96 protein-coding genes, 1 pseudogene and 1 other annotated feature (1 of these 98 running past the window's edge) are annotated in these 115,343 nt (G+C 58.2%); of the genes and pseudogenes, 55 read left to right on the forward strand and 42 right to left on the reverse strand.

What is annotated here, in order from left to right; genetic code table 11:
* Positions 1–252: 252 nt before the first annotated feature.
* From G0D83_RS24635 to G0D83_RS32870, 3 genes and pseudogenes are all read left to right on the forward strand, one after another.
* The gene (locus G0D83_RS24635) at positions 253–1,299 is read left to right on the forward strand and encodes an efflux RND transporter periplasmic adaptor subunit (RefSeq protein WP_164197219.1); all 1,047 of its coding nucleotides are present in this window, start codon (positions 253–255) and stop codon (positions 1,297–1,299) included.
* Positions 1,300–1,305: 6 nt separating this feature from the next.
* Positions 1,306–4,344, forward strand: a complete 3,039-nt coding sequence (locus G0D83_RS24640) for an efflux RND transporter permease subunit (protein ID WP_164197220.1) — start codon at positions 1,306–1,308, stop codon at positions 4,342–4,344.
* Between the two features lie 213 nt (positions 4,345–4,557).
* Positions 4,558–4,692: pseudogene (locus G0D83_RS32870) on the forward strand (cytochrome P450); the annotation flags it as partial.
* Between the two features lie 18 nt (positions 4,693–4,710).
* Here G0D83_RS32870 and G0D83_RS24650 read toward each other — a convergent pair.
* Positions 4,711–5,487: a winged helix-turn-helix domain-containing protein gene (locus G0D83_RS24650; RefSeq protein ID WP_164197221.1), complete on the reverse strand. Its 777-nt coding sequence runs from the start codon at positions 5,485–5,487 to the stop codon at positions 4,711–4,713.
* Positions 5,488–5,699: 212 nt separating this feature from the next.
* Between G0D83_RS24650 and G0D83_RS24655 the strand changes: the two genes are divergently transcribed.
* The 3 genes from G0D83_RS24655 to G0D83_RS24665 all read left to right on the forward strand — a co-directional run bounded on the left by G0D83_RS24655 (position 5,700) and on the right by G0D83_RS24665 (position 7,096).
* Positions 5,700–5,873 (forward strand): hypothetical protein, encoded by a 174-nt coding sequence (locus tag G0D83_RS24655; protein ID WP_164197222.1) that lies wholly within the window; start codon positions 5,700–5,702, stop codon positions 5,871–5,873.
* Positions 5,874–5,983: 110 nt separating this feature from the next.
* Positions 5,984–6,502, forward strand: coding sequence for a MucR family transcriptional regulator (locus G0D83_RS24660; RefSeq protein ID WP_235958187.1), 519 nt, complete (start codon positions 5,984–5,986; stop codon positions 6,500–6,502).
* Positions 6,503–6,619: 117 nt separating this feature from the next.
* The gene (locus G0D83_RS24665) at positions 6,620–7,096 is read left to right on the forward strand and encodes a CYTH domain-containing protein (protein ID WP_164197223.1); all 477 of its coding nucleotides are present in this window, start codon (positions 6,620–6,622) and stop codon (positions 7,094–7,096) included.
* 28 nt (positions 7,097–7,124) lie between these two features.
* Here G0D83_RS24665 and G0D83_RS24670 read toward each other — a convergent pair whose 3' ends face one another.
* A complete protein-coding gene (locus G0D83_RS24670) occupies positions 7,125–7,583 on the reverse strand; it encodes a single-stranded DNA-binding protein (protein WP_164197224.1) in 459 nt (152 codons plus the stop codon).
* A 175-nt stretch (positions 7,584–7,758) separates the two neighbouring features.
* Between G0D83_RS24670 and G0D83_RS24675 the strand changes: the two genes are divergently transcribed.
* From G0D83_RS24675 to G0D83_RS24715, 9 genes are all read left to right on the forward strand, one after another.
* The gene (locus G0D83_RS24675; protein ID WP_164197225.1) at positions 7,759–9,132 is read left to right on the forward strand and encodes a hypothetical protein; all 1,374 of its coding nucleotides are present in this window, start codon (positions 7,759–7,761) and stop codon (positions 9,130–9,132) included.
* A gap of 41 nt (positions 9,133–9,173) precedes the next feature.
* Positions 9,174–10,250 (forward strand): endonuclease/exonuclease/phosphatase family protein, encoded by a 1,077-nt coding sequence (locus tag G0D83_RS24680; protein WP_164197226.1) that lies wholly within the window; start codon positions 9,174–9,176, stop codon positions 10,248–10,250.
* Positions 10,251–10,275: 25 nt separating this feature from the next.
* The gene (locus G0D83_RS24685) at positions 10,276–10,863 is read left to right on the forward strand and encodes a hypothetical protein (RefSeq protein WP_164197227.1); all 588 of its coding nucleotides are present in this window, start codon (positions 10,276–10,278) and stop codon (positions 10,861–10,863) included.
* The gene (locus G0D83_RS24690) at positions 10,860–11,480 is read left to right on the forward strand and encodes a hypothetical protein (RefSeq protein WP_164197228.1); all 621 of its coding nucleotides are present in this window, start codon (positions 10,860–10,862) and stop codon (positions 11,478–11,480) included. Before G0D83_RS24685 ends, G0D83_RS24690 begins: the two co-directional genes overlap by 4 nt.
* On the forward strand, positions 11,477–11,908 hold the full coding sequence (locus G0D83_RS24695; protein WP_164197229.1) for a hypothetical protein: 432 nt from the start codon (positions 11,477–11,479) through the stop codon (positions 11,906–11,908). Before G0D83_RS24690 ends, G0D83_RS24695 begins: the two co-directional genes overlap by 4 nt.
* A gap of 80 nt (positions 11,909–11,988) precedes the next feature.
* The gene (locus G0D83_RS24700) at positions 11,989–12,765 is read left to right on the forward strand and encodes a hypothetical protein (RefSeq protein ID WP_164197230.1); all 777 of its coding nucleotides are present in this window, start codon (positions 11,989–11,991) and stop codon (positions 12,763–12,765) included.
* A 246-nt stretch (positions 12,766–13,011) separates the two neighbouring features.
* Positions 13,012–14,163 (forward strand): hypothetical protein, encoded by a 1,152-nt coding sequence (locus G0D83_RS24705; protein WP_164197231.1) that lies wholly within the window; start codon positions 13,012–13,014, stop codon positions 14,161–14,163.
* 24 nt (positions 14,164–14,187) lie between these two features.
* Positions 14,188–15,132: a DUF4349 domain-containing protein gene (locus G0D83_RS24710; RefSeq protein ID WP_164197232.1), complete on the forward strand. Its 945-nt coding sequence runs from the start codon at positions 14,188–14,190 to the stop codon at positions 15,130–15,132.
* Positions 15,132–15,380 (forward strand): hypothetical protein, encoded by a 249-nt coding sequence (locus tag G0D83_RS24715; protein WP_164197233.1) that lies wholly within the window; start codon positions 15,132–15,134, stop codon positions 15,378–15,380. The genes G0D83_RS24710 and G0D83_RS24715 overlap by 1 nt, the downstream gene beginning before the upstream one ends.
* A gap of 168 nt (positions 15,381–15,548) precedes the next feature.
* On the opposite strand, the gene G0D83_RS24720 is transcribed toward G0D83_RS24715, so the two are convergent.
* From G0D83_RS24720 to G0D83_RS24735, 4 genes are all read right to left on the reverse strand, one after another.
* Positions 15,549–16,133 carry a hypothetical protein gene (locus G0D83_RS24720; protein WP_164197234.1) on the reverse strand — a complete coding sequence of 195 codons (585 nt, stop codon included), beginning with the start codon at positions 16,131–16,133 and terminating at the stop codon, positions 15,549–15,551.
* Complete coding sequence (locus G0D83_RS24725) at positions 16,121–16,666, reverse strand: DUF882 domain-containing protein (protein ID WP_164197235.1); 546 nt, start codon at positions 16,664–16,666, stop codon at positions 16,121–16,123. Before G0D83_RS24725 ends, G0D83_RS24720 begins: the two co-directional genes overlap by 13 nt.
* 4 nt (positions 16,667–16,670) lie before the next feature.
* Positions 16,671–17,213, reverse strand: coding sequence for a DUF882 domain-containing protein (locus G0D83_RS24730; RefSeq protein WP_203595653.1), 543 nt, complete (start codon positions 17,211–17,213; stop codon positions 16,671–16,673).
* Positions 17,214–17,323: 110 nt separating this feature from the next.
* Positions 17,324–18,073 carry an adenylate/guanylate cyclase domain-containing protein gene (locus G0D83_RS24735; RefSeq protein ID WP_164197236.1) on the reverse strand — a complete coding sequence of 250 codons (750 nt, stop codon included), beginning with the start codon at positions 18,071–18,073 and terminating at the stop codon, positions 17,324–17,326.
* Positions 18,074–18,141: 68 nt separating this feature from the next.
* On the opposite strand from G0D83_RS24735, the gene G0D83_RS24740 reads away from it, so the two are divergent.
* On the forward strand, positions 18,142–19,071 hold the full coding sequence (locus G0D83_RS24740; RefSeq protein ID WP_164197237.1) for an ATPase, T2SS/T4P/T4SS family: 930 nt from the start codon (positions 18,142–18,144) through the stop codon (positions 19,069–19,071).
* An 813-nt stretch (positions 19,072–19,884) separates the two neighbouring features.
* On the opposite strand, the gene G0D83_RS24745 is transcribed toward G0D83_RS24740, so the two are convergent.
* Positions 19,885–21,408 carry a hypothetical protein gene (locus G0D83_RS24745; RefSeq protein ID WP_164197238.1) on the reverse strand — a complete coding sequence of 508 codons (1,524 nt, stop codon included), beginning with the start codon at positions 21,406–21,408 and terminating at the stop codon, positions 19,885–19,887.
* Positions 21,409–21,555: 147 nt separating this feature from the next.
* On the opposite strand from G0D83_RS24745, the gene G0D83_RS24750 reads away from it, so the two are divergent.
* The gene (locus tag G0D83_RS24750) at positions 21,556–22,176 is read left to right on the forward strand and encodes a hypothetical protein (RefSeq protein WP_164197239.1); all 621 of its coding nucleotides are present in this window, start codon (positions 21,556–21,558) and stop codon (positions 22,174–22,176) included.
* A gap of 9 nt (positions 22,177–22,185) precedes the next feature.
* On the opposite strand, the gene G0D83_RS24755 is transcribed toward G0D83_RS24750, so the two are convergent.
* Complete coding sequence (locus G0D83_RS24755) at positions 22,186–22,899, reverse strand: pentapeptide repeat-containing protein (RefSeq protein ID WP_164197240.1); 714 nt, start codon at positions 22,897–22,899, stop codon at positions 22,186–22,188.
* A gap of 85 nt (positions 22,900–22,984) precedes the next feature.
* On the opposite strand from G0D83_RS24755, the gene G0D83_RS24760 reads away from it, so the two are divergent.
* Positions 22,985–24,067 carry a hypothetical protein gene (locus G0D83_RS24760; RefSeq protein WP_164197241.1) on the forward strand — a complete coding sequence of 361 codons (1,083 nt, stop codon included), beginning with the start codon at positions 22,985–22,987 and terminating at the stop codon, positions 24,065–24,067.
* Positions 24,068–24,077: 10 nt separating this feature from the next.
* Here the strand turns inward: G0D83_RS24760 and G0D83_RS24765 are convergent, their stop codons facing one another.
* Positions 24,078–25,934, reverse strand: a complete 1,857-nt coding sequence (locus G0D83_RS24765) for an ATP-dependent DNA helicase RecQ (RefSeq protein WP_164197242.1) — start codon at positions 25,932–25,934, stop codon at positions 24,078–24,080.
* 299 nt (positions 25,935–26,233) lie between these two features.
* Between G0D83_RS24765 and G0D83_RS24770 the strand changes: the two genes are divergently transcribed.
* From G0D83_RS24770 to G0D83_RS24785, 4 genes are all read left to right on the forward strand, one after another.
* Positions 26,234–27,037 carry a MucR family transcriptional regulator gene (locus tag G0D83_RS24770; RefSeq protein ID WP_235958188.1) on the forward strand — a complete coding sequence of 268 codons (804 nt, stop codon included), beginning with the start codon at positions 26,234–26,236 and terminating at the stop codon, positions 27,035–27,037.
* 129 nt (positions 27,038–27,166) lie between these two features.
* Positions 27,167–28,294: a tetratricopeptide repeat protein gene (locus G0D83_RS24775; RefSeq protein ID WP_164197243.1), complete on the forward strand. Its 1,128-nt coding sequence runs from the start codon at positions 27,167–27,169 to the stop codon at positions 28,292–28,294.
* Entirely contained in the window at positions 28,276–29,169 is an 894-nt protein-coding gene (locus G0D83_RS24780; protein WP_164197244.1) for a L,D-transpeptidase family protein, read from the forward strand. Before G0D83_RS24775 ends, G0D83_RS24780 begins: the two co-directional genes overlap by 19 nt.
* 22 nt (positions 29,170–29,191) lie before the next feature.
* Complete coding sequence (locus G0D83_RS24785) at positions 29,192–29,524, forward strand: hypothetical protein (protein WP_164197245.1); 333 nt, start codon at positions 29,192–29,194, stop codon at positions 29,522–29,524.
* A 36-nt stretch (positions 29,525–29,560) separates the two neighbouring features.
* Here the strand turns inward: G0D83_RS24785 and G0D83_RS24790 are convergent, their stop codons facing one another.
* A complete protein-coding gene (locus G0D83_RS24790; RefSeq protein ID WP_164197246.1) occupies positions 29,561–31,144 on the reverse strand; it encodes a hypothetical protein in 1,584 nt (527 codons plus the stop codon).
* 89 nt (positions 31,145–31,233) lie between these two features.
* Here G0D83_RS24790 and G0D83_RS24795 point away from each other — a divergent pair, with 89 nt between their 5' ends.
* Positions 31,234–32,334, forward strand: coding sequence for a hypothetical protein (locus G0D83_RS24795; RefSeq protein WP_164197247.1), 1,101 nt, complete (start codon positions 31,234–31,236; stop codon positions 32,332–32,334).
* A gap of 49 nt (positions 32,335–32,383) precedes the next feature.
* Entirely contained in the window at positions 32,384–33,511 is a 1,128-nt protein-coding gene (locus G0D83_RS24800) for a flagellar motor protein MotB (protein WP_164197248.1), read from the forward strand.
* Positions 33,512–33,823: 312 nt separating this feature from the next.
* Here G0D83_RS24800 and G0D83_RS24805 read toward each other — a convergent pair whose 3' ends face one another.
* The 5 genes from G0D83_RS24805 to G0D83_RS24825 form a co-directional block, all read right to left on the reverse strand.
* On the reverse strand, positions 33,824–34,573 hold the full coding sequence (locus G0D83_RS24805) for a hypothetical protein (RefSeq protein WP_164197249.1): 750 nt from the start codon (positions 34,571–34,573) through the stop codon (positions 33,824–33,826).
* Entirely contained in the window at positions 34,570–35,859 is a 1,290-nt protein-coding gene (gene iscB, locus G0D83_RS24810; protein ID WP_164197250.1) for an RNA-guided endonuclease IscB, read from the reverse strand. The genes G0D83_RS24805 and iscB overlap by 4 nt, the downstream gene beginning before the upstream one ends.
* Positions 35,860–36,261: 402 nt before the next feature.
* On the reverse strand, positions 36,262–37,968 hold the full coding sequence (gene recJ, locus G0D83_RS24815; protein WP_164197251.1) for a single-stranded-DNA-specific exonuclease RecJ: 1,707 nt from the start codon (positions 37,966–37,968) through the stop codon (positions 36,262–36,264).
* A gap of 65 nt (positions 37,969–38,033) precedes the next feature.
* Positions 38,034–39,953 carry an ATP-dependent helicase gene (locus G0D83_RS24820; RefSeq protein ID WP_164197252.1) on the reverse strand — a complete coding sequence of 640 codons (1,920 nt, stop codon included), beginning with the start codon at positions 39,951–39,953 and terminating at the stop codon, positions 38,034–38,036.
* A 2-nt stretch (positions 39,954–39,955) separates the two neighbouring features.
* Positions 39,956–42,946: an ATP-binding protein gene (locus tag G0D83_RS24825; RefSeq protein WP_164197253.1), complete on the reverse strand. Its 2,991-nt coding sequence runs from the start codon at positions 42,944–42,946 to the stop codon at positions 39,956–39,958.
* A gap of 783 nt (positions 42,947–43,729) precedes the next feature.
* On the opposite strand from G0D83_RS24825, the gene G0D83_RS24830 reads away from it, so the two are divergent.
* Positions 43,730–44,086: a hypothetical protein gene (locus G0D83_RS24830; RefSeq protein ID WP_164197254.1), complete on the forward strand. Its 357-nt coding sequence runs from the start codon at positions 43,730–43,732 to the stop codon at positions 44,084–44,086.
* Positions 44,087–44,109: 23 nt separating this feature from the next.
* Here the strand turns inward: G0D83_RS24830 and G0D83_RS24835 are convergent, their stop codons facing one another.
* From G0D83_RS24835 to G0D83_RS24845, 3 genes are all read right to left on the reverse strand, one after another.
* Positions 44,110–45,369 (reverse strand): adenylosuccinate synthetase, encoded by a 1,260-nt coding sequence (locus tag G0D83_RS24835; RefSeq protein WP_203595654.1) that lies wholly within the window; start codon positions 45,367–45,369, stop codon positions 44,110–44,112.
* 54 nt (positions 45,370–45,423) lie between these two features.
* Positions 45,424–46,344, reverse strand: coding sequence for a hypothetical protein (locus G0D83_RS24840; protein ID WP_164197255.1), 921 nt, complete (start codon positions 46,342–46,344; stop codon positions 45,424–45,426).
* Between the two features lie 128 nt (positions 46,345–46,472).
* On the reverse strand, positions 46,473–47,498 hold the full coding sequence (locus G0D83_RS24845; protein ID WP_164197256.1) for a hypothetical protein: 1,026 nt from the start codon (positions 47,496–47,498) through the stop codon (positions 46,473–46,475).
* A 250-nt stretch (positions 47,499–47,748) separates the two neighbouring features.
* Between G0D83_RS24845 and G0D83_RS24850 the strand changes: the two genes are divergently transcribed.
* Both G0D83_RS24850 and G0D83_RS24855 read left to right on the forward strand, forming a co-directional pair.
* Positions 47,749–48,114, forward strand: coding sequence for a hypothetical protein (locus G0D83_RS24850; RefSeq protein WP_164197257.1), 366 nt, complete (start codon positions 47,749–47,751; stop codon positions 48,112–48,114).
* A 125-nt stretch (positions 48,115–48,239) separates the two neighbouring features.
* Positions 48,240–48,911 (forward strand): NUDIX domain-containing protein, encoded by a 672-nt coding sequence (locus G0D83_RS24855; protein WP_164197258.1) that lies wholly within the window; start codon positions 48,240–48,242, stop codon positions 48,909–48,911.
* A 6-nt stretch (positions 48,912–48,917) separates the two neighbouring features.
* Here G0D83_RS24855 and G0D83_RS24860 read toward each other — a convergent pair whose 3' ends face one another.
* The 4 genes from G0D83_RS24860 to G0D83_RS24875 all read right to left on the reverse strand — a co-directional run bounded on the left by G0D83_RS24860 (position 48,918) and on the right by G0D83_RS24875 (position 54,662).
* The gene (locus G0D83_RS24860) at positions 48,918–49,502 is read right to left on the reverse strand and encodes a 3'-5' exonuclease (RefSeq protein ID WP_164197259.1); all 585 of its coding nucleotides are present in this window, start codon (positions 49,500–49,502) and stop codon (positions 48,918–48,920) included.
* 6 nt (positions 49,503–49,508) lie between these two features.
* Positions 49,509–52,298, reverse strand: coding sequence for an AAA family ATPase (locus tag G0D83_RS24865; RefSeq protein WP_164197260.1), 2,790 nt, complete (start codon positions 52,296–52,298; stop codon positions 49,509–49,511).
* Positions 52,299–52,627: 329 nt separating this feature from the next.
* Positions 52,628–53,464, reverse strand: a complete 837-nt coding sequence (locus G0D83_RS24870) for an A24 family peptidase (protein WP_164197261.1) — start codon at positions 53,462–53,464, stop codon at positions 52,628–52,630.
* Between the two features lie 106 nt (positions 53,465–53,570).
* Complete coding sequence (locus tag G0D83_RS24875; protein WP_164197262.1) at positions 53,571–54,662, reverse strand: hypothetical protein; 1,092 nt, start codon at positions 54,660–54,662, stop codon at positions 53,571–53,573.
* Between the two features lie 73 nt (positions 54,663–54,735).
* Between G0D83_RS24875 and G0D83_RS24880 the strand changes: the two genes are divergently transcribed.
* Entirely contained in the window at positions 54,736–55,227 is a 492-nt protein-coding gene (locus G0D83_RS24880; protein WP_164197263.1) for a hypothetical protein, read from the forward strand.
* On the opposite strand, the gene G0D83_RS31970 is transcribed toward G0D83_RS24880, so the two are convergent.
* Together G0D83_RS31970 and G0D83_RS24890 are read right to left on the reverse strand one after the other, a co-directional pair.
* Positions 55,228–55,737, reverse strand: coding sequence for a DUF2312 domain-containing protein (locus G0D83_RS31970; RefSeq protein ID WP_203595655.1), 510 nt, complete (start codon positions 55,735–55,737; stop codon positions 55,228–55,230). It lies immediately after the preceding gene.
* An 83-nt stretch (positions 55,738–55,820) separates the two neighbouring features.
* Entirely contained in the window at positions 55,821–56,036 is a 216-nt protein-coding gene (locus tag G0D83_RS24890) for a hypothetical protein (RefSeq protein WP_164197264.1), read from the reverse strand.
* Positions 56,037–56,115: 79 nt separating this feature from the next.
* On the opposite strand from G0D83_RS24890, the gene G0D83_RS24895 reads away from it, so the two are divergent.
* The 7 genes from G0D83_RS24895 (at position 56,116) to G0D83_RS24925 (ending at position 64,208) form a co-directional block, all read left to right on the forward strand.
* On the forward strand, positions 56,116–56,604 hold the full coding sequence (locus tag G0D83_RS24895) for a hypothetical protein (protein WP_164197265.1): 489 nt from the start codon (positions 56,116–56,118) through the stop codon (positions 56,602–56,604).
* 69 nt (positions 56,605–56,673) lie between these two features.
* Complete coding sequence (locus G0D83_RS24900; RefSeq protein ID WP_164197266.1) at positions 56,674–57,444, forward strand: hypothetical protein; 771 nt, start codon at positions 56,674–56,676, stop codon at positions 57,442–57,444.
* Positions 57,445–57,456: 12 nt separating this feature from the next.
* Positions 57,457–58,689 (forward strand): hypothetical protein, encoded by a 1,233-nt coding sequence (locus tag G0D83_RS24905; protein ID WP_164197267.1) that lies wholly within the window; start codon positions 57,457–57,459, stop codon positions 58,687–58,689.
* A gap of 23 nt (positions 58,690–58,712) precedes the next feature.
* Complete coding sequence (locus tag G0D83_RS24910) at positions 58,713–59,900, forward strand: hypothetical protein (protein WP_164197268.1); 1,188 nt, start codon at positions 58,713–58,715, stop codon at positions 59,898–59,900.
* A gap of 8 nt (positions 59,901–59,908) precedes the next feature.
* Positions 59,909–61,552, forward strand: a complete 1,644-nt coding sequence (locus G0D83_RS24915) for a DNA topoisomerase (protein ID WP_164197269.1) — start codon at positions 59,909–59,911, stop codon at positions 61,550–61,552.
* A gap of 209 nt (positions 61,553–61,761) precedes the next feature.
* Complete coding sequence (locus tag G0D83_RS24920; RefSeq protein ID WP_164197270.1) at positions 61,762–63,138, forward strand: ParA family protein; 1,377 nt, start codon at positions 61,762–61,764, stop codon at positions 63,136–63,138.
* On the forward strand, positions 63,135–64,208 hold the full coding sequence (locus G0D83_RS24925) for a ParB/RepB/Spo0J family partition protein (protein WP_164197271.1): 1,074 nt from the start codon (positions 63,135–63,137) through the stop codon (positions 64,206–64,208). Before G0D83_RS24920 ends, G0D83_RS24925 begins: the two co-directional genes overlap by 4 nt.
* Positions 64,209–64,630: 422 nt before the next feature.
* On the opposite strand, the gene G0D83_RS24930 is transcribed toward G0D83_RS24925, so the two are convergent.
* Complete coding sequence (locus G0D83_RS24930; protein WP_164197272.1) at positions 64,631–65,254, reverse strand: hypothetical protein; 624 nt, start codon at positions 65,252–65,254, stop codon at positions 64,631–64,633.
* Positions 65,255–65,367: 113 nt separating this feature from the next.
* Here G0D83_RS24930 and G0D83_RS24935 point away from each other — a divergent pair, with 113 nt between their 5' ends.
* The 4 genes from G0D83_RS24935 (at position 65,368) to G0D83_RS24950 (ending at position 71,805) form a co-directional block, all read left to right on the forward strand.
* Positions 65,368–65,667: a hypothetical protein gene (locus tag G0D83_RS24935; protein ID WP_164197273.1), complete on the forward strand. Its 300-nt coding sequence runs from the start codon at positions 65,368–65,370 to the stop codon at positions 65,665–65,667.
* A 17-nt stretch (positions 65,668–65,684) separates the two neighbouring features.
* Entirely contained in the window at positions 65,685–66,965 is a 1,281-nt protein-coding gene (locus G0D83_RS24940; protein WP_164197274.1) for a hypothetical protein, read from the forward strand.
* Positions 66,966–67,031: 66 nt separating this feature from the next.
* Positions 67,032–71,252, forward strand: coding sequence for a bifunctional DNA primase/polymerase (locus G0D83_RS24945; RefSeq protein ID WP_164197275.1), 4,221 nt, complete (start codon positions 67,032–67,034; stop codon positions 71,250–71,252).
* Between the two features lies 1 nt (position 71,253).
* Positions 71,254–71,805: a DUF262 domain-containing protein gene (locus G0D83_RS24950; RefSeq protein ID WP_164197276.1), complete on the forward strand. Its 552-nt coding sequence runs from the start codon at positions 71,254–71,256 to the stop codon at positions 71,803–71,805.
* 48 nt (positions 71,806–71,853) lie between these two features.
* Here G0D83_RS24950 and G0D83_RS24955 read toward each other — a convergent pair whose 3' ends face one another.
* A complete protein-coding gene (locus G0D83_RS24955) occupies positions 71,854–72,669 on the reverse strand; it encodes a hypothetical protein (RefSeq protein WP_164197277.1) in 816 nt (271 codons plus the stop codon).
* A gap of 141 nt (positions 72,670–72,810) precedes the next feature.
* On the opposite strand from G0D83_RS24955, the gene G0D83_RS24960 reads away from it, so the two are divergent.
* Entirely contained in the window at positions 72,811–73,809 is a 999-nt protein-coding gene (locus G0D83_RS24960) for a hypothetical protein (RefSeq protein ID WP_164197278.1), read from the forward strand.
* A gap of 742 nt (positions 73,810–74,551) precedes the next feature.
* Positions 74,552–74,607 (reverse strand) — a sequence feature (sul1 is cis-regulatory element that is thought to sense ions involved in sulfur or methionine metabolism; They are found in Alphaproteobacteria).
* Positions 74,608–74,657: 50 nt separating this feature from the next.
* On the opposite strand, the gene G0D83_RS24965 is transcribed toward G0D83_RS24960, so the two are convergent.
* Positions 74,658–75,149, reverse strand: a complete 492-nt coding sequence (locus tag G0D83_RS24965; protein WP_164197279.1) for a hypothetical protein — start codon at positions 75,147–75,149, stop codon at positions 74,658–74,660.
* A gap of 44 nt (positions 75,150–75,193) precedes the next feature.
* On the opposite strand from G0D83_RS24965, the gene G0D83_RS24970 reads away from it, so the two are divergent.
* Positions 75,194–75,646 (forward strand): hypothetical protein, encoded by a 453-nt coding sequence (locus tag G0D83_RS24970; protein WP_164197280.1) that lies wholly within the window; start codon positions 75,194–75,196, stop codon positions 75,644–75,646.
* A 350-nt stretch (positions 75,647–75,996) separates the two neighbouring features.
* Here the strand turns inward: G0D83_RS24970 and G0D83_RS24975 are convergent, their stop codons facing one another.
* Both G0D83_RS24975 and G0D83_RS24980 read right to left on the reverse strand, forming a co-directional pair.
* A complete protein-coding gene (locus G0D83_RS24975) occupies positions 75,997–76,581 on the reverse strand; it encodes a hypothetical protein (protein ID WP_164197281.1) in 585 nt (194 codons plus the stop codon).
* A gap of 69 nt (positions 76,582–76,650) precedes the next feature.
* The gene (locus G0D83_RS24980; RefSeq protein ID WP_164197282.1) at positions 76,651–79,989 is read right to left on the reverse strand and encodes a type IV secretory system conjugative DNA transfer family protein; all 3,339 of its coding nucleotides are present in this window, start codon (positions 79,987–79,989) and stop codon (positions 76,651–76,653) included.
* A 123-nt stretch (positions 79,990–80,112) separates the two neighbouring features.
* On the opposite strand from G0D83_RS24980, the gene G0D83_RS24985 reads away from it, so the two are divergent.
* Positions 80,113–80,301, forward strand: coding sequence for a hypothetical protein (locus G0D83_RS24985; protein ID WP_164197283.1), 189 nt, complete (start codon positions 80,113–80,115; stop codon positions 80,299–80,301).
* Here G0D83_RS24985 and G0D83_RS24990 read toward each other — a convergent pair whose 3' ends face one another.
* Positions 80,302–80,988, reverse strand: coding sequence for a hypothetical protein (locus G0D83_RS24990; RefSeq protein ID WP_164197284.1), 687 nt, complete (start codon positions 80,986–80,988; stop codon positions 80,302–80,304).
* Between the two features lie 95 nt (positions 80,989–81,083).
* Between G0D83_RS24990 and G0D83_RS24995 the strand changes: the two genes are divergently transcribed.
* Positions 81,084–82,214 carry a hypothetical protein gene (locus tag G0D83_RS24995; RefSeq protein ID WP_164197285.1) on the forward strand — a complete coding sequence of 377 codons (1,131 nt, stop codon included), beginning with the start codon at positions 81,084–81,086 and terminating at the stop codon, positions 82,212–82,214.
* A 3-nt stretch (positions 82,215–82,217) separates the two neighbouring features.
* Here G0D83_RS24995 and G0D83_RS25000 read toward each other — a convergent pair whose 3' ends face one another.
* The 3 genes from G0D83_RS25000 to G0D83_RS25010 form a co-directional block, all read right to left on the reverse strand.
* Entirely contained in the window at positions 82,218–82,562 is a 345-nt protein-coding gene (locus G0D83_RS25000) for a hypothetical protein (protein WP_164197286.1), read from the reverse strand.
* A 71-nt stretch (positions 82,563–82,633) separates the two neighbouring features.
* A complete protein-coding gene (locus G0D83_RS25005) occupies positions 82,634–83,665 on the reverse strand; it encodes a helix-turn-helix domain-containing protein (protein WP_164197287.1) in 1,032 nt (343 codons plus the stop codon).
* Between the two features lie 162 nt (positions 83,666–83,827).
* Positions 83,828–84,814 (reverse strand): replication initiator protein A, encoded by a 987-nt coding sequence (locus tag G0D83_RS25010; RefSeq protein WP_164197288.1) that lies wholly within the window; start codon positions 84,812–84,814, stop codon positions 83,828–83,830.
* 1,398 nt (positions 84,815–86,212) lie between these two features.
* Between G0D83_RS25010 and G0D83_RS25015 the strand changes: the two genes are divergently transcribed.
* Complete coding sequence (locus tag G0D83_RS25015; RefSeq protein ID WP_164197289.1) at positions 86,213–87,025, forward strand: hypothetical protein; 813 nt, start codon at positions 86,213–86,215, stop codon at positions 87,023–87,025.
* Positions 87,026–87,150: 125 nt separating this feature from the next.
* On the opposite strand, the gene G0D83_RS25020 is transcribed toward G0D83_RS25015, so the two are convergent.
* From G0D83_RS25020 to G0D83_RS25040, 5 genes are all read right to left on the reverse strand, one after another.
* Positions 87,151–89,394 carry a hypothetical protein gene (locus G0D83_RS25020; protein WP_164197290.1) on the reverse strand — a complete coding sequence of 748 codons (2,244 nt, stop codon included), beginning with the start codon at positions 89,392–89,394 and terminating at the stop codon, positions 87,151–87,153.
* A 5-nt stretch (positions 89,395–89,399) separates the two neighbouring features.
* A complete protein-coding gene (locus G0D83_RS25025) occupies positions 89,400–94,928 on the reverse strand; it encodes a strawberry notch-like NTP hydrolase domain-containing protein (protein ID WP_164197291.1) in 5,529 nt (1,842 codons plus the stop codon).
* Between the two features lie 19 nt (positions 94,929–94,947).
* Entirely contained in the window at positions 94,948–96,930 is a 1,983-nt protein-coding gene (locus G0D83_RS25030) for a hypothetical protein (RefSeq protein WP_164197292.1), read from the reverse strand.
* A gap of 211 nt (positions 96,931–97,141) precedes the next feature.
* Positions 97,142–98,977, reverse strand: coding sequence for a lipopolysaccharide assembly protein LapB (locus G0D83_RS25035; protein ID WP_164197293.1), 1,836 nt, complete (start codon positions 98,975–98,977; stop codon positions 97,142–97,144).
* Positions 98,978–98,993: 16 nt separating this feature from the next.
* On the reverse strand, positions 98,994–100,250 hold the full coding sequence (locus tag G0D83_RS25040; protein ID WP_164197294.1) for a hypothetical protein: 1,257 nt from the start codon (positions 100,248–100,250) through the stop codon (positions 98,994–98,996).
* A gap of 258 nt (positions 100,251–100,508) precedes the next feature.
* Between G0D83_RS25040 and G0D83_RS25045 the strand changes: the two genes are divergently transcribed.
* A complete protein-coding gene (locus tag G0D83_RS25045; protein WP_164197295.1) occupies positions 100,509–101,306 on the forward strand; it encodes a type IV toxin-antitoxin system AbiEi family antitoxin domain-containing protein in 798 nt (265 codons plus the stop codon).
* A complete protein-coding gene (locus G0D83_RS25050; protein WP_164197296.1) occupies positions 101,303–102,205 on the forward strand; it encodes a nucleotidyl transferase AbiEii/AbiGii toxin family protein in 903 nt (300 codons plus the stop codon). Before G0D83_RS25045 ends, G0D83_RS25050 begins: the two co-directional genes overlap by 4 nt.
* Positions 102,206–102,333: 128 nt before the next feature.
* Here the strand turns inward: G0D83_RS25050 and G0D83_RS25055 are convergent, their stop codons facing one another.
* Positions 102,334–103,695: a hypothetical protein gene (locus G0D83_RS25055; RefSeq protein WP_164197297.1), complete on the reverse strand. Its 1,362-nt coding sequence runs from the start codon at positions 103,693–103,695 to the stop codon at positions 102,334–102,336.
* A gap of 11 nt (positions 103,696–103,706) precedes the next feature.
* Entirely contained in the window at positions 103,707–104,933 is a 1,227-nt protein-coding gene (locus G0D83_RS25060; RefSeq protein WP_164197298.1) for a hypothetical protein, read from the reverse strand.
* Between the two features lie 151 nt (positions 104,934–105,084).
* Between G0D83_RS25060 and G0D83_RS25065 the strand changes: the two genes are divergently transcribed.
* From G0D83_RS25065 to G0D83_RS25090, 6 genes are all read left to right on the forward strand, one after another.
* Complete coding sequence (locus G0D83_RS25065; RefSeq protein WP_164197299.1) at positions 105,085–107,394, forward strand: AAA family ATPase; 2,310 nt, start codon at positions 105,085–105,087, stop codon at positions 107,392–107,394.
* Positions 107,395–107,509: 115 nt separating this feature from the next.
* Positions 107,510–108,292, forward strand: a complete 783-nt coding sequence (locus G0D83_RS25070) for a hypothetical protein (RefSeq protein WP_164197300.1) — start codon at positions 107,510–107,512, stop codon at positions 108,290–108,292.
* A gap of 108 nt (positions 108,293–108,400) precedes the next feature.
* On the forward strand, positions 108,401–109,267 hold the full coding sequence (motA, locus tag G0D83_RS25075) for a flagellar motor stator protein MotA (protein WP_164197301.1): 867 nt from the start codon (positions 108,401–108,403) through the stop codon (positions 109,265–109,267).
* 58 nt (positions 109,268–109,325) lie between these two features.
* Entirely contained in the window at positions 109,326–110,420 is a 1,095-nt protein-coding gene (locus G0D83_RS25080) for a hypothetical protein (protein WP_164197302.1), read from the forward strand.
* Between the two features lie 154 nt (positions 110,421–110,574).
* Positions 110,575–110,931, forward strand: coding sequence for a response regulator (locus G0D83_RS25085; protein WP_370457314.1), 357 nt, complete (start codon positions 110,575–110,577; stop codon positions 110,929–110,931).
* A gap of 19 nt (positions 110,932–110,950) precedes the next feature.
* Entirely contained in the window at positions 110,951–111,676 is a 726-nt protein-coding gene (locus G0D83_RS25090) for a protein phosphatase CheZ (protein WP_164197304.1), read from the forward strand.
* Between the two features lie 3 nt (positions 111,677–111,679).
* On the opposite strand, the gene G0D83_RS25095 is transcribed toward G0D83_RS25090, so the two are convergent.
* A complete protein-coding gene (locus G0D83_RS25095; protein ID WP_164197305.1) occupies positions 111,680–112,036 on the reverse strand; it encodes a hypothetical protein in 357 nt (118 codons plus the stop codon).
* A gap of 121 nt (positions 112,037–112,157) precedes the next feature.
* Here G0D83_RS25095 and G0D83_RS25100 point away from each other — a divergent pair, with 121 nt between their 5' ends.
* Entirely contained in the window at positions 112,158–113,174 is a 1,017-nt protein-coding gene (locus G0D83_RS25100) for a hypothetical protein (protein ID WP_164197306.1), read from the forward strand.
* Between the two features lie 39 nt (positions 113,175–113,213).
* On the opposite strand, the gene G0D83_RS25105 is transcribed toward G0D83_RS25100, so the two are convergent.
* Positions 113,214–113,762, reverse strand: coding sequence for a hypothetical protein (locus G0D83_RS25105; protein WP_164197307.1), 549 nt, complete (start codon positions 113,760–113,762; stop codon positions 113,214–113,216).
* 191 nt (positions 113,763–113,953) lie between these two features.
* Here G0D83_RS25105 and G0D83_RS25110 point away from each other — a divergent pair, with 191 nt between their 5' ends.
* On the forward strand, positions 113,954–115,156 hold the full coding sequence (locus G0D83_RS25110; protein ID WP_164197308.1) for a hypothetical protein: 1,203 nt from the start codon (positions 113,954–113,956) through the stop codon (positions 115,154–115,156).
* Between the two features lie 78 nt (positions 115,157–115,234).
* On the forward strand, positions 115,235–115,343 hold the 5' portion of the coding sequence (locus tag G0D83_RS25115) for a hypothetical protein (RefSeq protein ID WP_164197309.1). 806 nt of this gene lie beyond the right edge of the window; the window shows 109 of its 915 coding nt (coding positions 1–109); it begins with the start codon at positions 115,235–115,237; the stop codon falls past the right edge of the window.

The raw sequence follows: 115,343 nt of genomic DNA on the forward strand, positions 1-115,343 counted from the left end.
TCGCGGTCTGATCCGTCCAGATCCAGCAGTCTGCGCGACCGCAGGTGCCGCTTGCGGCAGAAAATCCTTGTCTAGCGATCGGATACAGGCGATCTTCACCTCAAACGACACGCCACCTGGGGAATGCAGGTTCATGGGCCCGGCCTTGATCACGCAAATTTTTCGCGGCAGTGATTGTCAACAGCCGTAATTCCGCATCTGCGCTGACAGTTTTGTCGCCGCCTCTCTGCCTCGACACGGAAAGCTCTGCCCATGAAAATATCCAGCCTGTTCCCCATGCTCCTGGCGCTTGCTGCGACCGGCATCCCTGCGGCCCATGCGCAGGACGCGCCCCGCCTGGCCAAGATTATTGAACTTTCTCAGGACGATACGGGCCTTTCCCGGCAGTTCTTCGGGCGGGTCGCCGCGCGTGAGACCGTCGATCTGGCCTTTCAGGTGGGCGGCCAGATTGTCGATTTTCCGGTGGGCGAGGGGCAGGAACTTGCATCGGGCGATCTGATCGCGCGGCTGGATCAGGAGCCGTTCGAACTGGCGCTTGACCGGGCGCGGTCCCAGCAGGCGCAGGCGAACCGCAATCTGCAGCGGCTGGAACAGTTGCAGGGCAGCGCGGTCAGTCAGGTTTCGGTCGATGACGCCCGGACAGAGGCCGAACTGGCCGCGATTTCCGTCCGCGATGCCGAGCGTGCGTTGGAAGAAACCACGCTGATGGCACCCTTCGATGCGCTGACCGCATCGACCAGCACGTCCAACTTTACCACCATCGCGGCGGGTGCGCCGGTGGTCCGCCTGCATGACATGTCCGAGATCCGGATTGAGATCAATGTCCCCGAAATCCTTGTTCAGATGGCCGGAAAGACGCAGGATTTCGAACTTTGGGCAGAGTTTCCGACCGATGATCAACGCTATCCGCTGGAGATCCGCGAGTTCAGCGCGGAAACCTCTGTCACCGGGCAGACCTATCGCGTCACGCTGGGTCTGGAACCACCCGAAGATCGCGTGATTCTGCCCGGCTCATCCGCGTCGGTCACGGTGTCTCTGCCGGGGCACGAAAACTACATCACCATCCCATCATCCGCCATCGTGACGGCAAATGACGGCACGCCGCAGGCGATGCTGTTCGAACCCGTTGGCGCGACGGAAGGCACCGTCCGGCTGGTCGGGATCCAGATCGAAGGGGGCGAGGACGGGACCGTCAGCGTGATCTCTGGCCTGGAACCGGGGCAGGAAATCGTCGCCAGCGGCGCTGCCATACTGGACGATGGCGAGACGGTGCGCCGCTTCACCGCATTTGGCGAGTAAGCGGTCATGAGCATCGCAAGACTGTCAATCGAACGCCCGATCTACACATGGATCGTGATGCTGATCTGCCTGTTCGGCGGCATCTGGGGGTTCTTCAACCTTGGCCGGCTGGAAGACCCGGCATTTACCATCAAGACCGCCGTCGTGGTCACGCAATATCCCGGCGCGTCCGCCGAGGAAGTGTCGCGCGAAATATCCGAGCCGCTGGAATCCGAAATCCAGAAAATGGCCGAACTGGACGAGGTGCGATCCACCAATCAGCCGGGCCTGTCCTGGATCGAAGTGGACATGAAGGATACCTATGACGGTGCCGAACTGCCCGGCATCTGGACCAAGCTGCGCAACCGGGTGGGCGATGCCGCGCTGCCGAACGGGGCGTCGCAGCCGTTCGTGAATGACAGTTTCGGCGATGTCTACGGGCTGTATTTCGCGGTGACTGCGCCGGGCTTCGACAATCGCGAAATCTATGAATTGTCGACCTTTCTGCGCCGCGAATTGCTGGCCGTGGAAGGCGTGGCCGATGTGGTGCTGGGCGGGGTGCCGGATGAGGTGATCTATATCGAACCCGATTCGGCGCTGACCGCCAATCTCAACGTGGCGAACACGGTCATGCGCTCCGCACTGGCCGGGGCCGATACGCTCAGCGATGCCGGATCCATCCAGACAGAGGACGGCCGGACCCTGATTCAGGGACCGGAAGGGAATGACAGCGTCGAAGAAATTGCGGGCCTGACCATCGGCGTTGGCGGGCAGTTGCTGCGGCTCAGCGATTTTGCCGAAGTCTACCGCGCCGAAAGATCCACCCCGGATCTGATCGTGCGCAATAACGGCGCCGATGCATTCACGCTTGGCGTGGCGGGGATCAGCACCGAAAACATCGTCGATGTCGGCCACCGCGTCGATCAGCGGCTGGCGGAACTGGCCCCGGAAATCCCGGTGGGGATCGAGCTGCACCCGATATATCGGCAGCATCTGGTGGTTGAAGAGGCATCGAACGACTTTCTGATCAACCTCGCCACCTCTGTCGCCATCGTCGTGATCGTGCTGGCGCTGTTCATGGGGTGGCGGGCGGCTGTCGTCGTCGGCACCACGCTTTTGCTGAACGTGGTGGGCACCCTGCTGTTCATGGCGCTTTTCTCGCTGGAGATGGAGCGGATTTCGCTAGGTGCGCTGATCATCGCGATGGGGATGCTGGTCGATAACGCCATTGTCGTGGCCGAGGGCATGCAGATCGCCATGCGACGCGGCCTGACGGCGCGCGAAGGCGCGGATGAGGCCGCATCAAAGACCCAGATCCCGCTTCTGGGCGCGACGGTCATCGGCATCATGGCCTTTGCCGGGATTGGACTTAGCCCCGATGCGACGGGCGAGTTCCTGTTTTCGCTGTTTGCCGTGATCGCGATTTCGCTGCTGCTGTCCTGGGTGCTCGCGCTCAGCGTGACGCCGCTTCTGGGCAAGTATCTGTTCTATCGCGGCCATGAGGATGGCGAGGACGCCTATGGCGGCGCGATCTTCCGCGCTTATCGCAGCGTCCTGCGCGCCTGCCTGAATGCATGGCCGCTGGTGATTGCCGGTCTGCTGGCGGTCACCATCGGCTGTTTCATGCTGTTCGGCCAGGTCCGCCAGCAGTTCTTCCCCGACAGCAACACGCCGCTGTTTTTTGTCGATTACAAGCTGTCGCAGGGCGCATCGATCCACGAAACCTCGCGCGATCTGAAAGTGCTGGAGGACTGGCTGGCCACGCGCGACGATGTCGTTGCCTATACCAGCTATGCCGGGCAGGGCGCGGCGCGGTTCATGCTGACCTATACCAGCGAGCAGCCCAATCCCAGTTATGGCCATGTGATCGTGCGCACAGAAACGCTGGACGCGATTGCGCCGCTGATCGCCGATCTGAAGGATTTTGGCGCGCGCGCCCTGCCGCAGGGCGTTCTGAATGCCGAACGGCTGGCCTTTGGTCCCGGCGGTGGCAACCCGGTCGAGGTGCGGTTCTCTGGCCCCGATCCCGAAGTGCTGCGCGACCTGGCCGATGAGGCCATGGCGATCATGGAAGAAAGCTCTGACAAGATCATGACGCCGCGCACCGACTGGCACGAAATGGAACAGGTCCTGCGCCCCAGATACGCCATCGACCGCGCGCAAGAGGCCGGGATTTCGCGCGACGATATCGCTGAAACCATGCTTTTCGCGACAGACGGCGTGTCGGCGGGTGTGTACCGCGAAGGCGAACGGCAGATCCCGCTGGTGGTGCGCGCGCCTGCCGGTGTCGCGCTGACGGATCATCTGATGTATTCGTCTTCGGCCAATCTGCTGGTGCCCTTTGAACAGGTCACCGACGGGCTGGCCTTCGAAGGTCAGAACACGCTGATGATGCGCCGCGACCGGGTCTATACCATTGCGGTGGGTGCCAAGCTGCTGCCGGGCAATCTGGCATCCGAAGCGCAGGCCGACCTGCAAAACCCGATTGATGGCATGGCGCTGCCCACCGGCTATCGGATGGAATGGGGCGGCGAATATGAAAGCTCTGCCGAAGCGCAGGCCAGCCTTGCCAAGCAATTGCCGCTGAGCCTGCTGATCATGGTGCTGATTTCGGTCCTGCTGTTCAACGCGTTCCGCCAGCCATTGATCATCTGGCTGCTGGTTCCGATGTCGGTGAACGGGGTCAGCCTGGCGCTGTTCGCGACCGGAATGCCGTTTACCTTCACGGCTTTGCTTGGGCTTTTGTCGCTGTCGGGGATGCTGATCAAGAATGGCATCGTCCTGGTCGAGGAGATCGATCTGGTCCGGGAAGAACATCCCGAGATGCCCCTGAAAGACGCCATCACCACGGCCTCTGTCTCGCGCCTGAGACCGGTTTTTCTGGCCGCCGCGACGACGATCCTTGGCATGCTGCCCCTGCTTCCGGATGCGTTCTTTCAGTCCATGGCGGTCACGATCATGGGCGGTCTAGCCTTCGCCACCATCCTGACCATGATCGCGGCACCGGTCTTCTATTACGCGTTCTTCCGGCGGGATGAGCTGAAGATGACAGAGGTACCGGCGTGATCTGATCCGGGCGCGCTGACGGGCTGGACGGGTCGCGGCAGGTCCAACTTCGTCAGCTTGCAGCCTGTTGGCCTGCGCGCGCGAAAATCTGCCAGAATCGGCTTGACGCGTCGCCCGGCCTCACATACATCGCCTGCACCCAATGTGGCGCTTGGGGCGGAGTAGCTCAGCTGGTTAGAGCAGCGGAATCATAATCCGCGACTAGACGAAACACTACGGCTTTGGTCTCCCGTGCAGGGGTTTACGCGCCTTGCAACCCAGAACACAAAGGTCGGTGGATTCGACGTGCAGGATGGAGATCGGTTGCTGCTTCTATTCGGATCGGCCAATAGAGATGAAGGAGTCTGGGTGGATGCAGATTCAAAGCTAGTGCCGCGTGAGGCTCATTCCGGCAGTCTCGGAGAATTCAAACCGATACCCGACACCGCGGATCGTCTTGATCGCAGCCGTGCCGTTGATAGGTGCCGCCTTGAGGAGCTTTCTCAGCTGGGCCACATGCTGATCAAGCGCACGATCGTCGTAGTCCGCCTCCCGTCGCAGGACATTGATATAGGCTTCGCCCTTGGGCACGATTTGCCCCGCACGCGCGATCAGATACTCCATCAACCGAGCCTGGGTGATCGTCAGACGAATGCCAGTGGCCAAGCCGCGGAGCCAGAGGCTGCGATCGCTCTTGAGCTCAAGGCGTTTCAGGTCCCCAAGCAGCAACCCATCGCCATATTCCGTAAGTACGTCGACGACTGTCGGGAAGAGCTCGTCGAGAATCGAGTGGCTCTTCTCCAGGGTTGCCACGATCTTGAGATCCTCGCATTGCTCATCACTGAACCCGGCATTCCGCTCCAGCAAGGCAAGAATTCGAACCTTGGGCTTGCGAATGCGGAATGCCTTGGCAAGGTCATCGATCCGGCCATCAGCCAAGATGGTGCCACAGATAAAGAGGTCAGGCATACTGCCGTTCATACTCTGTGTGACAGCTTCAGCGATGCAGGACACCTGTTCAATCCGCCAGTGATCCTTCCTCGACAGGGGGTCAGTCACGACCAGTTTGGTGAACTGATCGTTCCCAATCACCATGATCCTCGCTTCACGCGACGGCAGGGCACACAGTTCCGGGCCTGCATTGGCCAACGTTCCAAACGACATAGACCACCTCCATCCAATACACGGCAGCGTTGAATCCCATGTCTCTCGCTTCCGCTAAAGACAGATGCCGGATACATCGCCGTGCCACGAAAGAAAACCCTAGATGCTTCATGGATACCGTGCTGCCAGCCCGGATCCAACTGAAGATACGTCTGAAACTCCAAATAAACTAACTTGGTATAACGTTTAACCATGGCCAAATGGAGTGTACCATGTCTGCAACACAGCATGCAAAAATCGCAACTGTCGTCATCCCGGGGACCAAAGGGAACCAACTCGCACAGGGGAAACTGATCTCTACCTTTCCATGCGAGAAGGACGGGAAAGAGGTTACCTATGGTCGCCTCGATGTTGAGGGTAAGGTAATCGAGGGGGAACTTGTTTGACGGACAATCCCCTCCCCTCGATCTCTATTCATCATTTTTAAACTATTAGTTGACGGGCTGAATCTTATCCTTTATAAAAGGCTTCATCTTTAGGTTTTAACGAGGATGAGATGAAGGATTTCCCAGCCATTCCCGCAACCAATATTTCCGACTCTATTGTTGACTCAGAGTCCACCGAACACATGATTTGCAGCCTTGTCACCCGTAAGGCAGCCTCATGCCTGAAGAGCGGTCATCCCATGTCCCCTCTCGACATCGCGATGATGACCCTGAACCTGCAGAAGGTGATGGCCGGAGAGCCCGCTCTTCAGCCTGCGCAGGATGAGGTGCTCGAGAAGACCTGGAAGGGCGAACGTGCCCCTGGCGATCCGTTCTGTGCGCCGGAAGACAGCGTGCATCCCGACTACATCATCTGCCTCGAGAACGGCCGCCAGCTTTCCATGCTCAAGCGTCACCTCAAAGAGACGCACGGCATGACGCCGGACGAATATCGGGCCAAGTGGAACCTCCCCAGCGACTACCCGATGACCGCGCCGAACTACACGGCGTCCAAGGCCAAAGCGGCGCGCGCCCGCGGCCTTGGACGGCACAAACGCCCGGAGCCTGTCGCCAGCCTCGTTGGCGCCTGATATCCACACACTGACCTAGAGCTCAGGCCCTGCCATATCGGTGGGGCCTTTTGCTTTTAGACATCCTCGAGAAACCTTCGCCTGCTAGAAATTGAAGGAATGCCAGGAGGTCACCGCATGCCCACGGAAATCGAACGCAAGTTTCTCATCGACACCAGCCATACAGAAGTGGTCAAGCTCCTGCAGCAGGCCCCCACTCACATCCAACAGGGCTATCTCTCGGATGATCTGGCCGCGACCGTCAGGGTAAGGATCATGGGGGATCAGGCTTTCCTTACCGTGAAGGGCCCGACCATCGGCATTGCGCGCGCAGAGTATGAGTATGGGATCCCCGTCGACGATGCCGAGCGAATGATCTCCGAGATGTGCGACAATGTTCTGCGTAAGAAGCGGTACTACCATAGGCTCGAGGGAGGTCTGACCGTCGAGATCGACGTCTTCCCCGACCTCGATCTGGTTGTCGCAGAGGTGGAGCTGCCCGATGCTGACTCCCAGTTCACATGGCCAGAATGGTTTATAGCGGAGGTCAGTGATGACCCCCGCTATTTTAACAGTGAGCTCGCAAAAAATGGGAGCGCCGGCCTCACCCTCTAGGGGGTGAGGTCTATTCTTTTTGCCGTCGCTAGAACGGGATCTCATCGTCTGGGTCAAATCCGGAAGCACGCGAGGGCTCTTCTTCCTCGTCTTCCGGCGTTCCGGCAGCCGACACTTCACCGATCAGCTTCCATTCCTCGTCGGTGATTTCATTCTGCGGCCAAACGTCCGAGAACATCAGCCCGACGCTGCCGTGGTCATCATTCACGACGATCTGAGCAGTGTTGCCACCGTTCAGGTAACCCAGTTCACCCATGACTTTGAGCCAGACGCCGCGGGCGCCTTTCTTCTCGAGCATCGGCTGGGCATCTTGCTTGAAGCAGATCACGCGATGCTCAGAGAAGACCCATGCGGTTTTCCCGGATTTCACCACCGGACGGCCTGTGCGCATTTTCAGAATTGCGTACTTCTTGCCGCGGGCCGACGTCTTGAGCTCCGGCGCAGCCAGCAGTTCACCGACAAGCCGGACATCATTAATGTAGGACAAGGTTGTTCTCCATGGTTTCCCGGCCATCCTACGTCACAAAAAGAATAGAAGTCAACAGACCCTCTTAACCATACCCCTCTATTCTTACCGGATGATCGATGGATGCAAGATATCTGTATGTCTTGAACTGCGGGACCAGTTCAACGAACATCTACGCTCTGCTAAGGCAGGCCAGATGTCCAATTCGCTGGCACCCGCCAGTGAAGCCCTATCTTGCGTGCAAGAAGCCTTGGAAGCGCATCTCGGCCACCTTACGAGGCTTCGCGATCTATGGCTTTCCCGGCCCTACAGGGGAGAGCGCCCGCGCATCCGGGTTGTCATCTCTGCGCATTTCGACGCCCGCGGGAGCTACAGCATACGCTGGGACCCCGTGACCACGCTCCATTCAGACACCAAACCTCTGAAGGATCTCGCGCGCTCTGAGCTGCCGATCGGCTGGAACACCCTGACGATCCCTGCACTCTCCGATCGCACAGAGCCCCGAACACCTGCTGACGAGGCTCTCTTCAGGGCGGCCTTCAAGGTACCTGCCCTACTGGCGTCGGCACTCGGTCGCGTGAGTGAGGCTCATGTTTCCGCTTGTCATGTGATGCACGCCGGCGGCGGCATTACTGCCTGCGATATCGAGAACGTCGAGCGTGCGGAGATCACTTCAGGGCTTGCGGCCATCGAAAAACTTCCCTGGATTTTGCTTGCTGAGGTTCTCTATGCCGTGGAAAGGGGGATGACCGCGGCGGATCTGAAACAAACCTGCCAGAGGGTCAACCACATCGAGAACATTGACCATCATTCTGCAGCCATGGCCCTCGCGATCGGCCGACGGGTTCTCGCCTATAACGCAGCTTGGTGGAGGTCAGCCGCCAAATTCGAGCTTCCAAAGCCGCGGGGGTTCAGACGTCGAGCGAAGCCCGGCCGCAAGCTTGTACGCGTCTCAGGTGCAAAGGCACGACATTCGTCGGTTGCACCCAGAGGAAATGAAGGGCGCCGCATTGCCCCACGCGGACAGATGCAGTCCTACATTCGAAACCGCCTGGCCGAGCGTGACCCTGATTGGGCTTTCACTGCCGGTGATTTTTCAGAGTTTGCCAAGACCTCAGATCGCAAACGCATCACAAGAGCCCTGGACGCCCTAGTGAGAAAAGGCGAATTGCAGGCTATTGCCAAAGGCGTCTATTGCTCAGCTCACTACGAAGCCACCAACTATGCGGCCCTGAAAGCTGTCATGCGCGATCGTGGGGAACACTGCGCGCCCGGCCCCGAGAGCGCAGGTCTCGTCCTCGAAGAGGGGTGCAAGGCCGCCTTTGACTTCTATACCAACGGCCCTCTGAAAATTTTCAGAGTCCGGAATCAAGTGCTGCGGCTCCATAGAGAACCCGTACCAGGATTGTGCTCGGAAATTCAGAGTTTCGCCCAACCAGCCCCTTCGATACTTCTTGTTCGACATCTTACCGGACAGGAGCGGCTTTCCTATGAGAGCTTCGACAGGCTGGCGGGAGAATTTCCTGACCAGCTTCGGCTATCCATGATTTTGACGGGCATGCTGCTTTAACTATCCTTGCACTTCTCTCGCCCCGCAGGTATAGTTTATCCATGACCCATAAAGCCACGCCCCGCGGCAACAAGAAAGCCGCAATCTGCTTCGTTCTGTCTCTTGTTCTATTTTGCCTCATTGCCGTTTCCGCAATGGCCGAGACCAGAATTGCCTCTTGGAACATCAAGCGCCTCTACGATGACGGCAAGGATATCGATGCTGTCGTGGAGGTGCTGAGCTACTTCGATGTGATCGGAGTTCAGGAAGTCATGAGCGAGAAGGGCCTGCAGAATGTCGTTGATGCCCTGCAGGACTACACTGGCAGTGAATGGGGGGTGATGGCGTCCCATGCCATCGGCCGCGGAAGCTACAAGGAGCACTATGCCTTTCTGTGGAGGAAATCTCGAGTCGAGTTCGTCGATAGCGCAATCGTCTACCTCGACGGACGAGATGTCTTCGCTCGAGAGCCGCTGAGTGCCCGCTTCATGGAACGGGAAACCGGCACGAACTTCATCCTTGCCAGCATTCATGTCCTTTACGGGGACAGCAAGTCCGACCGGACGCCGGAAATTCGTGCTCTGAGTGAATACTGGGAGTGGCTCGGAGAAACCTTCCCCGAAGAGCAGTTCTTCCTGATGGGGGACTTCAACATGCAGCCTGATGACGAGTCATTTCTAGGTCTCACGCGCTACGCCCGGCCGGTGATCACCGAGGGCGCCACAACGCTCGGAACTCGAACTGGCCAATTTGCCAACCTCTATGACAATATCTGGATCCCTCGCCGCATGACCGCAAACATCCAGGCAGGCATCTTCCGCTTCCCCGAGAAGCTCGGCATCAGCCATCGCTACGCCAGAGACAAGGTCTCTGATCACGCGCCGGTCTACATGATCCTGTCGGACCTGGACGAGACCACCGGTCACTACGCACCTGCTCACACGGCGCCCGATGCCACCGCTCCGGCCGCGAGCCAGGCCTCTGCCGGCGAGATCCGCGGTAATGCGAACTCCAAGATTTTCCACTTACCGGGCTGCCCGAACTACGACGACATGGCCCGCTCGCGAAATCTGAAATCCTTCCCGACGCCCAGCGCTGCCAAGGCTGCAGGATATCGCCAAGCCTACAACTGCGGCTGAGCCCGCCCCTGCTAAGGACATCGCAATGATCCCGAAAACGACCGATCTTCTCGCAATGGCGACCCGCTTCCAGGTGGACGCCGAACTCCGGATCGAAAAGCGCGGCGAGGACAGCTGGGCAGTATGCTCCGATAGCGGCGCGTGCCTGAATACCGACTACGAGCTTGAGTACGAACCGTCCCCTTCCAACAGGGATGAGGAGTTCATCGCTCGCGCACGCTACACCCTCGCAGGCGCGTTCCAGCAGATCACGGCCTTCCGCACGTTTCAGAAGTCGCTTCCCCTTTTGAAGATGAAGGTCGGGGACTTCCAGACGCCTGATCTAAAGGACCAGATCGACAGCATTACTGTCGGCGATCTCGTCGTTGTCCGCCTCGGTCGGCCTGAGCTGGGGACCGAGGCTACCGTTCTTGAAATCCAAGAGGTCACTTCCGAGGACGGCGAGGTCAGCTATAACGGCGTCACCTCCCACGACATGGTAAGCCCCTGGGGCCAGCCGGCAGGAACGAAAGTTCAGTTCCAACCGATCAACATCGTCGAAATCAGGAAAGCCTCTCCGAAAGACGCTCCTTCCGACACACATCCTGCAATCACCCAGAAGGACAACACATGACTGACCAGGAAAAGATCGTCGCCCTTGAGGCGGAAAACGCACGCCTCCGAGAACTCGTGGACTACACGCTGCAAGACAATCTGCACAACCGGCTGACCCCGCGCGTGATGGATGTCGCCTACTCGGCGTTCATGCAAGCCAAGCGCCCCAATTCCGAAGACGGCGGTGAGTCCGATTGGTACAATGACACCCGGCCGATGGTCGTGAAGGCAATCGAACAGATCCGCAAAGACATTGGCCTGCGGGGGACCGACTTGGCCTCTGGTGCAACGGCTCTCCCGGAGTCGGCCCCCAACGCCGCCGCACTCGTAACCGCAGAGCGTGAAATCTGCATCGAGATCGTCCGCAAGATGGTCCCCAACATTCCGATCGACGGTCCCGACACCAAAGAGCAGGAGATCGAGTACAACGCACTCGGCCATGCGCTCGAGGCATTGCGGGCGCGCCGCGGAAAGAACTTCCGAGCCGCACTGGATGAGATCGCGGACCAAATCGGACACTATATCGAACAAAGGCGAAATTTGCATAATTCAGGGCAGGTCGCCTCCAGCCCGGGGGAAGCGGCCTCGAGCGAGACCGAAGAGCAGGAACTCGCGTCCGGACCTGCTTTCAAGTGACCTCGTCACTGCCTCCTTGCCCGTTCTGCGGCGGCCCCGGCTCGATCTTTCCAGCTGGGCGCCATCCGACCGCTTTCGAAGGCGGTTGCCAGGACGATGAGTGCGCCGGCTTCGAAACGATCTGGGCCCTCACCGAAGAAGAGGCCCGTACCAAATGGGGGCGCCGTGCCCCCATTCCTGACAGCCTGGCGAGCAGGCTCGCGTTGGCCATGCTCCATGCAGAGGTACTCCCTGATTGCAAGTTGCGGGACTATCTCGAGATGCCCGACGAGGGAGACGCACGCGCGTTGGGCGTCACCTTCACGAATGGGACAGGATACAATCGGCTTTCGTATCACCTTAATGATGAGGTCGACGATGCCAAAATGGAACTCCTCTTGCGTGCCCTCGTGACCGCCGACAGAAAGCTGGCGTCCGCCAAGGAATAAACTCGGAGTTAATCTCTATCCTTCAAGATTAGGTGAAGTGCAATTTTGCGCTTCACTGACTCCAGAAGGAATTGAGCCCTATGAATTTCAAACGAACCGTCATCGCGCCGCTTGTGGTTGCCCTCGTGACCGCTATGCCCGCCTTCGCGGCCCCTGACATCATCACCGTGGACCGCGCCTCGGCTCCCTCTCCGGCGGAAGCTGCCGCCCGCCTTCAGGATGCCCTCGATGCCGCCAAGCCAGCAGAAGAGGTCTCGCCTCTCGGCAATCGCAGCCAGTTCTATCTGATGCCCAAGATTGGCACACTCGGCTATGGTGTCGATGTCGGCTATCAGGCAACCGACATGCTGGGCGGCCGGGTGATCTGGCGTGACTACAGCAGTGACTTCGATTTCGATGTGGACGAGGATTCCTTTGATGCTTCGGTCGATATCGGTGGTTTCGGTGCCCTGGTCGACTTCTACCCCACCCGTGGCAACTTCCGCATCAGCGGCGGGATCATGCAGCTCGACAACTCAGCTGAAGTCTCCTCCACCATCACCCGGGACTACACCTCTGGTGGCGTGCCCACCACCGGTTCAGCAGACATCAAGGGCAAGGTCGAATACAACTCCACCTCGCCGATGCTCGCGATCGGCTGGCACGACTATGTCGGCAAGAACTTCTCCTACGACATCTCGCTCGGCGCCGTGTACATGGGCAGCCCCGAGATCTCGCTGCGCTCTGTGGGGGGCGTTGCAGCCGGGGAGCCGGAAGTCGAAGCCGAGATCGATGACCTGGCAGATGACATCGAGGACGATCTGTCTGGCCTCAACTTCTACCCTGTGATCGAATTCGGGATGACCTTCCACTTCTGATCTCCCGGGCCTTTCCCAACGGCAATACCCGTCGGGAAAGGCCCACAAGCTGTCCAAAACTTTACTTTGTCACCCCACTGGGTTGATCGCGACCACACCGGTAATAAAATTCTATTCTTACCGTGTCCAAACTGGAACCAATGCCTGGCTCACGCGTTTTCATCCAAACCTTTATGATTTGTTCATATTTCCCTTGACGTGATGCCTCTATCCTTTTACAACCGGGAGGCCACCTGAGGGAATACCATGAAAGACCAATACTTCGACGTCACGCACACCCCCATCGTGAGCCTTAATGACGTAGTCGCCAAGTACGCCGACAATGCACCGGTCGCCGATCTCTCCGTTTCTTTCTCTGCCGACTTCCATGTCGAAGTTGCCGATGCGCAGGCTGCCACCACCATCGACCACGTGCAGAAGTCCTTCCAGAACTTTCTGACCGGACGGATCGTCGCCAAGGATGAAGACAGCTTCGGGGAAGAAGTGCTGTCAGACCTGGCCGCGGGTGATGCCGTTGCAGACTACGTGATCTCCAACTCGCTGATGAACTCCATCGTCCTCGATCAGGAGCTTCCCAGCGGCGACACACAGTTTTTCAGCATCACCGCTGCACCTGAAGCATTCGATGGCGCCATGTCCAAGCTGCTGGAAGTCACCGACAAGATGAGCTCTAATGAGTTCAAAACCTCTGCTCCCACGGAACTCGCGGTACAGGTGCGCCTGACTGAGGAGGAAGGTGTGCTCGATCCCCTGGTTCTGGCAATGGCATCCAACGAAATCCTTTGGCTGAACCGCTTCTCCCGGGCCGGCCGCGTGCTGCCCAGCGAGGTCTGGATCAAGAAGACGCTGTCGGGGAGCATCATCAACGAGTATTTCCGACTTCCGGTGCGTCTCAGCGCTCAGGATGACCTGAATACCTGGCGCGCTCACCTGAGCGGCATCGTGGAAGACATGATGGCCGATGGCCGTGATGGCGACTGTGCCTGTGTCATCAGCCCGGATCGTACGTCGGTCAACTTCTACCACATCGGCGGTGAGGCTTATGGCAATGACATCGCGCTGCTCTTCGCCACGATCAACGAGATGACCAAGGCCGTATCGGTCGCGACCATGGTTTCGGATCAGGTGACCATGCGCAACTCGGCCTCCCTGCTTCTGAGGGCCTTCGTTGATCGCATCCTGAACCTTCAGGAAACGGCAGAGGAATTCGAGTTTGCGGACTCTGACGAGAAACATGTGGCGAAGGCCATCTCGTCTCATGAGACCGAAGTCGGTGCGGTGCGATCCACGCCGTGTTCGGTCAATGTCGGGGGCATGGCAGTACTCGTCGACGGTCAGGACGAGAACGCCCAGCGCGCCGCGGCGGCCTTGCTTTTGGAACGCCAGGAAAACACTTGAGCCACAAGGCTCAAGGACATTCACATGAAAAGGCATCAGCTCATCTGCTTCTACGGCGTTTTACTCGCACCCTTTGTCGGCGCGGGGGTGCTGCTCTCAATCGGCCCAACGTCTATTGAGAGCAGCGATGCGGGCTTCAAAGTGGAGGCTTCGCGCGTTGTTCGTGGTCCAGAGGTCAGTGCGGCGAGCTTCGCAGATTTCGCAGCAAAAGGCATGCCAGTGGCCTCGAGCCCGGCCCGAATGGCAAGCGAAACCAATGTGCCCGACAGGAAAGTTCAGGAGACCCATCGGTTCGAGTTTGAGGCCGATCGGGACCAGGTGGCGGTATATTTCGATCGGGCCGTGTCTGCGTGTGATCCCGCATGGTGCACGATGCTCGACGGGTCGGTCTCCACTCAGGGCGCAAGCCACCATGCGAGCGTGAACGTACGTGTCGATCCCGACATGCTCGATCCCTATATGGCGGACGTAAAAGGTGAAGGTGTCGGCCTCGAGCTTCGGACCCATAGCCAATCCTCCCAGGATCGCACTACAGAATTTCAGGATGTTTCCGCGCGGCAGAAGAGCCAGGAAGCTCTTCGAGATCGCCTGCTTGAGCTCACCAAGAGCCCAAAAGCCAATGATGTCGGAGATCTGCTGAACATCGAACGCGAGCTTGCACGAGTACAGGGGCAGATCGAGTCCATGGACGCCAGGCTTCGCAGCATCGATGCGCTGACGAACAGGACCAGTGTTCACATCGCCTTCCGCAGTGAAGCATTGGCAGGCCCCGTCAGCCACCCTCCGTACATCAGCAATGCCCTCAACGAGGTTGGCTTCCTTGTCAGCAAGAACACCGGCCAGGTGATCCGTATCATTGCCGCGCTGCTTCCCTACGTTCTGTGCCTGGGCCTGCTCGCCTTCTTCGTTTTTAGAATCCTGCGCCTGAGAAAGTGGAAGCCTGCCAACCCGAGTGAAAAGGCGGAGTGATGGACAAGCTCCCCAACATCTGGATGACCTTCCTGGCGACCACCGCAATTGAAGCCCTGACTGTGCTAGCTGCCTTCGCCGGCATTTTGGCCGACATTTTTGGCTTCTCCGAGGCAGCCGCGACCTCTTATGCCTTCGCGCTTACCAGCCTAAAGGTGACGGGCGCACTGATGATCGTGCTCGCCCTCCACTCGCTTACGGTCGCGACCCTGGAGATGCGCGCGTCGCCGCGCACTCCCCTTCCTTAGCGACCTCCTCGTATAGACGAAGCATCTCGGCCTCTTCGACCTCCTCTTCGTTCACATACCAATTGCCGCCGGGAGCCCGGAGCACGCGGTTTCCCCGGTCGCGGAGAAAGTGGATCGCAGCGCCGATCTCCCCAATCGTGTAGTCATTCGCCATGGTCATGTCCCTGTTTAGAACATGGACATCTGTGCCGGCGGGATATTGCGTCGGCCAACAACCTGATCGACGATCTCCTGCGCAGAAGCATTCCTGAAATCAGGATGTCCGAGATTGATGATGTCTACCGCCTCCCCGAGCTCATCCTTGGCGAGCTGCAAAGCCAGGCTAGTTCCACCAACGAGTTTGCCGTCTTCCGTATAGCAGACGATCGCGCTGATTGGTGTGTCGTTGGGGGTCGTGTCGTCGCCAGGATAGCCCAGAACCTGCAGAACGTTGCGGGCCAGCAAGCGACGCGAGTTCTCGCTGAACTTCCGCCAGTTCCGGCGATACCGTGCGGCGATGTCGAAATATTCCCGCGGAATGTTGAAGTGCGGCGATGGATTGCCTCGGGCCCCCTTCTTGTGCAAAAAGATCTGCTTTTCGCCATTCGCGAGATCGCAACCTCTTTCGAAGGACTCGTCCGCCCTCTCTGCGCCTCCGGAGCGCAGGCACCACCCTTCAAGGGCAAGGAGCCGCCCTACCTCCACCATGGTCTCGCAGACCTCCAGCGGTGTTTCTCGGGAGCCGATCCCGGCGTAGTATTTCATGTCGTCCATGATCGGACCTCCCCTGTATCGATATGAAGTATGCTTTGTGTTGGAAGGAAGCCAACGCCCCCAAGACCGAGCTTTTCCGCTACGTCCCGAACGCGCTTCATGGGCTGATCAGGGATCGTGAAATCCAGAGCGCGACCGTAGCGGTGATACTCGTCGTCATGCTCCTCTTCGCCGCCTCCCCGGCGCGCCAAGGTGTTTTCAGAGAGTATCGCATCGAAGACCACCACCCTGCCGCGGTAGTCGAGTGCTGATACGATCGCGTGCAGGAAATCCAGAAGCGCCGGATCGATATCACCCTGGCTCTCTTGCTGTGGGTCGCGAAGGAATGTGGAGAGGTCACGCAGGGCCTGCGGGTTGTACCACTCCCCCCGCCAATAGGTCACCCGGATGGCTTCTCCCGTCGCCGGGCGCAGGAGCGAGAGAACCTTGTTGCGCGACGCATCATTGACGCCCGCTGCCGCCACGAAGCCCGGTTGCAGCGAGACGGCAGCCAATGCAATGCCACCAATGAGGTCACGACGCGCGATCATCATCTCTTCACCACGTCCTGACCCGACCAGTATCGACATGGACAAAATTGGACCTTGGATAGTAGCCGACACCACCCAACTGCAGGTTCATGGCGGTTTTCCTCAGCGTGTGCAGCTCGACTCCAGGAATGCGGATATCACCGGCCATCCCCTCCATGTGCAGAGAATGCTTGGCGACCCCGCTGGAACGGCTGCGCAACATCGCGTTGGTTTCCGGTGAGCGATAGCCCGAAATCAGATGAAGCCCCTCTCGGGCGCGGAGTTCGGTTTGAAGCGCGTAGAAGATGTCAAACAGTTCGGGGTCGATCTTGTGGACCCTCTCGTTGCGCCAATCGCGCATCATATGGTTCAGCAATCCGAGCCCTCGGGCATCATACCGACCGTTGCGCCAATAAGGCACTCGTGCATGTTCGATCCGGCCGTCGATTGGGTGCGTGTTCCGCAGCTCCAAGACCCGGACCGAATTCACACCGAAAGCTGTTGCCGCCTGAGGCAGAGCCGCTGAAAGCGCGCCGCCAGCCAAGCTGGCCAGGAAACTTCGTCTATTCATGAGTGAAATCCTTCCATCTGCTGGTAATGCGCGATGGTTATGGGACAGCAAAGTTTCACAGCCGTTTACGCGGCGGGCTGTCTTCGGACAGATCGCAGTGACGTGAACCCCTATGGAGCCGTTCGACTGAGCTCCGCGTTTGGCGCCACTTTATTCTTCTGCGCCATCTCGCTGACACGGCCCAGGCTGAAGGTCAGCGAAATGGCGACGGTCAGGGACACCAGAACCACGCCTATGGAGGAGCCAACCACGATCATCTTTCTGCGCCGGGCGGTGAGTTGACTTTGCCGCCTGAACTTCACGCCTTCCCGCGCCGCGCGGTCGGAGAGCATTTCGTAGGCGTGGACCGGGGCATCGATGTTCTTGAGCTCAACAAACCCAAGATCGGCAATCGGGAGATCAGAGACAGACTTCTCCGCAATATTCAGGAAGGTCTCCGACATGCACACAGCTCCGGGCTGCGTGTAGCCCTCGAGGCGCGCAGCGATATTCACACCAGAGCCGAGCACATCAGACCCGCGGGTGTAGATTTCCCCCATGTGCAGGCCGACTCTGAAAATGAGCCTCTTGTTCTTCGGGAACCTGGCATTCTCCTTGGCGAGCTTCTGCTGAATTTTCAGAGAACATTCGAGAGCTTCAGTGGCGCTCTCGAATACGGCGATCACGCTGTCGCCGGCCGTGTTGGCAATCCGTCCTCGATACTGGGCGATCGTGCTGTCGATGTACCGTCGCGACCTCTCAAGCAAGGCAAGGGTCCGATCCTCATCGTCGGCCATCAGGCGACTGTACCCAGCAACGTCTGCTGCAAAAATGATGGACAGCTTCCTGCCCTCTTTGCGGACCGAAGATTTGCGCGCCATTTCAAGTTCTCTTCACTGCACCTGAATACCTAGCTGGCACGCCCAACTTAAGAGAACGCGAACTGGCCATGGCAAACCTGTCCAACGTGAACTTCATGGATTTGTACATCCGGGTCGACGAGTCCGCTCCGACCTACATGCGACCATTCGCTCGGGATAAGGTCCTCCCGCCGCTTGTGATGGTGCCCGAGAAGTTCGAGGCCTGGGTTTGCGCCCTGCGTGAAAAAATCAGAGAGTCCGACAAGCGGGACTTCTCCATCATCTTCGATGGCATTCGCTACCGGGTGTCATGCAATCCCACCGCCATCGGCGAGACCTGGGCCAGCTTGAGAAAGGTGCCAACCGAGATCCCCCGGATGTCCGACCTGCGCATCCCGGGGCACATCCAGAAGCGCCTCAAGTTCTTTGCCACCAACTCAGGGCTCGTGCTCATCACCGGCCCAACCGGTTCAGGCAAGAGCACCTCCGCCACCGCCCTGCTCAGCCACTGGCTTCAGTCCCATGGCGACGTCTGCGTGACCATCGAGGACCCGGTCGAATACGACCTGCAATCCAAGACCTGGGGCGATCACGGAAGGTGCTATCAGTTCGAAGTCTACGAACAGCACGAGTGGGCAGAATACCTCAAGATGTCCTTGCGCTGGCATCCCCGCTACATCTTCCTAGGCGAGCTCAGAACACCGGAAGCCTGCGCCCAGGCTCTACGGGCGGCCACATCCGGTCACCTTGTCCTGACCACGCTTCACGCCGGTACAATTCAGGATGCCCTGCATGCCATGCGCCAGCTCGCCACGCCTTTTGCCGGGGACCGAGCTGATCATCTCATCGCTGACAGTTTCCTGGCTGCAACCAACCAGGAGCTGACACCGCACGGCCCCAAAATGCAGGTCCTCTACTCGGAAGGGAAAGGTCTTGGAGATCCGGTCAGGGCCAATCTGAGGTCAGGCAAGATCGAGCAGCTCGAGACCTGGATCGAAAGGCAGAACCGTGGGCTATAAAGTTAAATGTAACAGTTAATAGGTAATGGATGAGTTCGAAAAACAGGAAAGCATATATATGAGAATAGAAGCATGCAGATGGTGCTTTAAACATCGGGAGCTCTGCAAGTCGCACGCCATACCAAACGCCTTCTTTAAGAGTCTAAAGACGGCCGGTCAGTACTGGCGCCTTACTGAAGGCCAGAGTGGCATAACCAAGGGTCAAGATGGAGGCTCTGATAGATTATTATGCAAACAGTGCGAGCACCTTTTCAATGCGCAATACGACCAATATGGCGTGGAATGGGTTCGCAGCGCACGAAATCGTCTTGAACATATTGGTTCAAACTCAACTATCCAGATTGATGCTCGACGCCTATTAGGATTTATTGCGTCTATCCTGTGGAGAGCGACACAGTCAAAGCATCCCATCTATCGCCACATGCCCACAACTTTCTCCGAGAGAGACATTCTCACTAGAATCTGTTGCGAAGGAACCAATGGATTTGCTTCAGCAAGCTTAAGCGTTGCGAGGCTGTCGGATAGCCACGGCGTGCTCTCTCGAAGTGCGATTCGAGATTTCATCGCGCCACCGACGATTTGGGAACCACGGAATGCATGGATATCAACCAAAAAGAAGTCGTTCGTCTTCATTGCACATGGCATCATGTTTTCTCTTACGATCCCGCGAATGACAAGACGTGAGATGGGTCGATGGCCATACATTGGTAGCCAGACAAGGAATATAAAAATCCCTGCCTTTGAAGTGTCAAATTTCCCCCCACTTCGAAAAGCTGTCAAACAATTAGCTGGTGGGGCGCACTGTCATAAATTTTAGCCCTTCATGCCCATCGACATCTCACTCTCCAGCTCTGCCATCAATTCGTGGTAGAGCTGGTCCACCTCTCGCGCTTGGACCAGATCTCCGTCGGCCTCAAGGAAGTCGGTGCCGGCAATCATCGATGGCCGAACCGGGTTGTCGCCGCCATCGTTGAACTCCGGGGTCGTCTTCGTCAGGTACTGATGATCTGAGAGATACTGCAGGTCCATGATCCAATGCTCGATCTCGTCGAACTTTGCGAGTTCCGCTTTCTCGCTCGCTAGCTGCTGCTCGATTTCAGGAAGTGTCTGGTCGGTGACCACCGCCATCCGGTTTCTCAGAAACTCTCTGACCTCTGCACCATTCTTCCCGTTGTTGACGGCTTTCTCGATCGCGAGCTCCTCATGGAACATCATGTGGCAGTCGTTGCACACAACGAGGATTTCCTTGAGCCTCTGAACACCGATACCGCGCTCCTCATCAAGTATCTGCCACTCCCAGACCTCATGACACTCGACACTGTCTGATTTGTGTCCCTCGCCCTTGAAGTAGTCCGTGATCAGTCGCCCCCCGCGATTGCCGCAGATCATGCACCTGTTGCCGGACATCAGATTGAGATCGAAGCGGATCATCTCCCAGTAGTCAGGTTTGAATGCCTTGCGTACGTTCTGGCGCCAGGCTTTGTCCGCGATCTCGAGGAAGCTGTACTTGGTCTTCACACGCCGGGCTCCGGTCGGCAGAGCGCCCTGCCATTTCTTCACCAGGCTCATATCCCGTGTCGGGTCGAAGTAGATTTGGCTTCCCTTCTTTACGCTCTCATCGATCCTGAATCCATGGGAGCGCATCTTGTTGCCATGCAGTCGGTTCATCGGCAGGTAGATACGGGGTTCGGGGCGGGAGCCCAGGCCAGATGCGTGGGTCGCAGCCTCAGAGATTGATTGCGAGGGTTCCCGCCGCGTGGGGGCCCAGACCTTTGCCAACCGAGCTTCCGCGTCGTCATGCCAAGCCTCGATCGCTCCCCTCTCCTCACGAAGAACCGTGATGACCTCGTCGCCCTTTCGAAATCCGGGAGACTTGCTGATGTGATCGAGGCGCGAGAACAGTCGATGCCCGAGACGCTCCAGTTCGGAATCCGCCAGCGCGGGGTTTTCCTGCATGAAGGCAACCCGCATATGGAGCCAGGCAACATACTCCTTGTACGAAACCAGCTTTCCACGCCGATGGGCGTCCTTGCTCCTGAGCTTCTTGAGCGCATTGACCTTCTCGCGGCGCGACTTGCGCAGTTCAACGCCCGTCGCCTCATGCTTTTCCTGCACCGACTTCCCCAGCACGGGAACGTATCGAATGGCCCCGGGCTTGGAAGCCTCATGTTCTCTGATTTCGTCGCGTAGACGCGTGATGTCCGCCTGATACTCTGAAAAGCTCTTCGTCGCCTTCTTGAGCGCGATCTTTTCCTTCGAGACCTCCCTGCGCAAGAGCGAGACAGCCAGCTTTTCAGCTGCCATCATTGTCTTGAGCGGATTCATCTTGAAGCTCATTCATCGAGACCTGTCTTATCCACCGAGCAGGTAATCCCCCGAGGTGAAAGACGCGGAAACGAACAGACGGTCCCGACCGTTAACCTGGAGGGAAGGATGATGCGGTACCACAGACCAAGTACTGTTCAGATTTCGGCCGGAGCCCTCATGTCCACCCAAGAAAATTCCAATCCAAAGGCACGCACCTCGATCGTTTCCATCAACCGGGAGCTTCGCCGACGTCTCGTCAGAGCCGGGCAGCTGCTGATGGAAAAGGATGACGTTATCCAACGGCTGTCTGCGCAGGTGACCGGCGCGCCCGAGGAGGCCAAGAATGGTTCGGGTGAATACGTCCGCATGACGCGCCGGCTGAACGTTGTCGAACGTGAAAGAGATGAGGCCAATCGTCAGCTTGATGAACTCCGTCAGGAGATGTCCGATCGCGATCGAGCAACCGATCTGAAGATTTCAGAACTCTCTGAAGAGCTGCTCTCCGCGAAGCAGGAAGTCCGCAAGCTCGAGCAAGCGCTTGATCGCGCCCGAGAGGCACGAGTGCAGCCTGAAACAGCAGCCCAGGATGGTCTGTGGAAGCAAGTTGTTCAGGCCTCGATGCACGCTGCAGGTCTGGAAGCTCAGATCAGTGCCATGCGCCTTGAAAACGCACATTCCGAGCTGCTCAAGCCTGATGAGGCCACTGGAAAATCCCGGCTACGTCAAATCTACGAAGAAGCTCATGACAAGCGTGCCAACCAGCTCAATATCTCGGTCGCACAACCGGTGCCTTCCTGAAGAACGGTGTTAAATTGAAGAGTGGAAGGCATCATGTCCTTCCTCTCGGAACGCATAACCCAACTTAAGCATCTTTCCCTTGATCGGCCCGAGGTGCTCCCAAATGCTGGTGAAGCTTTTGGGGATCATCATCTGCAGAGGGACTCCCATCATGTTTGCGGCGGGATGCCCGAACCTGGTCTTTTTCAGAGTGCTGCCTTCGAAGGGGTCAGGGAAGCTGGGCAACTCGTCCCAGATTGTTGCCTCCGTCGCGAAGCGATCGAACCAGTAGACATTGCGCATGTCGCACTCAACGATCTCGCATTCCACGAATTCGCACTCGAAGAACTTGCTCATGACGAAGTCGCAGCGGAAGAACTTCACACGCTCGAACCGGCATCCCCGGAATAGCGTACCGCGGCTTTCAGCACGGTCGGAGCGGTCGGCGAGATGATGAAAACTTGTCTGCCTTATGGTGACATTGCGGAATATGCACTCAGTCACCGCCGACCGTTTGAGATCCTCGAAGTCCAGAACGCAATCCTCAAAAATGATGCGAGATAGCGTCAACTGTTCCTTGATGGCCGAGGAAAAATCGTAGTCTCTGAGCTGTCCTTGGTTTTCCAGAGCCAGGTCGAGGAAAATCGTGCTCCAGCTCGGAATTTTGCCAGTCTGAGCACAGGGGAAAAAGGTTCGCTTCACCTTCCCTGCACGGTCCTTGATCTCGATAGCAGAATTCGACATGATAACTCCCTGCTACAAAGGGTTGGAGAGGAACTTTGAGAAGTTTTTTCTTCCGCTCGCCAGATGATGATGACCGAGGACATCGATGAAAAATTCCCAGACACTCCCGAGCCGGTTTTCTACGGAAGCTGCACCTACCGATGGGATCATAACCATCACCGACACAAAGACCGGCCGCATGACGAGGGTCGGGCTGTCGACCTATCCCAAGTTCGTGCAATCGCTCAACGAGCTGTTTGATTTCTCCTCTGAGGCCAGTGCAGCCGAATTGGTATCCCAAGAGGCGCCCAGCGCGGAGCCGGCAGACGTCGCACCTGTCGCTGAAGCTCCCGCAGCCCAGGAAAAACCCAAGCGTGGTCGACCCAAGAAGTCCACGGCTTCAGAACCATCCGCGGCCGGCACTGAGACTTCCGCAGCCGTCACTCCGCCCAGCGAAGCCACGGCAATCGAGGAAACTCAGAAACCCAAACGTGGCCGCCCCAAGAAAGTCGCTGCTGAGGCCAGCTCTGTTCCGGAAGTCGCCGCCGAGGCACCGGCCGCTGAGCCGGCGGTTGCCGCAGACACAGCTAAACCAAAACGACGGGGCCGCCCCAAAAAGGCTGCAGCCGAGGAGCCCAAAGCCCCAATTGCGCCTGCGGCAGAGGAGCCCGCACAGCCCAAGCGCCGTGGTCGGCCGAAAAAAGTCGCTGAAGCCGAACTCCCGCTCGAGCAAGCAACGACAGTCGCGCCAGAGGCGGAAGAGACCGCACCCAAGCCCAAGCGGGGCCGTCCCAAGAAAGCTGCGGCTTCAAGCGATGCTGCTGTGAGTTCGGACGCTAAGACAGAGCCCGTGAAGGCAGAGACAAAAAAGAGAGAGCCTCGGAAAGCGACGACTAGGGCCGCTAAGGCGCCAGCTGAGGCTGCCAAGACTCCGGCCAAGGTTCCGGCGGCTACCCCCGTCACGGCCCCTAGCATTGAAGGCAAGGGCTACGTACTCGTGCCGCAATCAAACGACGACTTCCCGCTCTACGACATCGTTGCGACGTCGGGAGAAAACCTGGGCACCGTGCAACAGGATCCCAAGACAAAACGGGTCTATGTGAAGCCGATCGACGAGAAAAAATTCAAACCCACGGACCACACGAGTTTTCCCGCGGCCAAGGCCAGGGTCTTCGTCATCGCACGCTGAGAGCGTCAGGTCATAGCTCGATCCCGAAGGACAGCTCCTCGGCTGCCTTCGGGGCAAACACCTCCAGAATCTCGTCTGCCATCCCGGTCAAGTTTGGGTTGTCCGAGATCTCGGCAATGGCGTCCCGTGTTTCCGGGCGGGCCTCGAGCAGGCGCACGATTTCAATCTCCCGCACGGCGCCTGCATCGATTTTTTCAGAGAGTTTGCTCCGCAGCTCATTGAAGCTCTCTTGCAGACCTTCTGGCAAGCGATCTCTCTGCCCCTCCGACAACGCGACATACTCGGCCACCTCGATCTGGGGCGCAATCTCGTGCCAGTTCCCGGAAAGACTGATTTGTGCATCTTCTGACAGAAGCGCCTTGCGTCCGGCCAGCGTCACTTTCAGGGCACCATAGCGCTCAGGCTGAATGGCAAGGAGGCCGGTGCCGATCATCTGCCGGATGATCGACTTCCAAACGTCCTGAGACAGCGCCCGCCCGGCACCATAGCAGTGCAGCGTGTTTGCCCTCTCCGCCTCATCCATGCCAGGGGCCGGAGACAGCAGACGCGCGAGCGTGCTCGAACCATAACGTTCATCCGTTTCAATCGCGGCACGCATCACCGTCAGGGCCTGCTCTCGAGCATTTCTCGTCAGCGGCGGGCGCTGGCAGTGATCGCAGTTCCCGCAGGCTGCGGCCTCCACTTCCCCGAAGTAGGCCAAGAGCGGCCTCATCCGGCAACCGGGAGTTTCGATCACGGAGATGATACTCTCGAGCTTCGAGCGAAGGACTGCCTTCCGATCGGCATCCATATCGCGGTTGGCTTCAATCTTCTGTCGCTGCTTGCCAAGCGCCTTCTTGTCGAACAGCATGAGCGCCTTCGAGGGAAGCCCATCGCGCCCCGCCCGTCCGATTTCCTGGTAGTATCCCTCCAGTGTCGAGGGCGGCTCGAGGTGGACAACGTAGCGCACATCTCCCCGGTCGATCCCCATACCGAAGGCGATGGTCGCCACAACGATGATCTCAGGCTCGCTCAGAAACCGCTCCTGCGCCCTCTCGCGATCCTCGACTGGCATGCCCGCATGATAGCCGACAGCATTCAGTCCGGCCTTGGTCAGCTCGAGAACCGTCTCGTCGACGCCTCGCCTGCTTGCCCGGTAGATAATCCCCGCGTTGCCGTCCTGCGTTTTCAGGAATTTTCGCAGCGGTCCGAACGTATCCTCCTCAACTTTCCTGATGTCGACCGAGAGATTTGGGCGACTGAAGCTGGATTGGAAGCAGCGTGCCTTGGCGAGACCCAGAGAGGCAACGATATCTGCCTGGGTTGCGGGGTCTGCCGTCGCGGTCAGAGCAATCTTCGGAACATCCTGAAAATCTTCCAGTACCGATCCGATCGCACGGTAGGCATTTCTGAAGTCATGACCCCATTGCGAGACGCAGTGCGCCTCGTCCACGGCAAAGAGCGCCACCTCCACCTTTTTCAGGAACTCCCGAAATCTCGGCAACTGCAGGCGCTCTGGTGCGACGTAGAGGAAGTCGACCTCACCGGCCTGGATACCCCTGAGGATCTCCCGATGTTGGCCGGCACTCTGCGAGCTCGAGATGTACTCCGCCCGTACGCCCTTTTTCTTCAGGGCATCCACCTGATCCTTCATCAACGCAATCAAAGGAGACACGACGATGGCGACGCCTGGTCGGATGAGCCCGGGCACCTGGTAGCAAAGTGACTTTCCGCCCCCGGTCGGCATCAGGACAAAGACATCATCTCCTGAAGCGACAGCCTCAACGATCTCCTGCTGATTGAGACGGAAGCCGTCGTACCCAAAGACAGTCTTCAATACTTCCTGGGGCGATCGCCCCTGCAACTGACCGGCATTTTTACTTGTCATGGGTCTCCCAACTCGTGCTCTGCTCAATTTGGCATCGTTTACCATGAACCCATTGCTGAAATCTCAACGTATCCCCGGGCTCAGCGATACCTGCTGCCTCCCTTAGGTAAGGTAACAGGAACATATCGGGAATAATAGAAGAACATCAATGAAACACCGGTGCGAAACCTCAATTCTAACGCGCGTGTCAGCAGATTTTCCTTAAAACATGGATAAAATCTTGACGATACTCTCTGAAAATTTAAATATAGGCCCACAAACGCCCCCGAAACTCCCAGACTAACGGAGTACCTCATCTCATGACATCCGATGAAAACAGCAACGGCGCCGACAAGTGGTTCCGAATAGCGGAAGCCTTTGCAGCAAAGGACTCTTCCAGCGCCGACGACGTCATCAAGCTTGTCGCTGGCCTCAAACCCTTCATGGATACACCCGCGCCCGCCGCACCTGCTCCAGCGGCTACGACAGCAGAAGCGCCTGCCGCGCCTAAAGCAGAGGCCGCGCCTGCACAGGTTGCTGTTGAGCCAGCTCCAGCCCCGACGCCTGCTCCCTCCGCAGAGCAAACCACCGCGTCCGATCTGTTCGAGCAGGCTACCGACACCGCTCCGGAGCCCAAGGCCAAGCCTGCGGCGCGCAAAACCAGGGCCAAAGCGCCTGCAGAGGCCAAGCCCGTCGAAGCACCGAAAGCCGCCGAGCCCAAGCCGGCGCGCAAGAAGCGGGCAACAAAGACTGAAGAAGTCGCCGATGTTCTGCCCGCGGTTCTGGAAGAAGAAGAACCCGAGCCCACCGTCAGCGAAGAAACCACGGTCGAGATGCCCACGGAGCCGCCGGCCGTTCCGATCGAGGATGCCCTGACGGACGAAGAAATCTTCTGCCTTGAATGCGGGCGTGGCATGAAGATGCTCAAGCGTCACCTGGGCTCTGCACACAAGCTCACCCCCGAAGAGTACCGCATCCGTTGGGACCTGCCTGAAGACTATCCCGTCACGGCGCCAAACTACTCGGAGTCGAAATCCGAGTATGCGAAGGGCATCGGCTTTGGGCAAAATGACTCCCCCATCGCCCCGAAGCGCCGGGGTCGCAAGAAAAAGAGTGCCGCCTGATCAGGCTCACTTCTGACTACTTCGCCGGGCCCAGCGCCCGGCGATCTTCTTTTTGGCGGCCACTTCGGCAAAATTGGCTCCATTTTAACGCGCGTGTGCTTGGTTGCAGGAAAGAACTGCGGAGCACCCATGCGTACCAAGACTACCCTTCTTGCCTTTCTCCTCTGTGGCGTTGCCGCCTGTGCGTCAGACGACCATCGTCCAGGATACCAGGCGTCAGACAGCATTTCGCCCTTCCCCACAGAAGCCGCTGAAGAAGAAGCCCTGACCGGCGTTGACGCCTTTGCGCGCGGCGTGGCCTACCACCATGGCCTTGGCGCCCCCATGAACCACGAGATCGCCGAGACCTACTATCGCGAGGCGATCAAGACCCGCAGTGACACCCGGGCCATGAACGAACTCGGCGTGCTGCTGCTCACCGAAGACACCCGCAAGGCAAGGACCGGCGAGGCCTTTGATCTGTTCGTGGATGCCGCGGCGCTCGGCAACTCGTCTGCCCGCTTCAACCTGGGCCTCGCCTACTACTACGGCTTCTCCGGCGTGGCGCGCGACCCGGCTCGCGGCCTGGATTTTATCGCCACGGCCGCCAATCAGGGCAACTCCAGGGGCCAGAGTTTCATGACCAACTATGTCGCCATGGCTGCAAAGACTGAAGCCCAGCGCTTTAAAGCTGTCGGAGAGCTTCTACATGGCTGGGCGAACGAAGGCGATGTGACCTACTGGGAGATCGCCTCCATGGGGTCCCCCTATGGATCGCTCTGGAAGCGCTTCTTCGACACGCCCCTCGCGGACAAGTCGGCAATGCTCTCCGACATTCTTGCGGTGGAAAGCAGTTGTGAGGAATGCCAGTCTCCGGATGTCGACACCGTGGCCCGCAAGCTCAATGAGGTGGAAAGCTGGCGTGAGGACGCGGCCGCGGGGAACCGCACGGCTCAATTCAATCTGGGCCTGGCCTACCTGCAAGGTGAAGGTGTGCCTCGCAACCTCGAACAAGGTGCCCGCAACATCATCCGGTCGGCCGAGGCTGGCTATGTCCCCTCCCAGTATCTCCTTGGAAAACTCTATCTCGAGGGCCGCGGCATCGAGCGAAACCCCTCCATGGCCTATGCATGGTTCAACATCGCGGCCTCGAGCGAGACCGGTTACCGCGAAGAAACCTGGGCTCGGGCCATGCGTGATTGGGTGACCTCCTACCTGCCGACCGAAAACGTCAAAGCCGGCCAGAAGTGGTCCACCGAATGGCTGATGCGTCACTGAACATGCCCAGGTCACTCCTGAGGATAGCGGCTGTTCTGGCCGCCTCCCTTGCCCCATCGGTTTCCTTCGCTGATGGGGCAAGGGCGTTTTCAGAGTTTATCGCTGGTGCCCGGCCTCTCGTTCAAAGCTGCAGTCGCGAAGCATCCGCGATCGATCTGACCCTGCAGAACCTTGCTCACCTTGGATTTCCCGAGCAGGGAAAGTTCGTGCTCGTCAACATCGCTGCCGGAACTCTCGTTGCCTATGAGGACGGCGTTCCGGTCAGAGAGATGAAAGCGATCGTCGGCAAGCCAACCCATGAGACCCCGAGCTATGTCACCGAGATCACTTCTGTCCGCCTGAACCCGACCTGGACAGTCCCGTGGTCGATCGTCAGAGAAGACGAATGGCTTTCCCGGCTAAAGACAGATCCTGATTTCTTTCGGCGCAACCGGTTCGAGTTCCGAGATGAGGAAGGTGGCCTGCTTACTCTTCCGCAGGCGGCCGCAGACCCGTCGAGAGTTGCCAGGTTCATCCAGGCGCCCGGCCGCTACAATGCGCTGGGCGAGTACCGCTTCAACATAGGAAGCTCCCAGTCGATCTACCTGCACGACACCCGCAATCGCGAGAACTTCTATGACGGCAGCCCCTCCACACTTTCCCACGGCTGCGTGCGTCTTGAGGAGCCAAGATGGTTCGCGTCCTGGCTTCTCGACACCTCGGAACAACACATTGAGGCCATGGCGCGGGACGGCTGGACGCGAGACATCGAAGTTCCGGGGGATGTCCCCGTCATCATGGACTATTTCACCGCCTGGCCGAACAGCGTGGGCGAACTCGTGATCTATGACGACGTATACCAGCGAGAAACACCTGCCTGCCAATCTCCCTACTAAGGACAACTGCAAGGGCAGATCGATGACGACACTTCGCAAATGCTTTCGCGCGCTCGGCATGATGGCCGATGCGTTTTCCATCAGTTTTGCGGCAGCGGTCGCCTTCCTGTCAGCACACCTGGCGATCTATTGCTTCACGTTGGTACGAGATGGCTGGCAGGTGCTCGCATTCCCTGTGCGGAACTGGGATCAACACCAGGTCGTACTCGCATGGTTTCAGGGCGCCCTGATGACCGGCCAGGGCCCTCTGATCATGAAGACCTGGGGCGTTACCGGCCTTTTCGGCTTTTTCTGCATCGTCGCCGTCCTTGCCGCTCACGACGCCCTTCTGAAACTACGCAGCCGGATGGGCTGATCAGGATCCAATCGCTCTGCAAGACGACCCCAAGAGTTAGTTGAACAGCCCGAGATCAAGTTGCCGGGTGTCCTCTGGCGCGGATGCCACCGCACGCATGTCCGCAACGCAGGCGTCGATCAACTCGATTTCTTCTTTGAACTCCTTGCGCAGCCGCTGAAGCATTTCTGCGCATTCCTCGCGCAGCACAGGGTCGGACACGGTCTCGAGTTCTTTCTCGGCAATGGCGATCGTCTGGATCGTGCCGCTGTCGTCTTCGTCGTTCAGGCGGATCGCGTACTGCTCTCGCAGGGCAAGCAGGTGTTCTTCGCACACGAACTCCTCAGGCGCATGCATTGCCACAAGCCTGCCGGCAAAATCTCTCAAGCGCGGATCCGTGAGCTTGGCAATCTGCTTCATGCGCTGATCCCATTCCTCTTCGCGGGAAATGATCCGGCAGAGGTTCCGATCAGCATCCCCAACGAACTTGTTGTAGAGTTCGGACTCGCGAGCCACCTTCCGGCCGCCGAATTTCTCCCGGTTCTCGGCTTCCATGATCTGAGCAACCTGCTGGAACTTTTCCACGATGTCTGGGCGTCGAATGTAGCTGGCACGCCGCTCGAAGAGCTCGTAGTCGCAACGGTACCTCATCTGCTCCAAGCGCCCTCGAAGCCTCGCATCATCAGGGCTTACGATGATCGGGCAGGCATTATGCTTTACGATACGGAAAGGACTGTCTGCCTTATAGAGATTTGCCGCGATCTCTTCTGCCGACATTGCCATCCACTCACGGGGATGGATGGCCAGATCGACACCCAAGGTCTTGTGGCCCTTGTGGCCAACTCGAGCCATGGGCGCCAGAGGCGTCACCTCCGGGGATCCAAAGTGAGAGAACTCCATAACGAACGAAGACGATCGCATGAGCTCGGAGAGCGTTTTGGAAACGTGCCGCTTGTCGGACAATTCTACGAACATCTCGAAGACGCCCTGTGCGCGCTCCACGAAAAGTTTCAGCAGCTCGGCAGTCATTAAAGTGTCGGCCTCGGCATCATGCGCGTTTTCAGCGATCATACCATTTGCGGCCATTACATCGGACAACTTCCAACTGAGCGAGCCATCCTCTTTCCTTCCGGGCTTGATGAGGCCAGGGGAAACGAAATGGAGATACTGGAAGGCGGGAAAGAGATCCAACCTTCGTTCGTTCTTGCCCGTTGTGAGGTAGACGTCCTGCAGGTTCCGAAAGAGGAAGTACCTCAGCAGACCTTCATCGTAGGACAGAATGTTGTATCCGAAGAAAACCTTTTTCCTGATTGCCTCAACTGTAGGCGTCCTGCCAATGACATTGGCAATCTTCCGGGCAGCATCGAACTCTGTCATGCGATCCGAGGAATGCAGGCAGGATGGCCGCAGGCCTGTGACCTCCAACGCCTTCGGCCCTGGCACCGCGTAGGGATTTCTCATGATTTTGAGATTTAGTGAGCGGATAACTTCGAAATCCGGGTCAAGTTTGACGAACGCTGCCTGTATGGGCTGGTCAGTGTCACAAAAAAGGCCTAGAGCCTCGAAGTCATAACCGATATAGTCGTAGTCAGGCAGGGTGCGTTTTTTAAGCGCTCTTCTGCCCATGAGTCTGATTGCCATGATGTTGGGGCTTCCATTCGCAGTAGGGCGTGATAGATCGCTACCTCACATCAGTTTCGAGAACGTTAATCGCAGGGTGAAACCGTCGCATGAGACCTCAGTTCAAGACGCAGGGCCAGTTCCGTGTGGAACGCAAGAAGTCGAAGAGCATCCAACAAAGCTTCCAGGATTTCGATCAAACCAGCGTCTTCGATACGACCGAACCAAGCCAGGGCAACGTCTTGGCGACCGTCGTCAGTACCGGCGATCCGGTTATCATGCGCGTGCGATCAGATGCCTTTGGCGACTGCGCTCAAGAGATCGAAGTCAACTTCCGAAGTGAAGAGGCCGCCAGGAAGTCAACGCCTGCGGCAGATGTCTATTCGAGTTTCGCGGTAAAGCCATCATGTCATGGCGAAGTGCCGAAAATTTCGGACAGCCTCAAACCAGGTGATCTTGTCGAGTTACAAGGCATGATCGTTGATCAGATGAACTCCAACATCACCTTCCCCTGGAGCTCACGTCCAGTATGCTCAGCCACGGAAGCTCGAAGCACGCTGTCGCTTCCGGAGGCTGTCTGCAGCATCCTTTACGCGACAAATGCGAAAGACGAAGCCAAGAAAGATTTTCGCATAGTCATCGCCACACCCGCGGAAGCAGAGCAGGTCACTGACGTTCTGGGAGACCTGCCTCGCCTCAAAGAGTTCCTGGGCTTCAAGAACGGCGCGGTGAACGGCTTTATCATTCGAGGGACAAGACGGCCCAACGGCAGAGAACTGCATGGCGCTGTCTGCTATCGCTCACTGCAGGACGATGAAAAAGGTCTCTCCGACGAGGCCGTCATCCTGAATTTTCTGAGAACGAGAAGTCAGGTTTTCGCACCCTACATGTCTGCGGAAAATCCCTGGGAGATCATCCCGCTGCACATGGTCAACATTGCAAGCAGTGAAAATCACCGCCTTGTCAGCCTGGCCAAGCGCTACTCGTTCATGGCGCAGCCAGACGGGTCTTCACAGGATCTCGAGTTTTCGCACGCAAACGTTGTGCTGGACTACAAGAACGGCTCGCATCGTCCGGTCTGTATTTATTTCAACCTTTGTCGACAAAAGCCCATTCGTCTGGAAACCGGACTGCCAACCCGGGCACGGCCGCGGCGGATAAAAACCAACGAAGAGACCACAGACAGCAAGGTTACCCGGCTCTTCAGTTAACGGCTCAGAAAGCGGCGACTGCCATTTCGTTCCCAACAAGGTGGAACACATGGCAGACAAAGACAAACGTCCGATCATCGTCAAGAAGGTCATCGAGGAAGGCGGTCATGGGCATCATGGCGGCGCCTGGAAGGTTGCATACGCAGACTTTGTGACTGCGATGATGGCATTCTTCCTGCTCCTTTGGATCCTCGCTTCATCCGAAGAGGAAGAACTGAAGGGACTGGCAGATTACTTCACGCCGACCATGAGCCAAGCCAACGGCGCAGGCGGGGATGGCGCCCTGGACGGGGACACCATTGGCCCTCCGGGTACACTGAACTCCTCGAACTCGCCGATGAGCACGGTTGCCATGCCGATGTTCGGGCAGCAGGACCCGATGGGAGCTTCATCCGCCGGCATCACTGAGACTGTCGTCGAATACGAAGAAGTCCCCGCAGAGGGTGAAGCGTCCGCGGAGGCCGCCAAGATGCAGGGCGAGCTGGAACAGGCGCTGAAAGCCAAGGACGAGCAGAGTTTCAAAGACCTCGAGGAAGACATCGTTCAGGCAATGAACCAGGTGCCAGACCTCAAACCCCTCATCCCGAACGTGATCTTCGACCAGACCGAAGAGGGTTTGCGCATTCAGATCATCGATCAGGACCGCCAATCGATGTTTGCCAGTGGCAACGCGGCCGTCGGTGAGCGCACGAAGTCACTGCTGAAGCTCATTGGCTCGGCCATTGCCAAGCTGCCAAATGACATCCTGATTTCCGGCCATACCGATGCTGTCCCGTTCGGCAATGAGGCGAACGAAACCGGCTACGGCAACTGGGAGCTCTCCTCCGATCGTGCCAATGCCACCCGCCGCGTCTTCATCAACTCCGGGATCGAGAGTGAACGTGTCGTCCGAGTGTCTGGCCTTGCCGATACGGACCCCTTCGACATCGAGGACCCCAAGGCGCCAACCAATCGGCGGATCAGCGTCGTCCTTGGTTATATGAAAGCACCCTCCCCTACTGAGATCGAAGGTGCGCTCAATGGAGGCCAGGAAGTGGCCAGTCCGCCGCAGCATGAAGGCGCCGGCAAACACGAGCAGGAGCCCCACGGGACTGATGCCAGCGAGGCACACAGAGATGAGACCTCAGCTCACCCCGAAACGATTGACCTGGAAGGGTTGAAAGACTTGGCGCACTGAATGTCCGTGCCCATAGGACTTCGGTAATGCGCGGGTATGTGTCCGGCATTACCGGGGACCTATGGGCTCACTTCGAGGCTGATCGTATGCCTGCATTTGCGAAACGTACCTACTTAATGATACTCATTGGGCTAAATTCTAAAAATAAGTATCGCTTCAACGGTACATGCGTGAAGCCAAATCCAGAGCCAGTGCACGACGCACCCATTTCAGTCTCACGGGAAGGCGCGACGCGCCCTCCTGCAGAGCTGCTTTGGGGTCAGATTGCGGCGCTTCCCAGTGAACCAGAGCGCCGCGATCCCTAGGATTAGGTCAGGCCACCAATTCGTTCTCAACCGGAATGTCAGCGTCACCGCTGACCGATGCCTTGAACCTGCTCACCATATCCTGAATGACCTCCCGCACATCTTCAGGCGTCGATTGAGGCAGCATGGCTTCTGCGACAGAGAAACTCAGGTCGCTAGCGAAGTCTTCTTCACAAGGGCAGTCTTCACCCAGTCGCTCCATCTGAATGTGCAGAGCGATAGGGATGATGCGGTCAAGGCCTTCAGAGACGCCCTCAGCAGCGGCAGTGAGTTCTGCTACGACTTCTGGCGAGCCAGGGACAATGGCGAGGCTTACCTCGTGGCTATCCTCCGGGGTCATATCAACGATCGCGGTACCATCCCACAGCAGGTACATCGTGCCGCCGGTCATGCCCATGTCTTCGTCGTCCTTGTCTGCCAGGTCTTGTAGGAACTCAGCAAACAGAGTGCCCTCGCGAACATGCATCGGACCGAATGCGAAATCATTCGCGTAGCCTGTGAACATCCCGACTGCCGCATAATGACTGGGCCGCATGATCGATGCCGATACCAGCTCGCCGCCGTCGGCGTTCCAGTACCACGGCGCGTCTCCGGCCATGATATCTTTCTTGTCGAAGTCCCATGCAATGGGCACTTCAAGGCAGACTGGCTCACTGCCATCCAGCAGCCGCGTTGCCAGCGCATCCTGAAGAATGCTCCATTGGTCCAGACGCTCCCATTGAACGGCTGCAGTTTTCCGCAACGAACGCAACATCATTGATACCCGTAGCCGTCGTTGCGGTGGACCGCCTCGAACTCACGAGCCGGGAACGAGCGGGGTTTCTGCCCCGCGGCGCGGATTTCAAAACTACCTGTGGTGCGCGGAGAGATGCGACCCATTAGCCCGCGCGCCTTGGCGATGTCGCCAGAGCGCCAGCCATGGATTGGCTTGAGGGGCCTGATCTGAACGTTACCCTCTTTGTTGCGGCGAGGCTGTCCGTGTTTGTCAAACACACCTTTTTGCCGACCGCCATGACCCTTTGCCTCAATGAGCAACGGATTGTCGGTACGAAGGGTGAGCGTATCCACGCTGCCGACAGCGGCAGCATCGAGCCAATGAGCTTTGGGCCAGCCCAACCTCTTGCGGTTGAACTTGGTCCTGCCGCCTGTACCTACCGTGACAGGCAGGCCCGTCTTCTTCAGTGCGTTGAACAGGTACCAGCGTGTCGAGTTGACCGATGCCGCGTCTCTGAGAGGCGCTTTCGCCTGTTTCATAATACGGGCCAGAAGGTCTGTCTTGCCCGATAGGAACTCCTCGACAGGCCTGTTGCCTTTCTTCTGGTTGCACTTGGTACAGGCCAGCGTCAAATTGCTGACCCTGTTCGACCCGCCGCGAGACCTGGGTTGGATATGTTCAACTTCGAGCGGGCGGTTTTCGGCAGCGCAGTAGGCGCACTTGCGGTCCCATTTGGCGAGCAGATATTCCTTGACCTCAAGCCCTGCCAGTTCGCCCTGATGATACTCAACTCCGCTGACTTCGGGGTTCTGCATTTGCTGCATATCGAACCTCACAAGTTCCATAGAGATGGAACCGACAGGCGCGTAGCGGCGGAACTTGTTCGTCCAGGTCACGATGGTTTCGACGCGGTGCATCAGGCTCGGTGCAAGCCAACCCTTTCCACGTTTTCTGTCGGCGTTGTTGCGCTGAGCCTTGGTCATATAGCGGGGCTTGCGGTAGCGCAGCTTGTTCCTGCGTCCACGACGGCGCTCACGGCGCGTCTGCAACCGTTCCCTGATTTGGTGGCCGCGATGCGTCAGTTCCCCGCCCCAGATAACCTTTCCACCCTGAACCAGAGCCAGGCCCGTGGTCTTGGAGCCGGGGTCGATTTTCACTTCAACAGGGGCGGGTTTCGCATCAGGCACCTTTCGCTTGAGGATAATGGTGAATGGGTAACGACGAAACACCGCCGCCTTCCCATCGCGCAGCAACTGCCGCGCTCGTGCTGGCGACGTGGGCGACAAGGGTCGCCGGCCGTCATCAAGCACAAAAACATAGTTGGACATTTCTGTCTCCTTGCTGGCCCGAAGGCCGTTACGTTTGCCTCGACAAAGTTACTCGCGCTTTCGTGTGTCCAACTCACTGGACCTTTCGGCCCCTCTCGCTCGCGCGAGAGACTTAAAGCTGGACGAAAGAGGCTCTGGCTGGCGTTCACCCGAGCATTTCATCACGCGACTAACGTAGATTGGATTTCTCCTTTCTTAGTCTGCACCTCACCCGGCTCTCAGAACGCGATGTTGCGTTCGTTGCGCGTTAGGGTGAGGGAGCTCATGGAGAAGGCTGTGATCTGAAAAGGTGCTTTTGTTATGGCCGTATCTTTGGACATACTTGTCCTCCTTGGTGTGATTGCAGAGGAGAGCACGGGCTGCGCCATCCTGATTTTGTGATGCCTCTCAGGCCGCTCGGGTTCAGAGAAAACGTATGTCTTCGGGCTTGATCTGGATTTTTGTGTTGCCGTTCCACTCGTTGAGTTCGAGCTGGCCGTAGAGCTCGACACGGGCACCCTTCTTTGCCGCCAGAAGAGCATCGCCAATGGGAGTGCCGCAGGCATTGAACATGATGATGTCCACATCCCCAGCTTCCCCTGAGAGCTTGCCCTTCACGTGCGCATCGTTGCCTTTCTTGTCCTTCAGAGCTTTCACGAAGGTCAGCACACCGTCAGTAATCACGACGCGCGGACGACTGTTTTCGGCACCGAACGGGGCGAGCAGATTCAGGCTCTCGATCACCTTCATCGACAGGGCCCCGCATTTGACTTTGAGGTCCGCGGTGAGCGGAGGCCGTTCCATGACCTGCCCAGCCACATCCATCGCTTCCCGGAAGTCCTCGAGCTTGCCGGGATCGATCGTGACCCCCGCCGCCATTTCGTGGCCCCCGCCCTTGATCAGAATACCCTCTGCGGCCGCTTTCTTGATCGGACGGCCGATATCGAAGCCATCGACAGATCGCGCCGAGCCCTTGCCGCCCTGACCGATCACGATGGACGGGCAGTCATAGGCTTCGGTAATGCGGGACGAGACAATGCCCACAACGCCGGGGTGCCAGTTTTCGCCATAGCAGACGATGATGTTCTTGGACTTCTGTGCTTCTGCCTGTGCGAAGGCCTCAGCCTCCATCTCTTTCTGCTTGGCTTTGCGCTCCTTGTTGGTCTCAAAGAGGTACTGAGCCCTCTCCATGCACTGGTCCTCGTCCTTGCACGTCAGAAGTTCGGTGCCGAGCCAAGTGTTGTCGATACGGCCACCAGCATTGATGCAAGGGCCAAACACGAACCCGCAGGTGTGCTCGGAGAAGCTCGCCGGGTCGACTTCGTTGCATTTTGCCAGAGCCATGAGGCCACGGTTTTTGGCCATATGCTTAAGGCCCAGCTTGACCAGTGCACGGTTGAAGCCCACGAGCGGGACGACGTCCGCCACAGTGCCGAAGCAGGCCAGCCCCATCAGTTCGTACATCGGGTGCTCATCGCGATCTTCGAAGAAACCCGCTTCCCTGAGCGCCCTCTGGAGGCCCACAACGTACATGAAGGCAAGCCCGGCCGTGCACAGGTAGCTGAGGTCGCCGGTTTCATCGTCACGGTTGGGGTTCACAAGGATGCCGGGGGGATGTTTTTCATCCGAAAGGTGGTGGTCCAGCGTGATAATGTCCATTCCCAGCTCGGCGGCTTTCTCGAGGGGCTCGAACGCGACGGTTCCACAGTCCGCGAAAATGATCAGGTCCGGCTTGTGTTCCTCGTAGATCTTCTCGATCGCCGGCACGTTGGGCCCATAGCCTTCTGACAGACGCTGCGGGATGTAGAAGCTCATCTCGCACCCCATGTACTCCAGAAAGAGCATCAGGATGGAGGTCGATGTGGCGCCGTCCACATCATAGTCGCCAAACACACACACGCGTTGCTTCTTCTGGACAGCCTCGAGCCCTCGCGCGACCGCCTTGTCCATATCCTTGAGCACCAGGGGGTCCGGCATGGAGCCCTTCAATGATGGCTTGAAGAACTCACCGAGATCATTGATCCCTCGAGCCAATGCGATCGAAACAACTTCTTTTGGAATGCCGGGATGAGCCCCCTCAACAGGGTCAGCCACCTTCCAGCCCAATCCTCGAACCGAGAGATCAGCCATATCTATCCTTCCTATGTTGTCGCCACTCTATTGCAGGCCGGCGAAATTTGAAAGGATAAATTCCCTCACCCTTGCCCCCGCTCCTCCGGAGAAATCAGAGACTTTCCTCCGCGGTGGCGGTAGGTGCGCCGACGGGAGGTGTCATGTCGGGTTTTTGCAGGTAGACTATCCTTGGATTCCGACTTCCCTGTAGCGATTGCGTCCTTGGTATCGGTAGGGTCGCTCCACTTGAACACGCCAACATTCTTCTCGGTCGGCAAAGCGGCTTCCTTGAGGAACGGAGACGGCTTTTTCGCCTTGTCGTTCCGCCTTCGCGCGTAGCTCATGACAAGCTGTCCTCTTGCTCGGGTCATCCCGACATAGAAAAGCCGGCGCTCCTCCTCGACATTGGTGCTCTTGAAGTGCGGAAGCAGGTCGTGCTCACATCCGGCCACGAACACCATATCCCACTCAAGGCCCTTGGCTGAATGCAGAGTGCTCAGTGTCACGAAGTCCTCGGCCCTCGCAGTCTCCTCGTTGGTGCGCTCGTGGACGTAGTCCAGGAATCCCTTGGTGTTGTCGAAGTCCAGCAGCAGGCTGCTGGCGGCTTCCACCGACGCCATCCAACTCGCGCCACGCTCCGCATCGAGACTTCTCGGCCGATGTTCATAGAGCACCCGTGCAAGCGGCTCGGCGACAACCCGTGCGGGCTCGCCGGTCAGGTGCTCGGCCAACGAACGACATTTGAAACCCGCCTTGGTGCGACCGAAGCCATTCCTGATGTCGAACCGACGATCCCCTGCGATCGCAGCAACAGACGTCACATAGAGCGAGACCTCCGGCAGCGTCCAGAAGGAGCCTGCCCCCGAGAGGCGGAAGGGGATCATCTGCTTTTCCAGCTGCCTCTGAATCGCGTTGGCCACGCTCGCTGTTCTGAAAAGTACCGCGGTCTTGGACAGCTTGCCGCCCTTTCTCTGGTACTTCGCCAGCTGCTTGGCGATCCAGTCTGCCTCAGCATCATGGGTCGCAAACCCCTTGAAGAGGACGAACTCTCCGTTGCGAGCCTTGCGGGCTGGCTTGAGGGTCTTGTCATAGCGCGAGCGGTTCTTGGAGATGACCTGCGAAGACATCCGGATGATCTGCGGGCTGCACCTGAAGCCCTCGTTGAGCTGGTACAGCTTGGCGCCTGGGAAGATTTTCTGAAATTCGAGGCAGTACCTCGGACTGCTGCCACGCCATTCATAGAGAGACTGGTTCTCGTCCCCCACTGCCCAAAGCTGCCCATGAGGGCCCAGCGCGGCCTGCAGGAACTCGATCTGCGTCCGGTTGCTGTCCTGGAACTCGTCCACCACGAAGTGACTGAAGTTTCCGTGGAACCACTTCTGTCCGCGTCCGCCACATTTCAGGATCTTTGTCGACAGCGTGATCAAATCAGAGAAATCGACACGCGCCCGCTCCTGACGTGTCACCTCGTAGCGCGCGTAAGCCTTTGCTGCCCCGACGGTGAACTTGTCATTGAGCTTCCGGGCCTCCTCGAGTGCCTGCTCTGGGGATCGGCCCTGATCCTTCCAGCGCGAGATCATGTCGACGTAGTTCCCCTCCTCCTCGTCCCACTCGATCTCCAGATCGTAGAGCAGCTGCCGCTGGTCCTCTTCACCGATGATCTCGAAATCATATGGAAGGCCGATATCGGTCGGAAACCGTTTGAGCAGGCGGGCGCACAAGGAGTGGAAGGTGCCGATGTGAGCAGATTTCAGGATCTCATCGCGATTGACCGTGCCCTCGCCGCTTCCTGCCAGAGACACACGCAGACGATCACGGATCTCCGTGGCTGCCTTGGCCGTAAAGGTGCTGACAAACATCGCGTCGAGCGGTACTCCAGCGCGAACAAGCACGCGGCACCGCTCGATCAGCGTCGTGGTCTTCCCTGTTCCCGGCCCCGCCAGGACAAGAGCGTGTCCCTTGGAATGCGTGGCCGCGGCCTTCTGCGCGCGTGTTACCGGCATGGCTACCCCCTAGCGAGCTCTTGGGCGAGGTCTTCGATCACACCCTCGCCGTCGTCATGATTTGCGCCCTGCTCTGCAAGACGGGCCTTCCGACGTTCAATTTCAGGAACTGCGCTCCCGTTGGGGAACTGCTTTGCCAGCCGCCGGCGCGCTTCGAGCGGACCGACCATTTCGTAGAGGCGGTTCCGGACACGGGCATCGCTTGGATCGGTAGAGAAGGCCCACAGCTCCATCGGACCAAGCGTGTTGTAAAGAAGGTGCTCGTGCGAGCCGTCCTTCATGTTGAGCAAGGCCAGGAAGGGCGCCCCTTTCGGCCCCGGGCCGTTCAACTGGGTTCTCAGCACACGGTTCGCGGCAGGGGACAGACCGAAGACGCCGCTTGCCTTCTTGGCCGCCCTCTCGGTGCCCACACCCATGATCCAGACGCCAGTGGCCATGTCCACCATATCATCGTCGAAGTCATCCAGAAGCTGCGAAGCGAGCGCGATGTGAACACCCCACTTCCGGCCCTCGCGAAGGTCGATCATCACCTGGTCCCGCACCTGGGGCGTCGCCTTTGTGCGGTGGAATTCGTCCATGACGATCTTCTTGGGCATCTCGCGAAGGGCGCTGATGCGCTTTGAATGGTGACGCCGATAGTCCTCAGGCATCAGATTCACGACATCCTCATTGAGGTAGAAGTCTCGAGCCAGGACAAAGCGCGCCAACATGTAGACAAGCGCCGTCTGCTTCTCCGCCGGCGCGCCACCCTTCGGAGCTGCCTCATCGATGTCCAGAGACACCACCCGGCTGTCACCGATGTCAAAACGGGTCGGGATCGTCAGGATGCTGTATTCGGTCAAGGCCGAGGAAATCATCCTCTGGAAGACATCAACCAATGCTTCACCGGTGCCTGTCCTCGCAGAACCATGGACATCCTGAATCTGCCGTTTGCGGACGACGACGTTCAGGTCTTCAACCAATGGCACCGCGAAGCGCTGGGCAAGCGAAGCGACATGCAGCTCTCCCACCTCGAACAGGCGGTCCACCACTTCCCACCAGGTTGGCGCGTCACTGAGAACGATGTCATGCTTGGCAAGCGTCGCATCGACCTCTAGATCCTCTTGCGAGGTGTAACGCTTGGGATTGCCGCGTCGCTCCTTGTCGTCGAACTCTTTGTAGACTTCGTCGACCACCATCCCTGCGAGGTCTGAAAGCCCGCTTGGGGGTGTTTTGTCCCCAACCGGGGTTCCGAGGATCGACAGGAAGTTCACGAGGAAGGCACGCTCCACCGGCAGCGGACGACGGCATCCAAGCTGCGTGTCAAACGGGTTGATCGCGTGATCCTTGATCATGCGCAGGCGCTTGTACTGAGCCAGGTGCCTCTTGCTTGGCGGCAGAGCCTCCTTGATCAGCGAGATCAGACCCGACGAGCTCGGCCCCACGTCGAGGATGGCGATCCGCGGCAGCTGGGTGCCGGACGAAGAGGTTGTCGCGCTGGGCGACAGGCAAAGCGCCAGGTTGGTCGTATTCAGGAACACCGACTTTGCGTAGCCCGGCGGAGCAAAGACCAGGTCGATATATGTCGTCTGCTTAGAAGACCCGGGCTCATAGGGCCAGGGGCGTCCGTCATTGGTACGGAAGAGTACTGAGCCCTTCTCCCAAGGCGAGGCATCCCGGTTCCAGGGCATCATGTAGAGGGCATCCTTCATCGGCGGGGCACCTGCATTCGCCGTGGAGGCCACGTCGACGCCCAGCGCGGAGGACATGAACGAGGCCAGAGGGTCCCCTGAACCTGAAGACACACCGCAGTAGCCCCAGCTCTCCACCGATCGCTGCAACTGCGAGACCCGCTCCTCGAGGAGCTGGATGTTGTCGACCGGTGCCCAGGTCGCGAAGGAAACTCTGAAACGTACGACAACCTCGTCACCGCTCTTCTTGAGCGCCTGCATCGCTTCGATGGAGTCCCGGATTTGCTTGTTTTCAGAGTTCGTGAAGCCGACGACAGCGGCCAGGGTAGATTTCACCTGCATCTCACCGGACAGGCCATTGCCCTCGAGCAGAAAGCTGGTGCGCCACGGAAACTCATTGCCAGTGATCATCCGGTTCAGAAGCTCTGAAAACGGCCTGACATCCTGGGGTCCCACGGTCATATCGAGGGTGGCAAAGTTGTAGCGGCCGACCCGAACGATCCTTGGCGACAGCACCTCTCCCCCGCGGGAGAACATCTGGTCCCTGAGCGGGGGCACGAAGAGGTGGCTGGCATCCCCCTTGGCCCAGGCGGGATTCCTGACAGAGACATTGTCGCCGGGCAGCGCAGGCCTCCAATTGGAGCCGAGCAGGTCCGGGTAGAGCGATGTCCGCACTGCAGCCAGGGCATCATGCGCTTCAAGGGCCTCTGCCCTCAGAGACAACTCCCTAAGGTCGCTCAGGAAGGAGGTCACGAAGCTGTCGTGACGGGTCACGAGTTGCCGGGATGCTCTGAAAATGTCCTGAGTGCTGATTGCCATCGGCCATTTATCGGGCCGCTTGGTCTCATGCTTGATGCTCTCGAGCTCCGTTTTGGTCAGAACCGACGGACGCGTCCAAAGCGCCAGGTAGCATCCTTCCTGGGTGATGAACTTGGAAAGGTGGGTTTCACGCTCGTCGAACAGGTCTCCCAATTCCAGCTTGAGCTTTTCAGCAACCACCCGGGCGGGGTGATTCAGGGATGCCACCAAATCCTGCGAAGCATCCGGATCGCGAGAAAACCAGACCTGAAGCGCGTGCCCCGACTGATCGAAGTAGCTGGACAGCTTGAGGTTCATCTTGTCGATGACGCCAACCATCTCCTCGGCGCCCGCCATCTTCTTCAGACCATCGATGCGGATGATCGACATGATCGATCCGTCGGCCGATACCACGTACTTCGTGCCCGAGATGCCGGTCTCGAGGAAGAAGAACGAGTCCATGTTCTTCTTCATCAGGTTGCCAAAAGCAGACGCCAGTCCGGCCTTGATCGTCGCGATGCCCATGGATGCTTGCTCTCCGTTCTAGTGAACTGGAGATGCGCGTGGATCATGAAGAAGAGGTTTTCTGAGAAACAACGCCGACTGCCACAGAAATTCTTGATCGACTTCGTCTTCTGGGTAAACTTTGCCGAACGGGAATTTTCAGCAGCGGCATTTCTCGAAAATGGCCATCTTAGATCCTCAAGACTTGATTGAGCTGCTGATCGAAATTCATCAGCTCGAAATGAGCGGCAGGCACGTCTCTCGGTCGTTGAGCGCTGATTTCGCTAGCTCAATGACGGCTTACGCTGAAAGTGACCGGCTTCAAAGGGCTTTTCGCAATGCGCTCTATGAGCCTGGCGCACTCCATGCCAACTACCTAGTGGACCTTCTAGACTATCTTGACAGGTACCTCACCCGGGTAATCTCAACTGCCAAGGAGGATGCCGAGAACGCCGAAGGTGCAATTCCTAGACTAGACATCGTAATGACAGCTTCAGGTGCAGCCATGTTCGGGACCGGGGGCCTAGCGGGGGCAGCTGTCTTCGGATCAGCACTGGTTCCGGTTGCTCCTGTCGTCCTCGGGCTCGGCTTTATTGCGACAAGTGTCATCTTCGCAGGCGCGTGGTCTAACCAACGTTTGGCTGTAAAACTTAAGGCCCGAAAGAACCGCGAGGCTCGAGACGCCCAAAGTTTTCTCAACTATTTGATCCCCACTCGCGCAAACGGATAGGGCTACCCATTGCACACTCGACATCTCATGCTACGTTTTTCTGAAAGACAGGTAACCGCTCGGAGTATCCGATCATGATGACCGACCTCCCCACTTCGCTCCAGGCCAGTGATCTTCTCGTCGGGTTGATTCTTCTGATCGTGGTTGCGGTTTTGGCCTTCATGATCTTGATGGACAGGATGCTCCTATTGCGTCTTAAGGCGCCGACCTTTCATGAGGCACTCCCCAGGACCGACTATTTCGATGTCCAAGTTCCCTCCAGACCCCCTCTAAGCGCTGCCGTCTTGAAAGCTGCTGGTGCTGGGGCGGCTGCAGGTGCCACCGCTTTCCTGCTGACAGACGTGGTCCTTCAACTCATCCGGAGTTTGCCCGCAGATCAAAGATCGGCACTTAGAAAGGTGATGGATGAGGACGAAGAAGCCAATCGGTAAGCTCTCGTCTTCATGGTCTATTTCTACACGCAGTTCAGCGTGACCGTGGCAGCGTTGCGTTCATAGCAAGCCAGACGCACCCGTTCCCGAACCGGCCCATAGGAAGACAGGCGAAGTGGCAAGCCGGCAATCTCCGCAAGCTCGCCGGCGATCACATCTCTCGTCACCTGTCGCTGGACGCCGCCAACACCGACCACGCCAATGGACTTCAGTTGATCCAGACAGGAGACGCCAAGGCCCGCGTCGATCTCGATGCCCGTGCCTTCAGCAAGCGCCACGTCCCGTGCGATCGTTGCAGCAAGAAGATCGGCATCCAGAGGCGCGTGTCGGATCACCCCCTGCCAGTCGTTGGGCGCATTGGTCAGGTCCACGATGTCCGCCCAACCGATTGTCCCGTCGGCCTCAAAGGGAAGTGGCCCGGCTCCGTGGCGGGTGGCATAGGCTCTCGTCATGTAGAGCGGCTTGATCACATCGATACCAGCCTCCCCGGCGATCTCCAGCATATTGCGCAGACCCGTGTACGATCGCGTCACGTGCGGGAACACACCATAGTCCATGTCGAGCTGAAGGCCTTGGGCACCTTCAAAGAGGACAGTTTCATTGTGAGAGATACCTGCATCATCCATCAGCTCGACGCTCTGCAGGAAGCGGTCGCAGTCCTCGAGGAATTTGTCGATCACTGGCAGACTGCCATCGAGGACACCGGACACCGGTGAGTTCTGCAAATCGATACCGAGTTCGATGGCCCGCTCTTTCACCCAGACATTCTGAATTCCTTCCAGTTTCCCCCGCAGGCCCCCTACCCAGAGATCGCCGGCAAGAAGCTTCGGTCCCCGTTCATGTCTCTCGAGCGTCTCCCCAAAGCCAAGCCCTGTAGATCCATGGCGGCCACCAGCGCGCTGAAGTTCTACGGCTTGATTGAGCGCCATATCCCACGGTGTGGTGACCGGCGCCCGGGGGTCGATCGTGACCCGACGCGGGGACGCGCCCAACACCCGCAGGTCAAAGAGCTCAGCCGAAAACAGCATCGGGTGCGCCACGAAGAACTGCGAGAGGTGCGTACTCGCTCCAGCGAAGGTTCCTGCCCCGACGTGGTGGAACACATGCCGCCTGCCGTCTGGCCGCTCAACACCGTGGCCGGCCTGCGCTCCTCCGTTGGAGCGTACGACGAGGACGTCTTTGCCCTCGGAAGCTAGAGACGCCGAAAGCGCATCAACTGCGAGCCCCTTTCCTTCATCGCCCCAGTTTGCCCCAATGACTGCATATGCGGGCTTGGTCATCATCTATCCTTTCCAGAGACGGTTGCCGCCCAATCGCGCTGGGCGGCAACCCTGTAGTCAGCGCAGGCGCTGGAGACCACCGCCGCGGCCGGTGCGAGCAGGCATCCCTTTCAGGGCGTCTGCGACTACCATGGCGGTGGAGCCGGACCAGCTCGCAGCGACATCGGCTGGCCTCGCACCTTCGTTCACCTGAATCAGGGAAACGACGGTTTCGGCAAGCGCGTCCACGTCCTGCAGTTGGATAGTGCGTTCCGGCAGGAGCGGCTTCCAGGTGTCGAGAACACGGTCGACGCGTCCTCGGGCATAACCCTCATTGGCCAGCACAATGTGGAAGACCTCCCAGTTCCGTTCTGCCATCGCGAGGATTTCCCGGGCGGAAAGGTCTGCTTCGGCCGAGATGCCCAGCACGCGCTGGATCTCATCTCGGGTCATGCCGTCATGCACTGGCTCATCGCCGATTGTGACGAGGTACCCTTTCCGTCCATGCTTTTCCCAGGCATCTGCAGAGACCTTTGTCGCAGCGAAAAGGTGCGCCGCCATGTAGCTTTCGCCGCCGTTGCCTCCCCCGTAGCCTTCGAGCCAGAGTTCGCGGGCCTGTTCAGCAACCCGAATGTCTGCCTCGAATTGGGTGACCTGAAGCGGCGCCTGGTCAGTTTTGGCATCTCCGACACCCATGATCATGATGTGCGGATCACTCACCGGCTTGCGATCGTAGATCTCGGTCGCAAGGGTGTTGAGACCTTCGCGCATGAGCTTTTCAGCAATCAGACCCATCGAGCCGGTGACATCCGATGCAAGGATGATCGGCGTCGCCTGCGGGTTGTCCGCGCTGTCACGGCTTTCACGCATGGTGATCAACGCCGGATTGTATTGATCCTGCATATGGCGCGAGGTGAAAATCTGTTGTTGGCTCTTACCCGCGACCGAAGCCGAGCTGTACGTTTGCCAATCCTGTGCGCTCCAACGTCCGTTTCCCATATCGGACCTCCTTCACTTGGTGTGTTTGTAACATGGATCCAGCGGCATCAAGTTGCAAGATACATTTTGCACTTTGTTAGATTTCTTCACCTTCCCTTCACCTTCCCTTCACCTTCCCTTCACCTTCATCAACCGTAGATCGAGGCCGCCCGAAGATCCCATTTCACGAAAGTCCTCGGCCCCCACGCTGCCTCCAGCGCTGCCTGCCAGCGGGAATAGTCGTCCACCGCCTTCGCGGTCGGTGCCATTTGCAACCACCGGCTCATCTTCTCCGGCAGAGCGGCTACTCCGCCATTGGTTCCCCTTGGATCGCCTGCCGCCTCACGGATCGTCTGGCGAACCAACTCGCGATCGAGAGTGGTCTCAGCCGGAGTACCCGGAATGCCCATGCGTGGCATCAGATCCAGCGTACGCCCCGGCAGAGCAACAGGACGTTCTCCTACCGAAGTCGCGAAGCACCAGCCCCCGGCCAAACGAACGCTGTGCTTCACGGGGTCGACTAGCACATGCTCGGTCGAGATCGCACCATGCACCAGAGCGGCGTACTCAAGCCACGCCGTGATGTTGAGCAACCCCGACGCGATCCAAGCCAAATGCTTATCCGGAATCGCCCCGCGTAGCCTCAGGACATCGGAGAGCAGAATTTCCTCAGCCGTCTTGCGAACCACCACTAGCCCTCCCCCATCCTCGAGGTCTTCCTTCCGAACCAGGTCCGGAAGGCTGAAGGACATCTGGTCCCTCATTGCCTGGTTGGCGAAACGGAAGCCCTCAATCGCTCTCAGCTCGGCTTGCGCCATGTCGCTGAAATCAGACCCAAAGAGCATGGCGTAGCTCTCTCGACCAACGAACACCTCCCCTTGGTCGACGGTCGTGGAACTCAATGGCACGGTCCGGATCCGGTGTCCCGACCGCGTTTTCAGGATGCGTTCCCCGAGATCTGCATTCGCCACTTTGCCCGAGTTGGCTTGCCTGTCTCGGAGGGAAACCACGTGTTCAAACACTTCCTCAGCACGCGGGTCCGTACTCACGTCTGGGTGCCATGTCCTCAAGAGTTTCGTGAGCGCCTTGCGAACGTCTGTCTTGGGTACCGACAATCTCTCCGGTACCTCCGACAAGGTCATGTCGAGAATTTCTCGTGCTGTGAGTTGCTGCATGGCAACCTCCTTGGTTCCGGTTGCAATGTGCAAAATGTATTTTGCAATTTCAAGAGAAATTCTTCTCCACCCGCGGTGAGAAGAACGGTCCTCCAAGTCTGGACCGTCTCCTGTCTATTCTTTCTTTCCAAGGAACGGACGGGTTCAACAAGCCTACTCTCCAACACAGGGTGTTATGAATGGCTTGGCTTTTGGCATCTTGCCTTGTAGGAGGGGTCCGCACGACACGAGCAGCAGAAATGAGTCAGTCATGACCACGGCGGAACCGCTCTCAAAAATTGCGACTCCAGGCATGTTCCCTGAGTGGCCTGAACACATAGGTCGCTTGAAGCGTCTCCGTCTCAAGCAAGGACGCATGGGCCAAATAGCCCTCCTCGATGTTGAATGCGGCCCTCAGCGGCACATGGCGTTCACCTTCAACCCACGCTTGATCAGCCAGATCGAAACCGCAATCAATCGATCGAAGATCTTTGACTTACATCCATGGCTCCTTCTAAAAGGACCGCTCGAAGCGATAGTTGACGGCGGCAAGGTCGAGCACCGGATGCGTGTCGTCTATCTCACGGACAAGACCCCATACCCGCTGGGCGCTCCGCTTCCCATGGCGGCCGAATAACCTCACCATAGCCTGCGCCTCATAACGTTCTTGTTGCTCTATAGTGGCAAACAAGGTGCAATACTCATCTTGCAACTTCATAATCTATCCAATATCTTTGAGGTGACTTCTGGATAGGCCTTCTCATGAGCGCGAGCCAAGACTACTCACAGCCCATCGCTACCGTGGATGCGGTCGTTCTTACCATCGAAGATGGCCAACTTAAGCTATTGGTCCATCGTCGCACCAATAACCCGTTCAAGGGTGGCTGGGCCCTCCCCGGCGGCTTCATCCATACCGACGACGATCGTGACACGACCGCTTCGATCAAGCGTATCCTGGAAGATAAGACCGGCACCTCAGGCTACTACGTCGAGCAGCTGGCGACCTATTCTGGCCCGGATCGCGATCCTCGCGGCTGGTCTCTCTCGGTAGCGCACCTGGCGCTCGTACCTTTTGACCACCTTGGTGTTGAAGTAGGAGAAGATCTCCGGCTCATGGCAGTAAGCCACCTCCCCCCGCTTGCTTTTGACCACGCCCAAATCGTGGCTGATGCCGTCTCGCGTCTGCGTGGTAAGGGAGCGTACTCGAGCCTGCCGGCTTCCTTCCTCCATAATACCTTCACGCTTGCGGAAATGCACAAGGCATACGAAATCGCTCTCGACACCCGCCTTGCGCCCAGCGCGTTCCGGCGCAAGGTATCCGACCTCAACTTCTTGGAGGACACTGGAGAAGTGAGCCAAGGTGTCAATCGCCGCCCTGCGAAGGTCTACCGACTTAGAGATGGCGTCAGCACATTCAACCGAAACCTGGCCTGAAAGCTGTCAGATCAGGTCGGATGCCACCAATCCCATCTCGATGAGCGCCATCGTGACCTGCATGCAGTAGCGTGCGTCATCCAACGCATCGTGCAGATCATCATCGGTGATGGTGCCTGCTGTGAGGCAGTTCACGGCCTCAACCAGCGATGGCCACTTATACCCGCCCCTATAGGGTATTCCGACAATGGGCGCCGAGAGCTCCATCGTGCACACGCCCGGAAATCCAGGCAACGCGATCCCCGGATTGTGGGCCTTTTCGATTTCCAGAATCCGCCGATCGAAGGCCAGGTGGTGGGCCGTCACCAGGTCGGCCTCTGCGGCCATGCGGGAAAACTCTGAAATCGCATCTGCCACCGGGATGCCGAGGAATTCACAGTCCTCCGTGGTCCAGCCATGGACCAGTTCGCTGTCGTAGTCGACCTCCCAGCCATCGGGCTTGATCAGAGTGCTCATCGTCTTCAGCTCCCGGCCCTGCAGATCACATAGAACCGCACCGAGTTGCACCATCCGCGGCTGAGCCGGGTGGTCGAGCGGTAGGTTGGTGTGCGGAATCCCGGTGGTTTCGGAATCGAATGCAAGAACTAGCAAGGCAGATCACAGCTTCATGGTTGGCTGTGGTACAGCTGCCTCCTCCTTTTTAACGTGCGGTTTCCGAGGCCGCTTCAGCATCGGCCTCGAAGCCAACATCGGTTTCAGAGATGGCCTTGCCGGGGTCGCCTTCTCCTGAGTGACATGGGTCGGCTCAGGTTTGGCATCTGGAGCATGGCGGACCTCGGGCGCGGTCTCCCCTGTCTTTTGCGCTGGCACGACCACTTTTCGCCCCACGAGACGCGCCCCTGAAACAGCAGGTCGACGGGCCGCGATCACCGGCTGAGCGCGCCTTACTGGCGTGGTCCCCGCGTTCTCATTTGCCTCAGGTTCCGCGGTCTTCGCAATCGGCTTGGCCAGCGACGACAGAAGCGGTCGACTTCGCTGAGTTGCGACCGGACGCGAGGGGGTTTTCAGTTTCGCCTGCATCCCCTCGAGCTTTACCGGCTTCGGCAAAGGACGATACTCGCAAGCCTCGCCTCTTGGCCTGACACCCTTTCGGCTCGCCATGTGCTCGGTCATCGCGCGCAGAACCGTGAACCGCTCCTGCGACTTGGTCGACTTGATGAACTTTCCGAAAGTCTCCTTGCTTCCAAGGCCGATCACCATGTTCTTCGCCCGTGTCCACCCGGTATAGACCAGCGAGCGATCAGCCATCCCTTCGTGCATTTCAGAGAATGGCAGGATCACGATCGGGTATTGGCTACCCTGGGATTTGTGGCATGTGATCGCGTAGGCCAGCATGACATCGCGCCATTTGCTGGTGGGCATCTCGACGACCTTTCCGTCATCGTACTCCACCTTCATCAGGTAGGAGTTCGCGCGCTCTGGGTTCGGGCGGTATCCCTTGATGAATCCGATATCCCCGTTCATCACCTGATTGTCGTGGTCGTTTTCAGTCAGCATCACCCGATCGCCGACCCGCGGCAAAGGCATACGCTCGTCATCATAGCGGCCCCGATCAACGCCGGGAATGTCTTCGCCCTTGGGGTTAAGCTCCTTCGACAGTGCCGTGTTGATTTCCCATGTGCCCCCGTAGCCTGGAGCCTGCGGGACGATGACCGCGACATCCCGGGTCGGATTGATCCCTTTGGGCACAAACTGGTGCCGAACCATCGATATGATCTCATCGGTGATGTCCCGGCTGGAGCACGATTTGAACGTCACGCCACCCTTGAGTGTCTCATCGACGTCAGGCATCTCACCCTGGTTGATCAGATCAGCGTCCTTGCTGATTTTAGAGTCCTTGTCTTGGCGGTAGACGTTCTTGAGCTCCGCAATCGGCAGGATCGACTTTCCGTCGACATTCATCTCAATCATGTCTGCCAGGACACGCCCCACGCCCACAGAGGCGAGCTGATATGGATCCCCCTGCAAGACGATACGTCCATTGCTCGGCATCGCCGCAAAGAGCGCTGCCAGCAAGGTGTTGTCCATCATCGAGACCTCATCGACCACAACGAGGATGTTGTCGGGGAGTGTGTTCTGGCGGTTGTGGCGATACTCAGTGGCTCCGTTCTCCTCGTTGTACTGCTGCCCAAGCAACATCTGCAGGGTTTGCCCAGTCTCTCCGGTCACCTCCTCTGCTCGCTTGGCTGCTTTCCCCGTAGGCGCAGTTACCACGACGTCACAGTCCTCGACGCGCTTCGAGACCTCAATGAGTTTTTCCAGGATCGTAGATTTGCCAGTGCCCGGACCGCCTGTGATGATCGAGATCGGATGGGTCACCCCGACGCGAACAGCCTTTCTCTGATGCACGTCAAGGGACGTGCCTTCGAGTACCTCTTCCGCCACCGCAGCCACCTTGTCCGGATCATTGCCACGCCCGTTCTCGATCATATCCAAAAGGCATGACGACGCTGCGACCTCAGCCCGATAGCATTCCTCCGACATGAGGTGGATGTCGCTCTCTCCAGGGATCTGGAGAGCGAAGACTTTTGGTCGGTCATGTTCCTTGACCTTCTTGCTGATGACCTCCGCCACCGCGCTTTCTTCAAGCGAGAACCAATTCGCCACTGTCTTGACGGCATCACTGAAAAGCACGGCCGAAGACCCCATGTTCTCTGCCTGCCCTATAAACTCCCAGACCGCGGCCATGATCCGCCGGCTATCGGACTTTGAAACTCCCATGTGCTGCCCGAGTTTGTCTGCGTTCTCGAACTTGATCGCGGGCACAGTCATGATCTCGTATGGATTACGCTTGATGCGCTGGTAAGCCTCTCCCTTGAACGCCGAGAGCACACTGTTGATGGCCCGCGTATCGAGCTTTGCTGAGTTCATTAGGTCGGTCGCTTGCTTGGACGATGTCCGAGCATCAAGAAGCTTGCGGATCCTCTCCTCAGAAGCGTTGGGATCGCGAGCTTGCGCAATCAGTGCAGACGGATCGTTCAGGATATCCTCGACGCACCCGTCTTCCTTGACGACACGGCGAATGGCCTCGAGATCGAGACCTGTCTCTGATGACGGCAAGATCGCCTTCAGCCAAGCGACGGTCCCTGCCTTGGTCTTCGGAAGGTCCGGACGCAACGCGCTTGCGTTGAAGACGTACTGAGGCTTCCCCTTGTAGATGCTCTGTTTCCACTCGCCTTCCGCAGAAAAGAAATCTCCTTCACGGAGGCTTCCCAAGCGACCGCCAAGGCGCACCTCTGACAGCTCGCCGTTCTCTTTCTCGTAGATCACGACAGAAAAGCTCCGGCCGCGCGGACCGTCGCCTTGCTTGAGTACCTTCCCGATGATGCCACGCATTGCGGCCATGTAGATATCCTTCTGGGCTGGCTCGATGCGCTTGTCGCCCATCCCTGTTCGATGGGTAGATATTTGACAGACTGCAAGAAACGCGGGGATCGGCCACAAATCAGCGCCCCTCAGAACCCCTTGTTGAGAGAGTTCTCTGAAATGCTGATTTCGCGGATCACCCGATAGGGTGATGGTCAGCCAGGACCTCTTCGCCCTCTTTCTGGCAATGGTCTCACTGCCTTTAGCAGCGGTGTTCCGACCGTATGGACGTCGGTAGGCGCGCCTGATGTCCGCGCGGCAAATATTATGTGATGCTCGTATAGTCTCCGCACCACTTACCAGCACCCATTGTATAAGGCGTGCCCACCCTCGAACATTTCTTCAAAGGCTCAGAAGAGCCCAACCTGAATTCCACTGACGATCGCGGCAGCCTGTAGCAGAAGCCCCGCCGACAGGGCCGGACCGAAGGGCACCCACCTTTGTCCTGTCCGATAGAACACCACTCGCTCGTGAACCACGAAGATCACCGCCGCCATGAAGATCAGTTGGATAACATTCTCAGGTCCCATCCAGGCCCCAGCCATCATCAGGAAGGCGACATCCCCACCGGACCACATCTCGAGCATCGACTTGCGCGACATCACGGAGACGATCGCGACTGCACCCCAGATGATCATCCCTGCAGCCGCGGCCCCGATTGCCCGTTGCATTACGTCCGGCTCCAGGGGACTGCACAGCAGCCCGAGCCAGAGCATCGGCGTCGTGATGACTGCAGGGATCCAATGATGCCGGAGATCGAGCATCGTGATAACGAAACCGCACCAGGTGAAGAGCATCAGGACAGCCGCCTCACGCAAGCCGGGCGCCAGCAGATATGCGCTGGCGAAGGCAGCTGCCAGCAAAGATTCTGAAATCGGATAGAGCTTCGGGATGGGAGCCGCGCAGGAACCACACTTTCCCCGCCTCACAAGCCAACCGAGCACAGGCACGAGATCAACAGCTGAGAGCTTTTTCTGGCAGCTGTTGCAATGTGACCTAGGGCCCCAGATCGAGAGCGTCTCGTCCGGTTCCTCAAGCCATTCAAGTTGATGCGGCAGCCGATCGATCAGCACTCCTCCGAACGAAGCCAGCACAGCGCCCAAGAGCCCGAAGTAGGACGCAACAAGCCAAGGGTACTGCGCGTCAACGACCCAGAAGTCGCTCACGAAGCCGGAGAGTATATTCATAGTCTTCCACCTGTTCTTTGCCGGAAGAAGACTAAACGGGAGGCCTTAAACCTGGATTTCGGTCAGGATGTTGCAGCACTGTTACCGCGGTAACAGTCAGACGGGATCAACTCTCCTGACTGGCGAGATGCTGTTCTGTCGCGATCCTGATTGTCACGCTGTGATGGTGAAGGCGCCCCTCATCGTACTTGGACAGCCAGCGATCGAAGATACCCAGCAAGCGATCGAAATCGAGGTTCGCCCCGGTATCCGTAACCCGAGCGACACGGGACAGCGGCATGTAGAGCAGGTAAGGAGAGGAAGCCAGGACATCTGCGACCCGGAACCCTACCAAGGCATCAGCATCCCGAGAAAGACGCACGTCAAACCCTCCAGTTCCAGCCTTGGCCACAACCGGGGACCATTTTTCAGAGGCCGCAATCAGTAGAACCGGGAGAAGCCGCGCGCCGTTGGCCACATATTCAGGCTTCACGGGCAGCCCTCCCGCCAATATCTGCCGGCCCTTCGCGAGGCTCACCAAGATCGAGCCCACCATGGTTTCAAGGTTCTGGACCCGCTTTGGAGAGCCGTCGTTGAGCCGGAATTTCTCGGTCTGAACTTGGGCCGGCGAGACCACAGCAGCTTCGTCAGGGGCATCTGCCGACGGGATAGATTGCTCGGCCGATAGAGACGTCCGCCAATCAAGCTGTGTCTGCGTGATTGCGCCCGGCACGAACGCCGTGGCCCCGGGGGAGTGAACCTGCAGGATCGCATTGATTGCCTCCGCGGTAATCGCGCTGCCCTGAACGCCGGATGCCTGCCACACCTCTGTAAGATCGCTCGTCACGACGGCTTCGGCGACGCCCTTCGCTCGAGGCAGTGACCGCCGGGAACAATGGACCCCGGACAGGACCACCAGGCCGACATCTCCGAGCGACAACCTGGAGGCCACCTCGATCACGCTTGCCATGATATCCGGGATTTCGACCTCTCCGCCGGTTGTCGTGATTTCCTGGGCATCGAGATCCACTGAGCTCACATCAGGCAACGGCTTGACGAAGACGGGAAGCTTGCCTGGTGCCATCATCAGCATCCACTCAGGATCAGGCATGTTCTGAAAAATGATCGCCTCATCCGAAATCTCTCCCTGCAGCTTTGCCAGCGCCTGGGAGGCATGAGCGGTCTTCAACTTGGGTTTTGCAGGTGCAATCCTTGCCATGGAAATCCTCGAGCGTTTACCCGCGATATATCCTCGAAGAATAACTGGCGCTTAAAACCGAAAGGCGCGCCCCGTGAAAACACCGAGACACGAACACCCATTCCTCATCTGGTATGCCTACCTGCACAAGAGGCGCATGGCCTCCTTGTCGCGCAAGGACCTCCACCTCACCGATGATGCCGCTTCTCGGTTTGCCATCGGGGTCGAGGAAGACAGCTCGGCCAAGACGCCGGTTCTCGGAGTGGGGGTGTTCGATGCCAGGGCGATCAAGACAATCGAATGGGCAAGCGCAGGGATCATCGTGGGCCACCGGAACAGAGATTGGATTGCGCTGGCTGCCAAGGACATCCGACCGATCGACAGCACCGCTCCCGAGCCAGTGCCGCTCCGCATGTGGATCCCCTTCCCTACCGGCCTCTTCGACGCCTGGCTCAAGACATCACCGCACAAGCTCGAGCTCAAGAGGGTGAAGAATGGGAAAGGGGCCCTCCCCGTCTTCGAGAAGAGCCCCTTCCTGTCTGTCGCGCTCCAGCTGAAAAACAACTGGGGGGACCTGCCTGGCTGATCAGCGGCTACCGACTGCAGCCAGGTAGGTTTCGACTTTCATCTCGAATTCGGTCGACTCGGACTCGCCCTTCTTGCGGATTTTCAGGACCGCATTCAGGATTTTCGGATCAAAGCCGGCCGCCTTGGCCTCCGCCTTCACGTCCTTGACCTGATCAGCGATCTCCTTGATCTGCTCGGCGATGTTCTCGAGGCGCTCGATAAAGCCGGAAAGTTCGCTGCTGCCACCTTCCAGCTCTCCGATGTCACCAATCCGGTCGGGTGTCTCCATGTTCAACGCGGCCAGGTAGACATCCAGCAGGGAGTTGAACTCTTCGTGTTCTCCCTGCGGCTGCGCCCTGATTTTCAGGACTGCCGAGATGACACTTGTCTCAAAGCCCATCGCTTTGGCCTCGGCCTTCACGTTCTTCGCGTCTTCCGCGTGCTCCGCCTTCTCGGCCTCGAGGCGCTCGATCCGCTCTACAAAGCTTTCCAGATCAGAGGGGTTTTCAATGGTATCGTGCTCGCTCAAAATTCTATCCTTGGAATGAACTGAGTGGAGCTAGTATCACCAAGGATAGATGAAATCAACACCTATCCTTGGTGATGCGGTCTTTACGCCATGGGAGAAGGCGTTGGGAACTGTCCGGGCGCCGGCTCGGGCGGCTCCATGGTGTGATCATAGGTCTCGGTCATATCCAGACCGGGAGCCGCGGGCGCGAGTGTCTCGGCCAGGAATGTCCCTTCGATGGCCCTGATATCATCGTCTCCAACGAACTGCTGCGGGTCCAGATCTCCGGTTACCCTGCCGGGGAATGCGCGTGTGGTCATGTTGTCCTCTTCTCTTTCAAGCCATGTTTACGTTGAAAGCCAAAGTCATTTGAGAATTGTGACGGCAGGTGAAAGAAAGATGATCTCGCTCGATATCGAGAAGCTCGCGGAATGGTACTCCAAGCTTCCCAGCGACTTCCAGAAGGCCATCGAAAGCGACCTTCCAGACCCGGATGATGAAGTGCTTAAGACCTTTGCGAAGGACCTTGCGGAGCTCGAAGTCGTCGAACTCAAGGAATTCTTCGACGAGTCCACGGCGGCACTCACCAAACTGGGCCGGATCGGTCGTATCCGTCTCCTGTCGGCGCTGAGCAAACGGACCTACCCTTACCAGGTGAAGAGTTTCAAAGAGATTGTCGAAGACCCAGAGGAGGGTGAAGACGGGGCCACGGGCCAGTCCCAGTCTCAGGTTCTCTTTATCGAAGATCTGAAGGCGTTTTCGGAAGCGGTCGCTGCCCGCACGTTCAAAAACCAAAACCTCGATACGATCGCGCTTTCGGCACTTAATGAGGCTGCACTTGAGCACGAGGCGGCCCCCGCCCCTCCCTCTGGTCCGCCCACCTCATAAAGAAAAGTTGAGCGAAAACCCCGGCAAGCCGTTTGCTCGCGCATATATCAGGACCAAAGGATAGATTTGATGAAGAACAAGATTTTGCTCGCAACCGCACTTTCCCTGCTGGGGACGGCAGCCTTTGCGCAGGCCACGGCCGTTCAGTTCAACAGTGGCGACAACGGAGGCGCCCTGAAGGTCGCCCAGTCAAAGTACGGTCGCTCGCAAGCTCTTTCTACCGCGATTGTCGACATTGACGACGACGGAAACGCCGAAATCGCCGTACGGTTCGACGAAAGCTGTTCATCTGATCGGTGCGATCACGCCCTGCTCTACTTCTCCGGCTCACGCTGGCAGGAGGTGCTCGAGACCCGGACATCGTATCTGGCTGTCTCACGCGAGCAGCAGCAAGGCGTGCGGCACCTGCTTCAGGACCACAACGTCCGCTGGTCGTGGATGAACGGAGTGTACGAGCCAAGCCCCGCCGAGGTGACCAATCTCGAGGAAATCAGTGAGCCATCCGGCGCCCTCGCCCGCTATGAGGCGGCGGATACAGATGTGCGACGCCTCACCAAGGTCACCCGCGAACTTGCCGATCTCACCGGTGACGGCGCGACAGAAAGTGTTGTGAAGTCCAGGATCATTCCTGACTGCACCGGCACCAACATCTGCCCGGTACTGGTCTTCGACGAGAGCGGAAAGAAGATCGGCGACTTCTATTCCGAGGCAGCCCAGATCGGTCTGTTCGGAGACGAGCTTTACACCTTCGGCCGCTACGGTTTCTCGTCCTATGCTTTCGACGGGCAAACTTACTCCCACAAAGAGACATTCATGTCCCTGGCCGCGCCGGGAAAATAAGAGGTTTTGCCCATGAGATTTCAGAACAAGCAATTGATCGCAGCCGTTTCAGCTCTGGCGCTGATCGCTGCCACTCCAGGCACCGCGGCCATTTCGGACTGGGGTAACGTCACAGCAGGCCAAGAGAGCAAGGGCTGGCCAAACGACGGGTATGGAGCCGACAACGGTGCAGGGGCATCGGATGCAGTGGGAACGGGTATCGGCAGTGGAACCACCGCTGTCGGTAAGTACCAGATCCTGATCGAAAACTGGCAAAACCTCGGCTACATCGAGCCCGGCGCGTCCGATTGGGATCAGGCAGTTTTTACCGATAAAGCGAAGAACATGGGGGTCAACTCCTACAACGACCTGTTGATGACCAATGCCGGAAAAGTCGTTCAGGATTCCATGGCTTCCGAGCTTGCGAGCAACATGTGGGGGTCCCTCAACAGCAACGCAACCGGAGGTATCGGTCAGACGATTAACGGGGTGAAGATCAACGAAGCGGGGCTGCTTGGCGGAGCATGGTTCCTTGGACCCAACGCCATGAATGAATGGGCTAACAGTGGTTTCAGTGAAGCCGGCTTGGCCAACTTGGACAACATCGGCGAAATTCTGTCCGCGAACGGTTTCACCTCGACCGATCAACTCCAGAACTACCTGATGGGTCGCATGGAAGACTTCGAAGGTGTCGACATTACGGAGATCACGGATGGTACCTATGTACCTGGTGACGGCACTGCGACCGCCTTCCTGGTGGAGTGTGATCCCGAACTAGCGGCAGCTCTTCAGAAGCAGTCTCAGGCCTATGTCGAGGGCATCGTAGCCGCAGCGCAAGACGACACCATGGGCTTTAGTCAAATGCAGGAGTCCTTTGGCAAGATGTCGTGCATCGATTTTGCATTCACCGGCGGCCTGGACGTCCTGTTCTCGGTCCCCTCGCTGTCCGACCTGGCAGAGAAAGCGATGGAGATGGCGTGCGGAAAGGTCAATGGCATGGTTGCTGAACAGAGCGGCAAGCTGACCAACGCAATGCAGCAAGTCGCCAGTGAAGTGGATGCTGTCGGCCCCTCCATGGGCCCGCTTGGCAACTTTGGCTCTCTGAACACGTCGATGAACAACCAGGGCTCATTCAACATCGGCGTGAATGACGCCAACACCGGAAGCTATGGCGGTGGAGCCAGTTACGGCGGCTTGGATACCGGCGGAAGCTCTGTCAACGACGTCGCAGAAGGTGGCCTTGGCGGCCTCTTTGCCAAGAAGTGATTTCAGATTTCAGGACGATTGATATGACCAAAAAATTCAGAACCTACGCCGTCTCCAGTGCGCTGATCGCAACGATGAGCCTGACCTTTCCAGCAACCGCCCTTGCCTGGGGGATTGGTGGCGGCGGGATGCCGTCTGACGCAGCAACCAACTCGAAGCTGGAGGAAGGCTTCTCCGACATCGGCGCCGACCTGAAGGACGCCATCGAGACGCTCGAGCTGCAGACAGGTCAGCTGGGGGGCAACCTAAAGGAGACCTTGGCGTCGACAGCCAACATGAACCAGCTCATGGACGAGAGGCAGCGACAGAGGGAAATCGAGAAGCAGAAGTTCGAGGCCCTGAAGAATTCCGCGGTAACGCAAAAGAAGTGTGTCATCCTTTCGCGGGCCGCCCGCAGCAATGTATTCAACCGTCCTGACCAGCGTTTGAGTGCAGAGACACTGCAGACCCTGGAGCAACTCGCGTCATGGAACTTGGGCACTCCACTGGGTTCGACGACCACTCCCAATCCGGCGCGTAGTCCGGCGGAAAAGGCCGAGATGGAGATGAAGGTCCAAGCGGATCAATACTGTGATCCGGGAATGGTGGCGAATGGCCTTTGCGCAGCCCCAGTGGAGCCCGAACTCCAAGGCGCAACCTATGTCGCCGGCAAGAGCATCTTCTCGAGTGACAACTATAGCCGGGAGGAGATCGGACAAGCCTGTGCGCCCTACGTCATGAATGTCCTCGGGGAGTCCAGTGTGGGGCTTAACAACACCTCCACTGCTCAAACCGTCGACTCCGCGGAACAACAGCGTGCGATGTACAGTGACCAGGCACGCAAGTCTCTCGCGGCTCGTGCCATTCTGGACTACTGCATGGACCGCGACCCTTTCTCTAACCAGAACGACTCCTCGCAGCAGCGCGTGATCGATACGGCGGCAAGCATCGCTGGCTACGATCAGGCAGAGCTTGAAGCGACCGGCATGAGCTACACGCTCGGAATGCAGATCCGCTCTCAGGAGTGGCTCTCCAAGCTCGATAACGATCAGGAGTACACGGACGTGCAGCTCCTCGAACGCGTGGCATTGACCGTCGGCTGGATGGCTCACCAGAACAACGAGATCTACAAGAAGATCGACAAGCTCAACGTCCTGCAGGCAGCAACCCTGGCGGCTGCCAACGAGTCCGTCACCATCCAGCGCCAACAGCTAGACGCCCTGACGAACTGAGATCGCTGATGCCAAAGTCATTGTTTATCATTGAAGCGCCCGGAAAAATCCGGGCGTTTGAAGCCATCCTGAAATCTTTGGGACATGACGCTGCTGTTCAAGCCACCAGCGGACATCTTTATGAGATGCCGAGCGATCTTCGCGATCTCGGGATCGACAAAGGGTTCTCCGACCACAAGCGGACGGCGCGCCGGGACAAGACCATCTGGTACCTTCGCAAGGCCGCCCGGGAAGCGGAGACGATATACGTAGCAACCGACGCTGATGCCGAAGGCGATGTCATCGCTTGGGACGTCCACGAGCTCCTAAAGGACATCACCGATGACATTTTCAGAGTAAAGCTCAAGGGCATGGACAAGGAGTCCGTCGAAGCCAGCCTCACCGATGTCTACCCCGTTCGAAAATCAGATGCCGTGCCCGGCCGCACGAGAGCCATCATCGATCGTCTGATTGGCCACACCTTCAGCAAGGACGGGGTCGGAGTTGGCCGTGTCTCGACCGGTCTCCTGGGCATGCTCTCAAAGTATGGAGATCAGATCGGCACCACCCATGTCCGCTTGGTCGCCCCAGCCAAGGATGGTGATGCCCCGTGGAGCACGGAGTTTGATACCAGCAAGACAATCTCGCCCGAGGTCGCCGAGAAGCTCGCTGCTCTGAGTTTCCCCGCGATCGACATGAAGGGGCGCAAGCCTGCCCCCAGTGATGCCATGCACATGGGTGAAATCATGGTCCGCGCTGGCGATGACCTCGGCATGACGCCCAAGGAGACCGCCAAGAGCCTCCAAAACATGTATGAGACCGGCCAGATGTCCTATCCGAGGTCGAACTCCAAGGGCGTAAGCAAAGGGGCCCAACGACGCCTTGAGCGGCTCATCAAGAAATCAGGATTCCGCGGCAAGGCAGCTCGCATCTCTGAAAAGGGCTCTGAAGATGTGCATGACGCCCCCTACCCTATCGGCGACGTGGACGTCTCGAAGGACCCAAGGAAACTCGGAGACGATCATGGCGTCCGAACCCTCGTGGCTCGCAATATGGTAAGGTCTTCGCTCCCACGTGAACGCCAGGTGGCAAGGTCCTCTGAAATCGAAGACTTCCTGAAAAGAAGCGGGTTCACTGATCAGGTCGCCAAGTATGTCGCCGGCAGGAACTGGACCCGCGAGATCGGGCCGAGGTTCCCCGGCGAGAAAACCTTTGCAGAAAGTTCCACGACCCAGCGGATGCCCGAGACGGTTCTGCTAGAGAAAGCCGTGGCTCTCGGTCTCGGACGGCCGAGCACTTGGGCCAACCACATCGAGAACTTTATGGATCGGGAGCTGTGTGACGACAACCTGCAGCTTACGGAGAAAGGCAAAGCCTGGGCAGCCGCGTCGCCGGATGAACTTCTCAATCCAAAGCTCTCGAACCTCATCGAGAATGCCTGTGAGCACGTTCTGCCTGGGATGATGGATGATCCCGACCGAGAGCCTTGGAGCATACTTGCCGAGAAGATCGCCAGCTCACTTCCCGAGGGCCTCTCTTCGGCTATGGGCAATGAGCTTGAGGCTCCGAGCCAGGACATGGTTGAGAACCCCTACTCTTCTGTCATCGCCCGCATTGAACAAAGCGAAGAGCCTCCAACCGCTGATCGCGAGAGCAGGCTCACCAGCGGATGACTTGTTACGGGCGGCTGTTACCATGGTAACAGCCGCTTCGAATTCCCGAAATCGCTCTCTGGAGCGTGGCCAATCGGCAACCTCGCGCTCAAGCCTCAGGCATCTTGGGGCTAAATACTGAATTCTCTTGATATTTCGACTCAATGCAGGCCATTTTGGGAAAAAATACAAAAAACCCAAAGCATAGAGCAGCTATCAAGGACAACGAGATGAGACACACGGCTATCGGGCAGATGCCGAGCTTTTTCCGTCGTTTGAGCGCGATGCTGAAGAGCATCGACAGCGTTGGCCGACGGGATGATACCGTAAACCGGCGCGTGGAACGTAAGTTCTCTCTGAAAGAGGTCGCGGAACTCCTGGACGTCGACCCTGCCACGATTACCAGAGCAAGCGCAGCGGACTCTGATTTCCCTCAGGTCGATAAGATTGGACGCGAAAAGCGTTTCGACATTGAAGATGTCATGAAGGTTCGCGCGATGCTCTCCAGCGCTCCGAGAGCCCGCAAGAACCATCTGTTCTGGCGTGATCCTGGGGATACCTCCCCTATCCCCGTCGTATGCTTCTCAAGCCTCAAGGGTGGGTCCGGAAAATCGATCTCCGCATCGCATTTCGCACAGTACCTCAGCCTCTACTACGGTATGCGCGTCGGGATCATGGATACGGACCCGCAGGCAACAACCACGCTCTACTACGCAAACCAACAGCTTGAAGTGTTCGATCGCAAAGATGGAACCGTTGCAAGCTTCATGGGCGTTCGGGACTACGCATCCAACGACGTTGTCGATGAGCCGGCTGAAAAGCTGAATGCGATGTGGCAACCGACCCCGTGGCCAGGCATTCGCATCATCCCGGGCGGCCCAGAGATCCAGCGCGGGGACCTCGTTCTCTACAACTTGAGCCTCAAAGCCGACAACCGCCGGCGCCTCGACTTCATTCTGAAGGACGCGATCGAACGCTGGAGCGCAGCTTACCCATCGAAGACCCAGCCCAGTGATCTGCGGCGTGCAGACGGGAGCTTTGACAACGAACGGTTCAAAGAAGCGCTCAATGAAACCGTCGACATCATCATCATCGATCAGCAGCCGAGTCTCACGACGACGCAGATGAATGGCATCATCGCTGCAACCAACCTTGCTGTCGTCATCGGATCGCGCGGCTTCGATCTCAATTCTCTCAGCGTCTACGTCGAGAGTGTGCGGAGCATCATCGATACTCACATTGAGCTCGATCCCAATCTCGAGCTCGGCCAAGGCTCCCACAGTGTGCTGGTAACAAATGTAGATGAGACCAACAGCACCGATCGCGAGCAGTTCGCGGAACTGATCGAGCGCGCGCCGACTGACTTCTTGCCTCTCTATGCGATCCGAAGTGTCGCTGTTCCGAATGCGGCCAAAGAGTACAAGAGCAACTACGAGTGGACCCCCAACCCCGGTGGTCGGGTTGCCCAGCAGCGCTTCATCAAATACGTCAACGCGGTCAACGATGCGCTTTTCAAGCGTGTGTACCCGAACCAACCTGGAAGAGGTTTCCAAGAGATCGTCGAAGCCGAACTGTGGGCTGACGATGACGAGGAGCAGGCAGCATGAGCAAACTTTCCCGCAAAAAGCCGTCCGCGGCTCCTGTTACCACGGTAACAGCAGAGATCGAAACCGCCCCCCAATCCCAAGAGGCGGAGGTCACGAACCTGCACGAACAGCCGTCAGGTCAGCATGACGCGATGCGGATGAATGCCATCCGCCGAAAGACGCTAGACCAGATTTTCTCGCGCCAGCAGACGGTTGAGGTCCCGGTATCGCTGATCGAAGACGAGGTTGGTACCGACAGGTCGCATGATTGGCAGAACGATCCGGAAATCGAGGCGCTGGCATATAACATTCAAAAAGAAGGCCAGATGACGCCGGTCGAGCTTCGCGTTTCCGATCCCAAGTGGGTCCCGAGCGTGGGGCGCTACGAAGTGCGTGACATACAGGAAGATGAAGACATCAAATTCCTGGTTCAGGCAGGTCGCCGCCGGATCGAAGCTTGTCGGCGCCTGGGCATCAAAGTCGTGGCATTCCTGAATGCTGGTGATCTCTACGACGACCTTCGCAAGCGGTTCTTTGAGAACTCGATGCGCCAGGACCTGACGCCCATCGACTTCCTGCGCTCTGTGGGCGGCCTGGCCAAGGAAATGCAACAGCGTACGGAGGGTGTTTCCGGCGAGACGATAGCCAAGGAACTTGGCGTGAACCGGCAGTACGTCGTGAACGGCCTAAAAGTGCTTAACCTTGATAGTGAGATCAATGCACTGCCCAACCAAGGTCGTGATCTCACCCATACGGCACTTCGGAAGATCCTTCCGCAGCTGTCTGCCGGCGAGCCCATCGATGCTGTTACCACGGTAACAGGTCAAGAGCCTCCCAGCGATGTCGCGCATGATGACGTCGTGATCGGACAGGAAACGCCAGCCCGGAACCAACCGGCCGCGAAGCCAGCCCAGCGGTCTCCTGCTACGCAGCCGGTTCGGCAAACGCGCCGCTTCGCTGGGTACCAGTGCCACATGGACAGTCTGAAGTCCGGCGCCGACGTGAAGATCCGCGGCGGCAAAATAAACGACGAGACGCTCGAGAAGATCGGTGCGGCGATCGAGGAAATCCTCCGTGAAACCCTCGACTGACTAAGTCAGCAACATCACGCAACCTTAGAGCCCCGGGGAACCGGGGCTTTTCTTTTGGGCGAAAACCCCCGTGAACCCATGAAGTTGTTACCACGGTAACAGGCCTTTTGGCATCACATACAGCGCGTGACGACCAACCAACCTTTCATCCAGTAGGGCCTAGGTTCGCATACCCCCCTTTTAAGGGACTGACTGAATAGGGGGTAAAGCACCTCTTCAGCTCTCAAAGTGGGGGGCTTCCACTTTGAGCACCCAAACGAGGTCAGATCAGCAGAGCTCCACACTCTGTTGCCACGGTAACAGCCAGCCACCGTTACCAGAACGCCTTCAACCAGTGCGCTTCGCCAAACCCGGCTCGAGAGAGGAGCAACCGCGAAGCCTTGAGAACTCCAGCTGTTACCGTGGTAGCAAGCCTCGCGCGCTCAACCGCCCAAAGGGATTTCTCGATGCTCATTGTAGAACTCACCCTCAAACAGCCCAAGCAGACTCTCAGCGGCCTCACTCTTGTTCGCGGATTCCGGCTCACGCTCTTCTCGCCCGCGATGCCCGTCAGTTCCCTCGGAGGCTTCCAGGCCGCCATCACCCGCCATTTTCTCCGCCTCAAGACGCTGAGCACTCGCAAAGAGAGACTCTTTCAGCAACGACAGATTTTCCCGGCACTCCTCATGCAATGAGAGCACATCATCAGCCAAGGTCCCGCAAGCTGTTGTAATACCGCAGTATAAACACCGATCCTTAGGATATGGAACGTCGAGTGAAGCCCAGAAATCCTCAACACTCATCTCTGTTACCGTGGTAACAGGTGAGGAGGCGATCCCCTTAGCACGAGAAAGTACCTGCACAACACGGGCCAGGTCTTCATCAAATTCACTCACCACAAGTGGCCAGGCAAAATCGCTATAAGTTCGATCGACGCCAAAGTCTTCGAACAGCGCTGGTTCCCAGTGCGTTCTGACCGAACTCCAGAGCGCCGAACGGACATCCGCCCCGCGCCGTATCTTCCGGGCGGCATCCGCCATGACAGCATCCAGGATACCATCACCCATGGCCTCCCGCACATCATCCGGCAAATGCCCACCACTCAGCACGCGGTAACTCTATCCTTATCTTCACCGCCTACATACCGATCCAAGTAACCACGTACAAGGATAGAATACCAGTGACCAAGGATAAATTCGTCCCTCTAGACTACGCCGACATAAGAATAGCCCAAGACAACGCCGTGCTCATCGCGGTTGACTACGCAGGCCTCACCTCCAAAAAGCCCGTCATCATCAGGAAGACCTCTGGCCAAATACAGATTTTGCAGGACGACACCGTCCGTGTTCAGTTCAAGTTGCCACTGCCCGAACTCGGGCCAGTCTACTCTCGCATCAACCCCGACAACGAAGTGATCATCACCCAGCTCAGGAAGAGTGGAAAAATTCAAATCTTCGAAAACATAACCTTCGAGGAATAAGCAAGAGACCCAATCAGATGGCCGAACACCTGGACAACGAAGCATTCGATGCCGAGCTGGATCCTTCCATGGAGCGAGACATGGCGGAACCAAGCTCTTTTGATGAGAATGATCCAGACGCTCCTCGAAAGAGGAAGAAGAAACTCGGCGGACGCAAGAAAGCCGCGAGCATCGCACCCGTCACCAAATCAGCCTCCACAGCGGAGGAAGGCCATGACTTGGGTGCACCAAAAGTCGTGCGCAACGAGGACCAGGCGGATGACACAATGCCGCCCCCCTTTGAGCTCCATCACGACCAGGAACCCAACGAACTCTCGGTCGCTGACGAGACAGGGGAGACCGTCGAGGATTCAGAAGCCCCAGACGCTCGCTCAGAGGCCGTCGACGACGATCATGAAACCGAGTATCTCACTGTGGAGGATCTCGATGCAGACATCGCTCTACAGGCGACCGAAGCCGTTCTGGATGAACACGACGCTCCACGAGGTCCCAAGCTTACCAAACGCCGGCGCGCCAGGAGAAACGCCAGTGTTGAGTTCAACCTGCCACCTAGCGAAGTCTCGCAAGGCATGTCGTTTTTCCAGCCCGCGAATACAGCAGGCAAGAAGGTCGGCATGGCACCGGTAGCGCCGGATGTGGCTTCGGCTGAGAACTCTGTCGAAGTGTCTCCTGCTCCAAAAGCAGTGCGACCAAAGCTCAGGGTATTGGAAGCTCCCCAGGCGACAGAGCCTCAGCCGAGCATCCCAATTCCGGCGCTTTCTGATATTGTAGAAGACGTGCGTCCCCGTCAGGTCACCGCAAGCCGCCGCGTCATCCAGCGCGCACATATGTTGGCTGCGCGCATCGACACTGGGGCGCTTGAGCCGTTGCCCCAATCAAGACCGCGCAAGCTGGACAAGTTCTTCTCCGGCCGAAGCCGCGGCTACATCGTTGAAAGCCCCAACCGGCGGAGCCTTCCAATGGTCGCTGTCGCGCGAAGACTGGGGGTCGCAGCCATCACGGCTCTGGCGGTCGTGGCCGGAAGTTTGTTGGTCATCGACCACACTGCCGGGCAGGCCGGTCAGAAAATCTCCTCCATGGAGCGCCTGAAGACACAGCTTCAGGACCTGGCTGATGCATCTCTGACTGGTCAGGAACTCCGCCAGGCCAGAGCGACCGTCGAGGTGGAAGACCTGGCTTCGGTTCTGCCGTCCAAAGCCGACCGTGCCGATATGGCACCCTTGGCGAGTAAGAGGCCACAAGCAAGGCTATCGGCCCCTGACGAGCCCCAGCACGAAGTTCGACCTCCCCTTATTTAAGGATAGGCGAAAAGTTGACATCTATTCTTCCAGAGGCTAGAAACGTTTCTGGAGTAAGAGGCCATTTTGTCCAGCAACTATCTCGATCTTTTCGATGGAGAAGAGATCACGTCCTCACCCCAGGAGCGGGGCGAGAATGTCGATCTCATGTTCCAACCTGCAGAGCCTGTTTTCGGTGCCGTCGCCGAAGACCTCGTAGCCCATGGTTGGTCGGTCTTCCCTCAGACAATGGACCGCTTTCCCGGGCGCCTGGCCAATGGCGACATGATCAACTGGTCGGCGGATCACAAGCTACCGTGGCAGCTTCCGAAACCACACGCACTGAAAACCTGGATCAACCAATGCGCGACGCTCAACGTTGGCGCCGCAATGGGGCAGGGGAGCGGCTACACATTTGCTCTCGATATCGACGTCACCGACGAGGAACTGAGTTCCAAGATCGTCCTGCTTGCCGAAGAGATGTTCGGCGAGACACCCTTTCATCGTGTCGGCATGGCGCCCAAGGTGGTACTGCTCTATCGGTATCCCGAGGATGACAAGGTCTCCAGCGTCTCTCGACATCTCACGGACACGACTCCAGACGGCAAGGTCATCGCTTCTGACCATGCGATCGAAGTCGTTGCCGAAGGCAAACCCATCACTTTCATGGGCAAGCACCACAAAACCGGTCGCTACTTCCAGTGGCTGAAGGCGAACCCGACCGAGCTGGGGCCCGAGGCTGCGCCCGTCGTCACATCACATCAGCTCTCGATGTTTTTCGAGGCCGTCGACGAGAACATTCGGCGCTTTTACCGCAACCCGACCGCTTTGCTCGCCCCCGCAGATATCGAGTGGGATCCAAATCAGGAAATCCACGTGCCCAAGCTGCGCGCAGGAGGGCAGGGGACCGGTTGGGTTGAAAACGAGCATGGCAAGGTCGTGGACGGCCGTGAAGCCTACCTGTCCTGGCTTGTTTTCGAATTTGCCCGTAACAACCCCGGCGCCCGTGAAAACCTGCGCTCTGCGATCTTCGACCAGTTCACTCTGACCGCAGAGGTCAGTGGTCGCTGGGCAGGCACCCGGCTTCTGCGAGAGATCGACAGCAAGCTCGGCCGGCTCATTCGCAAGCACGATGCGGGTGAACTCGACCTCACCCCGAGAACCTCCAAAGACGATGCCGCCGCAGAGGCCGCATCTGGCCAGTTCATTCTACCCTATTCTAGTGAGCAACTTGCGGAACGTGGATTTGGCTTTCTTCCGGACAGGTTTCGCAGGAAGCCCCTGAAGGGCAGCATTGTTAAGACCGAGGATCCCGTGGTCCTCACTGATGAGGACCGCCAAACGCAGATCGATGCGATCGGAGAGGGGCTCATGAGTGCTCTCGACACGTTTTTCGAAGATGTGTTCATGGCCGACTGCGGCCGCACGGCAGGGGAAAACAGGGTCCACATTGTCAAAGCGCCTACCGGTGCGGGGAAAACCTCGAGAACCATCCGATACATCGGTGAGAAGAAGGCCGAGCATGAAGCCCGGGCATCCCTGCCTCGACTCGATGGTCGCCGGGATGAAGATGGCAGGATCATTGCTCCGGCACAGGGGCTGACCACGAGCTACGAAACTCAGTCTGGCGCTATGGTGGAAGGTCGAATGCCGATCGTCTTCTTGCTACCGACCTACGCGAACATCGAGGAAGTGCGCATCCGTGCAGAGGTCCTCAACCTCGACCCCAACCTTGATGACGAACAGCTCAAAGCCGCAGCGTCCGCAAAAGGGCTCGTGCCCGAAGCCGAACTCGAGTCCCGCCTCGAGGACATGAAGCGAGACGCGATGAATGCAGGTCTCGACGTGCTCGTCTACAAGGGCAAAGTCGCTGCAGGTTGCCACATGGCTGACAAGGTGATGGCAGCCATGGAGGCCGGCGTGGGCACCTCTGGCTTCTGTAAAGCCCAGATCACGCGCGAAGACGGCGAAGCCGAGACTGTTTTCTGCCCTCACTATGCGGGCTGCCCGGCGATCACCCAAAAGGCGCGGATTCAGGAAAGCGATCTCGTCTTCACTCCCCATCCGTTCATGCAGCTGACCATCCCCGAGGAGTTGCAGCATGCCCGTGCCGTCATCGCCGACGAGCGCATTCACCACCTCTTCCTGCACACAACCGAGTTTCCGCTCGTTCACCTCGATCTTCCTCGAAAGGCGGCGCGTCTCAGCCGCAGAGAGCGTGATATGGGCCTCACCCCCGAGGACCTCATGCAATCGCGTCAGGAAGCTGTCGCCATCGTCAAAGACGCGCTCTCAAAAGACATCTGCCCAGCCGAGGCTCTGTTCGACCATCGACCGGCAAACCACGATGTGGAACGCCCGCCGGTAGCCAACGAATACGGGGAAACGCCCGCGGTCTCACGCGGCGCCTCGCTGGTGCAGGACTGCATCAGGATCTGCTCCAACGCACTGCGCAAAGACACCAACCTGAACCCGGAGATGTCGCTCGAAGAGGTCGTGGAGCTCTGCCGCAAGCCATCGGGTCTGCACGTTCGCGAAGAGAAGCAGTTCTGGGAGATCGTGGCGGACCGGATCGAACGGCTCAGCATGGGCAAGATGGCAGAGCAACTTGAGCGGCTTATCGAAGAGACCCCCAACGAGCTGATCGAGCAACGCCTGAAGCTGCAGCGGCATCTGATCTGGTTCAAGGCGCAATCCAAGATGCCCCACGGCGAACGCGAACTCAGAATTCAGAGAGTTCAGGATTTCCATCCCAACGGGGCGGTGCGCAACAGCATCCGGATTTCCTGGCGCACCAAGCCAAACTGGGAAAACATTCCCCTGCTTCTTCTTGATGCCTCCGCAGCTCCCGAGATCATCACAAAGATCTGGGGCGGCGCTGACGTGACCACGCATGACATCAGCGGACCTCTGCACATGAAGGTCGTTGGCATCGTGAACCGCACGTTCTCCAACGCCTCAATCATCGGTGACCCCGAAGGCAATGAGGTCGAGAAGCTCACGGCAGCAACTCGGCTCACCGCCCTGCGCGAGGCCATCTCATCGGTGAGCGCCTGGTTCGGAGACAGCAGGGTTGTTGCCGGCTCCTCCATTCTCGTCAGGCGGACTCTGAATTCTGACTGGATGGGCCCTGAAAATGTCGACTGGTGTCACTTCGGTGCCATGAGGGGGCTCGACTTTGCCAAGTTCCACGCAGCGGCAATCAGCATCGGTCGGATGGAGCTTCCCGTTCGCACGATCGATGGCCTAGTCGCTGCTCTGACATTCGACGATGAGAACCCTGAGCTTCCTTTCGATAAGCTCGGCACGGGCTTCAAAGGCAAGCCAGATGAGAAGGGTGGTTCGGAGCCACTCCTCATGCCAAACGGCATCCAGCGCCTCAAAATGCGGTCTGGAGAGGTTGTCGAGATCCCCACACCGAAGCACCCCGGTGTCTGGGGTCGGATGATCCAGAAGCAGTACCGCGAGGAAGAACTCCTGCAGTTTTGCGGCCGCCTACGTCCCGTCTATCGGCAGGGCGAGGCGCCCATCTGGTTCGCCATGAGTTCCGTCATCCCCGACAACCTGGTCATCGACGACCTGATCCATATGGATGATATCGTCACCAAGAAATCCTTCTTCTGGGATGCGATCCGCCGCTGCAATGGCATCGTACACCCAGACCTGCTCGTCGAGGTGTGCCCAGAGCTGTTCTCGGATCGCAACCACGCCATCTCCGAAATGTCCACCGCCGGCTTCGGCTTCAAAGATGGGATAAAGACCGGGGCCAAGTCCCAGGGGTTCACCGCTTATCGGATCCAGTCAGATCGCGCCGACGCCTACACATTTGTCCGCACCAACCTCGATGATCACCAGAAGAAGGTCGCTGCTGCCCTGGAGCGCCTCGAATTGTCGTTCGATCGCATTATCCCGGTCGACCCAAACGCCGCGCTGAAGTCTCTTGCCCGAGCACGAACCCCGGACAACATCGATATCGAGCTCGGCAAGATCGAAGAGCGCGAGAAGAAGGAGCAGCAGACAATCGAGGCCGCCGGACGCGAAATCATCCGCCGCGGCTCTGAACGCGCAGACATCGTCCGCGGGAAGAAGGAAGGCCGCCACACGCACCCGCTCGAATTCACTGCAGGCAGGACAGACATTCTGAAACGGAAATCCCTTCGCTACGCTGATTTCGAGTCTGCCCTCACTCTCTCGCAAGTTTGGGACAAGATGGCTGATGAGAGGTCCGCCCAGCGCGACACCCTCCTTTGGGAAACCGGGGAGGAAACCTACGAGGCGCTCGGGGCCCACACGTCAGATGGAAGATAAAATGACCCTACACGAAGAAATTGCACAAAACTCCCTCGCGGCGGCCTTTGACACTCTGAATTTCTCGGTCGGAGAAGTCGTTGCTCTCTACCGAGAAGGCGACATCGCCCTTCCTGAAAACTGGGAAGAGCGCTTCACGTGGTCCACGGAACGCAAGAGCGCCCTGATTGAGTCCCTGCTTGTCGGCATCCCGGTATCTGACATCTATCTGGCGGTGCAGGAAGATGGCACTTGGGAGCTCGTCGACGGGGTACAGAGGATCGCAACCATCCTGGAATTCATGGGGCACCTTCCGGGGCCCGGTGGCCACGATCGTTCACCTTTGGCCCTTACCGGAACCGACCTTTTGCCCTCGCTCGAGGGAATGGTGTGGGCCTCAGAAGAGCCGGATGCCAAGGTCTTGCCCACCAGGCTTCGGTTCGAGTTCCGCCGGCCCAAAATCGGCGCCCACGTTCTGCATCGCGGAGCTGCACCCGACGTCCGGCAATACCTCGATCGCATCGTACATGGTGACCGCGAGCCGGCTTCCCTGGAGCCTTGCTTACGGCCGTAACACATCTTCCGGTCCGGCCGCTGTTACCGTGGTAACAGCGGCACTCCCTCAGGAACGCTTCTGAATCCAGTCGTCATCGACTTTGAGGTGAACACCAATAGCCTGAAGCTTGTTCTCGGCGAAGGCACGCCCGCTGAGATGCGTATAGCCTTCAACCGGATCGACATACTCGAGCTTCACTTTCAGAGACGCATCATCCTGGCGCCGCATGCTCAGGACCTCAAACGCAACCTCTCGCGCCCCTGACGAGGCCATCATGGGATCTGCAATTTTCAGGAACCCTCCCTGCACGGCCACATAGGCTTCCTTCTCGAGGCCGTAGGCTTCCAGCTGGTCTTCTCCGACGTCGATCTTGCCGATGATGCAGCGCTCTTCGGTGGCATCGAATGCCTGGATATAGGCCTTCCGGTCATCCTGAATGATCCGTGCCACAGCTTCCTGAACGGGCTTTTCAGAAAACTTGGCGGCCGGGATATACCAGGTGTCCCGAACGCTGCTCAGTCGATCAATCTTCTTGAGGTGATGGTGACAGGGATGCCCAAGCGGCATCCGCAGGCGAACTCCACCAAGCCCGGCGAAGATCTCGAACTTGTGCATCACGCACCCTTGCTTTCGGAGAACCGAGAGGTTGTGGTCCCAGGACTTCGGCGCCTGCGCCTTCAGCTGCCTGGTGATTTTCTCTATGACCTCGGAAGAGGTCGCTCGGAGGAACGCCGGCTTGATCTGCCATGCCCTACGCTGAGGCATCCAGCGCCCCTTCAGCTTGTTCATGAAGGCCGAGAACTCCCGATCATACGGGAAGACGACCTCAAGCAGATCCTCCATTTCATAAACCTGAACTGTGCCAAAATCCACGAGCGCCATGTGTTCACCTTGATTATCCTTCCCCATAAATACACACACGACTTTCTTTATCCTTAACTCAGCGGCCACTTTAACCGAGAATTGTTGACCTGCGCCCGAGAAAATAGGATAACCGCATCAAATTGACCCACAGGACGTTTCATGAGTTTGACTGCAGACCAGATTTTGGAGCTACCAGAAGACCAAAGACACCTCGCCATCGAGAAATCCATCGAGAAGCTCTCGCTGTCGGACATTGGCAAGCTTTCGGATGCACTGACCGCAAGCATCGAACAGGATGTGCGTGCGATCGAAGGCTTCGCCAATAGCCAGGGAGCCATTCAAGATCGCAAGAAGCACTCCCCGAAGCCGAAGGCTGTATCTCAAGAGATCGCGGAGCCCATCTACACTGGCGCCATCCCAGGCACCGAGCAGACGGAACCGTCGCCCGCGGCGGAGGCCCCAGTTGCGCCAAAAGAACCCCGGCCCACCCGGGGGGGCAAAGAGCGCGCTGCCCAGCCGTTACAGCTCTCGCCGGACATGCGCATTGAGGAAAACCTGGAAGTCTCCCACGACGACCTTGACGATGTGGATGAGCCCCCCGTCTTCGATTTAGATGTCGACCCAGCCGAGCGCCATGGTCTCCCCGAGCTTGCCCCGGAGGAAGACGAGGACCCAAGGCAGGGCCTTATCGCTCGAATGCAAGCGAGTGCTCTTCAGGCGAATGAGGCCAAGCTCAGAGCTCCCAAACGCACACCAAAGGTGGGGCAGGGCGAAAAGTCATCGACAAAGAGCTTCACCGACAGCTTCGGCACCATCCAGGCGAAGGCGATGCCGTACCTGTGGGGTCTTGCCGGCGGATGGCTGGCAACCAATGAACTCTCGTCCAGGCTCGATAGCATGCAGGCGTGTGTCCTGGGCATCTTCGCCGGTACTTTCGCCGCGCTGCTGCTTGCCAAGATCAACAAGCAAGCTGCCTCTATGCCGATGCTTACCACCATGTTTCTTCTGAGTTGTCTGGCTCAGTACCACATCGGCATCCCGGAATTGGCAGCTGGAGAATTCAGTGACAACGCGATCATCATGGGGGTGTGTTCGATCATTTCGGGTGCAGCGCTGCTGATTGCCCTGCTCGTCAAGACAAAGCGCCGCAACGCATAGCCGGAGTGCCTCCAACCTCACTCAGGTCTCTCTCTGAGATCATGATCTCAAGACCCCAGTCCTGCACGACTGGGGTTTTCTTTTGCCGAGCCAACGCGAAGTGCCACCACCCGCACCGCACTACCCGGGGAATGTCCGAAAATGTCCTGAAATGCCTTACTCCTCTCTAGGCGCAGTACCTGATGGATAGATTTCGATCTATTCATCTGGATATCATGACTTCAATGGTACCACGGCCCAGCGCCAACACACTCAATCTCGATGTCCGCAAATGCCGAAAGGCAGCTGAGGCAACACCTTTGGAGCGCGTTTCCTCCCTGAGAACTCAGGATTTCGTCCGTTAGGCTCTCCTTGTTTCGGTCAGCACACAAGCTGTAGATAGGGCCTTAGCCGGTCCCACATGTACCAGCACTCAAAGTCACGGAACCGGACTTTGCAAGGGGAAATGGCTCCTCCGAACAGGGCCCATTCCACGATTATACCCACGATAGGGGGCTCCCCCATATAAACGTCGACCATCACTCTCTGGCCGACCCGCATCACGCGCCACCCAGTCATAGTTCACCTCGCTCCAGACAGCGCCTCGAGCTGGTACGTTCATGACCAACAAGGCTGATCGCGAGATCTCGAGCGCCAGCCGTATTCCGAAAACATCCTGAAAATGACAGCATGAGCAGACCGCTACCACGCCTAGGCAACCCGAAGAGGGTCGCGCCACAGTCATGCTTGGATTTTTCTAAGGGGTTGTCCGGCGGATCAGCGGCCGGAAGAGCCACCCGGGGTCTCACCGGGCCCTTGCGCTACCAGATCAGTAAAAGCGATTCCCGATCACTTCTCAAGATCCAAGATCACCTCGCTCCTGGCGCGAAGGGGTCCCTTTGATCGTCCTCGTCTCTCTCCCGTTCTGCTCGGGCCTCAATATCGCGCTGTGCCTTCTCGAGAGCTCGGCTTCGGAATGCATTGGACGATGACAGTGCATCCGTGAGACCGGTTTTCTTCTCAGCAGCCCGACCGGGTCTCGCGCCAACCCAATCCTGTTCTCCGTACCTCTCGAATGCCTGAGAGAGCACCTTTACCGGGTTCCCCTTGATCTGCCCGTTGCCTGCGATCTGTTTGAGAATGAGATGGGTGGCCTTGTAGGCGCGGGAGATGTCGCTCTCATCCAGCTCACCTTCAGCCGCGTCGAAGGCTTCCAGGGCGCGCTGCAGTGAGATCAAGCGCTGGGGCAGGTGTTCAGCACCTCCCTTCACCTTGAGAGCCTCCTGTCCCTTACGTTCGACGACATCCATCTGGAGTGCCCGGACACACCCCACGAGATTGGCCACGTGCTGAGGCAGCATCGTAATCTCCCTTTTACTGCATGCCTGGTACCTATGTTTCAGATATGAAGACCGATGAAATCACCAAAGCTCCCCAGCCCCAAGAAGACACCAATTGGTGGATGAACGCCATTCTCGGGAAACCGAGCGGGATCGCCGAAGTCGACAACATGCGTGAGGCCGCGGCCATACGCGTGGACGAGGCTCACGCCGGTCTTGCAAACCACCTGCGGGCGGCAACACGAGATGACACGAATTCTGACAGCTATCGGACGTTGGCTGCCACTCTGATCGTGTCCTCCGCGCTTCACGTACACCGTGAGAACCATCCCAAGGGCCACAGCGCTCTGATGAGCGCATGCTTGTCGTCTCACCCGGACCTTGAGGAAGCCCGGGGCCGCCTATTTCGGACAATAGATACCCAGAAAGCCCATCTAAGAGAGCTGAGGATCCAACGAGCCTGGCTTGCGGCAGTCTTCTTTGGCGCCGGCTTGTTGGCCGGACATCTTCTTTTCTAAAACATCGTCACGCTACAGCTCGACGACTAAAGCAAATTCAGAGCGCAGACAGTAGAATTCCGACCACTACTATCGCAAGCAAGGGAAGGCCCCAAAGGAGGGGGAGGGGGAGGCGATTCACCACCGGAGAGGGCTGGTAGCAATTGCCGCATTCGCTGGCTCCAAGACGCATCTTGTGACCGCAGGATCTGCAATGAAAAAGGCGACCGGATTGTAAACTCACGTGACCTCCACAATTCGGCGCCGAAATAAGGAAATAATAGGGCGCCATGCAGTAGCCCTATCGATTATCCTACGACACTTCAAGTGAGTCGATTGGCCGACTTGGTCAGCTGTCAGACCGCTCAGACTTAGGCCAGTCCCATCCGCGGCTCACTCACACCAGCCATGGCATCGGCAATGACCGGCGCAAGGCATTCTGTGAGTTCTTTAACCGTCGAGTTGACAACGTCACTGCTCGCCACGTCATCTCGGTAGACGTAGTACCTGCAGTCGCCTTCAAACGTATGGCCATCGCGATGGAGGCGAACCAGCGAGGTATTCTCGGCGCCGAAGTACCTGACCAGGTGCTCGGCCTCGTAGTCCATGCCGAGGTCGGTGTTGATCACGATGTCCGCATCAAGTTCACGGACACGATCGACAAGCATGCGAGCGACGATGTCGTGGCCATGCTCTGCACGCAGGCGCTCACTCTTGTCGATGTAGGCCTGTCGCGGGGTCAGGCCGCGGAACTCTTTCAGAGGTGTATCCTTGAGGGCCTCAAACGTGTCTGCTGCGCCTTCCAGGCCATACTCGGCGTGGGTTGCGTCCTTCACCGCCGTCGTGAACTTGACGAATGCGACCGTGGCACCCTTGTCGATAAGCCCCCGGCAAATCTCTCCTGCGGTATCCTTTCCCGCCCGCGGAGGGCCATTGAACATCACGAGTTTCTGCATGTCGTCTTCCTGTGTCTTGTTTTCCTGCCTTCTACATGGACAGGCTTAAGCATGGTTTTCAGAACCGGCTCACTCGTCATCCTCGTCGTCATCGATGATGAACTGCGACAGCAGATGTGTCGTGATGTCATCCGACTGCGGAATGCCATCATCACCGTCATCCTCGGCGCTGCCGGGATCGCGGGTATCTTCGCTGCCGCCCCCAAGTTCAACACCGAGATCATCGAGTTCATCGAACAGTGATCCTGCCGCTCGGGTCACATTGTCATCCACATCGGACGTCATGATGTCTTCCGGCTTCGGCATGTCGTCATCATCCATGAGCGACAGCGGATCGAGCGCATCGGAGATTTGTTTTTCAACCTGTTCACGAGAGGTGTCGGAATCGTAGTCAACTGCCGCCAGAGCGCTCAACACATCATCGGACGCAGCCATGTCGCCAGCCATGTTGATTTCGCGCTCATCATGCTCCGCATCTCCTTCAATCAGAACCTGGTGCGAGATACCTCTCTTGATCGGATTGCCGCGCGGACGGATCGGCCGGCGCTTGCCAGTGGATCCGTCGTCCTCTGACGCCGGGGTGTCAGCCCCCGCCTCAGGGTCCTCTTCACCAAGAATCCTCTTGTGGAAGCCTTTAATGGCTTCGGACTGCTCATGAATGATCGCCGCCACACTGCACGCGCCAGCATCAGTTGGTTTCTGCCGTGTCTGGATCATGTAGTCAAAGACCTTTACCGCGGTCGCGATCTTGTCCTTGCTGCCCCGAGCTTCCTCGATTGCCTGGGTGGCAGCTGCCTTGTTCTCGGCGATGAACTCCTCAGAGAGCATTTTCTCGGAGATGATCGGCAGGGTGCGCGCGCGCTCGAGGTCTTCATAGTCGGGTTTGGGCACCTTGATGAAGTGGTTGGCCCGCAGCTTGAGCTTCTTGTTGTCCACCGCCCCTTCGGGGTTGGCATAGAACGACTTTGCGCGAACGACCTTGTCCTGGAACATGATGTGCATCATGCCTTCGGTCTGCGCTTTGAGGTCTGTCCAGTTTACCCGGTCCGCAGCCTCGATCCGAGCGTCCATCCCATCGGAGTAGCCCACACCAAACTCACCGGATTTCCCCTGGAAACCGCCGGTTTGCGCCTTGAGGCCCTTGCCGCCGGCTTCTACCGCGAGCTTACCTGTGGTCTCGGCCTCTTCCGAACGCATGAAGATCTTCGTGTTCGTGTTCGCGATGATCGATGCAGCCTCTTTCTCGTTGAGGCGTTTCATCGCGGGAATATCCTGAGAGGCATAAACCATGGTGAAGCCCAGCGATCGCGCCTGGGCCGCCATCAGCGCCATGCCTTCCACCGTATAATAGCCGACCTCATCGAGAACACAGATGAACGGGGATGGCGAGTTCGTAGGGCGGTTTTCCACGACCTGCGCCCAGCTGCCCTCGAGGCTTGACCCCAGGGTCGCGCCCATCATGCCCTTGAGGGTTGCCACCACGATCTTGCCAAGGTTCGCGATCTCGTCGCCGGACTTTTCGAGCGCTGGCAGCATGATCACGAGGATCCTGCGGTTGAGAACCACGTCGAACATGTCCACTTCACCGTTCGGGGTGAAGAAGATGTGGCCATAGACGTCAGCCAGGCTGCCCAGGATTTTGGTGAACTGCATTTCCAGATAGCCGTGCTGATCGAGCGTTGTCTGAGCCTGCTTGTAGCCTTTCTCTGGTTGGAAGCCGGGCAGGGAGGTCAGGTAGGATTTGATCGTCTTGCGGATTGGCTGCGGCATGTCGGGATACTTGTCGACATCCCCGAGGTCGACGATCTTCCTCAGCGACATGAACTCACGGATCTCGCCCACGTTGAGATCGACGTGCCCTTCATCACGCAGCCAGCACAGAGCCCGCATGACACCGGTAAGCATCGCGGTTGCGCGGCCTTTCCACATGGCGCCATCACCGCCGGCATCGTCCATGAGGGAGACGACCATCTGGGTCAGCGAGTCCGACGAGCCGTTCGAGAACGGATTCAGAGTGTTCGACATGATCTTGCCGCCCATGGCGCCAAGGTCCTGGTTGCCGGTCATGAAATTCAGAACCAGCAGGTCGTCTTCGCGGCCGAAACGGCGGGCCAGGGCATAGACCTTCGCAAAGAGAGCAACGTCCCCCTTACCATCGCAGAAGAGGAAGCCCGAGCCCCACATCAGCGCGTTTGCGGCGAAGCCCAACAAGGATTCCGTGTTGTGCGTGACCACGTAGTCATCTGTGACGTAGAGATGGTCAGGGTGATCGATGTAGATACACTGCGCCTCCTTGCAGCCCGCAGGCTCAATCGAATAAATCAGAATCCCTGCACGCCCAGCGCGATCCCCTTCTGGAAGGTGGATACTGACACCGGTCACCTTGCCGCCCGCTTCCTCGATCCTTGCCAGGCCCCCGATCGAGCGAACGAGAGAGGCCAACTTGTCCGCGGTAGCTGCGCATGGGCACTCGGCCATGACGTAGGCGACGTTTACCCGTGAGATTGCGCATCCCAGGAGCCCCTGCAGGAAACGCCCGCGTTCTACGACCGGCGCAAGCTCCAACCTCTCCAGCGTAGCAAGCTCATCGCCGGGCAAATCATGTCCGAGTGCCATCTCCCCAGCGATACGGGCACCGAAGGCCCTGGCGTCGACCTCGAGGGGCAAATATCCAGGCACCGCCTTTGGGAGTGGGATCGACACGGAGTGGCCAACCGCCATGAGGTTGTGCACGTGCTCGGTGCTGAGGGTCTGCGCAGGCCCCTCATCCACGTAGACTGTCCACAGGTGTTCGGCGCAGGCTTCCGTCGACCGGCCGTCTTCCATCGCAACGGAAAAGACATCGATCTCGCCCTGCGGATAGATCGCTTTGACTTCGGCCTCGCTGCCATCGGCTGCGATGACCATCTGCCCCACCTGAATGTCCCCCATTCGGATGAAACCCTGGCGCGTGCGGACCAAAGCCGAGAGGGGTTGCGCCTTACCGGCACCGGTAGTCCCCACAACGAGGAAGTGCTGGCGGGCGTCATCGTTTGTGAGCCACACTTCCTTACCGGTCTTCATCTCGTTCCCGAGGAAGAAGATGCCCTTCGCGCTGGTTGGCTTCCCGTGCGCCGGGTGCGGCTGGTGGGGGTCCATGAAGCCACTCTGGATTGGCATCTTGATCGGCGTGGACTCCTCACGTTTCATGCCCCACCGGTAGAAGCAGAACGCGATGGCCAGGAGAAACTCTGAAATCTCACCAACGACGATCGCACCGGCGGCCATCATGAAGAGGAGCACGAACATGTTGTTCGGGATCGTGATCCAGTCTTTGAATTTCTTGAGCTTTCCCCGGGTATCCCGGACGAGGAACTCTTCATTGAGTTCCTGCTCTTTGGTTAGACCTCGTACCTTCTTTTCCGCCATGCGCTGACTCTTTGCCTCGGAAGCTTCTCGCAACCGGCAAGTAGTCGACAATCATTAGCCAGGATTAACGCCGCATAGAGACATGCCGCCCACTTCACTGAATGAACAGTGAGGCGCTAGATCATGGCACGGAAACCTGGAATAAAATCACCGCTCCACCGGAGAGGGCGCCGCAAGCTGAGCCCCACCGCGAAATTCATCACGGTCGAAGAGCAGGCCGCCATCGACAAATGGCTTATGAGCAACGACGTGGAAGTGCTTGAACCGGTCGATCCCGACGCCACGGTCGATGACGGCGAGGCCTCTGAGTAGTCAGAACTTCATGACTGCCGAGATATCCGCATCCCGGCAGATCTTGTAGGCGACCCGCAGATCGGGGATCGACATCGTTGCGATGTTCTTCTCCGACAGTCCGGCTTCTTCTGCAGCATGCGCCAGATAGCGGTACGCACGGGTCTTGGCCTTGTTGATCACCTTGGGCATGTCCGAGGGGTCTCCCGCCCAGTCCAGGATGTCCGGCGCCTCTTCCCACAGACGATCAAACTGCTCGCTGGTCAGCTTCCTTGCGCGGCGAGTTTCCGCATCGGCCACATCCGAGGCCAGGCTTCCGCCAGTGTTCGCCGGTAGAACCGTCTTACACTCCTCTCTCTCCTCGCGGTGAGAGCACAGATAGAACCAGGGCGACTTGGGGTTGCCCAACCTGAAGAATTTCTTCTTGAGCTCGAGGCGTCCCGTGCAGTCCGGGCACTTGTGGCCAGGCCGAAACCACTTATCACCTGTCGACGCGCGCACCCTAAGTTTTCCCGAGCCCGTGTCGAGCACCAGCTTGCTGTTCGACAGCTCATCAAGATCATCGGATGACTTCCCGGGCTTTGACTCGCCGAAGATGAACGCTGAATTCGCACGCTCCAGAACGTCATCTGCCTCCCACTCGGCGAAGGCTTTGTTGCCGCCGGGAATGGAGTAGTGGACGTATTGAGCGGAAGTTTTCTTTGCCATGCGCGGGCCCCTAGATCGAATTCTATTCTACATACCGAGATGTCTGGTCGCAACGATTAATCCTTATATAAGGAGAAGCCTGTATAGAGGAAAACATGTCAAAAAAACCGATCCTCCACGCACTCGGAACTGCACTTCTTGTCCTCGCCAGCCCGGCCGTTGGGCAGGTCAACGATGTCACTCCCTCTTCGCCCCAGGTAGACACTCTGAAATCTGTTCGCCAGATCAGCGCACGAGAATGGTTGATCGAGGCCGGAAGTGACCTCCATTCGATGTCCAGTGCACGTACAGACGCCATCCATCGGGCCGTCGAGCAGGTGGCTTTCGATCTGGAGATGCCAGAAGGCGCTCTAGAGGCAGACTTCATAGAGAAAGCTCTGATCCTGGACGAGAGCTACGATGAAACCGGGTACCACTCGCTCCTCAGAGTGCTCAGCCGCTTGGAAGACTCTGATTTTGCGATCTCCCAATCCAGAGAGACCAGTTTTGAAAGCACTGCGGTCCCAGATGCCATGCGGCCGGCTTGGGTTCTTGTCGTGCCGGCCGTCGTACGGGAGAACGGCAGTTGGGACATCGCGCAGAGGAACTCCACCTGGGCCTCAAAGTGGCGGATCCCGTTCAGGGACGGTGTCACCCAATTCGTCCCCGCAACCTTCGACGCCGACGATCGGAAGATCAGCGAGGGCGCAGCAGACTTCGACGTGATGTCCAAGCACCTCAAGACCCGCTACGGAGCCGCCGAGATCCTCTACGCCGCGCAGGGGGCGGAAGGGGAGGTCATGATCTCACACTGGTCTGCAGATAACGGGTGGATGGGCACCTTGAGCGCTGGCACCGGCATCGATACCGGAAACGTCACCGGTCTTCGAGCCACCGTGCTTGATGGGTTTTGGTCAACCTTCCCAAGCTCCATGAACCGCCAGCCCGAAACCATGATCGACAACACAAGGCTGACCGCGGGGACGGCCGGTGCCACGCGTTATCGCCTAGTCGGGGCACCGCGGCCGAATGGCGATAGCCTCAGAGGCTTCATCCAGATCATTGCTGAGGAAACAGAAGAACTTGAGACCATCCGCCAGAAACTGAGCCGGGTGAGCGGGCTTGAGCTGGTCCGCCTCGAAGATCACGGATCCAGCTACTTTGGCGAATACACCTATGCCGGGACGGATCGACAAGCCCTGGCGCAGGCTCTCACCATCCACGGCTTCTCATCTGACCTCTTCTGAGGATCAGCGAGTAGGCCCTGCCGACACGCCGGCTTCCATCTCCAGCTGCTTCTCGTAGCGCTGAAGACAGACGTCGATGTCGATGCCTTGCGACATCGGCTCGAAGTCGGCTCCATTCCTCGAGACCTCGAGCACAAAGTTGGTGATCGGTGTCTCGCCGTCCCTGCTGACGCCGGATCGGCCGCTCAGCTTGTAGAGCGTTCCGTCTTCTTCCGGCAGCGCAAAACCTGGCATGCTACTTCCAACAGCAGAGCTGCTGTCGATCTGCAGATTGTTCACCATGCCAAAGGCGATCACTGCCTTCTTGGCACGCTTTTCCATTTCGGTGGCGTCGTTTTGGTTCTCCACGGACCTGATCCTCGTTGTTCGTACTCCTCAGATTGATCGCAATATCGCAAGAGACAAAGTCTCAAGCACTTCTATGAGAAGCGGAGACGCTCGAACCTCAAGCCTGCCGCCCGACATGCCCTGGCGATCGTTCCCTCGCACTTCTCGCTGACAAAGCGGCGACCATAAGAGCTACCTCCGCCGACAAGCAGAGTTCCATCAGAGATCGACGACAAATCGAGCTGTGACAACCACGCCCGGTAGAAGTCGAGGCCGCGGTCCTTGGCCAACATCAGGCACGCAGCCTTGAAGCGGGCGCCTTCGGAGACAAACGCGGCCGGTGCCGTACCGGTCAGCATTGCGTAGACCGCAGTCTTCACCTCAGCAGGCATCTGATCAGCAGCGTCCACGAAGGCCTCGACGTCGGTGTCGATCTTCGCTGGCTGCTCCTTGGCCTGCCTGATCCGAGCCCGGGCTGCGGATTTCTCGCTCTGAGGCTTGCCGAGAAGCTCTCGTTTGCGATCTGCATCGAGCCAGTCGAGGAGAGCCACGTCAAAATCAGCGTACTGATAGCCACGCTCCGCGACCTTGGCACGGAACTTCGCCAGGTAGCGGTCCCCAGCATCTGCTCCGAGGGCATTCGTCAACGCGGTGAGCGTCGAGGCCGCTGGCTTCCAATCGTCGATCGAGATTTCAGAGAGAGATTTGTTAATTGGATTCTTGTTTGTGTCAGCCTGCTTTACAGGGGGTGTCAGGGGGCTGACATTCGAAATTTTGTCTTCTCTGACAGCTACTTGCCCCACTTCACCCGCGGCAGTCGTCTCTTGATAGATCACCTCATAGAGGCAGCTGGTGGTCGCCTGGCCTCTTCGGGTAGTGATCGTCTGGTACGTCTTTTTGAGGAGCCCGAGCTGTTCGAGTTCCTTGATCGCCGAATTCACCCAAGGACGCGAGCGTCCAAGGAAGTCGGCAAGAGCTCCCTGCGATGGGTAGCATGTGTTCGTATCTTTGTCGGCGTGCTTGGACAGCGCAGCGAGGAGCGCAAGGTGCATACCCTTGCCCTCGAGGCGCGTGAACCACCACAACGGCGACCGAACGAACGGCTCCGTGGTTTGAGTAGACATCACTGCTCCGTGGCCGGAATTTACTCATTCCGGTCCTTTTCTGTTGTAAGCGGATCAGAGGACGCCTATTATCGAATTGCTAAGACGATTGTAGGCCCCTCTGGGGTTCTCATCGAGAGGTGGTCAGAGTTGGCGCTCTGGTCACCTCTTTCTTTTAGGGTGTCACAAATCCTCCTCTTCTTCGGCCACCCAGACGCCGAGCGAGTTGAGATCCTCAGAGTTCAACGACGGTTGCCACTCCGGGATTTCATCAAGGTGGATATTCAGCTCATTCGTCTGAGGTTGGCCTCTGACGAAGACGAACCACTGCTTTTCGGCGAGTACACGAGCTCCCCAAGCGCAAGACATCTCGGGATGAGCCTCGGTGTACGGGTAAATTGCGTGCTCGGGAACGTTAGTGGGGGGCTTTCCGCTTTCCCCGACGATCTGACGCTTGAGGTTCTTCTTGAACGTCTTTGTCGACGTATCACACCCGGTGCGCTCCATGAGCTCCTGCATCCGGATCTTGAAGATGTCCTTCTGAGTTTCAGTGCTGACGACCTCATAGATCCGCTGCATGAGCTGGCTCTTGAGTTGGAAGTAGCCCTTGGCGTATTCGACGAAGCTTCCACGCTCAGCAGCGTTCACGATCCACTCGCAAGGCACGATGGTGAACGAAGTCATGCATCGCTTCGACTCCCCTGCAATCATGCGCGTCGTGTAGTGAACTTTCGCGCTCTGGATCCAGTTGAAGTAGGACACCACGCCGTCACCCTGAAGCTCGACATTGGTGTAAACCTTTGTGCTCGTGAGGCGGTCGATGGTCTCGTTGACCTGATGGTAGGCATGGCCACTCGAGTTGATCCCCATCTTCCGAAGATACTCGCTGATCGACACTCGAAGCGTTCGGAAGTCTTTGCCCTGCTCTTTCATCTCAAGCATGCGCGTGAGAACGAACGCGAGGAACGACTTGTCGTGTTGCGTCGCCGGCCCGAGCTTCTCATTGCCCTCGATGCGCAGGTACACATAGCCATCGCCGTTGGCGAAGCGGGTTGTGAACGTGTGCTCGTTGGGCGAGAGGGCGAACAGCTTGAGGACCATGAGGACGGGGTTGTTCCCGATGTCCTTGGTAATGTCCTTAGACGCCGTCTGCTCAAGGAGCATCGACATCTGCTCCCCCTTCGCATCGGAGGGAGCGTCAAATAGAGTTTGACTGCCCACTTTCAACATCTGTCCGCCTGTAGTTTTGTTTTTACTCGATTATTGCAAGCATCATCCACGCGGACAGTTGCCGACGCAAACGGTTTCGCGCGTAGTCTGGGGACCCTTGGAGATTCTTTCCGCGTAGTTCAGGGCCCCTTGGCGACCGCCTCTACACTCTCCGCGTAGTCTAGGGAACCTTAAGCGGAAGACCAAAAGTGCCTTGGAGCCACGTAGTTCGAGGAACCCTTGCGCTATACCACTGTAATCAAATAACTTTTCTCGAAAAGGCGGTAGTACGCAATATCGTCCGATTCGAGTGAGATTCGGCATTTCGACCCCGATTCAACTATCTTCAGGCTCCCTCCTGTTCGCGCGTAGTCTGGGGAACCTTAGAGCAATAGAGCGCGAAATCGACGGAACCTTAGTGAGCGACGCCCAGAGCACGGGCATTAATAATACCCTAGAAACAGTAACATAGCAGAAATTCTATTCCAAGGTTCCCTGAACTTCGCGCTCGATCGTGAGCTGAGGTTCCATCTCCAAGGTTCCCCGAACTTCGCGGATAACCGGCTAAGGTTCCCCAGACTACGCGTGTTAGCTCTGCAAGGATCCCCAGACTACGCGTGTTAGCTCTGCAAGGATCCCCAGACTACGCGGAGGTCTCGAACCGTCCTTCGCGGCCGTGCGGCGCTCTAAAGTTCCCCGGGCTTCGCGGGAGAACCATCCAAAGTTCCCTGAACTTCGCGGCCAGGCCCTCTTGAAGGGGAGTCCCCAGGTCGATCTTGGTCCGACGTCCGCCGCTAAGGTTCCAAGTATTTCGCGAATACTAAACCAAAGGGCCCCAGACTACGCGGAACGGAGGGTGACACACGCAGTTTTATCCACAGGCGAGCTAAATTCTGTGGATAAATGGACGTGAACCCCGCTTACTTCCACAAGAGCAGACTGCGAAGTGGGTTGGGCATGCGCCAAGGTTCCACGTATTTCGCGATTCACACAGAAGTCTCCCACGTCGTTCTAGAGGGCGTATGGTTCCGTACGCACAGGTGCGTGCCGCCGTGCAAATACACGAAGCTGACGGAACCTTGGCCGCTCGATATCTCGTATGACCGCGCGGAAGCAACGCCGAGAGGCAAACTCCGCATCGATTGAAATGTCCGATGAGCTCTCCTGGATCCCCAACAGACACCGGACGCATACCCCGCTGCTGGGGCCTACTTCAATCAAGTCTCGCGCCCGGGTGATCACAGTGTGACCAAAAGGTCCCATCCGACCCTTCTTCGGCAAAATGTGGGCGTTCTCCGAGGTCGAAGCACCACATAGGCAATCAACCTCTCCTTAAGCGTAGAGGACTACACTTCGGGCATGACCGCTCCAGAAACCATGGCCGAACCCAAAACGCTCCTCGAAGACCTGCAGGCTATGCTGGCCACTGTGCCTGGCGCGCCGGAGCGGGAGAGGCTTCTTTCGTTGCTGCCAGATGCTCGCCAGTTCGTGATCTCCGATGAGATGGCAATGGCGGTATCAGACACTGTGAGCAATGTGCCTCACACGATCGAGCATAACCTCGACTTCCTGATGCTCCCGGAGGGTGTTTGCTGGTTCGAATGGGCCGAGCGCGCTCGCCGGACAGATGTCGACATCCTGATGCACAATGTGGAGCATCCCGAAAGGGTAGGGGTTATGGTGGCCTATGCCAACGATGAGGATGATGCAGTGATCGGAACGGTGGCCTGGCGTTTCCCGGACGGCCGCGTCGACCACGCTCCGGCGTTCTTCTCCTGGAACGAGACACAGCTCGCCGACTTAGCCCGCCGTGCGCGGCACTCTTACAGCCATGTGCCGGCGGAATCCTGGGCCCGCATGATGTCTGCGATCTACACCCATGTGCCAAAGGGATACGTTGAAGAGATGGAGGTCCTTGAAGATCTCAGGTCGAACGGTCCCGACATCGAGACGATGACCGGCTCAGCCAGGCGCGAGGCGTCAGCAGAGGCACTCTTCATGCTCGGGACACTGCTGATGCTGCAGACAGATCGCTTCAGCCTGGAAGGGCAGGGGGAACAACAGACTCTGAAAATGAAGGCCCCGGAGAAATGGCGCTTCCTCCCTCCCAAAAAGGGCTTCTCCCGGAAACGTCACAAGAAGGGCGTGAAACTGAGATGGTGGACGGCCTGAACCGTTGAAGGGCTAGCTGCGTCGGCTCACATTCACAGGTCCAACTTCATTCGCGGCGCGACAAAGGAAAGGCCAGACGAGAACACTCTCTGTCTGGCCTTTCGCTATCTATTCTTTAGCGAGGATCACATTCCTGGCGCAGCCACCTCGAGCTCAGGTTCCCGATCCATGGTGGCGCCGTAGATTGGATCGATCGACGCGACGAGAGGCTTGAGTACGGGATGACTGACGAAGTCGTCAATGCCGCGAACGTCCTTGGTGACGCCCTTATGGACGAGGCGACCGACCGCCATCATTGCGTTCGTGATGTTGTCGTCTTCCTTCCACTTGTAGCCGCAAACGCCTTCGACTTCATCGGAAAGCACCCTCTCGCCGGCGGCCGCCATGAACTGCGTGATCTGAGTTTCATTCAGCACGATTTCCTTGCTGGCAACTGCTTGCTTGAACCACGCGAGTGCATTTTGCATTTCCACCGGCGGTTTGGTGTCTCGGATTGCGTAGAACTGTCTTTGCTGAAGAGGCTTGGAGAAGTCGTCGATCTTCTCGAATTGGACTGTAGCCAGACGCACGAATGTGTTCACCTGCTGACCAGATTGTGGGTCTCTGACCTGGACTCGACGGCGCAGGCTCACGATGTGGTTGAAGCGGTCTCGACAGGTACTCGTATAGCCACCCACACAGTGATGTAGGCCTTCGACGCCATCGGGGTTAATTCCGCGATAGCCTTCTTGAGTGAGTTCTTCCGAGCAGGTCAAACTTTCAAAGTAGATCCCGTTCGGAGCGACGGGATTGCCTCCGAACAATCGAGCCCAGTGTCCCTCAGGTAGACCAGCCAGGGTATCAATCGCAATCCCTTCCCCGATGACCTGTTCGCTGATGCGGGCCATGTCGTTCAAGAAAAAGCGAGTGTTCTCGAAGATATTGGGCGCAGTCTTACCCGCTCCGGGATTTTCAGGATCCGGGAGGAACAGAAGCTGCAGTGTCGACTGCCTGGCCGCGTTAAACTGGTTGCCGGCAATGCAGATGTCGTCGAGGTTACCGATCTGCAGTACTCGCGAAGCCGCCGCGGGGATGACGATGTGGTTGCGGACGAATTCGACCATCTCCATGGTCTGATCAACAGCTGTCTGCAGGCCGAACTCGGACATGTCCGGCTTATGGAGGCGCAAGGCCCAATCCCGGACCTCCTTCCGAAGCTGAGGATCGGGAAACTCGAACTGCGACAGTTGGCGATCGACAGTGGAACGGTGATCCCGATCGCTCTTCTTCGCCGCCTTCTCGATGCGCTTCCAGTCAATCTTCTCGCGGAGTTCCTTCTCGAAGTCCGGCTCGAGGCCCTGAGGGGCCCGGGTGTCCATGAACGCCATGGCGCAGCGGCGGTGGAATTCCTGCCACTGGCCCTTGCTGCCCTTGTAGAGCACGTCGAGGGGCTTGTCTGTCACCTCCGACAAGGCAGACTTCAAGCGCCGGCCGATCGTTTTCGATACCAGCGTGAAGGCATTCCACTCATCCTCATCCTTGGGGAACCAGTCTGGCGGGATAGAACTGGCGTGGTCGATGATTTCCTCGATTGAAAGTCCGTTGGTGTTCCATGAGACACCGCGCAGCCTTTTCAGAGTTTTCTCCTTCACCCCGAAAACTTTCGCGAGCTCGGCGTTCAGGGGCTTCTGCTTCTGGATGACCTGACGGGCGAAGCTTGAGTTGTGGGCAAAGAACGTCGCCATGAGAGGGTAAATCTCGGCCGCCTGGCGCCGGTACAGCCCGCGTTCGTCCTGGCCCCCATAGAAGCGCAGGGTCTTCCAGTCGTAGTCACTCAAAGCATCCAGAACGCGAACAGCGTCCTTGTGAATGGGGTCGACCCCGAAATCGCTCAGCGGCTTGCGCAGCCTTGCGTTTTCTGCCTTCACGAAGAGGTCTTTCGTGGTTTCAAGTTCTGCCAGGACGCGTTCAGCATCCTCGGCGCTCAGCGTGTCCTTCGCGCGCTGGACGAAAGCCTCATAAGCGTACGCACCAATTTCAGGATCGGTGCCAAAGAGACCGAAGTCGTGGACCGAGGAGGACGCCGGGTAATCCTGGAATTGCTCGTGCGTCTTCCGGTCTTCACCCAAGTCGTTGAGAATGCGGGCCCGGCTCCAAATGCCCTTGGCACGCAGATCCAGACGCATGTTGCGGCCGGTTTCCACGAAACCGAAGCTGTCCAGACGTTTCGACTGTTCGTCGAAGGAGAGAACCCGCGCGCTGGCTGGCTTTTCCCCGAGGTTTGTGACGACGAGGGCAACGCCCCCGTCGGTGTGGACCTTGTCCGCCAGAACGTGCTCTTTGTGCTGCGCGTAGATCTCGGCGATCAGTTCTTTGGTGGTCTTGCTCATCTGTCTTATCCCGCCTGCGCGAAGTACTCCGGCAGTTCGACCTCTTTGTTGTGTCGAGTGGGATCTGCTTCCATCTGTGCAAGGTTCATCCTGTCAGACCAGTCATTCGCCCAATCGCGATAAGACGGGCCGGCCCAGAACCTGATGCTGTTGTCCTGCATGATCTCGCGGATGAGTTCGAGCAGTTCGCCCTCATCGTTGATCGTCGTGTTGACCATGCGCCGTCCCGCGTTATCTCCGCCCAGCGCAGCGGCGACCCGTTCGTAGGTCTCGAGCACGTGCTCATTGCGATAGATGCTTCCGAAATCCTTGTTGTTCGGGTGCGGGAAGGTGACTGAGTAGCCGTTGGTGCCGGACTTGATGACCAGCGACCGCTTGGCCAGTTCGCGATCGGGATAGATCGTGATTGCCTGGTTCTCGCGAAGGGCGTCGAACACCATCTCCGGTGTGCGCAGAGCAACCGGAATACGGCGGCCTTCGAGCGCATTCTTGTGCAGGACCACGCCACGCTTCATGATGCCAGATTTCGCATCCTCATAGACACACATCGTGCCCATGTTGTTGTTCTCTTGCGAGATCTGCAGAGCACGGAAGAGGTTGCCGGTCAGCAATTGCACTTTGCGCTTCTGCTTGAAGTCCCGGGCACGGTCGAACCGCTCAAGCAACGCGTCGACACGGTCGTCATCGGCATCGTTGAGGCCCTCCCAGATGTGGAACTCGGTCATCTCCTCGTTGCGGGCAAAGAACTTGTCCGACAGGAGCGCATCGAAGCTGGTTGGCCGCGGGAACGCATCGCCCGGAACCACAACCTGCAGCTTATAGCTGGTCGCGGAGAAGGCGCCCTTACGGGGGTCGGGATACTTCACGGAGACAACAACGCCGGTATGGCCGGCATCCTCATATCCACCCAGGCGGATTTCCGATCCGGGCTTGATGTTCTCCACAAGGGTCTGAAGGCGCGTCATATGTGCATCGGCGTTGGCAACCTTGTTGTCACCTTGTGCAAGAGCAACCTCGACACTTTCGAACCCCTGGGTCGTGCGCAGCAGGCGGTTCAGGCGGTCTGCTCGCTCACTCTCGATACGGTTGACCTGCGCCGCAGCATCCCGACCCTGGCCCTTCTCCATGGCGTTGTTGACGAGACGGTCCACCTCGTCACCGCTGAGCGGCTTTGCCGTGGTCTCGAGAATGCAGTCCTCGAGGAACACCGGAGACTCGAAGGCATCGATGGTGTTCTCTTCGGACGGCCCCTCGAACAGGTTGCGGTATTGCTGGTGGACCACGCCCGGCAGAGCCTTCGGCTTCAGCGGGTTCTTGTTCTCGGCATCGAGCTCCTGGATATAGGCCTCAAACTCGGTCTGCAGCTCTTCCAGGACCTGTTCTTGCAGGGCGCTGGGCAGAAGGAGCATACGGCCAAGAATTTGGTTCGCGGAGCGCTTGGCTTCGTTTTCGGCGCCGTCGTCATCCATGGCGCGGGCAGCTTCGTTCTGCTCAGCAAACTCCTCGTCCATGCCGAGCATGCGCAGGTATTCGGGATGCATCTCGAAGTACGCCGTGCAGACGTGGTCACCCACGCGGTTCAGCATGTCCGGGATGTTGTCCATGAGCGTCGCGCTGTCGCGGTTCGACGAGACGTTTGCGTTCAGCTTCCGAAGCTTCTGGTTTCGCGAGGCATGGGTACGGAGCTCGGCCGGGATGCCCGAGTTGATCGCGTAGATCATCGGATCGGTGAGTGAGCCGCGGCGGAAGATGCGGCCGTATCCCTGGATTTGGTCATTGATGTCCTGAGGCGTGTCGCCTTCGTACATCACGCGCTGACCATGGTTATTGAACCACGATGCATCTTGCAAACTCAGGCCCTCGAGGCCGGACTTGTTGATCACGACTCCTTCCATGTCACCGTTGTTGAACTCGTTCACCACATCGATCGCGCGCGGGCGGTTCCTGCGGCGAATGCGACCGCCACTGTATTCGTGAGAACGTCCGGTGATCTCTCCGAAGTTGAAGCCGACCTCGGCTGCGCGTTCGCGAACCACATCGATCAGGGAGATCGGAAGCGCGGGGATCTCGTCGATCATCGCCATGATGGCTGCATACCGCTCTGCAAGCCCAGGATCCTCGTCCTGCAGGAATTCTTCCACAGTCCTCGTCGAATGCCTGCGAACCATCGCGGTGTACTCGGCGGCCAGCTCGGGCTCGAATGTCTCCAGAAAAGCGTTTGCAGTGAGATCTGCATCGAGCTGACGTTCCCCCAGAAGCCTTTGGTAGGCGGCATCGTGGAATTCCCTGAGGAATTCTTCTGCAGTGCGCTGAGACCCTTCCTGCATACCGCCACTGAACATCTGACGCAGCTCTCGGCGCAGAACATCACGCATGCTCGGAGGCGCCATGGTCTCGAGCTGTTCGGCTTCTTGCTGCTCGTAGAGCTCCTGGAAGAGAGCCCCTTGGGTCCCGTCCGCCATGATGACGGGCTTGCGGCCGTTGCGCACATCCTCGATCGCCATGTCAGCGATCCTGTCGGCTTTCACCGCAGAAATCAGAGTCTTCATGATCCTGAACAGAGGCGATCCAAAGCCCAGACGGGTATTTTGGATGCTCTTCACACGGGCGCGCTGGCGGTGAACCCGCTGGTTGGCTGCGCGGCGTTCATTGCGATCAGCCTCCGGGTCGAGGCCGACTTCTTCGCGCTCCATCTCGAGCTGACCCAGTTCCGCAGTTGCGGCTGCCACACGTTGCTGCACCCGGCGGTTCACATCCCCAGACAGGAAGGCGACCTCCGACAGGATCGGCGAGATGGCATCAACCAGGTGCCGGTTGCGGTCAAAGTTGTCTTCGTCATCGACAGTCGCGAAGGTGAGCTTCGAGTTGTCATGCTCCCTACGGATGAACACACCGTTCTGGGCAAGCATGGACGAGATGACTTCTTGCGCGTTCTCTCCGCCCTTGTTCATGATCTCGAACAGGGTCTCCTCGTCCAGGTACTCTGGGAAGAGGATGTTGTAGAGGCCCATCGTCTTGATGTCTTTTGCGTGGGTCGCCGACAGAAACGCCGTACGGTAGGACGCCTCGATCGCTCCGCGGATGTTGCGGCCGGTGTTGGAGCTACCCGTGGCTTTCTGAGCCTCATCGGGGATGATGACAGTGTTCTCGTCGATGTAATCTTTGAAGAAGCGCAGTTTTGCGGTCATCATCGAATTCGGCTCTTCCGCCTCGAGCTTCTCTAGATCACGCGAGACCTGGCTGTAGGTCAGGATGACCATGTTGTAGCCGTCAGGATGGGCAACAACGCGACGCTCGATTTCTTCGTTCTCCCCGGTTTCCTCATTGAAAACCTGTTCGACATGGACATCCGTCAGCATGTCGAGCGCACGCTCCTTGTTCAGGCCTTCATAGACCTTGGTCTCGCCGGTCTCGGCGTCGTTGTATGTGTAGGTGCCGTCATTGAAGATCAGCGGATTGACGTGCTGAAGCATGCCGGAGTCGCCGAGATCTCGGATGATGTCCGCGATGTTGGCGGACTTTGAGGTCATCATCACCACGGTGCGCCCATTCAGGATATGGCGACCTGCAATACCTGCGGCCGTACGTCCTTTGCCCACGCCGGTCTGGTCGCCGATGTGGAAACCACGTTTGCCCTGCTCTTCGCCGAAAGCTTCCAGAGCCAGGGCATCGACCTGTTCCGGGGAGAAACGGCGTGACAGTTCCTCACGTGTCATCGCGAGACCGTTCGCGACGTACTCGTCGATGTCGGGGTGGCTTCGCAGAACATTGGCCATCGCCTGGCGCATCGGCGCCTCGAGGTGCTTGGGCACCATGGTTTCGGGCTCACCAACGCGGGAGGCCGAAACATAGGGCGACTGGTAGTCATTGCGCTTGGCCTCAGAGGACCTGGCTTCGGCTTCACGATCCTCGTCCAGCGTCGCCAGATAGTTCGCGATCTTGGCCCGGGACTTGATGACCTCCGAAGACCAGGTGAAGAGCGAGCCGAAGTCGAAGATGTCTTTCTTGCGCTGCGACGCCTCGTGAGGCTCATCGAGCGGCTCCGGACGGCGGGTGCCGACGCTTAGCAGAACCATCTTGTCGCCGCCGGCCTGAGAGGCGTGCACGGTGCTGTCGATCAGGGCATTGCCTTCGATGGCGTAGTACTGGCCGAGCACTTTCACGAAGCGGCTGAATTCCTCGTCGTTCGAGCCGTCGATTGCCTTTGGGAAGGTGAAGATTGCGTTGCCGTCTTCAGAGCGCTTCTCGAGTGCGTCGAAGATCTCGATGAACTCGCGGCGTGTGAATTTCTGACCATGGCGTTCGGCTGGGCTCTCCGCCCAACCTGTCTGGACGTTGGCCACGATAACGTCGGTACCCGCATAGTCTGCAGGGCCCGGCTCGACAGGGTTTGTGCCACGCAGCCCCAGTTCGCGGGAAAACTTCTGAAGGGTGTCTGCCTCGTCAGCACGGGCTTCGAACACACGCAGGCTGGCCTGGTTTCCACGCTTCCACTTGGCAAAGGGTGCACCTTGTCCCGGGTTCACGAAGACTGCGTTGGTGTCGTCATCAGAGAGACTACCAGCGATACGGTGCAGGATGACCGAGATCGGCATGTTGAGATCGCCGATCTCATTGTCCCCGGTTGCAGTGCGAGTACGATAAGCGCAGTTCTCGGTGATTGCCGTCGAGGTCTGGAAGAGCTCGTTGAGCGACATGCCAGAGTTGCGACGCATCCAGCTCGAGAAGAAGCTGTCCAGTGAACGGATGAATTCAGAGACCTGGCTGTCGTCAGTAACCTCACGGTCGTAGATCACTTTGAGATAGTCGACGATGTCTGACCGACGCTTGACCTCTCCTCCCAGGATTTCCTCTCCGAAGGCGGAGACACATTCCTTGTAGGAGTCGTGATCGACAGCGCGCAGGAAGGTACCTGGCGACAGATCGCTTCCGTCTTCGTGAAAGGCTTCGCCCTCTTTGCTTACGACGACGCGGCTGGCAGGAGCGGCGTCCGTGGCCGGAACCAGGCGGACATCATGGCCATCCTTGTTTGTGCCGATGCTGTAGGACGTACGCAGCAGTTTGGACAGCTCGTCTTCGATCGGCTCGGCCTTCTTGGGAGTGCTCTTCGGGGTAGCAACCTCAGGAACATCCTCGGGAGCCGGCGCAGATGCCTCGGGAGCGGGCTGGGCCGGCTTTTCCCCGGCGGACGCAGGAGCTTCCGCTTTCGGTTGGTTGGAGACGTCAAGGAAGACAGACGCGATCGGCACATCCGCGACGGACGCCTGATCGTAGCCCTCTGCTCGCAGCGACTTCAGCAGCTCACCAAGTTTGAAACGCTCGCCATTCGGATAGACATAGAACGAGGCCTCCCCGCGTTCGACCTTCGAGAAGCCCATCGCCTGGCCAATGGCATCGTAGTGCTCGCCATCGCCGTCGCCCTTGGCCAGAACCAGGAGGCGCTGCTTCTCGTCACCCTTCGGAACCGTCAGAACGCTGAGTTTCACGCCATACTGAGAAAGGTCCAACCACTTAGTCGTCTTGGGAGTGCTCATCAATCTCTTCCGTCTATCCTTAAAGTCCGAATGCGCCCGCAATAGCGTCAAAGTTCTGAGCAATCAATTCTTCAGACTCTGATTTTTGCGGCGCGCTATCTTTTTTCTCCTCCGAAGTTGGTTCGGGGGATGCAAGTATCTCGGCATCGTCGGCAACCTCCGGGGAGGAATTTTCAGACTCCGGGATAGCACTCAGAAAGTCGTCCTCGAAGGAGCTGCCGTCATCCAGCTCCACAAAGCCAACGGTGGAAGACTCTGAATTTTCATCTTGCTTGGAGGCAGGCGAGACAGTGGGCGCAGGAACCGCTTCCGGCTCTGGTGTCGGGTCATCTTCCAGACTGGAAAGATCGACCTCCCAGTCATCGATTTCCTCGTCGGCAGCGGCTTTGTCATCGGAAGGCGCTTCTTCAACGTCGAGAGTGCCAAGATCGACCTCGCCAAAGTCCTCTTCGTCTGCGGATGAGATCTCCGCCTCCGGCTCAGCGGTTGGCTCGACGTCCAAACTGGAGAGATCGATGTCCAAATCATCGATCTCCTCTTCGAGTGCAGGGTCGAAACCGGACAGATCAATCTCGAGATCGAGGTCGCTGTCGCTGTCATCTTCGGCCGGGGACACCTCTGGTTCAGCGGCGGGCGGTGCTTTCTCAGCAACTGGCTCTGGAACCTTCTTCGCAGGCTCGGGAGCGGGCTCTGCCTCTACAGGAGCACCGGCTTCCTCTCCAGCAGGCTCCTCAAGTTCAGGCTCGGGGTCCGGTATAAACAGCGAGAGGTCGATGTCGATATCGTCGTCTGCCTGCCGCTTCTGCGAGGTAGAGGGAGCCGGGCCCTCGAGTGGCTGATCCAGGAAGTCGAACTCCGTATCATTCAGCTCACCGGCAAGGTCCTCGATGTAGGCGCTGAAGTCCATCTCGGGGGTGTCATCTGGAGCAGAGTAGAACTGCTCGGCGCTGTAGCCGGGGATGACCTTGTCCAGGCCTGAGACGTGCGGCGTGTCGATCATGGCCAGAGGGCGGGCCTTGCCTGGCGCGTGGAAGGCAGCCACGACATCCCTGAATTGGGAGCCGTTGCCATAGCTCGTGTGACGAATACCCAGTGAGACCTTCCGGCATGCCGTCGTCGGGTGCTCCCCATGGTTCACGAAGTTCTGGAAGAGGGCATCCCCCTTTTTCTCCAGGCGATCGGATAGCTCCGGGTCATCCTTCACCGTGAGGGATTTCCGTACGCCGCTGATCGGGATGACTTCCCACTTCGTAGCATTCTCGGGATCGCTGAGCGAGTTCAGAAGATCGCGGCCGGTGACCTCGTATGTGCCCTCGAGCTCGCCGACCATTTCGATGTAGTGGGTCTCCTCGACAAACCGCGTCATGCGATCACGGAACGTGTCGGTGGGAGCCATGAGCACGCGGATCGATGAGGTCGCCTTCTCCTTTTCAGAGTATCCGCGGATCACCACGCTGTCGTCGACACTCTCGCGCTTTTCGAAGAACTTCTTGAAAGCCCGGAAGAACTCCTCGGGTGTGTTGAACACCTCCGAGCGCTCTGGCCTGACCACGTTGAACATCTGGATCTTCTTTCCGTTCGGCATGCTTTCCGGCGCATCTACGAAAGCATCGACGTTGTGGTAGAGCTCGGCGTCCTGCGTGTCGCCGTTCTTTGCCACGGTCACGTAGCCATCTGATGTGTATGTGGTCTCCCCCGGGGCTCCGGTGATCTTTCTCGCATCCGTAAACATGATGACCCCGCCCGGATCGACACTCTCGAAAGCCCTCTCGAGCGGATTGACCTCTTTCACCCGCGGGCTCCGGGACCACTCGCGGAACATGCGCAGACGTTCACCGGTCTCGAGATCGATCCCGACCACGCTGAGCTGCTCTCCAACATCCTCGAAGCTCTCGACACGGACGGTCTTGATGCGATCGATGATCCTCTCGTGAGGGGAGATTGCCTTCTGGGCGTAGGACTTCGTTTGGGAGGCGATGGTCTTCAGGAGAGAAGCTGACATGTTGGGTCTCTTAAAAGGAATTGTTCAGGGCTGATGTTCGGTGAGGAATGAATTCCACAATCCTTCGAAGAGTACTCCCGCGGGCCCGAGATGTGGTTTCCCACTGATTAAGAACAGCAGTTTTCAGAGTCCTCGCCGGAGACTCTGAAAATGGAAACGGCCAGAGGTCTCCCCCTGGCCGCCAGTAATCTTCCTTGCTTCGTGTAGGCGCCTACGAAAGACGCTCAAGCACACTGTCCCAATCTCGGGGCTTCGATTGAGCAAGGACCTTGAGGCATCCGTACCAGCGGTCCTCTTCGCCCTCCACGCCCCAGTACCACATGCGCTCGGAGCCGCAGGGCAGTAGCACGGTCGCATCGGGGTGCCCGATGGCGCCGGCGGCGTGCGCAGTTGTGTTGTCGATCGTAATGACATGATCGACCGCGGCCAACTGGACCAGGGCTGCACGGATGTCCGCCACCGGGTCGACCTTCTGGTCCTCAAGGAAGGTCATGCCCGGGAACGCCTGCCTGGCCTCCCACATATCGTCAGCAACATCGCCATATTGCAGGCTCACGACCATCGCGTTCTCAGGCAGTCGGGCGAGGATGTCCTGCAGGGCAACCGATCGCACATAGCCGGACAGGCTGCCGGCGCTTTTCCACGAGATACCATAAATCGGACGGCCGTCAGCGATCTTGCGATAAGCTGCGCGCTGGGCGGCCACCGCCTCCGGGTCGGCCTCTACATAGCCGCCGAATAGAAGACCTGAAGCGCAAAGACCACCGAGGTAGCGACAAAGATCAGCCAGGAAAACACACTCTGAGCCATCAACCGAATAGCTTTCATTGTCGAAATCCTCCTTACTGATACAGGTCACGGAGAGTGTGTTTTCTCGCAGAGCGTCGGCGATCCGCCCTTCTGTCACGAAGAAGACTTCCTTCACACCGAGGTCCCTCAGAGCAGCGACGGCCATTGGCAGGAGAGCCATCTGGTCCCCCACGCCCTGCTCATCCATCAAGAACACCCGTGCGCGGCCGGAGAGGTTATCCGGGTCCGAGTTCTCCAGAGGAATTGCTGCACGGTTCGCTTTCGGTTGGCGCAAGGCATAGTGCGGCCACGCGGCGTCGACCTCTCTGCGACGAAGCAGGAAGGAGCCCAAAACCTTGCCCAGCGCGTGCTCTTCCTGATCAGAGACATAGGAGGCATCTTGGTACGTGGCGAGCGCGGCATCATCCTGTCCAAGATCCTGTTCGATGTTGGCGCGCACCATAAGGCCGCGCTGGTAGTCTGCAGTGGACTCGAAGTCATGTCCCTCGAACGTGGCCAGAGCCTTGTCGAACTCTCCCTTCACGCGCTGGGCATTCATCCTCATGACGATGAGCTCGTCGCTCGGGTTGGTCTTGAGGAGTGCCTCAGTACCGGTCAGCACGCTATCGTAGTCATGGGTCAGCATGTCGGCCTTCACCTTGCCCAGCTTCGCTTCGGGTGCGGTCGGGGCAATGCGGTAGGCTTCCTCAAAGCAGCTGGCCGCCTGCGGGAAGAACTCTCCCGCGAGATAGAGTTCGCCGGCAATGCGGTAGAGAGCATCGACACGGCCGCGGTGAGCCATTTTCAGAATGTTGTCGGCCCCCACCTTGTGGCGCCCCATCATCCGCATCAGCTCCCCATAGAGGTTCGCCATGGCGACCTCTTGGCTGCCGAGCTTGATCGCGTCCTGGAACTCCAGCACCGCGGTGAACGGATCGGCCATGAGCACGAAGGCCTTGCCCATCCCGGAGCTGATGGTGACGCTCTTGGGCTTGTACTCGCGGGCCTTCACGAAGAACTGGTGAGCGGTCTCACCTTCTTTCCGGTCGAGAGCGATTGCGCCCAGAATGATCCATGGGTGCTCGCTCTTGGTGCCGGCCTGCGCCAGCTCCGCCGCGATCTTGCTGGCCATCACGATGTTACCTGCCTCGAGTGCCTTGTAGGCGTCGTGGATTTTCAGAGCGGCCTCGCCCTTGATGCCGTATTGCTTGGCGGCCCGCGCTGAGAGCGCACGCCGTTCCTTCCTGGAATGGGTCATGTAAAATGGATTTCCTTCAGTCTGCAGAGAAAAAGTAGCTGGTGGTCGGGCCGTTGGGGAAGTTTCCGGATGGGCGGTAGCCGTGGGCCTTGCGCAGATGCTGGATGACCGCCATCACGGGTTCCTTGGTCATCTCGACCCAGATCAGAGGTGTGTTCTTCTGGATGCTCGGACCCAGCGCCTCGAGCAGATGCACTTCGTTGCCGGGCTGATCGATGTGGATGAGATCGACCGGATAATGGTGGAGCGACCTTGCGGCATCGAGGTAGCTATTCCCGATTTGCGAGATGTCGCAGCAATCGAGAAGGTGGCTTTCATTCAGCGCGCTGATGGCGACCTGCGCAACATCCCGGTCAGGCTCAATGAACGTGATCGGGTCGGCATAGGAGTGCTCCGCGAGAAACAGGGGTGAGTTGCCGCGGGCCATCCCGGCATCGATCACGGCAAACGAGCGATCACCGTCGACCAATTGGCTGAGAGCGTGGTCCAGAGCCGCACGTGCGAAGAACTCTCCCTCTGAGTGAACATTCTGAATGTGATCGAGAGGGTCGTCGATTTTCACCGTCGGCGCAGAGGAAGCTTCTTCTCGCCCCGGAAGCCGAGCGACGCCTGCGACTTCTTTCAACTGGTCAGCCCACTGCTTGTGAACAGCGCCGACCCACGCGCGACCGTCAGCTGAGCGCGGGCCGCTGCTATGGATGCCAACGCGGTTGATGAAGAAGATCGTCGGGCGCTTGGCGCAGCGATGGTGTTTCCAGAGCTGGTAGTAAAGCTTGAAGTCTTCTCCGGTATCCATCTCGGTGTCGAAGCCATAGCGGGCAACAACCTCAGTTCGCATGAAGCCGCCGATCTGAATCGAGAAGTACGGTTTCACCCCGAGGAACTCTTCGCGGGTGTTCAACTCGGCCACCTGACCTTCGCGCAGCACCAGTTCACCGTGCTCATCCTGGTTGGTGATGAGGCCCCAGACAGCGTCCAGCTCAGGCTCCGCGGAGATGATCTGCCCGAAGACCTCGAACGCGTTGGCGGCCAGGAGATCGTCAGCATCGAGGAAGAAGACCCACTCGATCCCTGCGGCCAGAGCTTCCTGCAGGGCCTCATTGCGGCGCGCCGACCGACCGTGGCGCCCCTGGGTATCGTCCATCATCAACGGAATGATCTCGTCGAAAGGCCCGGTCGAGAAGCCGATCGCAGTCTCGATAGATTTCAGACAGTCCTGTTCATAGAGCTCAGCATGCCCGGGGCCCACTGGGGTGATGATCGCACATTTCATCGAAAGTTGCCTTCTATTCTTTGGGCAACCCTACCGCGGTGAGTTTAAGCTCGGATTACTCGTGTCGTGGGGCAACTACCGGGGAAACACCCTCCAGTAAGCGCCTCAGGCATAAAGATCTCATATTTTTTACAGCCATTTTCGATTTTGGCTGTAAAAAATATGAACCTTCAGACTCACGTCCGCGGTATGTATATAGAATATTGACCTTTTCTACTCGCCGAACAGATCGTGAGGAGACGTGAAAGAATAGTGCCAATGCTCAAGCCTGATCTCGCCAAACTCAAGTCCAAGACCAATCTGATGTTGGAGTCAGATGCCGAGGTTGTAACAGCTCATCTGCTGGACGGACGCGTGGTCCGATGGAAAGAACTCGTGAAGTTGGGGGTTAGCGCGAACTCGCTCGCCGCTTTAACCAGGAGAGGAGACCTTCAGCGCATCGGGTGGGGAACATATCAGCTCAGTGCTGAGCTGCGTCCCAGCCTTCAGGACTCTGAAACCGACATCGATGCGGATGAGGGTAACATGTACCTCGAGCAGTTTGCCGAGATTACCCCAAAGACGTCGGGAGGGGTCATCTGCATGATGAGTGCGGTCGCATACCATGACCTGTCACTGGACGTGCCCCACGAAGTCTGGATTGGCCTCCAACATGGGAGGCGGGCTCCCCGCATCGAATACCCCCCACTCAAAGCTGTGTCCTGGCGGAACGAGAAGGCACTCACCCTAGGGGTCGAAACGCGGGTTTTCCAGGGAACGGAGATCCCGATCACTAATCTCGAGCGAACGGTCATCGACATCTACCGATATTCATCACGGCTGCCCGACCCGACGCTGCCTCGTAAGGTGCTCAAGGCCGCTATGGAAAAACCTGGCTTCAGCCGGGAGCGGTTGGGCTCCTACGCACGATCCTTCCAGATCCGCGACAAGATTTTCAAAGATGTCGAGCTGGTGGACATGATTGGCAACGTGCCGGACCAGCCTCGCGCAAGCCAATCTGCAAACAGGTGCATTCGCCTGCCCCACGGCCATGATGGGGGGCTCCAGTTCGCATGAGAAACGTCGCGGCATCGATAAAGGAAAAGCTGAAGCAGCAGGCCAGAGCCCAGCGCGTGACGATGGACTTCATGCTGATCCGCTATGCGAACGAGCGTCTTCTGGGAAGATTGGCGGCCTCGCGCTGGGCGGATGACTACTGCCTGAAGGGCGGCATGTTGCTTCCGGCGTGGAACGACGGGGAGATGTTCCGACCGACAGCCGACATCGATCTCAATGGCTTGGTAGATGGAGACCTGGGCCAGTTCCGGGAGATGGTCCTAGGGCTGTGCGACATGACCGCGGACGAGCTGGGATATGATGACGGGATCGAATTTCAGAGAGAGACGGTCGACGAAAGATATCAGCGTGAAGGCGGTTCGGATGGAGGGAAGATCGTTCTCTCCGCCAAGCTCCACACGTCACGGATTCCAGTTCGGATCGATGTCAGCTTCGGCAACCCGGTGACACCTTCCGTGGTCCACGGTGAGTATCCGTGCCTTTTCCGTGCAGACAAGAAGGCACCCCTTCCGCAGCCGCTGATCCACATGTATCCCCCTGAGACCACGGTCGCTGAAAAGCTGCATGCGCTCGCATCATTTGGTGAATTCAACACCAGGACCCGGGACTACTACGATCTCCATGTCCTGCTGAACAAGTTCGAGTTTTCTGATGAGGTCCTGGCAGAGGCATTTAAGAGAACGTTCGCCAAGCAAGAAAGAGACCTTCCAGAGGAACTGCCGGCGCTCTCAGACGAGTATGCTCAGGCCAACGCTAGTGTCTGGCAAACGTTCAACGCCAACACGAACCTGCGCGATGACATCCCTGATTTTCAGGATGTCATCCGGGGTATTCGTGATCGCTTGCAGGCGCCGCTGGAGCTCTCAAGAGGCGGTGGGCAGATGCAACGCCTAGGGTGAGTTGGCGACTTGGCGCCTTTCGGCAGCCGGACTTGGCACATGGGCTATCCCGGCGAATGTGACAAAACCTCTATCTCACTGCGATCTAGTCTGAGGTCTTGTCACATGTTTGCTTTTCCGCCGGACTGTCACTCTCCGGCCTGAGTGCTCGCATCCTTCAGGATTTTGGTGCGCAGGTCGTCCAGATAGGTCTCGCCGAGTGCATCCTCGGGAACACCTACTGCTTCAGCCGGCTGGGGACGCGGCGAGGCTCCAAAGTAACTGGCGACGAAACCTGCAACCAGGGCCGCCACAGCGATCTGCATCACCGATACCAGGGCGACACGGCCGATGCGTGCAGATACGGAAGCTTTGGGCTCTGCCGTCTCAGGTGCGATGATTGCCGGGGTCAGAGCGACGGGTTTTTCCACCGGTGCCAGTGGAGTGATCCGCGCCCGGTTTCCCTCAATGATGAGCGTGGCGTGCTCACAAAGTTCGAACCGGCGGAAGATTTCAGAGTCGACGGTGCCTTTGGGAACGACGATTTCCGCGGCGTCGTGGCAAAGATCCTGAATTTCCAGCCCGCCCGCTTCGGTGAGGACTGGGCTTTCACAGACATGGCGCTCGCCACCATTCCGCTTGAGATCGACAACGAGCATGTCCGCGATGATCAACGGATGGAACACAGCAGCGGTGCGGCCCACAGCGTCCGGTGCCAGACCCATATGGGTTACCGGCTCTTTGCTGACCTCTGACTGCGGATCTTGCTTGCCTTCAGGCTCGCTACCAGCACTGCCTTCCGGCTCGAGGTCGGTCCCAGCCTCATCATCAGGGCTGCTGTCGCCAGCGGTCTGGTCGTCATCCTCGTCATCCCACTCGGATCGCCAGGCGCCCTCAGCTTCGGGCTCTGCGAAGTCGTCACTGTCGGATTTACGATCATCGCCTGCTTCCGGGTCTTGAATGCCTGCATCGAAATCACTGTCGATGGGGCCGTCGCCTCGGATTTGATCTGCGCTGGGCTCGCCGGTATCGGTCTCAAGGGGGTCGTCATGCTCCGTGTCGTTTCCTGAATCGTTGAAGTCTTCTTCCTCCTCAGCAGGGAGGTCTCCGCGCATCGTCGCGCGCGGGTCGAGCCCCTCATCGAGGGCATATTGATAGTTCACGTTGTAGCTCTGGGCGTCTTCCACCAGGTCGCCTGCCGAGATCTCATGCTCGACCTTCCGTACGATCGCCTGCTCCTGATTGAAGCGCAGGTTCGTGGTCGCATAGCCATCCGTCTGGGGAACGATCGTGACCTCCGACGGATCGACGCCATCATCCTCGGCGATTTCATCGTAGCGCGCCGGGAATTCTTCCATGCGTGCCACATGGATCGTCAGGGCAACGTCGCTGTCGCTGTCGCGTGAGTCCACCGCAACGACGGCGGAGACATTTGCAGGCCATTCAGAGGACATCCCGCGCAGTTCGTCGGGCTCGAGCAGGAAGAGGAAATATTGCTGGTTGGTGTTCATGGTGGGCATTCTCAATCAATCGTTCCGAACGCATCAGCCGGGAAGAGCGTCGAAATCTCCCGCAGCGCCTTGTGGACGGAGGCCGGGTTGGCTGGCACCACGGAATGGACTTCTCCGCATTCCTCCAGATACCGCTCGGGAATTTCAGACTCCGTGTCCCACAGGCAAATGCATGCGTCTGCACCCCCGAAGGACATGAAGAATTCCGCCATTAGCGCCTGGCTCGGGGGCAGAAGGAACGTCTCGGGCGCGCGGGCCGGAAGTTCGGGCAGGGCGATGGACACACTCTGAAAAAGCTCCTGGCACAGCAGGCCCTCGAGGTGGAAGGCCGGATCGCCAAAGAGGCGGTAGAGCAGGGGCCCAAAGTCGCTCCCGGTCGGCATCGCGAGGGTGATATTGTCGCCCTCGACACGTGCACCGTACGATGTCAGCGCAGCTTCGAGGTTTCTGAAAATTCGCTGGGACAGGTTCTGGGCCAGCGTCTTGCGATAGGGGGCAGCAGCGAAGGCCCGGTTGAGACTGATGCCATCGGCGTCGATGCGGTTTCCACAGTAGGCAGCGATTGCATTGATGCGGTCGACGTCATCCTCCTCGAGCGTTGCCAGTTCCTCGGGCAAGTGCGCGATCTCGGTGTTCGGCAGTCGGTACAGGGGCGTCTGGGTGTGGGCACCGGAAAGTACATCCGCCACCGCGGTTTCAATCATGTCCGCCAGGAACGTCCCGAACTGGCTTGCCGCACGGCGTTTCATATCGATCACTGCGGAGCCGCCAAGAATGCGAACGGCCGGCGGGGAAGGCAGCGAACGCATGCGACGCGTGACCTTGTTGGGAACCTCGGGATAGACCTGAGGAAGCACCCCTTCCATTTCGTCGAAATTGCCGACGATGCACAGAATTCCTGCAGCCATGCCCATATCGTCCAGATCTCGTTCAGCGGTTTTGGCGGTGCGTGCGCTCCGCGTTGCAGTGGCTGCCAGGACAACGCCGGAGAGCAGCTTCTTGCGCAGCAGTGCGGTCAGGCCCGGGTAGGATGACACCACTTCGGTGGACGGATACCCGATCGATTGTGGGTTGAGGCCATTGCGCTCCACGTCATCCAGAACGCTCTCAAGCATCTTGGCCGCATTGGAGTCCTCGCCAAGGAGGATGTCGCTGTCCCCAGGCAGACATCCCAATAGCGCCTGCCAAAGGCCATAGGGAGCTGCGCTCTGGATAAATTTTTCGATGTTGGAGGTCATCTATCTATTCATGTTTCTTGAAACCTGACTACGCTGAACATGGATAGGTGTCAACTCCATAAAGGATAGCTACAATTGTTGACAGCACTCCTGCCGTCGGGTACTGTTTTTATGAACAGATTTGAGCCACCCTTGGCTCTCAAGAGGACGAATGAGCGACAAAACCAACGAGCTGACTGCCATCCTTGATGATGCCCTCAACATCGCGCGCGAGCACCATCACCCGAAAATGACACCGGAACACATTCTGCTCTCGATCCTGGACGACAAGCAGGTCGTTGCTGCGATCGAAGCTTGTGACGCGGCGGTGCCGACAATCAAGAGCATGGTGGTCGACTACGTCTCGACGGCGATCGAGCCCGGCTTTTCGGATGACGATCCTGCACCGGACGAGGCGGCCGAGCGCATCATCCAACGTGCAGCCATCGTCATCAAGACATCCCAGGGCGCCAAAGGCCCGGAGGCTCAAAGGCTCTATCGCTTCCACGTTCTGACATCCATCCTCGCGGAGACCTCGCTCTGGTCGAGCAAGCTCCTGACCGATCAGTTCGGCGTGACACGCTATGACGTCACGAACTGGGCCCACCATGGGGTCAGGAAAGGCGATCAGAGGGAAATGGACGCGCGGCAGCCTGCGCCTGCTACTGTACGGGGCTCGAAGCACAAAACCGCGAGCTCACCGTCTTCCGGCCGGACGGGGTCCGGCATGCTCGACCGCTTCACCGACAACCTCACGGCAGCGGCAAAAGATGGGCTGATCCAGCCTGCGATTGCGCGCGACGATGAAATTCAACGGGCGATCCGCATCCTGTGCCGCAAGGAGAAGTCGTGCCCGGTGTTCGTCGGTGAAGCCGGAGTTGGCAAGACCAAGATGGCAGAGGGCCTCGCGCTCGAGATCGCAAAGGGCCGTGTTCCCGCGCCGTTGAAAGGGGCCCAACTCCTTCGCGTCGACATGGCGGCTATCATGGCAGGGTGCAAATTCAGAGGCGACTTCGAAGAGCGCTTCAAGGGGCTTGTCGAAGAAGCCTCGGGAGATACGAAGGTCATCCTCTTCATCGACGAGATCCACACGATCCTAGATGCCGGAAACAGCGGGGGTGACACACTCGGTGCGGGAGACATCCTCAAACCTGCCCTCGCCCGCGGCGAAGTCTCCTGCATGGGTGCCACGACCCAGAAGGAATACCGCTCCGTCTTTGAGAAGGACGCCGGCCTCGCGCGGCGCTTCCAGAAAGTGGTGATTGAAGAGCCCACCCGTGACGAGGCCATCGAAATGGTGACCCGCGCGGCAAACCAACTGGGCGACCACCACAACGTCGAGTTCACCGATGACGTCGTCGCCCATGCCGTTGACCTGTCGATCCGCTACATCCGGGACCGCAAGCTCCCCGACAAGGCAATCGATGTGCTGGACGAGACCGCGTCGATCTACAGCTCCGCCACAGACCGAGATGGTGACACCACGGTGGTCGACAAGGCCGCGATCGAGGAGTCGGTCGCGCTGATCGCGGGTGTGCCCGTCAATGCAGGGTCGGCCGCGGACGTACAGAATCTGAAAACGCTGAAGTCCAAACTCTCAGGGCGAGTGTTCGGGCAGGACCATGCAATCGAGATCGTCAGCAACGCCATCAAGGTCGCACGGTCCGGCCTTGGGGACCCCAACAAGCCCATCGGCAGCTTTCTGTTCCTGGGCTCAACAGGCGTCGGCAAAACCGAACTGACCAAGGCGCTGGCAGAAGAACTCGATCTCGAGCTGCTGCGGTTCGACATGTCCGAGTACATGGAAAAACATGCCGTCGCACGTCTGATCGGTGCACCTCCTGGCTATGTCGGGTATGAGGGCGGGGGCCAACTCACCGAGAAAGTGAACAAGAAGCCCTATAGCATCGTGCTCCTCGACGAGATCGAGAAGGCACATCCTGAAATCTTCGACGTGCTTCTGCAGGTCATGGACCACGGAACGCTCACCGACGGACAGGGCCGGGAAGTGGATTTCCGGAACACGATCCTGATCATGACGTCGAACGCCGGCGCCAGTGCGATGGCCAAGCCCGGCCTTGGTTTCGTCAGCAAGGCACCTGCGGCGGCAGAGGACAATGCAGACGTCATCCAGATGTTCCGCCCGGAGTTCCGCAACCGTCTTGACGCCATGCCAGTGTTCAAACCTCTTGCGCAGGACGTCATCGCCATGGTGGCCCGATCGCTTGTCAAAGAAGTGGGTGAACGTCTCAAGGCCCAGGATGTCGAACTGATCGCTTCCGAAGAAGCAATCGCCTGGCTCGGCCGGAATGGCTACGACGCGCAGATGGGCGCCCGACCAATGAAGCGGCTTGTCTTCAAGAAGGTCAGCACGCCGCTGTCTGAGGAGGTTCTCTTCGGAACACTGGCGCAGGGCGGGGTCGCCAATCTCGCGGTAGACTCTGAAACCGGTGAGCTGACAGTGTCGACCAAAGCGGCCTGAGCCGCAAAAACGCCCGCTAATCGGATCCCCCGGCTGCCTGAAGCAGACCGGGGGATTTCTTTTCAGAAACTTTCGTCGCGCTCGCCACCTCCAGTCCATAAGACAGGAGCTTTTCATGCGCAGTCGCGGAGCATTTGCACGTAACCTTTCTCAAGTCGTGGAAGGATTGTTGTCACCCGTTCAGCGGAAAGGGGCAGGGACTGCCTTCGCCGCGGGGCATGCCGTTCGCCATCATACCTTTGCCCGGAAATCTCGGCCGGCAACGCTTGAGCTGATCGTGCGCGGCCTTGGCGTTTCGGGCGTCCAGGGCAGTTTTCTCGAAGTGTCTGCGCGCGTGGATGGGGTCGAAGTCAGAGACCCGCGTCAGATCGAGGCTCCCACCGGATCGGGGATGGATATCGTGGCCGAATGGGACCTCACTGAAGCCGTCACGGCTCTCTACGCTGTAGAGATGGCCTACCCCGGACACAATGTTCTGAATTCCTACGTGAACGTCATGGACGATTTCGTGCTCAGCCTCCAGCGACACGCAACCGGCGATCTCGGTATGGAGATGCGCGTTCCCAATCCGGTGGTCCATGCCCTGATCGGTGCCGGTCATCTCGAGAACACCGACACGAACCGCTATCGGGTGACCGACGATGGGCTGCGCGCCTATTTGGACATCTTCCATTTGGCCGCAGAGGCCGGGTTGATCGAACAAGAAGAGCTCTACAAGAGGCTGGAGTTCCTGGAGGGCACGCTGGAACCAAGAGGTGCAAGTCAGAACTGGGCGTTCGAGAACCTGCCATACCTGGTGGATTTCGAGCCCGTATTCAAAGAGGCCCGCACGCGCATCGTGACCATGTCTAGGGAACGGGTGATGGAGCCGGAGTCAGCGGCGGGGCTGGCGATGTGATAGCGTCGGGAGGGGGCCGTTCTGTTGGAACAAGACATCGTCACATTAACGCCTCGTGAAGTCGCCTGACGCATTTCGCAGCTGACAACCTGAACAGGCGGCAGCTTCATGACTCTCATTATCGGCATCATCATGGTCCTCGGGCTCGTCTTCGGGGGCTTTACGCTCTCCGGCGGCAAGTTCGACATCATCACTCACGCACTTCCCTATGAAGGGATGATGATCGGCGGGGCCGCGCTGGGCTCCTTCATCATCGCCAACAGCATCAGCCTCATAAAACAAAGTGGGGCGGGCACCCTCAAGGTTGCCAAGGGGGCGAAATGGAAGGCGCAGGACTACAATGACCTCCTGCTCATGATGTTTGAGCTCACGCGCCTTTACAAGGCCAAGGGGCCGCAAGGGATCGATCCGCACATCGAAGACCCTGGTAGCTCCGACATTTTCAAGAAGTATCCGAAGATCCTGAAAGACCACCATGCGATGGACCTGATCACGGATACTTTCCGGTCCATTACGCTCGGCCTCACCGACCCGATGCTTGTCGAAGAGCACATCGCAAAGCAGCTCAAGAAGCACCATCACGAAGCGCTGGCGCCAGCCAACTCGATCCAGGTCATGGCAGACGGTCTGCCAGCTATCGGGATCGTTGCGGCCGTTCTGGGCGTGATCAAGACCATGTCCTCGATCGACAAGCCGCCGGCGATCCTGGGCGGGCTGATCGGCGGGGCCCTGGTGGGTACCTTCCTGGGGGTGTTCATCGCCTACTGCTTTGTGGCGCCGATCGCCGCCCGCCTGACACAGATCGAGGAGGAAGATGCCGCGTTTCTGAATGTCATTCGTGACGTGATCATCGCCACGGCTCAGAAGCTGCCGCCCGAGATTGCGATCGAGCTCGGCCGGGGGGCCATCCCGAGCAATATGCAGCCTTCGTTCTCCGACGTTGAGGAAGCCCAAAACGGGGTGCGGAATGCGTGAGCCAGAACATTTTCAGAGTTCGGCGCATATATCCCGATAGCATTGGAGGAATTTGATTATGGCATTCACTTCGCTGGCAGCGGCTATCATGGCGTTGCTCCCGGTCTTCGAGCAGACGCTCGATACCACCATCATCGTCAACGACACGCACCTCAGTGGCCTCGAGCTGAAGGAATGGAAACGCGAGCAGGCGTGCGGCGCCCTGGGAATCTCCCAATGCGATTTCCCGCTTGGATACTTCCAGCATGTTCAGCCCGGGGCCGGGACCAGCGAGGTGATGGACTTCACCTTGCCCAACGGTCGGAGCGGAAGCATCTGCTTCCTGTCTCTCCCGCCATCCAACCCCGAGAGCCACGGTTCGCTTTCATACCTCGATCACAGGATGCCGAACTCGGATTTCATTTACGAGAACACCCGAGCGGCCTACACGCCCTCTGGGCAGGACACGCGTGCTTTCACTTTGCTCATGCAGATTACCGACTGCGCCGGCTCTCGCTGGACTGATCCGGACTATGTGCGCACCCTCAACCGTGACATCGCCTTCAGTGCCCTGTTCCTGCAGCTTGCCGAGGGGGACCCGGGCTTCCTTGCCGAAGGCGGCGACACGGCCGCAAGGTACATCACCGCGGGCATGCGATCAGAGGTCGGGATGCAAGCGCTCGGGACTGCCCAGCGCATTCTCGCAGAACATTGGAAGAGCCAGGTGGCGACGCGGATCAGAGAGCGGTGTCGCAATACTGCGACCGTCGCCGCGAGCAATTCCCCATTGAACTCCCCGGCAAGGCCAATCGGCTCCTACGAAGAGGCGGAGATGTCCGGTCGATCTTCTGTGAGCTATATCGTGCAGACCCTAGAGGAATGCCGTGAGAAGGAACACTACTTTGGCGGGTCCGGTAGCGTCACCGTGACTGATGAGTTCCTGTCCTACACCTTGCCGTCGTATCCCAAGCTCTACAGCTCCAGGAACCCCGGTAGGATGTCGTGGTCTGAAGACAGCGCGAACATACCGGGTCACCCGGGTTACGGAGAGTGGTTCTCGCCTCCCCTTTGGTCCGCGATTGTAAGCTACCAACCCTTCGAAGTCTTCGGCGGAGATCCAAAGGCCACGCTGTCCTACGCCTGGAAGACGGCGAACCAGTTGGCCGGCATGTGAACTGCAATGCCGTCGACTTGAAACAGGCGCCTTCTGGCGCCTGTTCTCATTTTGGAATGACGTTTCCTTAACACCTCGAACATAGGTCCTGTGCAGAACTGACAGAGAGGCAGGAGAGCCGATGGGTGTGGCAGCAGAAAAGAGACTTTTGGTCGTGGACGACTATCAGACCATGGTCCGGATCATCAAAAAGGTCCTGATTGAGATCGGCTTCGAGAAGATCGACCAGGCGAGCAATGGCGAAGAGGCGCTCGCGATGGTCGAAGAGCATTCGTATGACCTGGTGATCAGTGACTGGAACATGGACAAGATGACCGGACTTGAGCTGCTCGAGCACATCAGAGCCAACCCGGCGACCAAAGAGCTACCTTTCATCATGGTCACCGCAGAGTCCAAGCCGGCGAACGTCCTTGCTGCCAGAAGCGCTGGCGCAAACAACTACCTGGTGAAGCCCTTCGCGCCCGACACGATCAAGGAGAAGATCGAAGGCATTCTCGGACCACTCGACTGAGCTGCACAGGAGGCGTTCAATGACTGACGAGACCACCTTCGACAAGTTTGAAGAGCGTCTCCTGGCCACACAGGAGGGCAGGGGCTTTCTTGAGACCTTTGAGGCCAAGGTGCGCGCCGACCTACTGCGCAGCTTCGAGGCCTTTGCCGCAACAGAGCGAGACAAGCTGGCGAGCCAGAAATCCGCGGAGGATCCGCTCGATCTCGCGCAGGTCGTCCGAAACATCTTTGCCCAGATCAACGACACCCGCGCCCAGTTGGAGTCGCTGACGAACATGGCCATGGAGCGCAGTGGTCAGTCGTTCAACGGCGTGGGAGACGAGCTCGAGGCAATCACATTCGACACCGAACGTGCGACGACAACCATCATGAATGGCATCGACGAGATCGAAGCGCTCGTGGGGAGAATGCGCGCAGACGGCATCGAGGCCCCCCAACTGAAGGCGATCTTGCGTCTGTGTACCGACGTTACCGTGGCCTGCAGCTTCCAGGACATCAATGGGCAGAGGGTTCAGAAAGTCGTCGAGGTGATCGAAAGCATCGATGGCCAACTCTCAAAGATCGAGACCCAGCTCGGGGGCCAAACGAGCCCTAGATCGCCTCAACACGCCAGAAGCCGTGAGCAGCAGCGTGCTGACGGCCTTCTGGATGGCCCAGCGCATCCTGAGGTGTCGGTCGGGCAGGATGAAATCGACCGTCTCTTCGAAGCGGGTGAGCAAGCGCCGTTCAGCCCCGAAGAGGCCTGATCTTCAGTTCGCCGTGACCGCTTCCGGCACGAAGAGGGCAGCCTCGATCATCGTAAGAAGATCGTCTGGGCTGTTGTCCTCGCTGTCGCAAAACACCTGCATCTGCTCGACGCCCGGCGTGTAGCGCACTTCGAAGTCGAGGGTGCGGCCCACGCGAGTTCCCTTGATGTATTCATCCAGGGTGATCTTGCACAGGAAGTCGAACTCTTCCTCGACGACCTCGGCTTGCAGCAAACGTTTCTCATCGTCACCTGCTGTAGAAATATCCCACCGATAGTCAGCGCGACCGTTCTCAGGGAACCCGAGATCAAGGCTCATGACCGAACGCAGGTCTGCAATCTTCATCTTACCAATATTCATGAGAGAACCTCACTAGATGTTGTGGCAACTTCAATATATATAACAATATATTGATAGTCAATCCTTATACGCACCAGAAATCACGCGGGTCTATATAGACTCTGAAAATGGAGATGCACCTTTGAAGCGCCGTGATTTCATAACATCTGCGATGTGTTTCGGGCTCATGAGCACGCGAAACGCTGAAGCCCGCGAACGGGTGGTCATTATGCCGAACACTGAATTGGCGCTACGCAATGATCTCTATGCGAGAATGGCCAGGAATGGTCGATATTCGGCTGCACGTGTCGCCTATAGGATCAACCGCCTCGGGGGTGCCAGAACCGTTCTGGTTTATGTTTCTCCGGATGTGAGCTCGGCGAAGCTCGTTGTCTTCAGCCACGGTGCGCTGGCGACGCCGGATGTCTATGCGCCGCTGCTCGAGTTTCTGACAACCCATGGGTATTGCGTGATCGCGCCGCTCCACGATGATGGCCTGCTTGATGACCTTCGAGAAGTCAGCGGGTCTTCGGAATGGAAATTTCCTGAAAAGATGACCGACATGCATGTGTGGGAAAGACGGATGCATGATTGCATGGATGTTCTCGAGGCAGCCAAGGCGATGTCGGAGACCATGGGCGTGGAGATCGATGCCACAAACCCGATGTTCATGGGGCATTCTTTTGGGGCCCTGACGGGACTACTTCTTTCTGGCGCCACAGTTGAGGGTCCTGAGGGCACAATCAAGGGGATCAGCAGTAACTGGGCTGGTCGTATCCTTCTCAGTCCCCCTGGGAACGGCGTATTCGGGCTGAATGCCACATCCTGGGAAACCCTAGCAGGACCAAGCCTGACGGTGACAAACCCCGATGACCAGGGCGTGATCGGGCAAAGCCCCGAAGCCAAGCTCGATTCCTTTTACCTTCCGCCCGAAGGCTATCGGCATCTGGCTTACCTGCAGGGCGGGGGCCCTTCCATCTACAGCGGGCAGGCAGCACGGCCGAAAACAAAGGAGTACTACATCTTCTTCGACCTGAGGGGGGCGATTGGCGCTTTTGTCTCGGCCTACGCGGACCGGAACGAGGAGGCATTCAACGGGCTCTATGACGGAACACTGGAGCACGGCTCATACAAGCTCGCGGCGATACGATCGAGGTGAAGTTCCGACCTCGCGCATCACCGCGGGCGTCAGCTATGGCTAGCGCAGGGCAGCGTTGACCCCGCTCACCATCGCTTCCATTCTCGTATCGAGTTCCTCCTCGTCCACATCGTCCTGTGAGCAGCGAGCAAGGCCGACCGCAGTCATCGCTATAAACAGCGCCTCTGGGTCAAACCTGACCGGGTTCCCGGTAGGAACCGGGCTCAGCGTGTCGATCGATGTCATGCGGTACTCCTGGTGATTGAGCCCTGCAATGAGGATGGCGCAATTGAGCATATGATACTCGGGTGCTGCTGAGAACGGCGTCTTCATCACCGGGGATCCGGGCATCAGAAGAAAGCCAGCGACCCAGCTCTGGTCAAAGTTCTGTTCGCCGAAAATCCGGAGCCATTCGATCGCATCGATGCAATAGCTTCGAGGGCACAGTTCTTCAGGCTCCATGAACTCGCCATCCGCAACCTGAATCTTCACGCCGTCATGAGTTGGATAGACTGCTTGCGGAGGCTGCCCCGGGACCGCCCGACGGCGCCAGCTGGGCTCTCCGTGCACCCAATTGGCGTTTGGGGTATGAAGGAGCTGATCCATCATGAATTCTGCCGCACAGCTCCCTTCGAACCGGGTGCTGCTGGGATATATTCGATTGTGGCGGTGGAAAATTTCAAGGAGGCGTCTGGACATGGATGAATTCTATGACGTACATCTCATTTCGTCAACTATTCTAATAGATTCTCGTATGCCGGTGCCCAGCGTAGCATCGCAGGATAAATGCCGGAGGTGCCATGTTCCTTGCAGACGCTCTCTATGGACTTGTTAAACAAGTTGACGATCCTGAATTTCAGAAAGTTCTCGAGAAAATCCCACACTCAGGTGGCCTGAAGTTCATCCTGAAAAGGTCGCGGGCGCTTCTCGAGGATTTCGATCTCTATACCTTCGAGCGCTCGGCGCTGATCGCGGCGTCTGACCTGCGCGCAGACCGGCAGGCGGGCCTCGAGGCAATCGCCGGCAAGGTGCTCGAGAAGCCCAAGAAAATTTACCTTGAGGCCAATTGGAAAGACCGGCGCCAACTCTTTGCGCAGCTCCCGCGGATGCCGGAGAAGCAGATGCCGGTCGAGTACGGAGAGCCCGTGCGAGTGGGGATTGCGCTCGAATGCAAGGGCGGTGGCAAGGCCACCCTGCAGACCGTCTGGAGCCACCCGCAGAGCAGCGTCAGAGACCTGATGAACAGCGGAATGATGCAGAGCCTGGGCTGCCACAAGAGGTTCCTGAAGCCGCTGAAACGGCTCTTCACCATGAACTGGTCGTTCTTCGAGATCGACATCGACATGTCTCGAGCAACCGACATGACCAAAGAGGACTTCCTCTTGCACTGTGAAAAGGTCGGCAGCGAGTGCTGGGAGATGCTCCAAAGCCAGAAAGAAATCTCTGAAATTGTTGGAGAGAAGTCTGTCGAGGAACGAGCGTTCGCGCTCTATCGCCTCAACCAAATCTGCGCCTTCTCGCTTCCGGACGATGCCAAAGAGCAGATCAGGGATATGCTTTCCCTGTCCGATAGCGATCCAAATGAAGTCTTGGCGACGCTCAGAGGGGATCTCGACGGCGAGGTGATCTACGGCATCGCAATGGCTGCTGTGATGGAACTCGAGGGGATCGACGTCGCAAGCGGTCCGAAGCCCTCGAGAAGCCGCGACACCCGCCGCAAGAAGCAGTCCAGGCCGCGAGTACGGGATCAAGCCGGGGGCTCCGATAAGCTCGGTGTGGTGTCGCTCGACATCGACCCCAAGCTCGTCGAGTACATCTACAATGGAGGCGCTCTGACACATGGCCGAGATGATATGCCTCAGTCCACAGACGGAAAGCGGAGAAGCCCCATCGCGCATCCTGTCAAAGGGCACCCCTTCACGACGCGTAGCGGCGAGATCAGGTACAGGGTTCCTCACTGGCGGGGAAAGGACCTCCGAAAGCGGATCAGCTCTGTTCGCTGAATGGACAGAAAGGATAGATAGTTGACAGAAGGGGCTTGGGGCGGTATCTGATCTTCATTCTATTCTTGAGGTCCATTTATGCCACTCCCCAAGCGGGCGTCCAACGCAGAAGTCATTGAGCAGGCAAAAACTGCAATGAATTGCACCCAGCGTGAGCTGGCCACGATCATCAAACACAGCAAAGACC

This window comes from Salipiger sp. PrR003, assembly GCF_010500785.1.
Classification (GTDB): domain Bacteria; phylum Pseudomonadota; class Alphaproteobacteria; order Rhodobacterales; family Rhodobacteraceae; genus Salipiger; species Salipiger pacificus_A.

What these genes read in the sequence shown, in the direction of transcription:
- G0D83_RS24635 (WP_164197219.1), top strand. Translation starts at nt 253, where the DNA reads ATGAAAATATCCAGCCTGTTCCCCATGCTCCTGGCGCTTGCTGCGACC.
- G0D83_RS24640 (WP_164197220.1), top strand. Translation starts at nt 1,306, where the DNA reads ATGAGCATCGCAAGACTGTCAATCGAACGCCCGATCTACACATGGATC.
- G0D83_RS24650 (WP_164197221.1), bottom strand. Translation starts at nt 5,487, where the DNA reads ATGTCGTTTGGAACGTTGGCCAATGCAGGCCCGGAACTGTGTGCCCTG.
- G0D83_RS24655 (WP_164197222.1), top strand. Translation starts at nt 5,700, where the DNA reads ATGTCTGCAACACAGCATGCAAAAATCGCAACTGTCGTCATCCCGGGG.
- G0D83_RS24660 (WP_235958187.1), top strand. Translation starts at nt 5,984, where the DNA reads ATGAAGGATTTCCCAGCCATTCCCGCAACCAATATTTCCGACTCTATT.
- G0D83_RS24665 (WP_164197223.1), top strand. Translation starts at nt 6,620, where the DNA reads ATGCCCACGGAAATCGAACGCAAGTTTCTCATCGACACCAGCCATACA.
- G0D83_RS24675 (WP_164197225.1), top strand. Translation starts at nt 7,759, where the DNA reads ATGTCCAATTCGCTGGCACCCGCCAGTGAAGCCCTATCTTGCGTGCAA.
- G0D83_RS24680 (WP_164197226.1), top strand. Translation starts at nt 9,174, where the DNA reads ATGACCCATAAAGCCACGCCCCGCGGCAACAAGAAAGCCGCAATCTGC.
- G0D83_RS24685 (WP_164197227.1), top strand. Translation starts at nt 10,276, where the DNA reads ATGATCCCGAAAACGACCGATCTTCTCGCAATGGCGACCCGCTTCCAG.
- G0D83_RS24690 (WP_164197228.1), top strand. Translation starts at nt 10,860, where the DNA reads ATGACTGACCAGGAAAAGATCGTCGCCCTTGAGGCGGAAAACGCACGC.
- G0D83_RS24700 (WP_164197230.1), top strand. Translation starts at nt 11,989, where the DNA reads ATGAATTTCAAACGAACCGTCATCGCGCCGCTTGTGGTTGCCCTCGTG.
- G0D83_RS24705 (WP_164197231.1), top strand. Translation starts at nt 13,012, where the DNA reads ATGAAAGACCAATACTTCGACGTCACGCACACCCCCATCGTGAGCCTT.
- G0D83_RS24710 (WP_164197232.1), top strand. Translation starts at nt 14,188, where the DNA reads ATGAAAAGGCATCAGCTCATCTGCTTCTACGGCGTTTTACTCGCACCC.
- G0D83_RS24715 (WP_164197233.1), top strand. Translation starts at nt 15,132, where the DNA reads ATGGACAAGCTCCCCAACATCTGGATGACCTTCCTGGCGACCACCGCA.
- G0D83_RS24720 (WP_164197234.1), bottom strand. Translation starts at nt 16,133, where the DNA reads ATGGACGACATGAAATACTACGCCGGGATCGGCTCCCGAGAAACACCG.
- G0D83_RS24725 (WP_164197235.1), bottom strand. Translation starts at nt 16,666, where the DNA reads ATGATGATCGCGCGTCGTGACCTCATTGGTGGCATTGCATTGGCTGCC.
- G0D83_RS24730 (WP_203595653.1), bottom strand. Translation starts at nt 17,213, where the DNA reads ATGAATAGACGAAGTTTCCTGGCCAGCTTGGCTGGCGGCGCGCTTTCA.
- G0D83_RS24735 (WP_164197236.1), bottom strand. Translation starts at nt 18,073, where the DNA reads ATGGCGCGCAAATCTTCGGTCCGCAAAGAGGGCAGGAAGCTGTCCATC.
- G0D83_RS24740 (WP_164197237.1), top strand. Translation starts at nt 18,142, where the DNA reads ATGGCAAACCTGTCCAACGTGAACTTCATGGATTTGTACATCCGGGTC.
- G0D83_RS24745 (WP_164197238.1), bottom strand. Translation starts at nt 21,408, where the DNA reads ATGAGCTTCAAGATGAATCCGCTCAAGACAATGATGGCAGCTGAAAAG.
- G0D83_RS24750 (WP_164197239.1), top strand. Translation starts at nt 21,556, where the DNA reads ATGTCCACCCAAGAAAATTCCAATCCAAAGGCACGCACCTCGATCGTT.
- G0D83_RS24755 (WP_164197240.1), bottom strand. Translation starts at nt 22,899, where the DNA reads ATGTCGAATTCTGCTATCGAGATCAAGGACCGTGCAGGGAAGGTGAAG.
- G0D83_RS24760 (WP_164197241.1), top strand. Translation starts at nt 22,985, where the DNA reads ATGAAAAATTCCCAGACACTCCCGAGCCGGTTTTCTACGGAAGCTGCA.
- G0D83_RS24765 (WP_164197242.1), bottom strand. Translation starts at nt 25,934, where the DNA reads ATGACAAGTAAAAATGCCGGTCAGTTGCAGGGGCGATCGCCCCAGGAA.
- G0D83_RS24770 (WP_235958188.1), top strand. Translation starts at nt 26,234, where the DNA reads ATGACATCCGATGAAAACAGCAACGGCGCCGACAAGTGGTTCCGAATA.
- G0D83_RS24775 (WP_164197243.1), top strand. Translation starts at nt 27,167, where the DNA reads ATGCGTACCAAGACTACCCTTCTTGCCTTTCTCCTCTGTGGCGTTGCC.
- G0D83_RS24780 (WP_164197244.1), top strand. Translation starts at nt 28,276, where the DNA reads ATGGCTGATGCGTCACTGAACATGCCCAGGTCACTCCTGAGGATAGCG.
- G0D83_RS24785 (WP_164197245.1), top strand. Translation starts at nt 29,192, where the DNA reads ATGACGACACTTCGCAAATGCTTTCGCGCGCTCGGCATGATGGCCGAT.
- G0D83_RS24790 (WP_164197246.1), bottom strand. Translation starts at nt 31,144, where the DNA reads ATGGCAATCAGACTCATGGGCAGAAGAGCGCTTAAAAAACGCACCCTG.
- G0D83_RS24795 (WP_164197247.1), top strand. Translation starts at nt 31,234, where the DNA reads ATGAGACCTCAGTTCAAGACGCAGGGCCAGTTCCGTGTGGAACGCAAG.
- G0D83_RS24800 (WP_164197248.1), top strand. Translation starts at nt 32,384, where the DNA reads ATGGCAGACAAAGACAAACGTCCGATCATCGTCAAGAAGGTCATCGAG.
- G0D83_RS24805 (WP_164197249.1), bottom strand. Translation starts at nt 34,573, where the DNA reads ATGATGTTGCGTTCGTTGCGGAAAACTGCAGCCGTTCAATGGGAGCGT.
- iscB (WP_164197250.1), bottom strand. Translation starts at nt 35,859, where the DNA reads ATGTCCAACTATGTTTTTGTGCTTGATGACGGCCGGCGACCCTTGTCG.
- recJ (WP_164197251.1), bottom strand. Translation starts at nt 37,968, where the DNA reads ATGGCTGATCTCTCGGTTCGAGGATTGGGCTGGAAGGTGGCTGACCCT.
- G0D83_RS24820 (WP_164197252.1), bottom strand. Translation starts at nt 39,953, where the DNA reads ATGCCGGTAACACGCGCGCAGAAGGCCGCGGCCACGCATTCCAAGGGA.
- G0D83_RS24825 (WP_164197253.1), bottom strand. Translation starts at nt 42,946, where the DNA reads ATGGGCATCGCGACGATCAAGGCCGGACTGGCGTCTGCTTTTGGCAAC.
- G0D83_RS24830 (WP_164197254.1), top strand. Translation starts at nt 43,730, where the DNA reads ATGATGACCGACCTCCCCACTTCGCTCCAGGCCAGTGATCTTCTCGTC.
- G0D83_RS24835 (WP_203595654.1), bottom strand. Translation starts at nt 45,369, where the DNA reads ATGATGACCAAGCCCGCATATGCAGTCATTGGGGCAAACTGGGGCGAT.
- G0D83_RS24840 (WP_164197255.1), bottom strand. Translation starts at nt 46,344, where the DNA reads ATGGGAAACGGACGTTGGAGCGCACAGGATTGGCAAACGTACAGCTCG.
- G0D83_RS24845 (WP_164197256.1), bottom strand. Translation starts at nt 47,498, where the DNA reads ATGCAGCAACTCACAGCACGAGAAATTCTCGACATGACCTTGTCGGAG.
- G0D83_RS24850 (WP_164197257.1), top strand. Translation starts at nt 47,749, where the DNA reads ATGACCACGGCGGAACCGCTCTCAAAAATTGCGACTCCAGGCATGTTC.
- G0D83_RS24855 (WP_164197258.1), top strand. Translation starts at nt 48,240, where the DNA reads ATGAGCGCGAGCCAAGACTACTCACAGCCCATCGCTACCGTGGATGCG.
- G0D83_RS24865 (WP_164197260.1), bottom strand. Translation starts at nt 52,298, where the DNA reads ATGGGCGACAAGCGCATCGAGCCAGCCCAGAAGGATATCTACATGGCC.
- G0D83_RS24870 (WP_164197261.1), bottom strand. Translation starts at nt 53,464, where the DNA reads ATGAATATACTCTCCGGCTTCGTGAGCGACTTCTGGGTCGTTGACGCG.
- G0D83_RS24875 (WP_164197262.1), bottom strand. Translation starts at nt 54,662, where the DNA reads ATGGCAAGGATTGCACCTGCAAAACCCAAGTTGAAGACCGCTCATGCC.
- G0D83_RS24890 (WP_164197264.1), bottom strand. Translation starts at nt 56,036, where the DNA reads ATGACCACACGCGCATTCCCCGGCAGGGTAACCGGAGATCTGGACCCG.
- G0D83_RS24895 (WP_164197265.1), top strand. Translation starts at nt 56,116, where the DNA reads ATGATCTCGCTCGATATCGAGAAGCTCGCGGAATGGTACTCCAAGCTT.
- G0D83_RS24900 (WP_164197266.1), top strand. Translation starts at nt 56,674, where the DNA reads ATGAAGAACAAGATTTTGCTCGCAACCGCACTTTCCCTGCTGGGGACG.
- G0D83_RS24905 (WP_164197267.1), top strand. Translation starts at nt 57,457, where the DNA reads ATGAGATTTCAGAACAAGCAATTGATCGCAGCCGTTTCAGCTCTGGCG.
- G0D83_RS24910 (WP_164197268.1), top strand. Translation starts at nt 58,713, where the DNA reads ATGACCAAAAAATTCAGAACCTACGCCGTCTCCAGTGCGCTGATCGCA.
- G0D83_RS24915 (WP_164197269.1), top strand. Translation starts at nt 59,909, where the DNA reads ATGCCAAAGTCATTGTTTATCATTGAAGCGCCCGGAAAAATCCGGGCG.
- G0D83_RS24920 (WP_164197270.1), top strand. Translation starts at nt 61,762, where the DNA reads ATGAGACACACGGCTATCGGGCAGATGCCGAGCTTTTTCCGTCGTTTG.
- G0D83_RS24925 (WP_164197271.1), top strand. Translation starts at nt 63,135, where the DNA reads ATGAGCAAACTTTCCCGCAAAAAGCCGTCCGCGGCTCCTGTTACCACG.
- G0D83_RS24930 (WP_164197272.1), bottom strand. Translation starts at nt 65,254, where the DNA reads ATGGGTGATGGTATCCTGGATGCTGTCATGGCGGATGCCGCCCGGAAG.
- G0D83_RS24940 (WP_164197274.1), top strand. Translation starts at nt 65,685, where the DNA reads ATGGCCGAACACCTGGACAACGAAGCATTCGATGCCGAGCTGGATCCT.
- G0D83_RS24950 (WP_164197276.1), top strand. Translation starts at nt 71,254, where the DNA reads ATGACCCTACACGAAGAAATTGCACAAAACTCCCTCGCGGCGGCCTTT.
- G0D83_RS24955 (WP_164197277.1), bottom strand. Translation starts at nt 72,669, where the DNA reads ATGGCGCTCGTGGATTTTGGCACAGTTCAGGTTTATGAAATGGAGGAT.
- G0D83_RS24960 (WP_164197278.1), top strand. Translation starts at nt 72,811, where the DNA reads ATGAGTTTGACTGCAGACCAGATTTTGGAGCTACCAGAAGACCAAAGA.
- G0D83_RS24965 (WP_164197279.1), bottom strand. Translation starts at nt 75,149, where the DNA reads ATGCTGCCTCAGCACGTGGCCAATCTCGTGGGGTGTGTCCGGGCACTC.
- G0D83_RS24970 (WP_164197280.1), top strand. Translation starts at nt 75,194, where the DNA reads ATGAAGACCGATGAAATCACCAAAGCTCCCCAGCCCCAAGAAGACACC.
- G0D83_RS24975 (WP_164197281.1), bottom strand. Translation starts at nt 76,581, where the DNA reads ATGCAGAAACTCGTGATGTTCAATGGCCCTCCGCGGGCGGGAAAGGAT.
- G0D83_RS24980 (WP_164197282.1), bottom strand. Translation starts at nt 79,989, where the DNA reads ATGGCGGAAAAGAAGGTACGAGGTCTAACCAAAGAGCAGGAACTCAAT.
- G0D83_RS24985 (WP_164197283.1), top strand. Translation starts at nt 80,113, where the DNA reads ATGGCACGGAAACCTGGAATAAAATCACCGCTCCACCGGAGAGGGCGC.
- G0D83_RS24990 (WP_164197284.1), bottom strand. Translation starts at nt 80,988, where the DNA reads ATGGCAAAGAAAACTTCCGCTCAATACGTCCACTACTCCATTCCCGGC.
- G0D83_RS24995 (WP_164197285.1), top strand. Translation starts at nt 81,084, where the DNA reads ATGTCAAAAAAACCGATCCTCCACGCACTCGGAACTGCACTTCTTGTC.
- G0D83_RS25005 (WP_164197287.1), bottom strand. Translation starts at nt 83,665, where the DNA reads ATGTCTACTCAAACCACGGAGCCGTTCGTTCGGTCGCCGTTGTGGTGG.
- G0D83_RS25010 (WP_164197288.1), bottom strand. Translation starts at nt 84,814, where the DNA reads ATGTCGATGCTCCTTGAGCAGACGGCGTCTAAGGACATTACCAAGGAC.
- G0D83_RS25015 (WP_164197289.1), top strand. Translation starts at nt 86,213, where the DNA reads ATGACCGCTCCAGAAACCATGGCCGAACCCAAAACGCTCCTCGAAGAC.
- G0D83_RS25020 (WP_164197290.1), bottom strand. Translation starts at nt 89,394, where the DNA reads ATGAGCAAGACCACCAAAGAACTGATCGCCGAGATCTACGCGCAGCAC.
- G0D83_RS25025 (WP_164197291.1), bottom strand. Translation starts at nt 94,928, where the DNA reads ATGAGCACTCCCAAGACGACTAAGTGGTTGGACCTTTCTCAGTATGGC.
- G0D83_RS25030 (WP_164197292.1), bottom strand. Translation starts at nt 96,930, where the DNA reads ATGTCAGCTTCTCTCCTGAAGACCATCGCCTCCCAAACGAAGTCCTAC.
- G0D83_RS25035 (WP_164197293.1), bottom strand. Translation starts at nt 98,977, where the DNA reads ATGACCCATTCCAGGAAGGAACGGCGTGCGCTCTCAGCGCGGGCCGCC.
- G0D83_RS25040 (WP_164197294.1), bottom strand. Translation starts at nt 100,250, where the DNA reads ATGAAATGTGCGATCATCACCCCAGTGGGCCCCGGGCATGCTGAGCTC.
- G0D83_RS25045 (WP_164197295.1), top strand. Translation starts at nt 100,509, where the DNA reads ATGCTCAAGCCTGATCTCGCCAAACTCAAGTCCAAGACCAATCTGATG.
- G0D83_RS25050 (WP_164197296.1), top strand. Translation starts at nt 101,303, where the DNA reads ATGAGAAACGTCGCGGCATCGATAAAGGAAAAGCTGAAGCAGCAGGCC.
- G0D83_RS25055 (WP_164197297.1), bottom strand. Translation starts at nt 103,695, where the DNA reads ATGAACACCAACCAGCAATATTTCCTCTTCCTGCTCGAGCCCGACGAA.
- G0D83_RS25060 (WP_164197298.1), bottom strand. Translation starts at nt 104,933, where the DNA reads ATGACCTCCAACATCGAAAAATTTATCCAGAGCGCAGCTCCCTATGGC.
- G0D83_RS25065 (WP_164197299.1), top strand. Translation starts at nt 105,085, where the DNA reads ATGAGCGACAAAACCAACGAGCTGACTGCCATCCTTGATGATGCCCTC.
- G0D83_RS25070 (WP_164197300.1), top strand. Translation starts at nt 107,510, where the DNA reads ATGCGCAGTCGCGGAGCATTTGCACGTAACCTTTCTCAAGTCGTGGAA.
- motA (WP_164197301.1), top strand. Translation starts at nt 108,401, where the DNA reads ATGACTCTCATTATCGGCATCATCATGGTCCTCGGGCTCGTCTTCGGG.
- G0D83_RS25080 (WP_164197302.1), top strand. Translation starts at nt 109,326, where the DNA reads ATGGCATTCACTTCGCTGGCAGCGGCTATCATGGCGTTGCTCCCGGTC.
- G0D83_RS25090 (WP_164197304.1), top strand. Translation starts at nt 110,951, where the DNA reads ATGACTGACGAGACCACCTTCGACAAGTTTGAAGAGCGTCTCCTGGCC.
- G0D83_RS25095 (WP_164197305.1), bottom strand. Translation starts at nt 112,036, where the DNA reads ATGAATATTGGTAAGATGAAGATTGCAGACCTGCGTTCGGTCATGAGC.
- G0D83_RS25105 (WP_164197307.1), bottom strand. Translation starts at nt 113,762, where the DNA reads ATGATGGATCAGCTCCTTCATACCCCAAACGCCAATTGGGTGCACGGA.
- G0D83_RS25110 (WP_164197308.1), top strand. Translation starts at nt 113,954, where the DNA reads ATGTTCCTTGCAGACGCTCTCTATGGACTTGTTAAACAAGTTGACGAT.